This window comes from Nocardia sp. NPDC004278 (genome assembly GCF_053602975.1).
Map to the genome: position 1 here is coordinate 1 of NZ_JBSGEQ010000029.1, position 113,531 is coordinate 113,531.

At 64.7% G+C, this 113,531-nt stretch carries 108 protein-coding genes and 3 pseudogenes (1 of these 111 running past the window's edge); 48 read left to right on the forward strand and 63 right to left on the reverse strand.

The window, feature by feature from the left end; all coding sequences use genetic code 11:
• Positions 1 to 415 precede the first annotated feature (415 nt).
• The gene (locus ACWEO2_RS33195) at positions 416 to 1,030 is read left to right on the forward strand and encodes a hypothetical protein (protein ID WP_452408946.1); all 615 of its coding nucleotides are present in this window, start codon (positions 416 to 418) and stop codon (positions 1,028 to 1,030) included.
• Positions 1,031 to 1,483: 453 nt separating this feature from the next.
• On the opposite strand, the pseudogene ACWEO2_RS33200 reads toward ACWEO2_RS33195, so the two are convergent.
• The 3 genes and pseudogenes from ACWEO2_RS33200 to ACWEO2_RS33210 form a co-directional block, all read right to left on the reverse strand.
• Positions 1,484 to 1,693 (reverse strand): annotated as a pseudogene (locus tag ACWEO2_RS33200) (IS3 family transposase); the annotation flags it as partial.
• 237 nt (positions 1,694 to 1,930) lie between these two features.
• Positions 1,931 to 2,578, reverse strand: a complete 648-nt coding sequence (locus ACWEO2_RS33205) for a response regulator transcription factor (protein ID WP_354953855.1) — start codon at positions 2,576 to 2,578, stop codon at positions 1,931 to 1,933.
• The gene (locus tag ACWEO2_RS33210) at positions 2,578 to 4,497 is read right to left on the reverse strand and encodes a histidine kinase (RefSeq protein WP_452408947.1); all 1,920 of its coding nucleotides are present in this window, start codon (positions 4,495 to 4,497) and stop codon (positions 2,578 to 2,580) included. Before ACWEO2_RS33210 ends, ACWEO2_RS33205 begins: the two co-directional genes overlap by 1 nt.
• A gap of 253 nt (positions 4,498 to 4,750) precedes the next feature.
• Between ACWEO2_RS33210 and ACWEO2_RS33215 the strand changes: the two genes are divergently transcribed.
• The 3 genes from ACWEO2_RS33215 (at position 4,751) to ACWEO2_RS33225 (ending at position 8,349) form a co-directional block, all read left to right on the forward strand.
• Positions 4,751 to 5,428 (forward strand): VC0807 family protein, encoded by a 678-nt coding sequence (locus ACWEO2_RS33215; protein WP_452408948.1) that lies wholly within the window; start codon positions 4,751 to 4,753, stop codon positions 5,426 to 5,428.
• A gap of 568 nt (positions 5,429 to 5,996) precedes the next feature.
• Positions 5,997 to 7,607, forward strand: a complete 1,611-nt coding sequence (locus ACWEO2_RS33220; RefSeq protein WP_452408949.1) for a hypothetical protein — start codon at positions 5,997 to 5,999, stop codon at positions 7,605 to 7,607.
• A 16-nt stretch (positions 7,608 to 7,623) separates the two neighbouring features.
• Complete coding sequence (locus ACWEO2_RS33225) at positions 7,624 to 8,349, forward strand: response regulator transcription factor (protein ID WP_452408950.1); 726 nt, start codon at positions 7,624 to 7,626, stop codon at positions 8,347 to 8,349.
• Between the two features lie 1,098 nt (positions 8,350 to 9,447).
• Here the strand turns inward: ACWEO2_RS33225 and ACWEO2_RS33230 are convergent.
• Complete coding sequence (locus tag ACWEO2_RS33230) at positions 9,448 to 9,729, reverse strand: hypothetical protein (protein WP_452408951.1); 282 nt, start codon at positions 9,727 to 9,729, stop codon at positions 9,448 to 9,450.
• A 702-nt stretch (positions 9,730 to 10,431) separates the two neighbouring features.
• Between ACWEO2_RS33230 and ACWEO2_RS33235 the strand changes: the two genes are divergently transcribed.
• Complete coding sequence (locus tag ACWEO2_RS33235; protein ID WP_452408952.1) at positions 10,432 to 10,674, forward strand: hypothetical protein; 243 nt, start codon at positions 10,432 to 10,434, stop codon at positions 10,672 to 10,674.
• A gap of 427 nt (positions 10,675 to 11,101) precedes the next feature.
• Here the strand turns inward: ACWEO2_RS33235 and ACWEO2_RS33240 are convergent, their stop codons facing one another.
• A complete protein-coding gene (locus tag ACWEO2_RS33240; RefSeq protein ID WP_452408953.1) occupies positions 11,102 to 11,335 on the reverse strand; it encodes a hypothetical protein in 234 nt (77 codons plus the stop codon).
• A 1,122-nt stretch (positions 11,336 to 12,457) separates the two neighbouring features.
• Between ACWEO2_RS33240 and ACWEO2_RS33245 the strand changes: the two genes are divergently transcribed.
• A complete protein-coding gene (locus ACWEO2_RS33245) occupies positions 12,458 to 13,111 on the forward strand; it encodes a class I SAM-dependent methyltransferase (RefSeq protein WP_452408954.1) in 654 nt (217 codons plus the stop codon).
• Positions 13,112 to 13,427: 316 nt separating this feature from the next.
• On the opposite strand, the gene ACWEO2_RS33250 is transcribed toward ACWEO2_RS33245, so the two are convergent.
• Positions 13,428 to 13,817 carry a hypothetical protein gene (locus ACWEO2_RS33250; RefSeq protein ID WP_452408955.1) on the reverse strand — a complete coding sequence of 130 codons (390 nt, stop codon included), beginning with the start codon at positions 13,815 to 13,817 and terminating at the stop codon, positions 13,428 to 13,430.
• Between ACWEO2_RS33250 and ACWEO2_RS33255 the strand changes: the two genes are divergently transcribed.
• A complete protein-coding gene (locus ACWEO2_RS33255) occupies positions 13,810 to 14,049 on the forward strand; it encodes a hypothetical protein (protein ID WP_452408956.1) in 240 nt (79 codons plus the stop codon). The genes ACWEO2_RS33250 and ACWEO2_RS33255 overlap by 8 nt on opposite strands.
• A 20-nt stretch (positions 14,050 to 14,069) precedes the next feature.
• Here ACWEO2_RS33255 and ACWEO2_RS33260 read toward each other — a convergent pair whose 3' ends face one another.
• Complete coding sequence (locus tag ACWEO2_RS33260; protein ID WP_452408957.1) at positions 14,070 to 14,762, reverse strand: hypothetical protein; 693 nt, start codon at positions 14,760 to 14,762, stop codon at positions 14,070 to 14,072.
• An 828-nt stretch (positions 14,763 to 15,590) separates the two neighbouring features.
• Here ACWEO2_RS33260 and ACWEO2_RS33265 point away from each other — a divergent pair.
• On the forward strand, positions 15,591 to 16,328 hold the full coding sequence (locus ACWEO2_RS33265; RefSeq protein ID WP_452408958.1) for a nitroreductase: 738 nt from the start codon (positions 15,591 to 15,593) through the stop codon (positions 16,326 to 16,328).
• Positions 16,329 to 16,652: 324 nt separating this feature from the next.
• Here the strand turns inward: ACWEO2_RS33265 and ACWEO2_RS33270 are convergent, their stop codons facing one another.
• Both ACWEO2_RS33270 and ACWEO2_RS33275 read right to left on the reverse strand, forming a co-directional pair.
• A complete protein-coding gene (locus ACWEO2_RS33270; RefSeq protein WP_452408959.1) occupies positions 16,653 to 17,072 on the reverse strand; it encodes a cupin domain-containing protein in 420 nt (139 codons plus the stop codon).
• 75 nt (positions 17,073 to 17,147) lie between these two features.
• A complete protein-coding gene (locus ACWEO2_RS33275; protein WP_452408960.1) occupies positions 17,148 to 17,840 on the reverse strand; it encodes an SDR family oxidoreductase in 693 nt (230 codons plus the stop codon).
• Between the two features lie 344 nt (positions 17,841 to 18,184).
• Here ACWEO2_RS33275 and ACWEO2_RS33280 point away from each other — a divergent pair, with 344 nt between their 5' ends.
• Positions 18,185 to 19,189 (forward strand): NADPH:quinone reductase, encoded by a 1,005-nt coding sequence (locus tag ACWEO2_RS33280; RefSeq protein WP_452408961.1) that lies wholly within the window; start codon positions 18,185 to 18,187, stop codon positions 19,187 to 19,189.
• A 32-nt stretch (positions 19,190 to 19,221) separates the two neighbouring features.
• Here the strand turns inward: ACWEO2_RS33280 and ACWEO2_RS33285 are convergent, their stop codons facing one another.
• From ACWEO2_RS33285 to ACWEO2_RS33300, 4 genes are read right to left on the reverse strand one after another with little or no spacing between them, the layout of a single operon-like run.
• Complete coding sequence (locus ACWEO2_RS33285; protein WP_452408962.1) at positions 19,222 to 20,382, reverse strand: acyl-CoA dehydrogenase family protein; 1,161 nt, start codon at positions 20,380 to 20,382, stop codon at positions 19,222 to 19,224.
• Positions 20,373 to 21,416, reverse strand: a complete 1,044-nt coding sequence (locus ACWEO2_RS33290; protein WP_452408963.1) for an acyl-CoA dehydrogenase family protein — start codon at positions 21,414 to 21,416, stop codon at positions 20,373 to 20,375. The genes ACWEO2_RS33285 and ACWEO2_RS33290 overlap by 10 nt, the downstream gene beginning before the upstream one ends.
• Before the next feature lie 42 nt (positions 21,417 to 21,458).
• A complete protein-coding gene (locus ACWEO2_RS33295) occupies positions 21,459 to 21,920 on the reverse strand; it encodes a 3-hydroxyacyl-ACP dehydratase FabZ family protein (RefSeq protein WP_452408964.1) in 462 nt (153 codons plus the stop codon).
• A gap of 14 nt (positions 21,921 to 21,934) precedes the next feature.
• A complete protein-coding gene (locus ACWEO2_RS33300) occupies positions 21,935 to 22,360 on the reverse strand; it encodes a hypothetical protein (RefSeq protein WP_452408965.1) in 426 nt (141 codons plus the stop codon).
• Positions 22,361 to 22,628: 268 nt separating this feature from the next.
• Between ACWEO2_RS33300 and ACWEO2_RS33305 the strand changes: the two genes are divergently transcribed.
• On the forward strand, positions 22,629 to 23,660 hold the full coding sequence (locus ACWEO2_RS33305) for a TylF/MycF/NovP-related O-methyltransferase (protein WP_452408966.1): 1,032 nt from the start codon (positions 22,629 to 22,631) through the stop codon (positions 23,658 to 23,660).
• Positions 23,661 to 23,758: 98 nt separating this feature from the next.
• On the opposite strand, the gene ACWEO2_RS33310 is transcribed toward ACWEO2_RS33305, so the two are convergent.
• A complete protein-coding gene (locus ACWEO2_RS33310) occupies positions 23,759 to 25,426 on the reverse strand; it encodes an AMP-binding protein (RefSeq protein ID WP_452408967.1) in 1,668 nt (555 codons plus the stop codon).
• 334 nt (positions 25,427 to 25,760) lie between these two features.
• Between ACWEO2_RS33310 and ACWEO2_RS33315 the strand changes: the two genes are divergently transcribed.
• Positions 25,761 to 26,612: an ACP S-malonyltransferase gene (locus ACWEO2_RS33315; protein ID WP_452408968.1), complete on the forward strand. Its 852-nt coding sequence runs from the start codon at positions 25,761 to 25,763 to the stop codon at positions 26,610 to 26,612.
• Positions 26,613 to 26,641: 29 nt separating this feature from the next.
• Here the strand turns inward: ACWEO2_RS33315 and ACWEO2_RS33320 are convergent, their stop codons facing one another.
• Positions 26,642 to 27,433 (reverse strand): hypothetical protein, encoded by a 792-nt coding sequence (locus ACWEO2_RS33320; protein WP_452408969.1) that lies wholly within the window; start codon positions 27,431 to 27,433, stop codon positions 26,642 to 26,644.
• A gap of 378 nt (positions 27,434 to 27,811) precedes the next feature.
• Between ACWEO2_RS33320 and ACWEO2_RS33325 the strand changes: the two genes are divergently transcribed.
• Together ACWEO2_RS33325 and ACWEO2_RS33330 are read left to right on the forward strand one after the other, a co-directional pair.
• Positions 27,812 to 28,993, forward strand: coding sequence for an acyl-CoA dehydrogenase family protein (locus ACWEO2_RS33325; protein ID WP_452408970.1), 1,182 nt, complete (start codon positions 27,812 to 27,814; stop codon positions 28,991 to 28,993).
• 22 nt (positions 28,994 to 29,015) lie between these two features.
• Entirely contained in the window at positions 29,016 to 30,098 is a 1,083-nt protein-coding gene (locus ACWEO2_RS33330; RefSeq protein ID WP_452408971.1) for an acyl-CoA dehydrogenase family protein, read from the forward strand.
• 91 nt (positions 30,099 to 30,189) lie between these two features.
• On the opposite strand, the gene ACWEO2_RS33335 is transcribed toward ACWEO2_RS33330, so the two are convergent.
• The 13 genes from ACWEO2_RS33335 to ACWEO2_RS33395 all read right to left on the reverse strand — a co-directional run bounded on the left by ACWEO2_RS33335 (position 30,190) and on the right by ACWEO2_RS33395 (position 44,502).
• Positions 30,190 to 31,140 carry a thioesterase family protein gene (locus ACWEO2_RS33335; protein ID WP_452408972.1) on the reverse strand — a complete coding sequence of 317 codons (951 nt, stop codon included), beginning with the start codon at positions 31,138 to 31,140 and terminating at the stop codon, positions 30,190 to 30,192.
• A gap of 2 nt (positions 31,141 to 31,142) precedes the next feature.
• Complete coding sequence (locus ACWEO2_RS33340; protein WP_452408973.1) at positions 31,143 to 32,021, reverse strand: beta-ketoacyl synthase N-terminal-like domain-containing protein; 879 nt, start codon at positions 32,019 to 32,021, stop codon at positions 31,143 to 31,145.
• Positions 32,018 to 33,139, reverse strand: coding sequence for a beta-ketoacyl-[acyl-carrier-protein] synthase family protein (locus tag ACWEO2_RS33345; RefSeq protein ID WP_452408974.1), 1,122 nt, complete (start codon positions 33,137 to 33,139; stop codon positions 32,018 to 32,020). Before ACWEO2_RS33345 ends, ACWEO2_RS33340 begins: the two co-directional genes overlap by 4 nt.
• Positions 33,140 to 33,176: 37 nt before the next feature.
• Positions 33,177 to 34,847: a phytoene desaturase family protein gene (locus ACWEO2_RS33350; RefSeq protein WP_452408975.1), complete on the reverse strand. Its 1,671-nt coding sequence runs from the start codon at positions 34,845 to 34,847 to the stop codon at positions 33,177 to 33,179.
• Positions 34,834 to 35,517, reverse strand: a complete 684-nt coding sequence (locus tag ACWEO2_RS33355) for a DsbA family protein (RefSeq protein ID WP_452408976.1) — start codon at positions 35,515 to 35,517, stop codon at positions 34,834 to 34,836. The genes ACWEO2_RS33350 and ACWEO2_RS33355 overlap by 14 nt, the downstream gene beginning before the upstream one ends.
• Positions 35,514 to 36,278 (reverse strand): 3-oxoacyl-[acyl-carrier-protein] reductase, encoded by a 765-nt coding sequence (gene fabG / locus ACWEO2_RS33360; RefSeq protein ID WP_452408977.1) that lies wholly within the window; start codon positions 36,276 to 36,278, stop codon positions 35,514 to 35,516. Before fabG ends, ACWEO2_RS33355 begins: the two co-directional genes overlap by 4 nt.
• Positions 36,275 to 37,390 (reverse strand): beta-ketoacyl synthase N-terminal-like domain-containing protein, encoded by a 1,116-nt coding sequence (locus tag ACWEO2_RS33365; protein WP_452408978.1) that lies wholly within the window; start codon positions 37,388 to 37,390, stop codon positions 36,275 to 36,277. The genes fabG and ACWEO2_RS33365 overlap by 4 nt, the downstream gene beginning before the upstream one ends.
• Positions 37,391 to 37,421: 31 nt before the next feature.
• Entirely contained in the window at positions 37,422 to 38,654 is a 1,233-nt protein-coding gene (locus ACWEO2_RS33370; RefSeq protein ID WP_452408979.1) for a beta-ketoacyl-[acyl-carrier-protein] synthase family protein, read from the reverse strand.
• A gap of 13 nt (positions 38,655 to 38,667) precedes the next feature.
• Positions 38,668 to 38,919, reverse strand: a complete 252-nt coding sequence (locus tag ACWEO2_RS33375) for an acyl carrier protein (RefSeq protein WP_452408980.1) — start codon at positions 38,917 to 38,919, stop codon at positions 38,668 to 38,670.
• 420 nt (positions 38,920 to 39,339) lie between these two features.
• Positions 39,340 to 39,603, reverse strand: coding sequence for a hypothetical protein (locus tag ACWEO2_RS33380; protein ID WP_452408981.1), 264 nt, complete (start codon positions 39,601 to 39,603; stop codon positions 39,340 to 39,342).
• A gap of 38 nt (positions 39,604 to 39,641) precedes the next feature.
• Complete coding sequence (locus ACWEO2_RS33385) at positions 39,642 to 42,449, reverse strand: aminotransferase class I/II-fold pyridoxal phosphate-dependent enzyme (RefSeq protein ID WP_452408982.1); 2,808 nt, start codon at positions 42,447 to 42,449, stop codon at positions 39,642 to 39,644.
• A gap of 262 nt (positions 42,450 to 42,711) precedes the next feature.
• Positions 42,712 to 43,917 (reverse strand): cytochrome P450 family protein, encoded by a 1,206-nt coding sequence (locus tag ACWEO2_RS33390; RefSeq protein WP_452408983.1) that lies wholly within the window; start codon positions 43,915 to 43,917, stop codon positions 42,712 to 42,714.
• A 252-nt stretch (positions 43,918 to 44,169) separates the two neighbouring features.
• On the reverse strand, positions 44,170 to 44,502 hold the full coding sequence (locus ACWEO2_RS33395; protein ID WP_452408984.1) for a hypothetical protein: 333 nt from the start codon (positions 44,500 to 44,502) through the stop codon (positions 44,170 to 44,172).
• A 422-nt stretch (positions 44,503 to 44,924) separates the two neighbouring features.
• On the opposite strand from ACWEO2_RS33395, the gene ACWEO2_RS33400 reads away from it, so the two are divergent.
• On the forward strand, positions 44,925 to 45,974 hold the full coding sequence (locus tag ACWEO2_RS33400; RefSeq protein WP_452408985.1) for a hypothetical protein: 1,050 nt from the start codon (positions 44,925 to 44,927) through the stop codon (positions 45,972 to 45,974).
• Here ACWEO2_RS33400 and ACWEO2_RS33405 read toward each other — a convergent pair.
• From ACWEO2_RS33405 to ACWEO2_RS33415, 3 genes are all read right to left on the reverse strand, one after another.
• The gene (locus ACWEO2_RS33405; protein ID WP_452408986.1) at positions 45,952 to 46,932 is read right to left on the reverse strand and encodes an AraC family transcriptional regulator; all 981 of its coding nucleotides are present in this window, start codon (positions 46,930 to 46,932) and stop codon (positions 45,952 to 45,954) included. The two genes, ACWEO2_RS33400 and ACWEO2_RS33405, sit on opposite strands and share 23 nt — an antisense overlap.
• 18 nt (positions 46,933 to 46,950) lie before the next feature.
• On the reverse strand, positions 46,951 to 48,198 hold the full coding sequence (locus ACWEO2_RS33410; protein ID WP_452408987.1) for a hypothetical protein: 1,248 nt from the start codon (positions 48,196 to 48,198) through the stop codon (positions 46,951 to 46,953).
• A gap of 97 nt (positions 48,199 to 48,295) precedes the next feature.
• Positions 48,296 to 48,826, reverse strand: a complete 531-nt coding sequence (locus ACWEO2_RS33415) for a hypothetical protein (RefSeq protein WP_452408988.1) — start codon at positions 48,824 to 48,826, stop codon at positions 48,296 to 48,298.
• A gap of 534 nt (positions 48,827 to 49,360) precedes the next feature.
• On the opposite strand from ACWEO2_RS33415, the gene ACWEO2_RS33420 reads away from it, so the two are divergent.
• Entirely contained in the window at positions 49,361 to 50,011 is a 651-nt protein-coding gene (locus tag ACWEO2_RS33420; protein WP_452409050.1) for an arsenate reductase/protein-tyrosine-phosphatase family protein, read from the forward strand.
• A 100-nt stretch (positions 50,012 to 50,111) separates the two neighbouring features.
• Here ACWEO2_RS33420 and ACWEO2_RS33425 read toward each other — a convergent pair whose 3' ends face one another.
• Positions 50,112 to 51,857: an MOSC domain-containing protein gene (locus ACWEO2_RS33425; RefSeq protein ID WP_452408989.1), complete on the reverse strand. Its 1,746-nt coding sequence runs from the start codon at positions 51,855 to 51,857 to the stop codon at positions 50,112 to 50,114.
• Here ACWEO2_RS33425 and ACWEO2_RS33430 point away from each other — a divergent pair.
• A complete protein-coding gene (locus tag ACWEO2_RS33430) occupies positions 51,832 to 52,242 on the forward strand; it encodes a hypothetical protein (protein ID WP_452408990.1) in 411 nt (136 codons plus the stop codon). The two genes, ACWEO2_RS33425 and ACWEO2_RS33430, sit on opposite strands and share 26 nt — an antisense overlap.
• A gap of 10 nt (positions 52,243 to 52,252) precedes the next feature.
• On the opposite strand, the gene ACWEO2_RS33435 is transcribed toward ACWEO2_RS33430, so the two are convergent.
• The 5 genes from ACWEO2_RS33435 to ACWEO2_RS33455 all read right to left on the reverse strand — a co-directional run bounded on the left by ACWEO2_RS33435 (position 52,253) and on the right by ACWEO2_RS33455 (position 56,894).
• On the reverse strand, positions 52,253 to 53,131 hold the full coding sequence (locus ACWEO2_RS33435) for a DUF427 domain-containing protein (RefSeq protein ID WP_452408991.1): 879 nt from the start codon (positions 53,129 to 53,131) through the stop codon (positions 52,253 to 52,255).
• Positions 53,132 to 53,230: 99 nt separating this feature from the next.
• Positions 53,231 to 54,103, reverse strand: a complete 873-nt coding sequence (locus tag ACWEO2_RS33440) for an alpha/beta fold hydrolase (RefSeq protein WP_452408992.1) — start codon at positions 54,101 to 54,103, stop codon at positions 53,231 to 53,233.
• Between the two features lie 27 nt (positions 54,104 to 54,130).
• Positions 54,131 to 54,598: a hypothetical protein gene (locus ACWEO2_RS33445; protein WP_452408993.1), complete on the reverse strand. Its 468-nt coding sequence runs from the start codon at positions 54,596 to 54,598 to the stop codon at positions 54,131 to 54,133.
• A gap of 266 nt (positions 54,599 to 54,864) precedes the next feature.
• The gene (locus ACWEO2_RS33450) at positions 54,865 to 55,566 is read right to left on the reverse strand and encodes a cupin domain-containing protein (RefSeq protein WP_452408994.1); all 702 of its coding nucleotides are present in this window, start codon (positions 55,564 to 55,566) and stop codon (positions 54,865 to 54,867) included.
• Between the two features lie 155 nt (positions 55,567 to 55,721).
• Positions 55,722 to 56,894: a serine hydrolase domain-containing protein gene (locus ACWEO2_RS33455; RefSeq protein WP_452408995.1), complete on the reverse strand. Its 1,173-nt coding sequence runs from the start codon at positions 56,892 to 56,894 to the stop codon at positions 55,722 to 55,724.
• 195 nt (positions 56,895 to 57,089) lie between these two features.
• Between ACWEO2_RS33455 and ACWEO2_RS33460 the strand changes: the two genes are divergently transcribed.
• Together ACWEO2_RS33460 and ACWEO2_RS33465 are read left to right on the forward strand one after the other, a co-directional pair.
• Positions 57,090 to 57,698: a GNAT family N-acetyltransferase gene (locus ACWEO2_RS33460; protein ID WP_452408996.1), complete on the forward strand. Its 609-nt coding sequence runs from the start codon at positions 57,090 to 57,092 to the stop codon at positions 57,696 to 57,698.
• A gap of 267 nt (positions 57,699 to 57,965) precedes the next feature.
• The gene (locus tag ACWEO2_RS33465) at positions 57,966 to 58,850 is read left to right on the forward strand and encodes an NAD(P)-dependent oxidoreductase (RefSeq protein ID WP_452408997.1); all 885 of its coding nucleotides are present in this window, start codon (positions 57,966 to 57,968) and stop codon (positions 58,848 to 58,850) included.
• A gap of 65 nt (positions 58,851 to 58,915) precedes the next feature.
• Here ACWEO2_RS33465 and ACWEO2_RS33470 read toward each other — a convergent pair whose 3' ends face one another.
• Both ACWEO2_RS33470 and ACWEO2_RS33475 read right to left on the reverse strand, forming a co-directional pair.
• A complete protein-coding gene (locus ACWEO2_RS33470) occupies positions 58,916 to 59,965 on the reverse strand; it encodes an LLM class flavin-dependent oxidoreductase (protein ID WP_452408998.1) in 1,050 nt (349 codons plus the stop codon).
• Positions 59,965 to 60,477 carry an SRPBCC family protein gene (locus ACWEO2_RS33475; RefSeq protein ID WP_452408999.1) on the reverse strand — a complete coding sequence of 171 codons (513 nt, stop codon included), beginning with the start codon at positions 60,475 to 60,477 and terminating at the stop codon, positions 59,965 to 59,967. The genes ACWEO2_RS33470 and ACWEO2_RS33475 overlap by 1 nt, the downstream gene beginning before the upstream one ends.
• 116 nt (positions 60,478 to 60,593) lie before the next feature.
• Here ACWEO2_RS33475 and ACWEO2_RS33480 point away from each other — a divergent pair, with 116 nt between their 5' ends.
• Complete coding sequence (locus tag ACWEO2_RS33480) at positions 60,594 to 61,124, forward strand: winged helix-turn-helix transcriptional regulator (protein ID WP_452409000.1); 531 nt, start codon at positions 60,594 to 60,596, stop codon at positions 61,122 to 61,124.
• Positions 61,125 to 61,284: 160 nt separating this feature from the next.
• Here ACWEO2_RS33480 and ACWEO2_RS33485 read toward each other — a convergent pair whose 3' ends face one another.
• Positions 61,285 to 61,560, reverse strand: a complete 276-nt coding sequence (locus tag ACWEO2_RS33485; RefSeq protein WP_355184905.1) for a hypothetical protein — start codon at positions 61,558 to 61,560, stop codon at positions 61,285 to 61,287.
• A 298-nt stretch (positions 61,561 to 61,858) separates the two neighbouring features.
• On the opposite strand from ACWEO2_RS33485, the gene ACWEO2_RS33490 reads away from it, so the two are divergent.
• The 6 genes from ACWEO2_RS33490 (at position 61,859) to ACWEO2_RS33515 (ending at position 65,424) form a co-directional block, all read left to right on the forward strand.
• Complete coding sequence (locus tag ACWEO2_RS33490) at positions 61,859 to 62,008, forward strand: hypothetical protein (protein WP_354958736.1); 150 nt, start codon at positions 61,859 to 61,861, stop codon at positions 62,006 to 62,008.
• 172 nt (positions 62,009 to 62,180) lie between these two features.
• Positions 62,181 to 63,029 (forward strand): SAM-dependent methyltransferase, encoded by an 849-nt coding sequence (locus ACWEO2_RS33495; RefSeq protein WP_452409001.1) that lies wholly within the window; start codon positions 62,181 to 62,183, stop codon positions 63,027 to 63,029.
• A 77-nt stretch (positions 63,030 to 63,106) separates the two neighbouring features.
• A complete protein-coding gene (locus ACWEO2_RS33500) occupies positions 63,107 to 63,466 on the forward strand; it encodes a hypothetical protein (RefSeq protein WP_452409002.1) in 360 nt (119 codons plus the stop codon).
• 81 nt (positions 63,467 to 63,547) lie between these two features.
• Complete coding sequence (locus tag ACWEO2_RS33505) at positions 63,548 to 64,003, forward strand: MarR family winged helix-turn-helix transcriptional regulator (protein WP_452409003.1); 456 nt, start codon at positions 63,548 to 63,550, stop codon at positions 64,001 to 64,003.
• The gene (locus tag ACWEO2_RS33510) at positions 64,000 to 64,422 is read left to right on the forward strand and encodes an organic hydroperoxide resistance protein (protein ID WP_452409004.1); all 423 of its coding nucleotides are present in this window, start codon (positions 64,000 to 64,002) and stop codon (positions 64,420 to 64,422) included. The genes ACWEO2_RS33505 and ACWEO2_RS33510 overlap by 4 nt, the downstream gene beginning before the upstream one ends.
• A gap of 15 nt (positions 64,423 to 64,437) precedes the next feature.
• Entirely contained in the window at positions 64,438 to 65,424 is a 987-nt protein-coding gene (locus tag ACWEO2_RS33515) for a zinc-binding dehydrogenase (protein WP_452409005.1), read from the forward strand.
• Positions 65,425 to 65,439: 15 nt separating this feature from the next.
• Here ACWEO2_RS33515 and ACWEO2_RS33520 read toward each other — a convergent pair whose 3' ends face one another.
• From ACWEO2_RS33520 to ACWEO2_RS33530, 3 genes are all read right to left on the reverse strand, one after another.
• Entirely contained in the window at positions 65,440 to 66,456 is a 1,017-nt protein-coding gene (locus ACWEO2_RS33520) for an NADP-dependent oxidoreductase (RefSeq protein WP_452409006.1), read from the reverse strand.
• A gap of 287 nt (positions 66,457 to 66,743) precedes the next feature.
• Complete coding sequence (locus tag ACWEO2_RS33525) at positions 66,744 to 67,640, reverse strand: phytanoyl-CoA dioxygenase family protein (protein WP_452409007.1); 897 nt, start codon at positions 67,638 to 67,640, stop codon at positions 66,744 to 66,746.
• A 29-nt stretch (positions 67,641 to 67,669) separates the two neighbouring features.
• The gene (locus tag ACWEO2_RS33530) at positions 67,670 to 68,563 is read right to left on the reverse strand and encodes a class I SAM-dependent methyltransferase (RefSeq protein WP_452409008.1); all 894 of its coding nucleotides are present in this window, start codon (positions 68,561 to 68,563) and stop codon (positions 67,670 to 67,672) included.
• A gap of 188 nt (positions 68,564 to 68,751) precedes the next feature.
• Between ACWEO2_RS33530 and ACWEO2_RS33535 the strand changes: the two genes are divergently transcribed.
• The 10 genes and pseudogenes from ACWEO2_RS33535 to ACWEO2_RS33580 all read left to right on the forward strand — a co-directional run bounded on the left by ACWEO2_RS33535 (position 68,752) and on the right by ACWEO2_RS33580 (position 85,441).
• Complete coding sequence (locus ACWEO2_RS33535) at positions 68,752 to 68,889, forward strand: hypothetical protein (protein WP_452409009.1); 138 nt, start codon at positions 68,752 to 68,754, stop codon at positions 68,887 to 68,889.
• A gap of 617 nt (positions 68,890 to 69,506) precedes the next feature.
• On the forward strand, positions 69,507 to 70,400 hold the full coding sequence (locus ACWEO2_RS33540; protein WP_452409010.1) for a hypothetical protein: 894 nt from the start codon (positions 69,507 to 69,509) through the stop codon (positions 70,398 to 70,400).
• Positions 70,397 to 74,380, forward strand: coding sequence for a DUF6603 domain-containing protein (locus ACWEO2_RS33545; protein ID WP_452409011.1), 3,984 nt, complete (start codon positions 70,397 to 70,399; stop codon positions 74,378 to 74,380). The genes ACWEO2_RS33540 and ACWEO2_RS33545 overlap by 4 nt, the downstream gene beginning before the upstream one ends.
• Entirely contained in the window at positions 74,377 to 76,707 is a 2,331-nt protein-coding gene (locus ACWEO2_RS33550) for a hypothetical protein (protein WP_452409012.1), read from the forward strand. The genes ACWEO2_RS33545 and ACWEO2_RS33550 overlap by 4 nt, the downstream gene beginning before the upstream one ends.
• A 9-nt stretch (positions 76,708 to 76,716) precedes the next feature.
• A complete protein-coding gene (locus ACWEO2_RS33555) occupies positions 76,717 to 80,478 on the forward strand; it encodes a hypothetical protein (protein ID WP_452409013.1) in 3,762 nt (1,253 codons plus the stop codon).
• Positions 80,478 to 81,575, forward strand: a complete 1,098-nt coding sequence (locus tag ACWEO2_RS33560; RefSeq protein ID WP_452409014.1) for a hypothetical protein — start codon at positions 80,478 to 80,480, stop codon at positions 81,573 to 81,575. The genes ACWEO2_RS33555 and ACWEO2_RS33560 overlap by 1 nt, the downstream gene beginning before the upstream one ends.
• 111 nt (positions 81,576 to 81,686) lie before the next feature.
• Positions 81,687 to 83,024 carry an IS701 family transposase gene (locus ACWEO2_RS33565; RefSeq protein ID WP_452409051.1) on the forward strand — a complete coding sequence of 446 codons (1,338 nt, stop codon included), beginning with the start codon at positions 81,687 to 81,689 and terminating at the stop codon, positions 83,022 to 83,024.
• Positions 83,021 to 83,422 (forward strand): hypothetical protein, encoded by a 402-nt coding sequence (locus ACWEO2_RS33570; protein ID WP_452409015.1) that lies wholly within the window; start codon positions 83,021 to 83,023, stop codon positions 83,420 to 83,422. Before ACWEO2_RS33565 ends, ACWEO2_RS33570 begins: the two co-directional genes overlap by 4 nt.
• 160 nt (positions 83,423 to 83,582) lie before the next feature.
• Positions 83,583 to 83,657, forward strand: a pseudogene (locus tag ACWEO2_RS33575) (transposase); the annotation flags it as partial.
• Between the two features lie 1,022 nt (positions 83,658 to 84,679).
• Positions 84,680 to 85,441: an LGFP repeat-containing protein gene (locus ACWEO2_RS33580; protein ID WP_452409016.1), complete on the forward strand. Its 762-nt coding sequence runs from the start codon at positions 84,680 to 84,682 to the stop codon at positions 85,439 to 85,441.
• A 148-nt stretch (positions 85,442 to 85,589) separates the two neighbouring features.
• Here the strand turns inward: ACWEO2_RS33580 and ACWEO2_RS33585 are convergent, their stop codons facing one another.
• Positions 85,590 to 85,910, reverse strand: coding sequence for a hypothetical protein (locus ACWEO2_RS33585; protein WP_452409017.1), 321 nt, complete (start codon positions 85,908 to 85,910; stop codon positions 85,590 to 85,592).
• Between the two features lie 637 nt (positions 85,911 to 86,547).
• Between ACWEO2_RS33585 and ACWEO2_RS33590 the strand changes: the two genes are divergently transcribed.
• The gene (locus tag ACWEO2_RS33590) at positions 86,548 to 87,960 is read left to right on the forward strand and encodes an MDR family MFS transporter (protein ID WP_452409018.1); all 1,413 of its coding nucleotides are present in this window, start codon (positions 86,548 to 86,550) and stop codon (positions 87,958 to 87,960) included.
• A 65-nt stretch (positions 87,961 to 88,025) separates the two neighbouring features.
• Here the strand turns inward: ACWEO2_RS33590 and ACWEO2_RS33595 are convergent, their stop codons facing one another.
• On the reverse strand, positions 88,026 to 88,784 hold the full coding sequence (locus ACWEO2_RS33595; RefSeq protein ID WP_452409019.1) for a hypothetical protein: 759 nt from the start codon (positions 88,782 to 88,784) through the stop codon (positions 88,026 to 88,028).
• Positions 88,781 to 88,990 carry a hypothetical protein gene (locus tag ACWEO2_RS33600; RefSeq protein WP_452409020.1) on the reverse strand — a complete coding sequence of 70 codons (210 nt, stop codon included), beginning with the start codon at positions 88,988 to 88,990 and terminating at the stop codon, positions 88,781 to 88,783. Before ACWEO2_RS33600 ends, ACWEO2_RS33595 begins: the two co-directional genes overlap by 4 nt.
• A gap of 179 nt (positions 88,991 to 89,169) precedes the next feature.
• On the opposite strand from ACWEO2_RS33600, the gene ACWEO2_RS33605 reads away from it, so the two are divergent.
• Positions 89,170 to 90,570 (forward strand): flavin monoamine oxidase family protein, encoded by a 1,401-nt coding sequence (locus ACWEO2_RS33605; RefSeq protein ID WP_452409021.1) that lies wholly within the window; start codon positions 89,170 to 89,172, stop codon positions 90,568 to 90,570.
• Here ACWEO2_RS33605 and ACWEO2_RS33610 read toward each other — a convergent pair.
• The 3 genes from ACWEO2_RS33610 to ACWEO2_RS33620 form a co-directional block, all read right to left on the reverse strand.
• A complete protein-coding gene (locus ACWEO2_RS33610) occupies positions 90,509 to 91,162 on the reverse strand; it encodes a class I SAM-dependent methyltransferase (RefSeq protein ID WP_452409022.1) in 654 nt (217 codons plus the stop codon). The genes ACWEO2_RS33605 and ACWEO2_RS33610 overlap by 62 nt on opposite strands.
• Before the next feature lie 295 nt (positions 91,163 to 91,457).
• A complete protein-coding gene (locus ACWEO2_RS33615) occupies positions 91,458 to 91,874 on the reverse strand; it encodes a hypothetical protein (RefSeq protein ID WP_452409023.1) in 417 nt (138 codons plus the stop codon).
• A gap of 27 nt (positions 91,875 to 91,901) precedes the next feature.
• Positions 91,902 to 92,414: a DUF2231 domain-containing protein gene (locus ACWEO2_RS33620; RefSeq protein WP_452409024.1), complete on the reverse strand. Its 513-nt coding sequence runs from the start codon at positions 92,412 to 92,414 to the stop codon at positions 91,902 to 91,904.
• A 127-nt stretch (positions 92,415 to 92,541) separates the two neighbouring features.
• On the opposite strand from ACWEO2_RS33620, the gene ACWEO2_RS33625 reads away from it, so the two are divergent.
• Positions 92,542 to 93,234 (forward strand): helix-turn-helix transcriptional regulator, encoded by a 693-nt coding sequence (locus ACWEO2_RS33625; protein ID WP_452409025.1) that lies wholly within the window; start codon positions 92,542 to 92,544, stop codon positions 93,232 to 93,234.
• 209 nt (positions 93,235 to 93,443) lie between these two features.
• Here the strand turns inward: ACWEO2_RS33625 and ACWEO2_RS33630 are convergent, their stop codons facing one another.
• Both ACWEO2_RS33630 and ACWEO2_RS33635 read right to left on the reverse strand, forming a co-directional pair.
• Entirely contained in the window at positions 93,444 to 94,466 is a 1,023-nt protein-coding gene (locus tag ACWEO2_RS33630; protein ID WP_452409026.1) for an FAD-dependent oxidoreductase, read from the reverse strand.
• 29 nt (positions 94,467 to 94,495) lie between these two features.
• On the reverse strand, positions 94,496 to 95,926 hold the full coding sequence (locus ACWEO2_RS33635; protein ID WP_452409027.1) for an amino acid permease: 1,431 nt from the start codon (positions 95,924 to 95,926) through the stop codon (positions 94,496 to 94,498).
• A 417-nt stretch (positions 95,927 to 96,343) separates the two neighbouring features.
• Here ACWEO2_RS33635 and ACWEO2_RS33640 point away from each other — a divergent pair, with 417 nt between their 5' ends.
• The gene (locus ACWEO2_RS33640; protein WP_452409028.1) at positions 96,344 to 97,102 is read left to right on the forward strand and encodes a siderophore-interacting protein; all 759 of its coding nucleotides are present in this window, start codon (positions 96,344 to 96,346) and stop codon (positions 97,100 to 97,102) included.
• A 60-nt stretch (positions 97,103 to 97,162) separates the two neighbouring features.
• Here the strand turns inward: ACWEO2_RS33640 and ACWEO2_RS33645 are convergent, their stop codons facing one another.
• Genes ACWEO2_RS33645 through ACWEO2_RS33655 form a run of 3 tightly spaced genes read right to left on the reverse strand, consistent with a single transcriptional unit; the run spans position 97,163 to position 99,901 of the window.
• Entirely contained in the window at positions 97,163 to 98,257 is a 1,095-nt protein-coding gene (locus tag ACWEO2_RS33645; RefSeq protein ID WP_452409029.1) for an ABC transporter substrate-binding protein, read from the reverse strand.
• Entirely contained in the window at positions 98,218 to 99,105 is an 888-nt protein-coding gene (locus ACWEO2_RS33650) for an ABC transporter permease (protein WP_354958708.1), read from the reverse strand. Before ACWEO2_RS33650 ends, ACWEO2_RS33645 begins: the two co-directional genes overlap by 40 nt.
• Positions 99,095 to 99,901 carry an ABC transporter ATP-binding protein gene (locus ACWEO2_RS33655; protein ID WP_354958707.1) on the reverse strand — a complete coding sequence of 269 codons (807 nt, stop codon included), beginning with the start codon at positions 99,899 to 99,901 and terminating at the stop codon, positions 99,095 to 99,097. Before ACWEO2_RS33655 ends, ACWEO2_RS33650 begins: the two co-directional genes overlap by 11 nt.
• Before the next feature lie 146 nt (positions 99,902 to 100,047).
• On the opposite strand from ACWEO2_RS33655, the gene ACWEO2_RS33660 reads away from it, so the two are divergent.
• The 3 genes from ACWEO2_RS33660 (at position 100,048) to ACWEO2_RS33670 (ending at position 103,124) form a co-directional block, all read left to right on the forward strand.
• Positions 100,048 to 101,805 carry an ATP-binding protein gene (locus ACWEO2_RS33660; protein WP_452409030.1) on the forward strand — a complete coding sequence of 586 codons (1,758 nt, stop codon included), beginning with the start codon at positions 100,048 to 100,050 and terminating at the stop codon, positions 101,803 to 101,805.
• Positions 101,787 to 102,461 (forward strand): response regulator, encoded by a 675-nt coding sequence (locus ACWEO2_RS33665; protein ID WP_452409031.1) that lies wholly within the window; start codon positions 101,787 to 101,789, stop codon positions 102,459 to 102,461. The genes ACWEO2_RS33660 and ACWEO2_RS33665 overlap by 19 nt, the downstream gene beginning before the upstream one ends.
• Positions 102,462 to 102,581: 120 nt before the next feature.
• Positions 102,582 to 103,124 (forward strand): hypothetical protein, encoded by a 543-nt coding sequence (locus ACWEO2_RS33670; protein WP_452409032.1) that lies wholly within the window; start codon positions 102,582 to 102,584, stop codon positions 103,122 to 103,124.
• 71 nt (positions 103,125 to 103,195) lie between these two features.
• Here the strand turns inward: ACWEO2_RS33670 and ACWEO2_RS33675 are convergent, their stop codons facing one another.
• The 4 genes from ACWEO2_RS33675 to ACWEO2_RS33690 all read right to left on the reverse strand — a co-directional run bounded on the left by ACWEO2_RS33675 (position 103,196) and on the right by ACWEO2_RS33690 (position 105,109).
• The gene (locus ACWEO2_RS33675; protein WP_452409052.1) at positions 103,196 to 103,495 is read right to left on the reverse strand and encodes a pentapeptide repeat-containing protein; all 300 of its coding nucleotides are present in this window, start codon (positions 103,493 to 103,495) and stop codon (positions 103,196 to 103,198) included.
• A complete protein-coding gene (locus tag ACWEO2_RS33680; RefSeq protein ID WP_452409033.1) occupies positions 103,393 to 104,028 on the reverse strand; it encodes a LysE family translocator in 636 nt (211 codons plus the stop codon). Before ACWEO2_RS33680 ends, ACWEO2_RS33675 begins: the two co-directional genes overlap by 103 nt.
• A gap of 36 nt (positions 104,029 to 104,064) precedes the next feature.
• Positions 104,065 to 104,361, reverse strand: coding sequence for a hypothetical protein (locus tag ACWEO2_RS33685; protein ID WP_452409034.1), 297 nt, complete (start codon positions 104,359 to 104,361; stop codon positions 104,065 to 104,067).
• A 178-nt stretch (positions 104,362 to 104,539) separates the two neighbouring features.
• Positions 104,540 to 105,109, reverse strand: coding sequence for a TetR/AcrR family transcriptional regulator (locus ACWEO2_RS33690; protein ID WP_452409035.1), 570 nt, complete (start codon positions 105,107 to 105,109; stop codon positions 104,540 to 104,542).
• An 83-nt stretch (positions 105,110 to 105,192) separates the two neighbouring features.
• On the opposite strand from ACWEO2_RS33690, the gene ACWEO2_RS33695 reads away from it, so the two are divergent.
• The 3 genes from ACWEO2_RS33695 to ACWEO2_RS33705 all read left to right on the forward strand — a co-directional run bounded on the left by ACWEO2_RS33695 (position 105,193) and on the right by ACWEO2_RS33705 (position 108,369).
• On the forward strand, positions 105,193 to 106,125 hold the full coding sequence (locus ACWEO2_RS33695) for an NADP-dependent oxidoreductase (RefSeq protein WP_452409036.1): 933 nt from the start codon (positions 105,193 to 105,195) through the stop codon (positions 106,123 to 106,125).
• 83 nt (positions 106,126 to 106,208) lie between these two features.
• Entirely contained in the window at positions 106,209 to 106,949 is a 741-nt protein-coding gene (locus tag ACWEO2_RS33700; RefSeq protein WP_452409037.1) for an SDR family oxidoreductase, read from the forward strand.
• A gap of 478 nt (positions 106,950 to 107,427) precedes the next feature.
• Positions 107,428 to 108,369: a tellurite resistance/C4-dicarboxylate transporter family protein gene (locus tag ACWEO2_RS33705; RefSeq protein WP_452409038.1), complete on the forward strand. Its 942-nt coding sequence runs from the start codon at positions 107,428 to 107,430 to the stop codon at positions 108,367 to 108,369.
• Between the two features lie 11 nt (positions 108,370 to 108,380).
• Here ACWEO2_RS33705 and ACWEO2_RS33710 read toward each other — a convergent pair whose 3' ends face one another.
• The 3 genes from ACWEO2_RS33710 to ACWEO2_RS33720 form a co-directional block, all read right to left on the reverse strand.
• Positions 108,381 to 109,097 (reverse strand): class I SAM-dependent methyltransferase, encoded by a 717-nt coding sequence (locus ACWEO2_RS33710; RefSeq protein WP_452409039.1) that lies wholly within the window; start codon positions 109,095 to 109,097, stop codon positions 108,381 to 108,383.
• Between the two features lie 93 nt (positions 109,098 to 109,190).
• Positions 109,191 to 109,631, reverse strand: coding sequence for a MarR family winged helix-turn-helix transcriptional regulator (locus ACWEO2_RS33715; protein ID WP_452409040.1), 441 nt, complete (start codon positions 109,629 to 109,631; stop codon positions 109,191 to 109,193).
• A complete protein-coding gene (locus ACWEO2_RS33720) occupies positions 109,624 to 110,073 on the reverse strand; it encodes an SRPBCC family protein (protein WP_452409041.1) in 450 nt (149 codons plus the stop codon). Before ACWEO2_RS33720 ends, ACWEO2_RS33715 begins: the two co-directional genes overlap by 8 nt.
• A gap of 141 nt (positions 110,074 to 110,214) precedes the next feature.
• On the opposite strand from ACWEO2_RS33720, the gene ACWEO2_RS33725 reads away from it, so the two are divergent.
• Both ACWEO2_RS33725 and ACWEO2_RS33730 read left to right on the forward strand, forming a co-directional pair.
• Positions 110,215 to 111,270 carry a Gfo/Idh/MocA family protein gene (locus ACWEO2_RS33725; RefSeq protein WP_452409042.1) on the forward strand — a complete coding sequence of 352 codons (1,056 nt, stop codon included), beginning with the start codon at positions 110,215 to 110,217 and terminating at the stop codon, positions 111,268 to 111,270.
• A 51-nt stretch (positions 111,271 to 111,321) separates the two neighbouring features.
• Positions 111,322 to 112,122: a M50 family metallopeptidase gene (locus tag ACWEO2_RS33730; RefSeq protein ID WP_452409043.1), complete on the forward strand. Its 801-nt coding sequence runs from the start codon at positions 111,322 to 111,324 to the stop codon at positions 112,120 to 112,122.
• A gap of 17 nt (positions 112,123 to 112,139) precedes the next feature.
• Here ACWEO2_RS33730 and ACWEO2_RS33735 read toward each other — a convergent pair.
• Positions 112,140 to 112,955: pseudogene (locus tag ACWEO2_RS33735) on the reverse strand (phosphatase PAP2 family protein); the annotation flags it as partial.
• Here ACWEO2_RS33735 and ACWEO2_RS33740 point away from each other — a divergent pair.
• Positions 112,842 to 113,075 (forward strand): hypothetical protein, encoded by a 234-nt coding sequence (locus ACWEO2_RS33740; protein ID WP_452409053.1) that lies wholly within the window; start codon positions 112,842 to 112,844, stop codon positions 113,073 to 113,075. The pseudogene ACWEO2_RS33735 and the gene ACWEO2_RS33740 sit on opposite strands and share 114 nt — an antisense overlap.
• Before the next feature lies 1 nt (position 113,076).
• Here ACWEO2_RS33740 and ACWEO2_RS33745 read toward each other — a convergent pair whose 3' ends face one another.
• Positions 113,077 to 113,531: the 3' portion of a gluconokinase gene (locus ACWEO2_RS33745; RefSeq protein WP_452409044.1), read on the reverse strand. 85 nt of this gene lie beyond the right edge of the window; the window shows 455 of its 540 coding nt (coding positions 86-540); its start codon lies beyond the right edge, outside the window; it ends in the stop codon at positions 113,077 to 113,079.

The window sequence follows — 113,531 nt, forward strand, 5'->3', positions numbered from 1 at the left end:
CCCGCTTCGACAAGCTGGCCATCACCTACCGCGCCGGATTCGTCCTGGCCCTCATCGTGGAATGGCTCAAATCATTAGGAGACACGACCTAGTGGGCACGGTATCCGCTCGGCGAACCGCTCGAGCGCAACGCCTCTTCGATCGCGGCCTCCAACCGGCCAGGTCGAACAACGGGTCGAGGTGCACCATCCGCTGGCCATGACCCGCGCATCCGCCGACAACCCTTTCGAAGGCGGCAGCGGCCCCAAGCGCGCCGCTCGGCCAAAGCCCAACGCGGCCTCGAACGACCTTCCGGAGAACAATGATTCCGTTTTTCAGGAGAAACAACCCAACCCGATCACGAATGTCCTTGGTGATCCGTTCCGTATCCGTCGACGCCGCTTGAATAGTCGAACACGATAAGGAGACAGTCGGCATGTTCGATGATGACCTCGCACAAAGTCTGGTGGACCGGGCTACCACGTTCCAGCGGGCGCTCGTCGCCACTTCGTGCTTGAACCGAGCGGTCGCCCTCACGCACGACGAGTGGACGGACCGTGAGGTACCCGGATTCCGGCAACTCATCGATGACTCAACGGAATTCTGTCGGGCCCGAGCGGTCGGCGGTCCGCCCCGGACTGATCCGGACCTCCTGGCCGCACGATTCCGCGAGATTCTCTGCCCGGACGATTGGCCGTGCGACGAACCCGACGGTCTCGCGGCCTGGCTCATGGACGTGGTCTCGATCGCGGATTATGTGATACGGACGTGGAACGAGCCCGACCTGAGCGATTCTCGGTGCTTCAATGTCCTTGTCGCCTCCTATTCCCTAGCGGGAATGTTGAACGACGATGCTGTTCAAACCGGCGCCTGGGATCTCGGCGAGCTCGAGGTCACGAGGCAGATCGCCGACCTACGAGCAGTGATCAGCCTGCACAATCCGATCGGTGTCGACCAATTGGACTGGCTGTTGGCGGAGTCAGATGCGCTCGCCGAAGCGTATCGGCGAAGATTCGAGGATATTGTCGCTGAACATGGATCGGAGCAATGACGGAGTGACCGCACAGCTATGATGATTTCGAGCGTCACTGAAATCGCCTACCTGGCAGCGTGATAGCCGGGCTGTGTGGTGGCGTTCGTGCTCCCCCAGCTCCGTTCCGCCGACCACATTTGATCCTGGTCGAGTGCGACGACGCTCCCAGCGCCTATGACGGCCGTGATGGCCAGGTCGCCTGTTGCGGCTTTTCGGATGCCAGGCAGGCGGATCAGGATGCGGTGTCTGCGGTCAGACCCGCCTGCCGTCGAACAACTTCCGCGCACAATGCCCGCTCGGTTTGGTGGAGCGTGCACCGATGAGGGTCGCTGACAGGAGCGGCCCGGGCAAACCGGAACGAGGAGATGCGGCGCGATAACCGGGCACGATCGTCGGCCACTCTTTCGGATGGATCACCCAGGCCAGACAGTAGTTCGAAGCGACACGGGAGCGGCGTTGATCCCGCTGAGATGGCCCGTTTCCTGCGTCCATCCGCAGCGCTCTCGGCGGGCCGCCACTGGTGGTAAACACCTTTTCGAGCTCGGCGACGAGCTTGTCGGCGGTGATCGAACGCTCCACCAGGTGCAGCAGCGATTCCCGGGTGTGCTCGTCGATCATCGACGCGATCTTCACCGCCCGTCCGTCGGTCGTGGAGTCGAACTGAAAGTCCGACGCCCACACCACCTTCCGTGCGCGGTGACAGCGACGACGCCGAAGCCGCGCGAGGGACGGCGATCCCCCTCGATACCACCGCTCGTCGTCCCACCGATAACAAAATGAGAGCAGACCGGCGCCAGCGCGCGGGGTTCAATACCGTGTCAGGGATCTGGTCACCCATCCCAGATCGACTTCCGCCGATGGGAACGTGCCGAGTGGGGGATGGTTGCTGCCGTTGGATGCACGCGCGATATTCCCGTCTCAGTTGTTGAGGTAGGTGAGGACGGCGAGGACTCGGCGGTTGGTGTCATCGGATTGGGTGAGGCCGAGTTTGGTGAAGATATTGGCGGTGTGTTTACCGATCGCACCCTCGCTGATGAAGAGGCGGGCGGAGATCGCAGTGTTGGAGCAGCCTTCGGCCATGAGGGCGAGGACTTCTCGCTCTCGGGGCGAGAGGGTGGCCAGGGGGTGATCGCGGGTGGCGGTAGTGGCCACAAGTTTGGCGATCACCTCGGGGTCCATGGCGGTGCCGCCGGACGCGACGCGGCGGATCGCGTCGATGAACTGGTCTGCGTTGAAGACTCGATCCTTGAGCAGGTAGCCGACCGCGCCGGTGCCGTCCGCGAGAAGCTCACGGGCATAGAGCTGTTCGACATGTTGGGACAGGACCAGAATCGGGAGGCCGGGGCGTTCTCGGCGAGCCTGCAGTGCAGCCTGTAACCCCTCGTCGGTGCAGGTTGGGGGAAGACGAACGTCCACGATCGCCACCTCGAACGTGATATCCCGCAGGGCTTTCTGCAATTCCGGACCCGTTGCCACGGCGGCGACCACCTCGAATCCGTGCGCCTCGAGCAGATGGGTCATGCCGTCTCTGAGCAGGAAGAGATCCTCGGCGAGGACGATTCGCACTAGCGCTCCGCGGTCCGGTGTCCATGTGGCACTTCGAATATTACGACGGTCGGGCCGCCGGGCGGACTGGTGAGAATCACGCGACCGTCGAAACTGGCGAGGCGACGCTCGATGCCACGCAGTCCGCTGCCACGCGTCGGGTCGGCGCCCCCTGCTCCATTGTCATGGACGGTGACTCGGAGCAGATCAGAGGCTTCGTGCAGGCCGATCAGAATCTGGTCGGCACAGGAGTAACGAACAGCATTGGTCAGCGCTTCGGCGATGGCGAAGTAGAGGGCGGATTCCACCGGGGCGTCCACCGGCGTGTCGAGGGTGGCGTCGACCTGAACCGGTATCGGGCTGTCGAGGGCGAGCGCGCGGATCGCATCGACAAGACCTCGCTCGGCCAGCACCGGTGGGTGGATACCGCGGACCAATCCCCGCAGCTCGGCCAGCGCCGCCGCGGAGGTGTCGCGCGCCTGTGCCACCAGGGCTTTCGCGGCGACGGGATCGCGGTCGATCAGGACTTCCACCGTGCTCAGGGTCATGCCGACCGCGACCATGCGAGCCTGCGCACCGTCGTGCAGATCCCGTTCGATGCGACGCAGTTCCGCGGTGAGTGTGTCCGTTGCGGCCGTACGAGTTTCGGTGAGCTGCTCGATCCGGACCGCGAGCTGTTCCCGCTCCGACCGTAGCCGGGCGTGAGCTGTGGGAACCAGGAGCAGTCCCAACCAACGCCCGTGCAGTTGCAGCAGCGGCGGAGCCAGCACGAAACCGGCTGTAATCAGGATTGGGCCGACAATAATTGCCGCCCATACCGACCCGAAGAGCTCTCCGTACCAGGGCGACAGCGTCGTGCCCAGAGGAGCCTGCAGCACCGGCAGTGTCAGACCCCACAGGCCGTAACCGATCGATGCCACTGGCAAGAGCATCGGCGGCCCGGCCAGCGGCTGGCAAGCCAGCCATAGCAGATCCCGCCAGGTCGCGGGATCGAACCACATGTTGCGCGCACGCGCGACGAGCCCAGCCCATCCAGTTGCGGGCGGAACCGCGCCGTCGCCCGCGATCGTCGGTCGCCGCGGATCGCAGGCGTAAGGCCGCGGTAGCTCGCGACCGAACCAGCCGATTCCCCACTGCCGGAACATATTGGGCAGCCATCGCGCCCATGCCACCGCCCACATGGCGACCACCGGTCCGGTGAGCACCACCGCCAGCAGACAGACCAGCAACAGCAGCGGAGCCAGCAGCGACAGCACACCGATGACCAGACATCGGATGCTGGACAACAGCCCGACTCCGAACCGGCGACGCCACACGACTGCCCGCGTGATCGCCGCCTCCGAGGCCGGTCCAAGCAGCAGCCGAGTCCATTTTCCATGCAGCATGAGCATTCTCGGTGCGAGAAGCACACCCGCGACCATGCATAGCAAGCCCGCCACCAACGCGACGATCGGTGTACCCACCACGACCGCCGGCTGCAGCACGAGCATGGCAACCCCTGATCCGATCAGCGCGGACGGAGCGATCGCCAGCGCACCGCCAACGATCGGATCCGCCAGCGTCCACACGAGGTCCCGCCAGGTCGCCGGATCGGTCCAAATCCAACGGGAACGCAGCGCGAACGCGGCTGTTCGCGCCGTCGGGTATACCGTGCCGTCCGAGGCGTGGAAACGGGTGTCCGCACCGCGCACCGCTGTTCGCGGTGCCGCGCGGTAGGGATCGGCGACGGGCACCCGCGACCAGGTGCCCGACAACCGGCGCGCCAGACTGGTCACCACGCGAGTGCGCTCGACAACGGGCGGAAAGAAAAAGATCAAACCGATACAAGCCAGGGCGATCGCCAGGAGCTGGGTCGCGGCGGCGAGTACTTCGAGGGGACCGAGCGCGAACCGAGCCAGACCGCAGCAGAGGGCCCGAATACAAGCACGCGCCTGTCGCATTCCGACCTCCTCGTTTGTGCCAGCCGAGTTCGTCGGCCGCTGTCGACGACGCTTTCGTCTGGCCTGATCGGGGCGCCCCGCCCCGCGGTCTCCTCGAGTGTGACCCACATCAGTGCCCTGCGCAGGGGCCCTCGGTCCCGGAGCAAGGTGGGGCTACCCCTACCCTGATGGAGTGCCAGCCGGATATCCGGCATGCGATGGCGTCCGTAGCTTCGGTCAGGAAACGAATTCCGCCGAGTGTGTAGGACATCCGATGAATTCATCCGTACCGACGGTGCCGAACCGTGACGTCACATCACCCGATCCTCGGCGCACCGCAATCATCAATATCGGAATCAATGTCGTTGCGCCCATCGCCCTGTACTACGGGCTGCGCGCGGCGGGGGTTGATCAATGGCTCGCGGTCACCCTCGGTGTGATCCCACCGGCCGTCCATGCCTCATGGACGGTCGCTACTCAGCGTCGCGTCGATGCGCTGGCGCTGTTCACGATGAGCATCATTGGGCTCAGCCTCGCAGCCTCGTTCATTACCGGCAGCCCCAGATTCGTTCTCGCCAAGGACGGCTGGCTCACCGCGATCGTCGGCCTGTGGATGTGCGCGACGCTGCTGCGGACCCCGTTCTATTTCCAGATGGTGCGCACACTGACCACAGGAGCGATGCGCGAACGCGTCGAAATCTGCTGGGAGCGTTCGAGAACTTTCCGGCGGGCTATGGCGTGGGCCTCCACGATCTGGGGTGTCGGTCTGATCCTGGACGCGGTGGTGCGGGTCGTGCTCGCCTACACCCTGCCCGTCGACCAGGTACCGCTTGTCAGCGGCCTGCAGTACATCGTGGTCTTCGTCGCCTTGGAGGTGGGTAGCCTTCGGGTCGTGCGCAACTCGCGCACACGCGCCAAGGTCGCCGCCGAGGCGGGCGTGCCGTCGGATTGATGACGACCGAGAAGCTCGTGACGCTCTCGGCAAGCGAGTGATGTCGTAGTAGCCGAAACCGTTGAGCCTACGCATCTGTCGCCGTCGCACAGCCTGACGCCACGTCGACGGCCAACTTAGCTATCGCGCGAACAGTGACAAGAATCTGACCACCAGTAAATCAGGAAACCCTTGATCGCCGCAGACCCAATAACGGTCTACTGCCTTGCGGAACAAAGTCGCAGAGCCGATACCCTGCCGCCGATCCCGGGCAGGACTCGGACGGCTCGACCGATCGAACTGTCTCCGGGTGCTGCCCAATGGTTTTGCTGTTCACGAATTCCGTAGTCCGAGAAGGAAATCGGTGAGGCCGTCAGTGTCGGCAACGTAGCCGCCTACGTCGTCGAGCGGCCCCTGCGCGATGACATTCGCCTGACACCGCGGTACCTCAATCGGCCGCCGATTGTGGCGACGCCCGGCGGCGTGCAACCGATGGCCGCACTGTCCCACACGAAGAACGCTGTCCAGCGTGAATGCCCAGGCGGGAGAAATGGTAGACAGACCACCCACTATCAGGTCCTCGGTCGACGTGGCGCAGCATCGTGGCTTCGGTGACTCGGCCGAGCTCCTTGCCGCACTCGCACAACTGGCCGCGGCAAAGGATGTGAAGGTCCTGCGGGGCCGAACACGAGAACTCGAACAACGCGTTCCGTTCGCGGCAATGAGAACAATACGTCCAACAACCGGGACGGTCGCATCGAGTTCAGGAAAGCCGATACCACTGGCGTACCCCGCCCCGTCCACCGACAAGGTCGAGTTCAGCCGGGAACTGGCTACCAGCGAGTGTTTTCTCACCGCGGCCGAAGCCTACTGCCGTGCGGCAGGGCCCACCGTGGTGATCCTGGACGACGCCCAGTGGGCCGACTCGTCGAGTCTGTTCACGCTGCGGCGGTTGGGCGAAGCCGCCCAACGCATCCCGCTGGTGATCGTGGTCGCCGTCCGGCCCCTGCCGCGAGAAAGCGAGATGTCGGCGTTGCTCGCACAGTACGCGTCGTGGGGTGCCGAACACCTGCAACTGGGCCCGATGAGTGAGCCAGAAGTGGCCGCATTGGTCGAGATCGCACTCGGCTCGCCCGCCGGGCCCCACTTGTCCGCCCTTGTGTCCGGTGCCGGCGGCAACCCGCTGTACGTGATCGAACTGCTGGCGGGGTTGATGCGGGGCGAGTTGATCGAGCTCGGCGAAATCACACCGGAATCAGGGGATTTCACGGTCGGCGGGTCGAGCACACTGCCGCTGCCCCGATCACTGACCGATGCGATCGCGCGGAGACTGGACTTCCTGCCCTTGCCCGCACGCCAGATCCTGCCGATGGCAGCGGCATTGGGCCCCGGCGTGGAAGCGATCGAATTAGCCACGGTGCTCGACGCCGCACTCATCGATGTGTGGACGGTGATCAGCGCGGCCTTCGAGGCCGGCCTTCTGGTTCGTGCGGGAGACGAGCTGGTGTTCCGGCATGAACTGATTCGTCAGGTGCTCGCCGAGCAACTTCCCACGTCCACGCGCGCGACACTGCAGCGGCGGGCTGCACGGATACTGATGTCGATGGAGGCCCCCGTCGAGCGCATCGCGGCCTATCTGCGGGCCAGCGATGCACCCTTGGACACCAACTGGTTGGAGTGGCTGATCGACGTCGCCGATACCCTGATGGCGCGCGCCCCGCAACTTGCGGTCATTCTCTTGACGAGAGCGAAAGCCACTGTCGGGCTCGACGCCGAGCGCGGTAGCGCATTACAGGTGCGCCACGTGCGTGCTCTGCTGTGCAACGGCGAGGCGGCACAAGCCGAAGCGGCGGCGCAACGGGCGCTGGCCGAAGACGCTGCCGTAGCCGGTCGGCCAGACCAGACCCACGACTCGCTGCTGTGGCTCCTGGCCCACGCGTGCTTCGTGCAAGGGCGGGTGTCCGATGCGCTCGCTGTCGCGGAATCCGCCACTGCCCTCCACTCTGCTCGAGCTGGCGCGCCTGCACTTCCTGCAGGGCCGGTGGGACGATGCCATGACCGATCTGCGGTCCTGCCGAGTCGCACCGGACGTGTTCGGCCAGCTGCCCGCAGTGGAATATTTTGTCGCCCTGATCGCCGTTCACCGCGGCACCTTGACAATTACTCCGTTGCCGCCTGCTCCGAACCGTCGTGTAGGTAGTCGTGGCTATCGCCATGTGCACTCCTGGGTCGACGCCCTGGCTCACGAAGCGCACGACCGACCGGACCTTGCGCTGGAGACGATGGTCGACGCCTGCGCTGAAGCCGCGGAGGGCCCGAACGCGGCCACGATCCATCACCTGTACCCGGATATGGTGCGGCTGGCAGTGATCACCGGGCGCAGCGATGTCGCCGACAAGGTCGCCTCGGCGGCGGAGGAGCTGGCATCGCGCTACTCGACACACAGCCGCCACGGCACTGCGGCACTGTGCCGCGGGCTGGCGGAGAACCGACCCGCCCTGCTGGGCGAGGCCGCGCGATCGTTCCGAGAAGCGGGTCGACCGTGGTACGAGGGGCAGGCACACGAAAACATGGCCGCTCTGCTTGCGATGTCCGGCCACCTCGACGAGGCGAGGGCCGCCCTCGGCGACGCCATCGAGAGGTATACCGGATTAGGTGCGCAGTGGGATATCGCACGAGTCGAAGCGCGCCTACGGGAGTATGGGATTCGTCGAGGACGGCGAGGACCTCGCAATCGCCCCAAGTCCGGCTGGGCGGCGCTCACACCGGCCGAACGCAAAGTCGCCGACCTGGTAGCACAGGGATGCTCCAACTCCGATATCGCGACCACCATGTTCTTGTCACCACGCACTGTGCAGTCGCACGTGTCCAGCATTCTTGCAAAACTAGACCTTCAGTCACGAGTTCAGGTGGCGGTGGCCATGACTCGTCAAAATTCATGAGACGCGTAAAGTCCACCTCCGCAACATGTTTCGGCCCGCTTACCTCGAGACGCGTGGGATGGTGCGGTGCGTCGGCGTGGTGGACGATGCCAGTCCAGGTGGCGAAGCGATGGTGTGCGGCGACTTTCGCCGGATCGGGGTACAGCGTCGAGATGAACGACCGCAGCAGTTTCGTCGTCGTCGCATCGTTGCTCGGCAACCAGGCTGCGAGGTCCCCGGATCGCGGCGCATTGGGCGGCGAGCGAGTGCCGAATTCGCCGTGCTGCGAACCGGTTTCGGTAACGTAGCGGATAGCGGGGTGAGCTGCCCGCGGCCGCCGGTGACGCTCACCTGGAAAGGAATGCCGGAGTTGGTCAGCGCGCTGGCCCGGGATCCGCTGGGCCCGTGTGCTTTCAGATATCCGCCGCAGGCGCGTTCCAGCACAGCCCGCGGGGGAACCGGGTCGCTGCCGAGTGCCAGTAGCTCGGCGACCCGCCGCAGCGCACCTCTGAAAGGACAGCACGCCAGGCCCAGCGCCAACTATCAAGTGCCCCAACACAAGTGCAAGGCATGTGGGCGCCCGAAACGGGGCGCTGCGATCGGAAGTCGGCGCAGCATATCCGCATAAATGCGGATATTTTCGATCTATCGGCTGCGTAGAGTACGGGGCGCCTCGAGGCAATGACACGCTCAGAAAATCGGAGTTGATATGAGAAGCGGAAACGCTATTGCAGTTTCTGTGGCAGCTACTGCAGCATTGGCGGGTGGCGCAGTGGCGCTAGGGTCCGGCACCGCAGCAGCTGCATCCTACAACGGCGTGTGCGGCGCCGGCTACTCCGTCATCGATCACGCGGATCTCCAGGGCGGCACAGTCTTTCTTACTTACAAGGATGGCTGGAATTGCGTTGCGACCGTTAGAGACCAACCCGGTGCAGCCATTCATATGATGGCCGAAATTTCTTCCAGCGCTGATCCCAGCAATATTCACATCGACCAAGGAAATTACACTACCTACGCGGGTCCGGTATATGTTTATGCCCCGCACACATGTGTAACCTGGGGAGGGCAAATTCAGCCACCTCCCCCCTACCAGGGTGGAAACGCTGTGATTCGCGGCGGTCACTGCGAATGACGGCAGCGAGGATCCTCGTTGCCGCCGACCAGCCGTAAGTGTTTGAGCCAGCGGGTATTGCGCTCGACCAAAGTACCGATCGCAGCGCCTTGACGGGCACTGGTAAGCGATCTGATCATCGGCCCTTGCAGACCATGGATGAGGCCCGTAAGCAGGCACGCCTCGTCTTCACTGACACCCGCGCGCGACTCATCGGGACTGCGGGCAATGCCGCGCCCGGCTTGACCAAAGCTCTCGAACTCGCGGTAGTCACCCTCGCCGCCGAACACGTTGGGTCCTCGACATCGACGAGTCCAGATCCGAATTCCCGCTATCGCCCTGCCGTCGAGCTGCTTCCTCGCCAGCGATGACAGTCCGCCCACGAGAACGGTCGAAGCCCATGGGTGGCTATCCTTCAATGACCGGAGAGGCCGACAACTCGCTGGGCCTCGCGCTATCGAGCTGTGGCATATATTTCTCGGTAATTGTTGGGAACAGCTAACGATCCCGGTCGGGTGCACGACAAAAAGGCCGCGGTCCCTTTCGAGCCGCAGTCGGAATCCTGTTTCTAATCGAGGAGTTCTATGTACAAAACCATCCCTGGTCGCGGTCTGTCCGCTCGCGCCCTGCTCAATCGGCAAGTCACGGCGGCAGTTCTCGTCATTCTCACCTCCGCGGCGGCGATCAGTGGCTGTACGACTACGTCGACGCCGACGGGCCAGTCGTCGACGACGGCATCGACCGTGGTCGCCGCACCCTCCTCGCCGGCTGCCAGCACCCCTTCTCTGTCGGGCAATGGCGCCGGTCCCTCCCAGTCGAGTGGTGGCGATGGATCTCCACTGTCAGGAAGCGGCGACCCGAACACACCCTCGGCGGAATCCCCTGCCCCGCAACCCACTACATCGGCATCGACGCAGCCCAACTCTAGCTCGTACCCACCGTCAGGGACGCCCTTCGGCGGCGAAGGCCTTGGTGCACAGCAGATCACCGACTTGCAGAAGGCCGTCGACAGCGGCCACCAGCCCTGGCGGCTGGACCGCATTCAAGTCGCAAAGACTTTCGTGCAGAACCGATTCGGCTGGACCAACGTCCGAACTAGCGGCGACGCCCCCACGATCGTCTTCGTCACCAACAGCGATGGCGGCAAGGTCGGCTTGAACCTCAGCCAGCCGGCAACCCAAGGCGCCCACGGAATCTGGGTCGTGCAGAGTGGGATGTGGAGCCGCGAGGGTTGAGGATCGAAGTGAGAGCCGCCGGGAATCGAACCGGCGCTCTCAGCTGGCCTCGGCGAATCCTGGGGCATCGCAGCGGTAACCAGTGTGATCGTTTTGCGGCGCGGACCGGGCTGGACAGTCCGGCTCGGATCCGGCCGGCCAACTCGTTGCCGAAGGGAAGGTGGTCAGTCCCAGGCCCTGGCGCATGGCAGGCTGCGCAGGACAGGTCTGCACGGCTGGTGGGATCGAACGCCGCGACCAGCGATCGCAGGCGCGGCTGTTCAGTCGAGGAGCATGGCCGCGCCGAGGGAACCGAGGGTCGAGTGTCTACGGCAGCCGACAGCGATCCTCGAGTAGGTGCGCCGACGAGGTCGATCGAGGCCGAGCTTGCGTAGCAACGCAAAGCAATTGCGGGCCGGCACGCTGATGCGGGCCGGCGCTCGACGTTCTACAGGGGGCCGATGTGGCAGATCGAACTGGCGGTGGCGAGGGCGCAGAGCAATGCGTAGAGCGGGTTGATGACCGCCGCGGAACCGGATTGAAGTCCGGCGGAGCCGGTCTGGATGAGCGAGGATCCGGTACCGGGTGTCGGCGTGTCGGCGATCGCGGGAGTCGCAGCGACTCCGCTGAGGGCGGCGGTAAGTGTCACTGTGGCAAGGGTTTTGGTGAGCAAGCGGCTCATGGTGCAGTCCTTTTCATGCTATCGATCAGAGTATGCCGCTGCCACTGCCGAGATTTGCAGGCCTGTGCAAACAAGGCAGGGCGTCGGGTGGATCCGCCGTAGATGCCGCAGAGGGCGAGGTACATGCTCGCGAACACGTAATAATCCGGCTGGGCGGATATGTCGCTCCAGGCTGGCGGACATGATTTCTCCGGATCGGCGGACCTCTGGATCTGCGGGACACCTGTGAACAACTGCAAACCGGGATCTTGTCGGGCGCCTTCGCTGGCGGTGTGTGTTCGCTCGTCAACTGCGTCGACGAGATCCCGTTGGCCAGGTCCGGCAGCAAGATCAGGGAGCTGCCGAAACTCGATGCGGCCGACGCCTGCAGGACTTTGCCGTGCCGGGAGTCCCCGGTATTTGCCATCCGCATCGCGGCGTTGTGCAGGGCAGTCTCGAGCTGGCCTGGGACAGGCACTGACATATGGACAAAGTTCTGCACAGTGCGTGCAGTTTCCACCCTGCCCATCGTCCCCCTCGCTCGAAGATCATCCGGCGACAAGCATCGTTGAACGTGCGCACTCAGATATCCGCCAAAGCACCGAAGAAGGCGCTCCGCTCCGCCGCTGAAGAATCCGTCGACGCATGTTCCGCGGCCGAGACAACCGACACCCCCACGGCACGCGCTGACCATCGACCAGGTTCACAATCTGGGACGTATCGCCTCAACCAGGGGCAACGATAGACCCCTCGATGCTCTGATCGTGCGACTTCTTATCGAAACTGCCTGCCGCAGAGGAAGTTTGCTGCATTTGGCGGTCGACAACCTCAACGTCGAAGACTGTCTGGTGCGTCTGCACGAGAAGGGACACACGATCCGATGGCAGCCGATCTCCCCGCCGCTGATGCGCACACTGCTCGAGCACGCCGCGGTGCGCGGTGGCCCCACCACCATGCGCCAGAAGCCATCTCCCCTAGGCCGCGGCGCTGGGAGTCAGTCCGCATTGGCTACGGCACAGGGGGTAACGGCACGGGAAGCGAATGCTTGCGATGAAGCCCGATCTCTGACACCTGTTCTACCGAGCCTCGAATCCGACTCCTGCGCCTGCGGCGTTGACCGATGCGTGATGACAGGATGCGCGAATGATCGAAGAAGATCCGAAGGAACTCGTCCGACGGGGTTACAACGCGCTGTCCGACCGCTACGACGAGGCATTCCGCGGTGGCACCAAGTACGAGGCATGGCTGAGGGAGTTGGATCGGCACGTCGTTGCTGCGGGGACTGTTCTCGATCTCGGTTGCGGTTCCGGAATGCCGGTCGCCCGAACGCTGGCGGGCAGCGGCCGCCGGGTGATCGGCGTCGATATCAGCGACGTTCAAATCGATAAGGCCCGTGCGCTTGTTCCGACGGCTGAATTCATCTGTGCTGATGCGGCGACAATCCACTTCGAACCGGGGTCGTTCGACGCCGTCGTCTGTCTCTACGCACTCATCCACATGCCACTGGACGAGCAATCCCTATTACTGACCAGAATTGCCGAGTGGCTGCGGCCGAACGGATGGTTCGTCACCACCACTGGCCACGACTCCTGGACGGGAATCGATCCCAACTGGCTCGGCGGAGACGCAACCATGTGGTGGAGTCAGGCCGACGCCGCTACCTACCGATCCTGGCTCACGCAGGCTGGTCTCACGGTTGTCGGTGAGGAATTCGTCCCGGAAGGAACCAGCGGACACACCTTGTTCTGGACAGTGAAGGAACCTCATGGGACTCCCCCGAGCGCGGTCGCCAGGTAAACCGCGTCGAAAGACGCTGCCGGAAACGGTAATTCGCGGGCATCGGCACGACGGTCTCCAGCCGCTGCGTCCGGCGCACCACGTGATCGAGCATGCCCTGCTGCACGTCGACCACGTCCAAACGCCCCTGCATATCGAGCCGCTGCACCACCTGCACCACCCGAATACCGGTGCCGGGCCCGATTTCTCAGTCGGAAAGACGGCGCGCGGCGAGGTGGTTGCGTTCCGCGCCCTCGGCGCCACTGCGACAACACCAAGCCCGACTCAGCCACTACCGGCGACGAAGCCATCCTCACACGTGGAAACCGTTGCAGTGTTAACGGCTGCCGAACGGAGTCAGATGACACAGGTTCCTGACCGTTACTGTCGCGGCATTGAGTTCGCTGTGGGGCACAGGATCGGGTGTGGGACCGGTAGCGGTGATCTTGTAGCGGTCGGCAACTGCCTGCAGGCGCTCGGCATCCTTGTGCACGCCATCCTGATCACGGCCTTCGTACCGTGACGCCTCGTCGGCAAGGGCACTCGTGCTGATGGTCACATGGAGACAAGCGGGAAAGTCGCAGGGACGAACCTTCTCGTGCACCTTGCTGAAGCTCTCACAGAGGGTGGCTTCATTGACGGAGTTATCGCTGCAGGCGGACGCGAGCGCGACGATCAAGAGCGAGGCAGGTATGGCGAGGTGGATATGCGCTCTGGTCGTGAACACCCTCGTGTCGTACCGCACAGCAATGATTGTGACACGGCCGGATTGCCCCGAAGTGGTCTTCGACGTAAAGAACGGCAGCGCTCGCGGCCAAATCCACAATCGCGACGACCACCCGACCGGGATCGCCTTCGCCGTTTCCGCAATACAGCAAAGGCTTTCATGTATCAGCTACAAGCCGATTACCTGGTCTCTGATCCGCAACATCAACGAATCCAACTCGGCCACAACATGATCCAACACCACACACCAGAACTACCAGCACCCACTCGAACAAGTGGTGCCCAACGGGCGAAGATGACCTGGCTGATCACAAGAAGACGATGACCAAGACCACGATGAGGATGAGGACCGCGAGGATGCCCACCGCAGCCACCAGGGATCTTGCGCTGATTCGGCCACGCGTGCCCTGTCCTCTTCGGAAGTCAGCGCGGTGTAAACACGCGGAAGCAATATCGCGTTGGGTCGATCCTTGTCAAAGAACCATCCGCCATCGAATCCCTTGGCGACTGAAAGGTGGACCTTGTCAGGCTCGTCCGTCATCAGTACTTCGGACCACCTGCGGAACGGCCTCTTCTTGTCTATCAGGGTGTGAAAGCCTTCGAGATCCACGTCGACGAGGCCGCCGACGACGCGGACCCGTTCGCCCTGGCGCACGCGATCGAGGATCTCGTCGAGAAGGCGCGGTTCGAGATACTTGCGGGACAAACTGACCAAGCCCTGCCACAGCGCGGCTGGGGCGTCCGACTTACCGTCGTAGCTGTACTCAACCGTGACATGCGGTTCAACCGTCACGTCCGGTTCGTCAGCATTAGCGTCAGGCCATCGCCCGATCGCAAAGAGCACGGTGTTGGAGGTGTGTGCGGGAAGGCCGTTCACGGTGTGAGTCGTTCGGGTCCACTTCTCCAGCCACGACACCCGACATGCCGGGTGGTGACCCTCGACCATCGCCCCACATTATTGCGCTGCCCCTCAAAGGAAGCGAAACCGCGAACCGGCAGATAATCCTCGAATGACACCGCCTGCTCGATGGTGTCGATTCGCAGGTGCACTGCACCGATTCGTCCGGCGAACCGTCGGCGCAGGTGCGGGTGTTCGCCACCGGCAACGGCCGCAAAACCGTCCCGGTCGACGCCCATTTGGTCGCGCTGGCCGCACGGTCGCGGCCAAGTTCGTCGCGACGATCGATCAGCAGTCCGAGTGCGACGAGTTCCGTATCTGCTTGCACTCGTCGCAGGGAGCGGGGCAGGCCGAGCGGGACTGATCCGGCGACGCGTGAGCGGATCGGTCAGATCGCCCGGCGCTGCCCCGAGACCTGGGCAGGCCGTTCTCGACGTGGAGTTTGTCGAAGATTCGGTATGTGTTGCGGATCAACGCAATCGCCGACATCAGCCGTGCGACATTGCGGAAAATCCTAAAAGACCAAGGGATCTCGTCGCGGGCCAACCCAAGCCCAGAACGTCTTACTCATCACCGCAATCCGCAAGCCATACTCTGGCCCCGATCCCGTTGACGGTTGAACACTGCAAACACAATTCAATGCTGCCAACAACCGCTGCGTTCATTTGACTGGTCTAATTTGTCGTAGGACGATCTATCTACGGCTGGCACGCAATGCCGCCTGAGCCTGTGCAGCGGAGGGATTCGCGTGGGCTGACACATATCGACACATATCCGCCGGTCAGTCGAGACCTGTTTATCCAGCATCGAATGCCACGGCCGTGAGCTGAACGGCCGTAGACATGGTCAGCACAGCAGACCTGGAGGTAGGCAATCTTGAACGTCTATGAAGCGGTCACGAGCCGACGGGCGGTACGTGGATTCACCAGCCAGCCTGTCCCGAAGGAAGTGCTGGAGCGCGTGCTCGCCGCCGCGGCTTGGTCCCCGTCCGGATCCAACCTCCAGCCGTGGAACTCCTACGTACTGACCGGCGCGCCGCTCGCCGAGCTCAAGAAGCTCGCCGGCGAGCGCGTGGCCGCAGGCGACCCCTGGGACGAGCGCGAATACGAGATGTACCCGTCCGCATTGAAATCCCCCTACCGCGAGCGCCGAGCCGCCTTCGGCAGGGAGCGTTACGGCGAACTCGGCATTTCGCGCGAGGACATGGAGGCACGCCAGCGGGCAGCTGCCGCGAACTGGGACTGTTTCGGCGCACCCGCCGCCCTGTTCTGCTACATCGACCGCGACCTGGGCCCACCCCAGTGGGCAGACGTCGGCATGTATCTGCAGACAGTCATGCTGCTGCTGCGCGCCGAAGGGCTACACAGTTGCCTGCAAATGGCGTGGTCGGTCTACCGCAAGACCGTTGCGGAGGTCGTGTCACCGCCGGACGAGCTCATTCTCTTCTGTGGCATGTCGATCGGGTTCGAGGACGTCACGGTGGGTTACGCCCGAACAGAGCGGGCGCCGCTCGATGAGACGGTCACGTTCGTCGAGCGCCGGGGGGCAGCTGAAGGCCGTCGGCGTATCAGCGGTCCCAGCGTCGCGGATTACGTCACAGACAGCCACGAGTGATGGCGATGACGCGCGCACATAGCTGGGTCGTTCAGCTCAACGTTGAGCTGACCGACCGAGATGGCCTCTCGCGCTCGGACATTCAGCAGCCGACTCCCAGCCGTCGAGTGCACGATGATCTATTCGAACGCCCGGTGATGCCGAAGTGCGAGATGGCGGCTCGAATGGGATAGCGCAGCCGATCTCGGCCGGTCACTGATGTGCGCCGGGCTGGCAGCCAGTGCCTCGCCCGGCCGCCTGGGTGCCGTCGATCTGGCGGCGTGCCCGGTCATATTCGCCGGGCCTGCGCGCGGCTCCGACCGACATAACCGGCGGATCCTGGGTTCAGCTCGGTGCAGCTACCCGCCGGTCGTGGCGCGCCTCGAGCTCGTCGTCTTCGACGACGACGAGCATCGGTTGGCCAGGGGTACACATCATCGTGACGAGGTAGCGGAGCGGGATGTCCGAGCGGTTGTTGCCGTCCGAGTAGTGGATTAGGTCTCCGCCGGGTTCCCAGAACGCCTCGCCGGCCTTGATGGCCCGGGGCGGCTCCCCTTCCAGCTCGAACAGCATTTCGCCTTCCAGCACGTAACCGAATGCCGGTCCGCCGGGATGGCGGTGCGGGGGCGCCCCAGGATCGCCGGGCGGCCACTCGACCACAATGGTCATCACTTCGGCGTTCGGCGGCAGAAAAGGCGGGGTGACGCTCTGAATCACGGTCAGCACGTTTTGCAAACGCGCTTCAAGCTCTTGCTGTTTCGACATGGATGTCCGCCTTACTGATCAGATCGCTGCGCCGCTGTCGGCGGCGTCGGCTCCGGCTGGTCCGATCGGACCTGCCTATGCGGTAACCAGGCTGTTCAAGGAGAGCGGTGTTCCGAAGTAACCAGCGTGCGGGTCGACGACGACTGTCTTGGCTCCGCCTTCTCGGGCCAGCACGGCACGGGCCATCTGTTCGAAAGAGATCTTCTCAGGCCCTCCGATGTTCTCGATGTCATCCAGTGGTTCGCCTTCAGCCACTCGGGCGACCTCGGCTGCGACATTGTCGACGGCGATGGGCTGTATCAGCGCGTCTGGTACGCGCACTTCGTCGCCAACCGTCATCGAGGCTGTGATCGCGCCGGTGAACTCGGCGAACTGGGTGGCGCGCACGATCGAGTAGGGAATGTCCGATTCTTGGATGAGCTTCTCCTGGGCGACCTTCGCCCGTAGGTAGCCGCTTTCGGGTAGCTGGTCGGCACCAACGATCGACACCGCGACGTAGTGCCTGACGCCCGCGGCCTTCGCGGCAGCCTCCAAGTTAGTAGTCGATCTTGTGAAGAACTCCATCGCGGGATCGTCGTCGAAGGAGGGTGAGTTGGATACGTCAACAACCACGTCGGCACCGGTTAGCGCGTCGGCGAGGCCTTCCCCGGTAAGTGTGTTGATGCCAGTCCTAGGCGACGCTGGCACCGCCTCGTCGCCGTGGTCCCTCAGTTTGTCAACCACTTTTGACCCCAGAACACCTGTGCCACCGATCACAACGATCTTCATGGCTTTCCTTTCCGGATCTCTACCGGGGCATATGAAGCCAGCCGGTCACAAGTGACAACCTGCGTGCACGCGATTTACTTGGTGATCCGCAATATTGGCGTAGAACCAGGCTAAGCCGTCCGTGATGGGTTCCACAGTGAAGATCGCCAGAAACCTGCTTCCTAATGGACTCCGGCACAATCGGAAAGCACGTGGATCTTCGATCCGGCTTTGCCGCGGTCGACCTGGCTCGGCACGACCACCGAGGGTCTGACCGGGCAGGACTGCGATCGTCCCGCGCTTTCCCATAGATCATGCCGGGGCTAGGTCGGAATGTCCCAGGTCACGTCGCTGTTGGACCGGGCATGCGTGCGGTCGTCTACTCCGAGACCGGCCCGTCGTCGGTCCTGCGGCTGGTGGAGCGCCCCGAGCCCATTCTAGGTCCGGGCGAGGTGGCGGTCCGAGTTTTGCGTTCGGGCGTGAACCCGACGGATTGGAAGTTCCGCGCGGGTCTGGCGAATATCGTCGGCGAGGTCGCGCCAGGGCAGGACGGCGCGGGCGTCGTGCAGGCGGTCGGGGCGGGCGTCGAACGGTTCGCGGTGGGCGATCGGGTGTGGCTGCTGCTGGCGCAGCACGGCCGGGCCTACGGCACCGCGACCGAGGTGACGGTGCAGCCGGTGAACCATGTCGCGCCATTGCAGGAGGGGGCGTCTCTCGATCTGGGAGCCTCGTTGGGCACGCCATTCGTGACCGCGCACCGGGTGCTGACCTCCGGGGTCGTGTCGCGGCTCGCGCCCGGCTCGCTGGCGGGGCAGGCCGTGCTCGTCGGCGGCGGCGCCGGCGCCGTCGGCAACGCCGCGATCCAGTTGGCCCGCTGGGCCGGGGCGACCGTGATCACGACCGTGAGCTCCGACCGAAAGGCCCGCTTGGCGCGAGCCGCCGGGGCGCACCATGTGGTTAACTATCGCCAGGGCGACACCGCGGCCGCGATCAAGGCGATCGCTCCCGAGGGCGTCGATCTGGTCGCCGAGGTAGCCCCGGCCCCCAACGCCGCGCTGGACCTGGCCGTGACCAGAGTGCACGGCACGGTCGCGGTCTACGCGAACAACGGCGGCGATGAACTGGTCCTGCCGCTGCGGGCAACGTTCCGGAAGAACCTGCGCTACCAGTTCACCATCCTCTACACCCTCGACGAACCTCTCCTGCAGGCGGCCGTGCACGACATCACTGCCGCACTCGCCGACAACGCCCTGCACGTCGGGGAAAACGCCGGCCTGCCGCTGCACCACTACGACCTGACCCGCACCGCAGCCGCCCACGACGCTGTCGAAGACGGCGCGATCGGCAAAGTTCTGCTCGACCTCGACTGAGCGGCATCGGGCGACAACGTGCACGGAGAAAGCTATCTGCGGGTGACTTTGGGCAGGCCCAAGCCGACCTCGGAAACCATGTCCCGCATCACCTCGTTGACGCCGCCCCCGAATGTGATCACGACATTCCGTTTGGCATGAACGTCCAGCGCTTTCAGGGCCCGCGCGGTGGCTGGGTCGCTGAGGTCTCCCCAGGCATAGATGATGTCTTCGGCGATGCGCGCGACACGTTGCACCCGAGTGGTGTGGAAGACCTTGGAGGCCGCCGCATCCGCCTGACTGGGCCCGTCCGGTCCGGTCGATGCCACTACCCGCCAATTCATGACATCGTTGACCTTCAGCACCGCGAGAATCTCGCCCAGGCACTCCCGTACATCGTCTCGATCGAGCGCCCCTGATGAGACGGCCCACTTGTGCACCAGATCGTAGATGGCGGCGATCCGGCCGGACGGGCTGAGCATTACCCGCTCGTGATTGAGCTGGGAGATCAGATATTTGACGCCTCTGTTCTCCTCGCCGACCAACATCGATGCCGGTACCCGCACATCGTGGAAATAAGTGGCGTTTGTGTGATGCGCTCCGTCGAGTGAAATGATCGGGGTACAACTGAACCCCGGATCCGCGGTGTCGACGATCAGTATCGACAAACCGCGGTGCCGCGACTCGACGGTGCCGGTTCGAGCGGCCAGCCAGATGTAGTCCGCGGTGTGTCCGCCGGTCGTATAGGTCTTCTGGCCGTTGATGAGGTAGGAACCGTCGCTTTGCTTCTTCGCGGTGGTCGACAGCGAGAACAGATCAGTGCCGGCGTCCGGCTCGGTGTAGCCGATCGCGAATTCGATTTCACCACGCAGAATTCCGGGCAGAAATCGCTCTTTCTGCTCGACTGTGCCGTAACGCAGCAGCGTCGGGCCGACGGTCTGCAAGGTGACCGACGACAGCGGGATACTCGCCCGTACCGCCTCGGACTCGAAGATCTGCTGTTCGAGCGGGCCGAATCCCTTGCCCCCGAACTCCTTCGGCCAACCCACCCCCAGCCAGCCGTCTTCGCCCAGCTGTCGCACAATCCGTTTCGCCACCATGCCGTGCCGGTCGTCCAACAGGGTCCGCGCATCCTCTTCGCTTACGAGAGTTTCGAAGTACGAACGGATCTCGCGCTGCAATGACCGCTGTTCCGGTGTCAGACCTATGAACATCGTGTACCCAACCTCCTGAGATTCTGCCTCTCACCGCCGCAGTGCCGGACCACGTCCTTGGCCAGTGAGAAGTACCTGTGCATCGGATAGGTGACGTCGACACCCAGCCCCCCGTGCAGGTGGTGGCACATCTGCATCGCCGCACGGCCCTCTGCGGCAAATAGGAAAAGTGCCGCGTCCAGTTCGGTGCTCGCACAGCCGCCGTTGTCGATAGTCCAGTTGCAGAACAACGACACCGATTCCAATGCGGTGGCAAGAACGTAGACGTCAGCGATCTCTTGTGAGGCTGCCTGGAATGTCGACAGTGGGCGCCCGAACTGAGTTCTCGACCGCAGGTGCTCGGCGGTGAGTTTCAGTGCGCCACTGAGCAGCCCGCTCGCATAGGACAGCAAGACCGCACGATAGAGGTCGGCATACAGTTCCTGTGCATCGGCATTCACGGACAACAGAGTTGTGCATCGCGCGTCGGCGAGCTCGAATTGCATATCTACGGGGGCGTCGGCTTGTTCAGTGCCCAGTGAACATTCGATCGCGGTCGCGGTTGTCGTCTGGTCATCGATATCGACCAGAACCGGTCCGCTCACGGTGGGCGCGAGAAGCCACCGTGCCTGCTGCGCGTGTGGAGCAGCAGCGAATCGACCGGTGATCGTTTGACCTTGCGCTCCCGGATCGGCTGTCGTCGTGGGGAGTTCACCGCCGCCCGCGATACCCGCACTGACTGCCGTCACCTGTCCGTCGAGCACTCCTTTGCACCAGTCGGTGATATTCGCGCTCGGTGATCGCGAGGCCACCAGCCCAGCGATGCCCGCTCCCAACAACGGCGTTGTGAGGGCGACTTCGCCCAGGGCGCGAGCCACGATTCCCACTTCGACAGCACCCAGACCGGCGCCACCGAATTCCTCCGGGAACCCCAGCATGTGCAGGCCGCCATCGCATAGCATCCGCCACGCGTCGGCAGGAGTCGGTTCCCGCGAAAGCACACCGCGGACCGCCTCGTCGACGGCGAACTGTGTCTCATCGAATCCGAAATCCATTTACCAGCCTTCTCGATAGAACAGACGTAAATCGGCCGCGCATCAGGTAATTCGCCCCTTGGGACGCAACGCCAGAATTACCTGCTCGATTCGCATCACCGTGGTGTCGTCGACGGTGCTGTGCCCGCTGATGATCGCGTTATCTTCGATTACGCGGTCGATTCGCACGTGGTGGTACACGACGTCGCCGGGATCGACGGGTCTGTCGAAGCACACACCGGACAAGCCGCCGAGGATGGGCACCTCATCGGCGATGCCCTGCCCGGGGCGCCACGCCTGTGCCAGCAATACCGCAGCCGCCTGACCGAATGACTCCACCAGTAGCGAACTGGGATACGAATAATCGAGTCCGTCCACGCCTTCGTACCACACGGCTTCCACCGTTATCGCCTTGATGCCGGTCACCCGCTCCCCCGGCACCAACTCGACTATCCGGTCGAGCAGCAACGCCGGCGGCCGATGCGGGAGTAGTCCCATGATCTGCGCCGGCCCGAATGCATCCATAACGCGTGGATTCATTACGCACGCCTGCCATATCGCAGCCGGACCCGGGCCGCCAATTCCGGCTCACCGTCTCCGCGCGCCGACCGGATGGTGGCCACGCACCGAAAACTGTCATCGGCGGCAGTTGTTCGGCCCGCCACGACGATTCGGTGATCGGGAAAGACCGGATGCAGGAATCGAGTGTGCTCGATCTCGGTGAGCAGCATTGATATGCCATGTGCGGCGGCGTGAGAAACAGCTACCCGGTGGACCGATTCGACGAGACACACACCGGGGAAGATGAGAAACCCCGGGTAGTGCCCTCGAAAGATCGCCTCGTCGGCACTGACGGTCCAGGCCGCACAGAATTCCTGTGGGTCGGCGTGCTGCTGCCAATCGATCGGTGCACGGACCGGACTCGCGTTCGGCACGCTACCTTCCACGCAGTCGAGAACACGCATCGTCTCCTGCCTCCTGGTACGAGTGCGAGCGATACCGTCGGATGAGCGGGTATCGGGGATCCAGCCGAATGTAGGCGCGTGCTGGACACGCGCACCGCGAGTGGCACATAGCGGCCAGCGCTGCGTATTACTGCCCGGCCCGAGGCGACATCTTCCTGCGAGCGGGCAGGCCCTCGATCCGCTGGCCGGTAGATCTCTAGTTTCCTCGGTCTCCCGCTGCGGCGCGCAGCTGCGTGTGGTGATCGGCCAGGTTACGACGGGAGAAGCCATGACGATCTACCAAACGCGCCCCGGTACGTTCCTCGCGTGGGGAACAGAGGGTGTTCGCTTGGGGCACAGCGACAGTCCACTCGACCTGCGGTCGGTAACGCCCACCATTGCCGATTTGCTATCCCGGTTCTCCCAACCAGCGCAGGTCGATCAGGTTGTCGCTGAGCTCGAAGCCCACGGCGTGAGTGCAGCGGCGACCAGGGCCGCAATCGAACACCTCGTCACTGCCGGGCTCCTGCGCGATAGTCAGGACCAGCAGGCGTCCAATCCCTCCCTCCGGGTGGCGGCGATGGAAGTGCCTCGGGCGCTGGGTACCTTCCCCGACATCAGACATCTCGACCCGCAGTTCGTCGAACTGTACGAGAGCCTGCAGCACACCACACAGACCTCGGTATCGATGAGCTACGCGCTGCGGCTCGCCACGAAATACATCGCCGACGCCCGGATTCCGGGTGATGTCGTCGAATGCGGTGTGTGGCGGGGAGGCAGCGCCGCTATCGCGGCGGCGACATTGGTAGCGGCGAAGGACCTCGGCCGCACGATCTGGCTGTACGACACCTTCGCCTGGACCTGGGATCCGCCATCTGAGGTGGATCAACTGCAGCTTCCGTCTGGGGCGATGAAGCTCGGGGACCTCCTGGCCAGTGTCACCGACAGCGTGCAGGACGAAGGCAGTGACCAGCAATCGGTGCTCGACACGGTGTGCGGCACGGGGTATCCGCGCGAGCGGGTCCGCTGCGTCGAAGGTCTCGTGCAGGACACGATTCCCGAGCAGGCCCCCGACAGCATCGCCATTCTGCGACTGGATACCGACCTCTACGACTCGACCCGCCACGAACTCGAGCACCTGTATCCGCTGCTGTCGGTGGGTGGCGTGCTGATCGTCGATGACTACGGGAAATACAGCGGGGCAACCCAAGCGGTCGACGAATACTTCACGAAAGTGAACGAACCGGTGTTGCTGCATCGCATCGACACACAGGGCCGAATCTGTGTAAAGACCTCCGCGACAACCAGTCCGGCGACATAACACCGTATATGCGGTGGTCCCGGCACATCGGCGTACGCGGACTACCTACCCGCCAAAGGGCGCCTGTGAGCGAATGCGGCCCGGCCCCCGATACTCGGTCAGCACGGCGAACGTCCGTACTTCGTGAACTGTGCGATTATTTCGGCCTTGTCGGCCTCACTCGCGCGGTGATAGTGAAACGACTTGCCTCGACGAATATAGATCGGGTCATGGACCAGCCAAGCGGCCCTGCGCAACGCGGGCTTGTCGACTTTGCGCGTGGCGGTTGCCGGCATCCGGTCGATGATCCGCACATATCGCGGCGCCCACTTGGTGCCGAGATCGCTTTGCCCGCAGAGGAATACACCGAAAGCCTCGGCATCGAACCTGGCATCGTCGACCAGTTCGAGCGCCGCCATTACCTGATCTCCGGTTCGTTCGTCGGCCACCGGATACACCGCGACGTGCGCGAGGCCCGGAAATCGTGCGAGTATTCGCTCCACCGGCGCTGCGGAGAAGTTCTCACCGTCGACTCGGATCCGGTCCGCGGACCGCCCGGCGAAATAGAAGAACCCGGCCTCATCTCGATATCCCAGATCGCCGCTTCGAAATACATTGCAGCGTAACCGATCTCGATCTGCTTCGGGATTATTGTAGTAACCCTCGAACAGGTGCGCTCCGGCGACATTAACAATTTCCCCGATCGCCTCCCCGGGATTCAGCAAACGCCCGTGGCTATCGAATCGGGCTCGGGGACACTGCCTTCCGAACTCATCGTGGATTTCGATATCGAGGAATTCAGGGGGACGGCCGAGCGAGTTCGGCGGAGCATCCGGTGTCATGCGTATCGAGATGACACCTTCGCTCGAGCCGTAGCTCTCCATCGGACGGACTCCGAACCGGCGCTCGAATTCGGAGCGGTCGCGCGGCGTTGCTTCGGTGCCGAAGACGATCCGCAGTCGAGTGTCGGCCTCGAGGGGCGATTCGGGGGCGGTGAGAAGATAGGCGAGCGATCTGCCCACATAATTGAAATAGGTTGCACCGAACCGCCTGATGTCGGGTAAGAATCCCGACACCGAGAACTTTCGCCGCATGGCGAATGTCGCGCCGGTGAAGACCGATGGCGCCCAGCAGGCCATGATCGCATTGCCGTGGAACAACGGCATCGAGTTATAGGTGACATCGTCCCGAGTGATCCCGAACGGGTTGGCCATGGCGAGTGCAGCCAGCCGGCCGGTCGAGCAGATGACCGCTTTGGGCGCCGCGGTCGAACCGGAGGTAAAGGTCAGCAGCAAACGGGTAGCTGGGTCCTGAGCGGCGGTCGCGATCATCCGGTTGTGCCGTGCCGCCGCGACCAGCTCGGTCCATGCGGCGGAATCGGCAATAAATATTCGTTCCCCGTCCACGCCGGTATCTATTTCGGCGAGCATGGCCGCCCGCGCACTGTCGGTGACGATCAGATCGCAGTCGGCTCCCCGGATATCTGCGGCAAGTTCGCGGCCGCGTCGGGTCGGGTTGATACCGACCACGGTCGCGCCGCACAGTGACGCCGCGCCCAGTAAGAAGATGTATTCGGGTTCGTTCTCCAGCAGAACACCGACATGAAACATCCGGCCGTAGCGGCAAAGCTGCGTCAGTACGGTCGCACGGGCGAAACATTCGCGCACGACTTGATGCCAGGTCCACCGGGAATCCTCGAACAGGAGCCCTGGGTGATCATCGTCGGCACGCTCCAGCAACAAGTCGGCGAATACCGGTGACCGCTGGGTGAAAGTATTGTCGGGCATGAAGATCCTCTCGCGAGCGAATCAAGAGGTGGATCACTCTAGAGCTGACGATCAGTGGCCAGGTATCGGTTGACACATTGCGGCCACTATGCATGCGGATGCTTTCGGGCAGCGTCAGTTTGCTGTCAGATCCGCGGCTCACGGGCCGAATGCGGGTCTACAAAAGAAAGATCCGCGCGTATCGAACAAGGAGCCAGCCGTGGAGTTCGACCCCACAGTTCCACCTATTTGCATGTTTCCAGGCCAGGGTGCATATCTGGAGGAAACCTTCCTGGAATACGCAGATCGGTGGCCGCAGATCGGTCGGACCTTCCAAGAAATCGATAATGGGACCGTGGAGCTCGGAGCCGCGGCGATATCACCGATCCTATTGGACGGATACCCACCCAGCCTCGATCAGCTACTCGCCGACGATCCAGATACGCTGCAGCTGGCACTGTTCGGGACCGCTGTCGCCGCCTACAGAATCGTGATTTCGAAAGAGCTCCACCCACATTCGCTGACCGGGCACAGCCTCGGCGAGATAGCCGCTCTGGTCGCCGGCGGAGTCTTCACGACAGGTCAGGGCGCCCGGATCGTCCATATCCGGTCGCAGTGCCTCGAGATCGCGGCCGAATCCGGCGGTATGCTCGCGGTCCGTGCGCAGGCGAGCAGGGCGCAAGCATTGGTCGATGCCATCAATATCGAAGGCCTTGTCGTCGCCGTCGAGAACGGCCCACGTCAAACGGTGCTCGCCGGCCCGGCGGAGGCATTGACGCTCGCGGAATCGATTGCGCGCGATATCGGGGTGACCGCCGTGAGAATTTCATCCCCGTACCCGTTTCACAGCCCGCTGCTCGAGGCGGCAGCCGCGAGTTTTGGAAAGCGTCTGCGTCATGAGCTCGCGGGCACGGCGGGTTGCCTGCGGACTCCGGTGTATTCGCCGATCATGCAGCGGTTCTACACCGACGATGACGACTTCGCCGAAATTCTCGCCGACCATCTGGTGCTGCCGGTACGTTTCACCAGCGCGTTGCAATACCTCGGCACGACCGGAGTGCGCACGTTCATCGAATGTGGCGCCCGGGACGCGCTGACGGGAATAGTGCGCAAAACCTTACCGACGGTGAGCGCATCCCCAACCTTCATCCGAGGTAGCCGCCGGTCCACGTCGGCCACATCGGTCGTCGCCGCGCCCGTGGCGTAGCATCGGACGCGGCGCGACCGAGGGGCACGTCAGGTGGATTCGAGAAGACCGAGTTCTGCTGCGCGAACACCGATTTGGAATCGGGTGGTCACACCGAGTCGGACCATCATGTCGGCAACGTATCTGCGGTAGGTTCGCAGCGACACCGATAGCTGGCGCGCGGCGACCTCATCCTTGAGCCCTTGGTTGAGCGCGCGCAGCACGGCCAGTGCCGTGTCGTCGAATTCGTTGGATCGCAGGCCGAGATGAACCGACAGGTCCGACGCCGAGTCCCACAGGATCCTGGCGAACTGGTGGATCACTCGCAACAACGCGGCATCGCGGACCACGAAACCATGTGGTCGCTGCTCTCCGAGGCCACCCCAGATGGCAGCTACCTGCTTGTCGATAATGATCATGTTGTAGAAGTCCGCGTCGACCACCCTCGTCTGGGCGTGTACCTGTGGGTGCTGCAAAAGCATATCCGGGCTGCGGGTTTCGACGTAGTGGCGCGAGTACAGCAGTCGGACCTCGCGTCCCGCGGCAAGTAGTTGCTCGACCAGCGTCCGACTGGACTGATAGTGCGGTTGGATGCGCAACGGACTGGACACCACCAGCATCGCTTCCTTGCGTGCCCGTTGGAGTAGCCGCTGAAGTTCCTGCTCCCAGCCCTCCCCCGGGCGCACCCTCACAATGTCGTGGGTGCCCGCACGGTCGTCGCGGCATTCGTCCATCGCACGGTCGATCAGTTGTCGCGACTTCGCGAGCAGTTCCACGATGTCGTCACCACCATCGTGGTTTCTCGGGTCCTGTCGTGAGAATCCCGTCACGTCGTAGTTCACCCTCGGCCTCCCCGTCGAACTTCCGCCTGCAACAGCTAGCTTGCCATTGATGATCGCACGGTCAAACACATTGGTGGACAACGGCATTAGCGGGCATACCGGACATCCCTGAGCCGCTCCGACGACACGATGCACCGTTCCAGCAGAATGTGACGTGTCGATGAACACGTTTCACTTCCGGATTTCCGTCAATCCTGAGCGTCGACAGCATCCCGATGGCGGCGCGCAGGCGAAGTGTCGGCGATTGCCGAGGCAGTCCTGACCGTGGCATCTTGCTGTCACGGCACCTACATTTTCCTGCTGCTGTCGCCGCTTTATATCTAGCAATAACGTGTTCTAGCTTTGAAGAGAACCGACACGTTACAGCAAGGGACGCGGATGAATATCGATTTCACCGAGGAACAGCAGCAGCTACGTAAACACTTGCGCGCGTATTTCGCCGATCTGATGACACCGGAAATACGCGCGGCATTGGACGGCCCGGGCGGCGAATACGGTGCGCCCGAAGCCTACAAGCAAGTCGTTCGCTCCCTCGGGCGCGACGGCTGGCTCACACTGGGATGGCCGGCAGAATTCGGGGGGCAGAACCGGCCGGCGATGGACCAGCTGATCTTCAACGACGAAGCCGCCGCCGCAGGGGTGCCGTTCCCGTTTCTCACCGTGAACACCGTCGGCCCCACCATCATGAGATTCGGTACCCCGGAACAGAAGTCGTTCTTTCTGCCACGCATCGCGCAGGGCGACCTGCACTTCTCCATCGGCTATTCCGAACCCGAGGCGGGCACCGACCTCGCCTCGCTGCGCACGCGCGCAGTCCGCGACGGTGACCAGTTCGTCATCAACGGGGAAAAGGCCTGGACCAGCCTCATCGAATATGCCGACTACATCTGGCTGGCCGCACGCACCGATCCGAAGGCGTCCAAGCATCGCGGACTGTCCATCCTGATCGTCCCCACCACCGCAGCAGGCTTCTCCTGGAGCAAGATTCACACCATGGCCGGTCCCGGCACCAGTGCCACCTACTACACCGACGTCCGCGTCCCCACCACCAACATCGTGGGCGAACCGAACGCGGGTTGGCCGTTGATCACCAATCAGCTCAACCATGAGCGAGTGGCGCTGACTTCCGCTGCGCCATTACAGGAGTCGCTGCGGCAGGTGTGGGAGTGGTCCGAGCGAACCACCCGCGCTGATGGTTCACGGGTTATCGACGCCGAATGGGTTCGACTGCACCTGGCACGCGTGCACGCCAATATCGAGTACCTGAAGCTGCGCAACTGGCGCATCGCCTGGGCCGCCGACTCCGGCGAACTCGGCCCGGCCGACGCCTCGGCAACCAAGGTGTTCGGCACCGAATTGGCCACGGAGGCATACCGTTTGCTGATGGAGGTGCTGGGCACGTCGGCGATCGTGCGCACCGACTCACCGGGCGCCGTACTGCGCGGCCGGATCGAACGTTTCCACCGATCGTCACTGATCCTCACCTTCGGTGGCGGTACCAACGAGGTACAGCGCGACATCATCGCCAAAACTGCTCTCGGACTGCCCGTTACCCGCTGATCTTTCCCAAAGGAATCCCGTTATGGACTTCAGTTTCACCGAGGAACAAAGCGATCTGGCCGGGCTGGCCCGGACCCTGCTCACCGACTGGACGACAAATAACACTCCGGACGGCACCGGTTTCGACCGGCCGCTGTGGGCAGCGTTCACGCGGGCCGGACTGATCGAGGCCGCGCTGCCCGCTCCGATCGGCGGCGGATTCGGTCTGGCCGAGCAGTGCAGTGTGCTCATCGAGATCGGCCGGGCCGTCGCTCCGGCCCCGTACCTGACAAGCGTCGCAGTGGGCGCTTGCGCGATCGCGACGTTCGGTGACGACGAGCAGCGGCAGCGGTGGGTCGCACCGGTCGCGTCCGGAACCACCACGCTCGCGGTAGCACTCGCCACCGAAGACAACCGATTCCGGGCCGAACCCGCCGCGACCGGCTGGCAGCTCAGCGGCACCCACAGTGCCGTTCCCGCGGGAGCATTCGCCGACGCGTTTCTGATCGAAGCCACCACCCCGCAGGGGCCGCTGCTGCTCGTACTCGACCGCGACACCCCCGGTATGCGCGTCACCGGGCAACACGTCGTCGACAGCACCGACGCCGCACTGCTCGAACTCGACGGCATCACCGTGGGCACCGCGAACGCCCTGGGGGCGCCGGGCAACGGTGCGGCCGAATGGGCACATCGTCGAGCGACCATCGCCACCTGCGCCCAACAGCTCGGTGTTGTGGAACGTGCATTGGAACTCACCAGCGAATATGCCTTGACTCGAAAGCAATTCGACAAACCCATTGGCTCGTTCCAGGCCGTCCGGCAGCGCTTGGCCGACGCTCACATCGATGTCGAGGCCGTGCGCCTGACACTCTGGCAGGCAGCCTGGCGCGAAGCCCAGGGGCTGCCCGCAGACGCCGAAGTCGCCACCGCGAAGTTCTGGGCTGCCGAGGCCGGCCACCGCGTCGCACACACGATGGTGCATGTGCACGCGAGCATCGGCATCTTCCTCGAGTACCAGGTGCACCGGTACTTCCTCGCCGCCAAACGCAGCGAATTCCTCTTCGGCGCGGCTACCGAGCAGCTGCGGGTCCTGGCCGACGCCCTCTCGTCCGCTCCGAGGTCGTGACCAGGCCACAGACCTGAGACCGGATGTGGCGGTGCAAAACCCGGGCCCCGCGCCGCCACATCGGCCGTAACAATCCAGTCGATACCGCCCACTATCGTGCCAGTGCACGGCACAGACGCTCGTCGAGATCGCTGAGTCCCCAACTCGCACGATCCTCGAGCCTGGCGTACCCATGGGTGATCGCACCGGCGGCAACGTTGACAAGCGTCTGGCCACGTTGCACATAGCATTCCATACCGACGGTGAACGTCAGGTTCTTGAACACATCGTCGACGACCAGCACCACATGCAGGTCTTCCTCCATATAGGCCTCGTCGAGCATGGTGATCCGTGATCGAGGCACCACCGGAATGAGCTGCTGGTCATCGAGCAGCATGCGGATGGAGACACCACGGTCGGCGAGGAACCGATCCACGGCGTCCTCCATGATCCGCAAATATCCGGACATCTGCAGCCGCTCGGTGAAGTGGCAGTAGAAATAGGGGATTCGGAAGGTCCACGCAAACCCATTGCGCCCCTGGGTCAGTCGTGCCACATCCGTGGGAAGACCGCTTGCCGGGGGGCTGCCGAATCCCGATGCCGGCGCCGAGCGCCGAATCTCGGGAACGACCGCGCTCGCGAGTTCCGGCGCCGCTGCGGCGCGTGGGCTCGCCCATCGGGAATCTTCGCGTAGGACAACCGATACCCGCGAGCGCGCCAGTTTGATCTCGTCCCCGTCGCGGTCGCCGACTATGACGACTTCGTAGGTAAGCTCACCGTCGCTCGCCGCGCGCGACCGGACGATCAGTCGGACGGCCTCGTCCAGGTTGAAGACATGGATGATTCGGGTATCGATATCGACTATCTCCCAGCACAATCCGTGGTCGGCGTACAGACTCCGCACGTCATTTCCGAGACGGCGAAAATGGGCGATCAGCGCCTCTTCGACCAGGTAGTTCACGTGTTTGAACCCGATCCACGGGCCGATATTCGCACCCTCGTATCGCGGACGCAACTTGACCTGTGTAATCGGCCCCGAGACCGGCTCCACCGATGATGTCATGGTCACTCTCCAGAGGTAGTAGGGGAATTCGAGGTGATCAAACAGGCGGTCAGCGGTGCGCCGTCACCACCGGTGGTGAGAAGAGAGCTGCCGTGACCGGTGGCGGCGAGCGCGGCTTGAACGATCCCGAGCGCGCCCGAGGCCGCGCCGATCCGCTCCGCGAGATCGACCACCTCCTCGGCGTCCACCACAGATACAAGTTCGCCAGGCTTGCCGAAGTCCGGTGTGTACCAACGGTTCACCGGCGCTGCGGCGACCGAAGCGGATACCTCCGGGCCGCGCACACACTTCCCGACAACCGCCTGCGGCGGTGATGTCGCGAGGTCCGCCCGCTCGACAACGATGCAGCCCGCGCCGTGAAACAGTCCGGAAGGTATTCGGGCGGTGGCAAATCGACGGACGGCCGCATTGTCCACCTCGACTCCAACGACGACTACTCGTGCCGCGCGCCCCGATCCGAGCAGCACGGTAGCCCAGTCCACCGCATCAAGGCCGGAGTTCGCACCGCTGCACAGCATGAGGTTAGGGCCGAAAAGCCCGAAACGGATAGCAATCGAGGAGGCGATGATATTGCTGGACGCGTTCGGAAGGTCCATCGGCCCCCGCTCACCGGAGTCAACGCCATCACCGACGATCCGGCAGACGGTGTCGAGATTTCCGTAGTTGGAACTGGCGATCACGGCGGTGACGGCATCGGAGCAGTCGTCGATACCCGCATCCCGGAATGCGGTATACACAGCCGCCAGGCCGAGCCGTGTCGCTTCATCTTTGTATCGCAATCCGCGTTTACCGAGGACCTTCAACGGGTCGTGCACAGGGAAGCCTGCCGCGACTACGGCGGCGCCGACGATCACCGGTGCATCCGGCGCCGGCCACATCATGCGACACGCTCTACGATCGCGACGGCGTTGACGCCACCGAAACCGAAGGAGTTCACCTGCGCCACCCGCAGATCGACGGACTCGATCGGCGCTGTCGCCAAGCGAAGTGGCTTCGCCTCGTCGATGGGCACCGCGAGATCAGGAATCGCCGGAACCGCCCCGGTGCGTAGGGATTCGATCGCCGCGACCAAGCTGAGCAACCCGGAACTGCCAGAGGTGTGTCCGGTCATCGCCTTGATCGCCGTCACCACCGGCTGTGTGGCACCGAAAACTTCGGTCAAGGCCGTTGCCTCGGCGGCATCGTTCAGTGCGGTGCCGGTGCCATGGGCAAGGACGAGATCCACGTCGGCGGGCCGCACCCCCGCGCGGCGGTGGGCATCATGCATGGCCGCCACGATGCCGACCGCATCGGGTGCGGTGACATGTCCGGCGTCGCAGTTGATTCCCACACCGCGCAGCACCGCCCGGGCCGTCCCGCCGCGACCCAGCACAATGGCGGCCGCACCGTCGCCCATGAGCACGCCTTTGTGCCGGGCATCGAACGGACGCAACTCCTCCATTGGGGGCTGCACCAGATCGAGCGCGGCGAACATACTCACCGCGATCGTATCGACGCCGCCGACGACGACGGTGTCGGCTCGGTCGAGTGCCAGCAGATCCTCGGCCATCCCCAACGCGTGCAACGAGGCCGCGCACGCATTCGACACGGTGTGCACTTCGGCACACCCGAACCGATCGCGCAGCGCGGGCCCGAAATCCAGGTCCGGCGAACCCCCGGCGGGACCGGCCTGCCATGCCAGCTCGACCGAGCGGAATTCGCGCAGCCCGGTTCCGATGATGACCGGAATGCCGGTCAGGTCGTCGAGCCGAGCCTGGGCCATCGCCTCGGCGACGGATTGGACCAGCAACCTCGTGGCGTAAGCAGTTGTGTCGGGTCTGGAATTGTCTCTCGGATATCCGTGGTGCGTGCGGTAATCGTGGGTTGCGAAGCGCTGGATTTCGGCCACACCGGACCTGCCGGCGCATAGTGCTGCGAAGAACTCCGTCAGTGTTTCGCCGATCACCGCGACGGCTCCGGCTCCGGTGATCACCCAGCTGGTGTCGATCTGTGTATTCATCAACTCTCACAAAGCGTTCGACATCACGACCGCATGGTCATGATCGGACAAGGGTCAGTTTCGGCAGTCCCGGAGCATCGCGACGCAAGCTGCCGCGCGACACCGCGAGCGGGTCCCATTCGGATGATCGCGACGCTGAACGCGCTGGGTCGGCCAGTACCGCTCCGCCATACGCTTCGCGCAGCAGATCACGGCCGAGAATCTCTCCTGCACAACGGATTCCGCTCACCGCTGCGCCAGCAATGCCGCTACCGTAACGGGTGCTCTGCCCGACAACGTGTAGGCCCGCCACGGCGGTGGCCGTCTCCGGTCGACTCGCTATCCCACCCCAATCGGCCAAGCCATAGGGGGTCCCCCCGCTGGAGCGGGTATAGCGCTGATGGCTCAGTGGGGTCGCCGTCTCCAAGTGCACAATGTCGCCGGTGATCGGTCCCATCGCCTTCTCGGCGGCGATCAGCAACTCGGAGGTCAGGCGCTGTTTCCATGACCGGTATCGCGGATCGCGGCGGTAGCGGATGTCACTGCCCCACCTCGACATGGGCGCTGGGCACGGCCCCATGACCTGGATGCTGGCATGTCCGGGCGGACATGCCCACGGCCGCTGCGCCGGACGGGCGGAGGCGCAGGATATGAAAGTAAACGGCGCTCCGCTGATCCTGTCATCGAATCGCCGGTAGGCCTCGTCGATGTCCTCATGGTCGAAGCACCACAGATTGGCACCGTCGAGCCCCTGCGGCTCAGTGGCCAGCCCGAGATACAGAATGGCCCACGCATTGCGCATGCGCGCTGTTCGTGTTCGTCGCATCACCTGTTCGGAGAAGCCCGCGGTATCGCTGCAGAGATCGAGCACCGTCCGGCGGAAGTCGGCATTGGAGATCACCAGGGCCGCATACGCGCGCTCGTCGTCTTCGAAACTCACCCCGGATACGACGCCACCGTCGGTGTGGATGGCGCGCACCCCGGTTCGCGTACGTACCTGCCCGCCGTGTGCTTCGATCATCTCGACCAGCGCCGCGACCAGCGTCTGGCCGCCACCGTCGACATAGTAGGCCCCACGCAGGTAGTGATCCATCACGCTGGCGTGCGTGGCGACCGTGACCTGCGCCGCAGCGGCGCCATAGTTGCCGGATTGCGCCGACAGCACGGTTCGTGCCAACGGTGAGAGCCGATATTCGTCGAACAATCGGGCCAGTGGCCGACGGCTCCACGCCAGTGCGCCTGGGTAACGCCTTGCCAGGCCCGCCACATCTTCCGGTGCAATCAGGGTGGCTCGCATGATCGCACCGATCGCCTCGAAAACATCTGTGCAGGCCGCGATCGCGGCGCCCTCCTCGGGCAACGCGGCGCGCAGCCGGTGCCGGTAGGCGGCCCAACCCACCGGCACATCGATGATCCGACTGGGCAACACGATGCGATCGAATCCTTCAAAGTTCATGGGCCGCAAGCGGACCCGATCGCTCACACCCAAGCCGTGCAGGATCGCCGGCACGATCCCATCCGGTCCGCAATCACCGAGGTAATGCACGCCGACATCGAATTCGTAGGCGCGGCGACGACGGAACACATGGGCGTTGCCGCCCGCGACATCGTGCTGCTCTACGACTAGGACCCGACGGCCGGCGGCCGCCAGATACCCAGCACAGACCAGCCCCCCGATCCCCGCACCGACAACGATCGCGTCCCAGACCGCCGGTTCAGCCGCAGCCACCGGCATGACCCATATCGCCACCGACCGGCAACGGGACGGTGAAGTCGGCCGACTCGGCGGGCTGTGCCCCCATCGAGGACGCAAAGGCGTCCAACCGTTCCACCCCCCAGAATTTGTTGACCCCCCGCACGAAGAACGGCACACCGAAGACGCCGTCCTGGTAGGCCGCCAGTAGAGATTCCACCGCGGCAGCGCGCAGCTGCGGAGTCGACACCGACGCCACCATCTGGGCACCGTCGAGTCCCAGGTCGCAGGCGACCGCCTCGACTGTCTTGGGGTCGCAGATGTCGCGCCCCTCGCACCACCGGGCGCGGGTCAACGCCACCGCGAGTTCGGGCATGCGGCCCTCTCGCTCAACGGCCAGACATGCCAGGTGCGGAACCTCCCACCACGGGTTGCGATCGACTGGCCAGATCATGGACAGTCCGCGGGCGGTCGCCGCGCGCCGCACGTCCTGCAGGATGTACAGATGCTTCTCCCGTGACATCGACGCGTAGCAGAAGCCGCCGCCGGCCTGTTGCAGGGCGGCCAGCATGGTGCGGTCAGGATCCCAGAACGGCACCCATGTCAACGATTGCGCGAGATCGCGATGCCGCGACATCAACTCTTCCAACGCTAGCCACGAATAGGGGCTGCGCAATGAGAAGTAGAACTTCGGTTCGGCCTTCACAGCGACATTCCCCCATCCACCTGAAAGACACCCGCGGTGACGTAGGCCGCGCGCGGTGAGCACAGAAAGCTCACCATGTCGGCCACTTCCTCGGCAGTTCCCCACCGTCCCAACGGAATTCGACCCACCGCCGACTCACGCAGTTCGGGGTCGAGCACCGAGGTCATATCGGTATCGATGAAGCCGGGAGCGACGACGTTGGCGCGCACTCCAAAACGCGCCACTTCCTTCGCCATGGCCTTGGTCATCCCGATGATGCCCGCCTTGGCTGCGGAATAGTTGGCTTGCCCGACGTTTCCGTGGATCCCGGAGATGGAGGAAATGGTGACAATACTGCCCGCGCGCCGCTTCAGCATCGGGAAGATGACCGCACGGCATACCGAGAAGGCGCCTGAAAGATTGACATCTATCACTGTGTGCCAATCGGCTTCCGACATCCGCATCATGGGGCTGTCACGTACGATCCCTGCCGAGGTCACCAGCGTGTCGATTGGTCCCAGCTCCCGTTCGGTGGTGTCGACCCATGCCCGCACCGCATCCGCATCCGCCGCGTCGAGCTGGGTGGCTACCGCCCGCGCACCAGTCGCCTCGGCCTCGCCGACACAGGATTCGGCCGCATCGGACCGGGACCGGTAGCAAAATGCCACGTCGTATCCATCCGCTGCCAGACGAGTAACCACCGCGCGGCCGATACCGCGGGAACCTCCGGTCACCAAGGCGACGGGCCGAACTTCGGCATTGCTCATCGGGTTACTGCTCATCGAGTCTCCCCGCGTGGCTCATATCGGCGGATCAATACGCATCCGACCGCGCCGTCCAGATCGACCGATGTGAGCAAGGAATACGGTTGGTCAGCCGAGTAATCGGCACTGAGAAGCGTCGCCAGCTGAAACCCTCCGGTCGCCGCCCCGCAATCACCGACCAGATCGGCGATCGAACGAATCTCCGTGCGAGGCAGCACGTCCCGCACCGCCGCGGATTCACCGGCGGAGAACCCCTCCCACGGATCGGTTCCGAGGGCACCGGCGACCACAGTGAGCGATACCTCGGCGGGCCCCACGCCGGAGGCATCCAGCGCTGAACGCAACAGCCGCGCCAGCACATCGCGCACGGGGGCGCCGGCCCCCCACACTCCCTGTTCCACCCGGACCAGATCTGCAAGCACGTTGCGACCGGCAGCGAGTGCGGACTGTCGCGGCTCCAGAACGAACACCGCGCAGCCCTCCCCAAGAGGACGATCCAGCCGCTCCGCGGCCAGATACTCCACCCACGCGCGATGCGGTGAGAATTCCTCGGCCATCCCGCACAACACCATGCGGGCTCGATCGCGGTGGTAGAGCCGCGCGGCGTACTGCAGCACCGACACCCCAGCCGCGCGTCCCCCTGCGATAGTCGCGTTGGGTCCACGCAACCCGTGCCAGATCGCGCACTGCCCAGCCGCGCGATTCATCACCGCATTGGGGAATCGAGCGGGATCGACCTGGAACGGCTTGTCCTGGACGTAAGAATCCTTGACGAACTCCATCATGCTGCGCAGGCTGCCGGTCGTAGTGCCAAGGACCAATGCCGTCTCCGCACCGTGGCCCACTCCTGGCAGTTCATCGAGTACCTGTCGGACTCCCTCGACGGCAAGGCCGGTAACCCGGTCCATCGTCCGAGTGCCTTTGGCGCCCAGCGTTTCTCGCACATCGAAATCGCTGACCAGCCCGACCCGCGTAATCGGGATACGGTCCTGGCCGGAGTCGACAGCGCGTAATGCCGAAATTCCCGATCGGATTCCGCTCTGGAATTCCTGTACGCGCACTCCGAATGGAGACAACACCGACCAGCCGGAGAACACCAATGTCATCGGGTTCTCGCTTCCTTTCTCCATGGGCGCCGATCATATTCGCCTGCGGTCATGATCACTCCCGGTAACGGCCGAGGATCAGCACGGCATTATTACCGCCGAACGCCAGCCCATTGTTCTGCACCACCCGCAGATCGGCCGGGCGAGCGCGGTTGGGAACTACATCGAGTGCACAATCGGGATCCGTGTGGCGGTGATTGACAGTCGGCGGAATGAACCCGTTAGCAATAGCCAGAGAGCACGCGATCGCAGCCAGCGCACTGGCGGCGCCCATAGCGTGACCGATCATCGATTTTATCGATGTAGTCGGTGGCGGGCACTCGCCGAATACGTGGCGGATTGCGCCCGCTTCGGTTACATCGTTCGCTCTGGTGCCCGTGCCGTGAGCGGAAATGAAATCAATATCCTGTGACCTGATACCGGCATCCTCGTGCGCCAACTTCATACAGCGACCGAAGCTGTCGAGATCCGGCGCCACGGGGTGCTTGGCGTCGCAGTTGAGACCGTACCCGAGAATCTCCGCATAAATTCGCGCCCCGCGTTCGAGTGCCGAATCTAAAGACTCCAGAAAAAGCACGCCGCCACCCTCACCGGTCAGAATTCCGTCTCGATCGGCATCGAACGGCCGACACCGCTCGGCCGCGATTGTGCCGACCCGATAGAAGCCGGAGAAGGTTTTCCGGCACACCGCGTCCGCCCCACCCACCAGTGCGAATTCAACATCCCCGCTGCGAACAGCATCTGCGCCATATCCGATGGCGTAATTGCCGGCCGCGCACGCAGTGGGGATGGTGACGGCCTCCACGTCGGTCAACGTCAGCTCGCGGGCCACGCTGGTCGACAGGCGGCTGACCGGGATTCGGCGGGCAAGCTCGGGTTCCATGCTGTCCGGACCATCGTCGAGCCAGCTCTGCATCATCCGATCGAGATCACGCGATTCGCCGTCAGTTGTGCCGACGGCGACCAGTCCGCGACGATTGCGCAATCGACACTCGCCGACACCGGCGTCCGCCAGAGCCATTCGGGCCGCGGCGACCGCGAATTGCGTCGCCCGCCCAAGTTCTTCGGCCCGATGCGCACCCAGCCATTGTTCCGGAACGAAATCCGAAACCTCACACCCGATTGTTTTCGGATATCCTGTGGTATCGAACGCCGCGATCGGGGCGGCGCCATGACGACCAGCGCGCAATGCATCGAGAAATTCATCGGCACCAATACCCACACTCGTAACAGCACCGAGGCCGGTAATTACAACACTGCGCCCCGAAAGATTGCCGGTTGCACTCATGGCGCTCTCGTCCTCAGGCCGCCCTCGCCTCCTCGACAACGGCATACACACCCTCGAGGTTGACCAGACGCTCGAGTTCGGACTGATCGATCGTAATCCTGAAGGTGCGTTCCAGCTGCGCGAGGATTTCGATGGCCAGCAACGAATCAGCGCCATGGTCGTCTTTGAACAGGCTACTGTCGGTGACTTCTTCCGGCTCGAGTTCGAGGATCGTGCAGACGGTTTCTTTGATCTGATCTTTTTCGCCAGCAGCCAGAACGGGCATCGACTGTTTCCTTTCTGAATGACCGATCGAAGAGTTCGAAATCGGTTGAATTCAACTTAGCGTCGAATGCGACCCCGGATACCTGCGTGGCATCTAGCTGCCAGCGGCGAACTATCCGGGACATCGCATCCGCATCTTTGTGCATCACGATCGATCAGGCGATCCGGCCCCCGAGACAGCGCGGGATGGTAGGTGAAGATGTCGCGCACCACATGCACTCGCCGAGACCGGTGAGCCGCAGAAAGGTGATTTCACATGATGACTGATCGTTTGCGCAGCGAGATCGCCGATCACCTGCAGCATTATGTCTACGCTCTCGTCGATCCACGCGACAGCACTCCGTCGTATGTCGGTCAAGGCACAAGAGACCGGGTTTTGCGGTACGAATTGGATGCCGCGCACTGGGGCGAGATAGGAACTTCAGAGCAGCGCCACCAAAAGTTCGCTCGCATCAGGGAAATCGAACGTGCTGGCCACGAACTCGACGCCCGGATCTTGCGGCGGGGTCTGACCGCCACCGAGTACACCCGGCCGAAGGTACATCATCGACCTGCTGAGAACACTTTCCATCGCGCCCTTGCGCGACGCGCTGCCGAAACCTCTTGGGCGCGTGGGAAGTTCTACCAGTTCGGCGCGGCGTTCCGGCGCCGAGTTCGGATGGCGAGTGCGCGATGGCATCGTCATGGTCGGCCGCCACGGCGGGTCGTCGCTCTGCTGGACGCCTACGAGGCCCCTGACCCGGCGGTGGCCGGCGCTGGCGCCGGAGCCGCCTTCGGCGCGCCGTCGGCCGCTGCGGTATTTGTGTGCCGACCGGCGGCCAGCCGCGCGAGCGCGGCCTCGGTGAAGACCGACAACCCGAGGTCGGGGTTGTATCCGTGAATTTCCTTGACGTCGAGTTCGGCCAGGAAATACAGGATCTCCCGTGAGAGCACCTGGCCGGGGACCAGCACCGGGAAGCCGGGCGGGTAAGGGACGACGAAGGTGGTGGACACGAGGGTCTTCCCCTTGGCGAGCCGTCGCCCGGCGTCGCCGAGCAGGACATGTTCGCGGTCGGACTCCTCGTACCCGGCGTAGAAGGCCGATCGCATATCGCCGAACGAGCTGGCGCCGTCGGGACGAAATGTGTTGTCGAACTCGCTGAAGTCGGGCAGCGCTGGCAGATACTTGGTGATCTCGTCGACCCGACGCTGTTGTAGGGCGTGATCGGCCTTACCGGCCGCGCTCTGGCTGCGCTCGAAGTCGGTAGCCACTCGGCGCAGCACGTCGAGCAGGTAGTGCACGCTCGACCAGGTGACGCCGATCGTAAAGATCAGTAGCACACTGTTGATCGAGGTCTTGTTGATCTGGATGCCGAACCGGTCCATCAGGATCTTCTCGCGGAACTCGTACCCGTTCATGCCGGTCTTGCCGATGAACAGGGTGACCCGGGTCGGGTCGAGCACGAACTGATCGGAGCGCCACGCCTCGTTCCACTCTGCCAAGCCACCCTGCCTGACCTGTCGGTACGAGCTGACCTCAGAGGCCCGGAACTCGTCGGGCACCAGGTCGGCCTCATCGAGGATGCGGAACCACTTGCCGATCAGCCGGTCTTTGCGGACGCGGTGACGGAAGACCAGCGCCATATCGTAGACGTTCCGGACCAGCTGGAAGCCCTCGATGTCGACCTGCCGCCGCGCCAGATCCAGCGACGCCAGGAGTTGCTGGTTCGGCGAGGTCGAGGTGTGGGTCAAAAACGCCTCATCGAACGCCTCTCGGACCAGAGCTCGGAAATCCTGGTCGCGGACATGGATCATCGACGCCTGCCGAAGCGCCGACAGCGACTTGTGGGTGGAATGGGTCGCGTATACGCGCACCCGCGCGCGCCCTGGGTCGGGAAGCAGCCGGTGGTTGCTCCATTCGGCGCGGTCGACGCCCTGCATCGACGCACGCCACGTCCGGTATTCCTCGGCGTACCCGGGCGAGGACAATGTCGATTCGAGTTGCTCGGCGGCAACCATCGCGGTCCGCTGCCGTGCCCACGGCACTGCGGTCGCGAATGCGTACCACGCCTCGTCCCACAGGAAGCAGATATCCGGCTTGATCGCCAGGACCTCCTCCATCACGCGCCGGGGGTTGTAGACGATGCCGTCGAAGGTGCAGTTGGTGAGCAGCAGCATGCGCACCCGGTCCAATTGCCCGGCCGCCTCGAGGTCCAGCAGCGCCTTCTTGATGGTGTGCAGGGATACGGCTCCGTAGATCGCGAACGGCTCGAGCGGGTAGGCGTCCAGGTACATCGGGTACGCCCCGGCGAGCACCAGGCCGTAGTGGTGCGACTTGTGGCAATTGCGGTCGATCAGCACGATGTCGCCCGGCCGGGTCAGGGCTTGCACGACGATCTTGTTCGCGGTGGATGTTCCGTTGGTGACGAAGTACGTCTGATTGGCACACCATGTCTTCGCGGCCTTGTCCATCGCCGTCCTGATCGTGCCGTGTGGGTCCAGCAGTGAGTCCAGCCCGCCGGAGGTGGACGACGTCTCGGCCATGAAGATGTTGCGGCCATAGAACTCGCCCATGTCCTGCAGCGACTTGGAGTTGAAGATGCTGGCGCCACGCGCGACGGGAAGGGCGTGGAATTGGCCGACCGGCGCGGCCGCATAGGCCCGCAGGGCGTCGAAAAACGGTGTGGCGAACCGGGTCCGGATGCCGGCGAGCACCGTGCTGTACAGGTCGGTGACATCGTTGAGGCGATAGAACGTGCGGTCGTAGACGTCCGGCTCTGCTTCGGTCTCCGCTGCGATCGACTCGTCGGTGAGCAGATACAGGTCGATATGCGGCCGCAGCTGCCTGATCCACTCGCCGCATTCGACCCAGTTCTGGGTGCGGTCGGTCACCATCACGTCGTCGTTGGCGCCGAGCAGTGTGTTCATCAACGGCACCCGGTCGCATGAACGAAGTGGCAGGTCATGCCGGATGATCGCCGCCTGGATCTCGCCGTTCAACGCGACCGCGGTGATGGCGTCCTCGATGCTCGACACGACGAGCAGCTCGAACCGCACATCGTCGGACGGGTCGCGCAGCGCCCGCAGGCTCTCCGCCAGGCTCTCGGGAGCCTCGGGCGGCGAATCGTCACCGAGCAGGACGGTGAAGAACTTTTGCTGTTTTGCCCGCGCCACGAGTTCCTGATCGGCCAACGGCACGGAGGTGTCGAATACCGCCGCACCGTCGCCGTACTCGGAGAGCAGGCGCACGGCCAGCGATACCTCGTCGGTGAGCCGCGCCGTTGCAAGATCGGCGACGTATCCGCGAAATGCTGCCAGTCCCGCCGCGCCCGGGTACAGCCAGTACCGCTCGTAGGCGCCGAGACGATCGAGGAGGCGCCGCACCCGGGCGGCTTCGTGGGTGGTGTCCAGCCCGGCCCGGTTGACATCGGCGAGCCGACGGCACGCGTCATCGAGCAGATTCCACGTGTCGATTCGCGAGTACGACGGGTTCGCTACCGCCGCCAGCGCGGAAACACTAAGCCCTTTCGGGCGCTGTCCGTCTCGGTGCATGTCGTCAGTTTCGCCACTCGATCGGTGGGCGAAGTCATCTGTCGAGGACGACAGATCACCCTGGAACACTCATCCCGCAATATTGTCCCTCGCCGTCGAGCAAATTCCTAGCTGTCCGGCAGTCGTGGCGGCGGCCCCGAGGCTGCGGCGCCGATGAGACCGACATCGGCCCCGAGTTCGGCCACCGCCGCGCCCTCAACGAGGGCCGCCTCGATGCCCTCCACCGGGCCACCACTCCACGTGTGCGACCGGGACGCCGACTTCACGCAATGGGTTTCAAATGCACTGGGAGGCACAACGGTCCGGACGTCATGAACTGGGGCGGGTACGGGAGCTGTTCGGGATCGCAGGCCAGGCTCAACTCGGGGAACCGGCTGAAGAGCGTGGCCAATGCGATACGGATCTCCAGCCGGGCCAGGGGCGCGCCGAGACAGACATGCGGCCCGCGGCCGAAGGCCAGCTGATCGCGGTGGTCGTGGTCGATATCGAAGGTATCGGCATCGGGATAGTGCTCCGGATCCCGGCCGACTCCGCCGTACCACGTGATGAGCGCACCCGCGGGAATATCGACTCCGGCGATCGTGACATCCTCCAGCGGATAGCGGAGATTGACGGTGAACACCGACGAGCGGTAGCGCAGGACCTCCTCCACGACATCGCTCCACCGGTCCTCGGCCTGAGCCTTGGTGAGCTGATCGGGGTGGGCGCACAGCGTGATGATCGCGTTGCCGAGCAGGTGCACGGTTGTCTCGTGCCCGGCCGCGATCGCCAACCACAGCATGCTCACCATCTCGTCGGTTGTCAGGCCACTCCCGTCGGGTTCGAGCAGCGCCGTGGTGAGATCGTCGCCGGGCGTGCGCCGTTTGCGCTCGATCAACTCCGCGAGATACACGGTCATCGCCTGCATCGCTGTCTGCATCTGCTCGGCGGTGCTGGTATGCGATACGAGCGTGGTGGTCCAGTCCCGGATCAGTTCTTGTTCGTCTTCGGGAACCCCGAACAGCTCGCAGATCACCCGCACAGGGAGCGGGGTATTGAACGCGGAGACGAGATCGACCGGGCCGTTGTCGAGGGGGAATGCATCGATGAGTTCGTTGGTGATTCGCTGGATACGAGGTTCGAGCGCAGCCACTCTGGCGGGGGTGAATGCCTTGCTGATCGTCTTGCGCAGCCGTCGGTGATCCTCGCCGTCCTTGTTGAGCATGTGGTCCATGTCGGTGAGGGTGCGCATCGGCCAATCGGCCGGGATGGTGCCGTCATGCAGTGCCGGGCAGTTCTTGGCATTCTTGCTGAAGAGCGTTCCGTCACCGGCGAGCAGCTCGCTGGCGGCGCGATGACTGACCGCCGCCCAGACCGCAACGCCGCCAGGAAATTCGATGGGAACGATCGGACCGCGCTCGCGGATGCGTTCATAGGTCTGTAAGACCGTCTCGCCGGGGGTGGGCAGCTGGATGGCAGATTCCGTCATGTCGGCTCCAATGGTGTGATCGACAGGTGGCACGACAGATCGTGTGAGTGCGTGCCGGGTCAGTGTCGATCGCGAACGGATGGCTGGCCCGGCGAATCGGTATCTTGTGCCTGGTAAACGAATTCTGAGGCGCAAGAACATAACTCGGAGTCGGATCGTCGAATTGGTCGAGGCATGCATCGGCGAGGCGGCGGATCGGCACCGCCTCGCCGATGACGGGGTCGGATGGCTATGCCGGCGTGAGTGCCTTCATCACCGCAGCGGCAGTGGCCTGGTCGATGCACGTCGGCTTACCACCGTTGGCGGAGTGGAATACACCGCCGCCAGGAACAACTGCCCGCCTGCCCACGGCCACAGCAGCGGCGCGCTGAAGTCCCCACTGCCCCGCAGGCCCGGTATGTATTTGTCGAGGGCGTCGCCGAAGTCCTTGATGGCCGGAATCACCGATGGCCGAACAGGCCGGCAGATCGTCGCCGCACGTGGCGTCGGAGAGCACGACATGTCGCTGGTGCTCGAGACCGTCGCGGCGATCCGCAACTCCAATGTCGTCCGGTCGACAATGCGGGCCAACGATTCCAGTGCCACGTCTTATAGGTGAGCACCAAACCCATTGCGGCCAGCCCATAAACCGAGCCGGATACAATTCCGGCGATTACGAACGGCAAGAGATCGGCCACGATGTACTCCAATTCTCGCTGATCGCCAAACCGCCGCGACCGCGCGGAAATGCCGGAGCGGACTTGCCTGACCTGGTCGGCTGCTGATCGACGGCTGGGGCGAGCTGTGCCAGGTCAGTGTCGACGGCTGACGCACGCCTCGCCACGCAAATCCACAGCTCCTGCCTCGCAACAGAATTCGACGGCACAAAAACAAAGCCGGGCGGCGATGCAGATGGCGCGAACAGCCGGTGCGCCACGAGTCCCCACCAGCGAGAACACCTGAAACCGTCGCTGCCCTGTTCCGTCGCTAGAGTTCCCCGCACCGCATGGATGAAAGGACGGCCAACGGTGACGAATCTTTCTCTTCCAGTAACCTATTTGGTGGGCAGCGCCAATGCTCCGACACGCCAGACGGCGATGCGGAAATTCGAATCGCTGTGGCACTATCTGCCCTCATTTCCGGAGGGAGATACGGCTTTTCCCAGCTGGATCATGCCGCGCCTGCGTGCCACCTTCGCACTTCCGGGCATGACGAAAGTCGACAACGGAAATATCGAGCTGGGATACGAAGGTATGCCGAGCTACGAGTACCAGGGCAAAGCTGAACTCGAGATCCCTCCCGTGTTGCTGGGCTATTTCGAGCAGGCCGAGGCGGCCAAACCGATTCTGGACCGCATGATCCACGAGCACGGCGAACAGAAGCCCTATCAAGCGAATATCATCGACCCCTACGACCACGCTTTCTTCGCTCTGGGAGCGGCCGGCGTCACCGACCACTACGAGTCATTCCGCAAACCGGCACTGGCGGAGATCGCGGCCATCCATCGGTTGTTCCACGGCGATGTGGTGTTCCAGCTGGAGAGCCCCGGACGCACGGTGACGATGGAAACCATCGAGTCGCGGGAGGAACGCGCGGCAAAGGCGGTCGCACTGGCCTCGGATCTGGCCGAGTTCGTGCGCCGTATGCCCGCAGGCGCCCGGGTCACCATCCATCTGTGCCGCGGCGATTGGGAACACACCAGCTGGATGAAGCAGATCAACGGATACGAACCGGTCGTCCTGCTGGCCAATGCAATCGTGGCGGAATGGCCCGAGGGCAGAACTCTGGAAGGAATTCATATTCCGCTTGCGGGCGCCGATGTGCTGCCACTCGTCGACACCCCGGATATGTATCGGCAACTGGAACAGCTGACCACCGACGTGCCGATCTATGCGGGCATCGTGCACGAGCAGGCCGATGCGGAACGAATCGTCACGGCACTGACACAGGCCCGGCAGTATTACAGCCGCCCATTCGGTGGCCTGAGCACATCCTGCGGTATGGCTCGGATGACCGAAGCCGAGATGGATCGGGCATTGCGGTTGCTCGCGGAGCTCATGGAGCGAGTGACCGGGTAGCGCTCTCTGTTGCGGCGGCACTTGGGCCGAGAGTCGCTGTCGGCCGGACCGTCTCGGCCAACCTGCGCTTGCGGAATTCTCGGGGTGTCTCGCCGTATCGTGCCTTGAAGGCGGCGGAGAACCAGGTGAGGGTGAAGCCGCTGCGTGCGGCGACCTCTCCGATTGTTGCTGTCGTCTCCGGGTTTTCGAGCATGGTCCGAGCCGCCCGCAGCGCTTCATCTTGGCGCACTTCCCGATACGTGGTGCCCGCCTGATGCAGCGCGGTGCGCAGCTGTCGCGGCGACCAGCCCAATGCCCGCGCCGCCTCGGGCAGGCGGAGGTCCGCTGCTCCGATGTGCTGGCGCACGTACTGCCGGACGGTCTCGGCGAGCTCTGTCAAATGACTCTGCTGTGGGCGGTTATCGCCCTCGGTCATCATGCAGAGCAGCTCGGCGATCCGGTCGCAGACCGCGTTGAACTCCCGGCTGGTCAGCGCGGACCGCTCGGCATGCAGATCGCGGATCATGCCCGCGGCGATCCTGCCGAGACCCGAGCCGAGGTCGAGCACCGGACGTTGCAGGCCGGGTCGCGCGAACTCGGCGCGCGGCACCTGGAAGCCGTAGGCCACCGAGCCGGGAATATGCAACCGGCACTGCCGATCCAGTGCCACCACCGCCGCCTGCCCTGGCGTAATCTGGGTCATTCCGCGCTCGTCGGCCGCGGCGAACCGTCCCCGCTGCGGGACGACCACCCAGTAGAAGTCCTCGGCCGAAACCCGACGGATGTTCGATGGGGTGCGGAAGGCCAGCCGGTCACCGGGCTGATCCCAGCGCAGTAGGCGGTAGGTGGTTGTCTGCTGGACCGTCATGGCCACCTGCCAGCGCTCGGGTTCGCGGTAGCGATGATCCATCGGGACGAAACTGTTTGCGGTTTCGGTCCATTCGTCGACATCCGCGATGTCGAGCTCGTAGTACTCCATTGCGACACCTCGAATGGTTCAGCCGGTGACAATGATGAGGTCGGCTCCGCTGAACAGCAAGTCGGACGGGCGTGCCCGAGACGGCTGCTGCGCCGGTACCAGACGCGCGGCCGGTGCGAGAACGCGCAATTCCCGCAGGAACACCTCGACTGCGAGCTGTGCCAACTGCTTGCCCGGGCAGACGTGTTTGCCGAATCCGAAGGTCAGCGGAAGTTTGCCGGGGCCGTGCAGATCCAAGGGGTTCGGGAAGGCCCGCGGATCTCGATTGGCGGCGGCGAACATGACCAGGACCGGCCCTGGCGCGAGCACGGTGCCGCTGCGCAACGTCAGCGAGCCCACGACCTGCCGCTTCCAAGCCACCAGACCTGGGTCGAGCTGAAGCACCTTGGCCGCGACGTGCGTGGCCGATGCCTGGTCGGCGAGCAGATGCCACCATTGCCGGTCCGGATTGCTCAGCAGGCGCTGCAGGCCCTGCTGAATACTGCCGCTGATGGTATGCACGCCCGCGGCCAGCGAGTTGGCTACAGCGGACACGGCAACTCGACGGGGAATGCGGGCAGCGTGCAGACGGCCGGGCAATCCATCCGTCCGATCCCGTCCGCCGGATGATGCGATGGCGGCGGCGCTCACCGTGAACAGCCGACCGAGACCGGCGACCGCCTCGGCCAATTCACGGCCGCGCATCCGCCGACCCAGCAGTCCGGACTGGGCCCCGCTCCACGTCGCCACATGCCGCCAGTCCGCAGGCGGCAAACCGACCGCGGCGCCGACGATCCGGGCCGCATAATCGATCGACAAGGACGTCACGTCGAGGGTGTGGTCACCCGCGTCGCGTTCGGTGCGCAGCGCGTGGTGGAAATGCTCGGTCAACTCTTCGATCTTGTGCGGGCGCTGCGCCGTCGGCACTGTGAAATGCCCCGCCGGGCCCGCCAAGGTGTCCCATACCCGTTTGTGCAGGACACCGTCGGTCAGATCCGCGGTCGCCTTCGCCGGTAACGGAACCAGATGCCGACAGAGATGGCCGACGGCGCGGGGATTGGCCGCAATGCGCCCGAAACCGACCAGCGGCTCCAACGATTTCGCGTTCGAGATGCCGGGGCGGGCCGCTTCCATCAACTCCCGCACGTCGTCGTAGCGCCAGACCATCCGTAGGCCGCAGTGGTGTCGATAGCTGGGTTCGGGCCAGTCGTGCAGCTGCCGATATCGCTCGTCGCGTTCGGCGAACGACAGCTGGTTGGGGGTCAGCTCCTCGAAGGGGAATTTCATTGTCAGATTATCGGTTTCGTTGAGGTTGATGGCCATGTACATCACGCCTGTTGGAAGGTAAGGGTGCGTCGATGCACGCGCGGGATCGGGAATTTGCTCACCGCGACCGGCGGCGACCACATATCGCTCGACCGGCCGGGCGGTAGTCGGCTCGGTCGTGGAAGTGCCCGGTGACATGTACGGCACCTAGGCCGGGTGGTGTGTTGCGTGCCACTCGTTCCGCAGCGAGCAGGGCGAGGATACCGGCGCCGGCCAGAATTGCTTCCGAGCGGTGCGCTCCGCCGAGGTTTCGTTCGGTCAGGGTCACGCACAGGCAGTCGGTCGCCACCTCGACGGCCGCGACCGGGAATAGCCTGCGCACCGCTGTCACAATGTTGAATCCACTGTGCCACTGCGTAATTCCCGCTGGGGCGATCATTCCGGCCAACTTGTCGATCGGCCCTGCGCAGGCAATACCGACCGCGGTGATCTCGTCGTCTCCGGCGACATCGAGCAGCAGATCCCGGCAGCCGTCCCACACCGCATTCGCCGGTATCGGGATTCGCAGGATGTCACGCGTACAGACGCCGCCGGCCACCCGACTCGCGGCGAATTCCGCCGGGCCGATGTCCAATGCCAGAACGGTCATGAATCATCCACCACCACAACGCCTTTCGTTGGTTGTGCAATGCGGGTAACAGGCGGGCTGGCTCCCCCATGGGGACCTCCGAGGTTGGTCGACCATGCGCCTACCCGAGCAGTGTCGGCCACCGGTGCTCGCCGCTTCGACCAAGTACACATTCCGTGCCGATCAACGCAGATTCACTGCCCCTCAGCGTAAAATGGGCGTGTATTCGCGCCGGCTCCGACCGAGCGGCAACCGCCGCCACCTACACAGCAGGCGCATCAGCCAATCGACACGTCAGCCGGCCCGTACCGGGGTGGGGCGTGCCATCGTCCGTGCGCGTCGAGATGGATTGACTTCGCCATCCTGCGAAAGGCTGCTGCGCTAACGGTTTTCGCGACACGCATCGTACCGAGGGGTTTCTTCGGCGGTACGCCGTGTCGTAATCTGCGGGTTCTATCCGGTTCATCCCCAGTTCGGTTGCCGCGGAAGGGCGCCGGTGTCACCCTGACTGATGTGGTTACGCCCGAGCGGACGAACCAGGCCGGGTACGCCGAGATCACCCCGGCCTACCGACTCCTCGATATCGTGCATGCCACCGCGCTCGCCCGCGCCGAGCGGCGGCTGCAGCGGGAGTTCACGATCTTGTTCGATGCCAACACAATTCACCGTTACCTCCACGACTCATACGCCCAGATCGGGGCGCGCGCGGCGGTGCAGCTGTATCTGCCCCTGCTGGCCGAGCGCTTCGCCCGGCAGCAGCTGCACGCTCGGGCCAAGGTGGAGGGCCGCATCGAACACACGAAACCAGTGGTGCTGTTCCTGTGCGCGTTCAACGCGGGCCGTTCGCAGATGGCTCTGGGCTTCTTCGAGCATTACGCACAGGATCGAGCACTGGCCTGGTCCGGCGGGTCGGAGCCGAGCGGTGCGCTGAACGCGGCAGCGGTCGCGGCCATGGCCGAAGTGGGCATCGACATCTCCCACGAGTTCCCCAAGACCTGGACCGACGAGATCATCCTGGCCGCCGACATCATCATCACCATGGGATGCGGCGACTCGTGTCCGGTCGTACCCGGAGTCCGGCAGGAAGACTGGATCGTGGACGACCCGGCCGGATTGCCGGTGGCCGAGGTGCGGCCGATCCGCGACGATATCAACCGACGCGTGATCGACCTGCTGGCCAGTCTCGACCTCGCGGTGGCCCGCTGACCGGCGAGAAATCGTGGTCCGAGCGCGCCGAGCAGCGGTAGCGTAACGCGGCTGATCCGGCTGAATTGCGCACCGCCCAGACCTGATCGGACAATCCCCTCTAGAGATCCAGGATGAGGTCCGTCTCTGGTTGTGAGCAACAGACGAGTACGGTGCCCGGTGCCGGAGGTTCCAGCGGTCGGGGTCCGTATCGGACCGCACCGGCGAGAATTGGCGTCTGGCAGGTGTGGCATACGCCGGTGCGGCAGGACCATTGAGTGGGTATGTCACAGGCTTCGGCGAATTCGAGGACGGTGGCATATCTATCGCTCCACGGCAGGGTGAGCCCGCTGCGGGAAAAGGTGATGCGAGGCCCGGTGCCCGGGGGTCCGGGCGGTGGATGCGGAGCTGCGCGGGCGACACCGGTGAGGCCGGGGTTGATCGCCGGTCGTGACCCGAACAATTCGGTGTGGATGCTGGTGGCGGCCAGGCCGAGTTCGGTGAGCGCCTCGCGCATGGCAGTCATGAACGCGTCGGGGCCGCACAGGTAGACGGTCGCGGCGGTGGGCAGGTCAAGGGCGGCGAGGGCGTCGTGGTCGAGGCGACCTACGGTGACCGCCGGAGCCAGGTCCGCTCCAGAGCTTTCGCGGGTGTAGAAAACGTGCTCATGGCCGTGGATGAGGGAGCTCAGAAGTTCATGAGCTTCGTCGGCGAAGGTGCGCTCGGCAGCTGAGCGCGCAGTATGCACCCACCAGATATCGCGCGTGCTGCGGGCGGCGGCGAGTGCGTGCAGCATCGCCAGGACCGGGGTCACCCCGATTCCGGCGGACAGCAGGATCACGGGGCCGGTGTCGTTGCCCGCTGGTAGGACGAAATCGCCTCGCGGGGAGGCGACTTCGAGCACTGCGCCGACCCGGAGGCGCGTGTGGAGGTAAGTACTGACGACGCCGTGCGCCTCGCGCTTGACGCTGATTCGGTACGCACGGTCGGACGGCGCCGCGGACAGTGAGTAGTTGCGGATCGGTGGTGGGTGGGCTGCGCCGGGCAGGCGGAGGGTGAGGTACTGGCCGGGTTGCGGCCGGGGCAGCGGGCGGCGGTCCTCGGCTTCCAGGTAGATCGACGTCACGGCTGCGTTCTCGGGTACGACGCGGGAGACGCGCAGTGTCCGGAAGCCGGGCCAACCGACGGATTCGGTACCGGGCAGTGGAGTGGTGGGTGGTCTGGTCGCCGCGTCGAGCAGGTCGTGAAACGATGCCTGCCAGCCGGGGCTGAGCGCGGGGATGTCGACTGCTCTGCGGAGTTGGTCGGTGTCGCGATCGGGCAGGTAGAGCAGCGCGTCGATGGTGGCGACGCTCATTCGGTGCCGACCCAGGCGGGTACGGACGATCTCGTCACCGGCTTGCACGTGGCCTTCGGTGATGACCCGAAAGTAGAAACCGGGCCGGTGCTGGGCGACGAGCAGCGCGGGCATCTCGGGTTCGCCCAGGCGCATGCCGACCCGGAAGCAGGTGACACGGGGTTGGGTCACCTCGAATTCGGCGTCACCGATGCGATAGCGGTCGCCGATGTGGACTTCGTCGTCCGGTAGGCCGTCGACGGTGAAGTTCTCACCGAACCGGCCGTATTCGAGGTCGTCGCGTCCGAGGTAGTGCCGCCAGAAGTCGTAGGACTGACGTTGGTAGACGAGTACGGCGCGTATTTCCCCGCCGTGACCTTCGAGATCGCCTTGGCCGTCCCCGTCGATGTTGAGCCTGCGGACCATCAGCGGTCCGGCGACGGGGTATTTGAAGATGCCGGTGTGGACGGTCCGGCCCTGCCACGGCACGTCCTTGGGTAGCCCGATGTTGAGTGACAGTAGCCGTGGCATCCCGCTCGCCTCCCTCCTGCCACGGTGCGGCATCGGCGATGTTGTCGACCGTACCCGTTCGGCAGCGGTCGGTACCGCACACTGGGGCAATGGCAGAACCCGTTGGTGCGCAGACCGGCTCGACAGCCTTCGGCGCCGAGCGCGATCCTGCGCGCGTCGAAACCACCGGCTGCTCGCCGCCACCATTGATCCCGTCGGCGCGCGAGCCATCGCCTGGCGATTCCGACTGGCCCTCGCCTGGATCGCAACTGGAATCGTGCTGGGTGTCGTGCTGCCCATTCTCGGCCTAGCCGTGATCGCCGCATTCATTCCCTTCTACTGGCTGCCTATATCGGGCGAGACCGCCAGGGCGAAGCGACGGTGCGCCCGCCGCGGGCAGCCGTGACCAGAAGGGGCTACCGAGGCCCGATCCGACTCCGTTGCCGCAGCTCGTCGGGGTCGAGATCGCGGTCGATGCCATGCGGAATGACGACTTGGCCCGGTTCGAGGACGAGCTTCCTACCGTCGAGGTACACGTCGACGATGTCGGGTTCGAACGACACCCACCCCGACACCGCGGCAACCTCGGGCCATGCCTCTAGGTACGACCATGCCGCACGCTTGCGCTGCCCGATGTCGTAGTAGCTGGCCAGGCCCTTGTAGGGGCAAAACGTCTGGCCCTGCACCGGGGTCAGAGCGGAGTCGTCGATATCGTCGCGAGGGACATACCAGCGGGGTGCGAAGCCCGATTCGTAGAGCGCGACCGGACGTCGTGTCTCGGCGACGACCCGATCACTGCCGCGGACAACCAGGTGCCGGGAGGTCCGGCGCATATCGATGCGGTGGTAGAGGTCGGCCGCATGGCCGACGATGCGGTCGTCTTCTTCGTAGAAGGCGTCCATCGACCGCCAAGCGAAGGCGACGCGGTCTCGCAACACGGTGGCGTAGGTCGGGAGGTCGGTGAACTGCCAGGCGGCTCGCTGCGCCTGATCGTCCGCGGTGTGAACGCTGAACCACGTCGTCGTTCCGAGGTCGCGATGTTTCGTCGTATGCGACTCCGGCACCAGGACACCCTCGCGAACATCGGCGCGCGGGAAATACGCGACCGGGTAGCGGCCGGGCTCATGCAGCAGGACGACGTCCTCGCTATCGGCCATCCACTGCCCACCGAATTGCACACGCATCCGTCTGCGGAGCGGTTCGGCGAACAACAGCCGTTCCGGCAGCGGCTCGGCCACCAGGAACTGTCCTACCGACCTGTCCGACAACGGTCCTTGCTGCCATGCCAGACCCACTGCCTTCTCCCTTCGTCTGGCCGATGTGCTCGCTGGCGGCGAATTCGCGCGATGGGGCTCGGCGGACTCTTGGTGAGCGCCTTGGGGATTCTGCGTAGGTCAGCGAGTGGCGGTTGCGCGGCTCATGAAATCGCGGATCAGTTCGGCGACATCGTCGCCAGCACTCTCCAGGAGAAAGTGCCCGCCATCGAGCAGGTGGATTTCCGCGTCCGGTACATCCTCGGCGAATGCCCGGGCGCCTTCCGGGCCGAAGATCTCGTCGCCTTTGCCCCACACCGCCAGCAGCGGCGGGTGGCAGCGGCGCAGATACTCGTGCAGCGCCGGGTACATCGGTGGATTGGTCGCATAGTCGCGGAACAGCGCAAGCTGGATGGCGTCGTTGCCCGGCCGCGACAGCAGCGCGAAGTCGTGATGCCAGGTATCCGGGCTGACCAGGCTCACGTCGGCGACCCCCGTGAGGTACTGCCACTTCGTCGTCTCCAGGGTCAGCGCGGTGCGGATGTTGGCCTCGGTCTCGGGGGTCTGCGCGCGCTGGTAATCCCAGACGGTGGTCCAGAAGCTGTCCACGAAGCCAGCGTCGTAGCCGTTGCCGTTCTGCGAAATGATCGCGGTAATGGCCTGCGGATCAGCCAAAGCAAGGCGCCAGCCGATCGGTGCGCCATAGTCCTGCACGTAGATCGCGTAGCGCGGCACATGCAGCTGTTCGAGCAGCCCGGCGGTCAAGTCGGCCAAGGCGTCGAAGGTGTAGTCGAACTCGGCTACGGAGGGCGCGGCGGACAGCCCGAACCCGAGGTGATCCGGTGCGATCACATGGTATCGGTCAGCCAGCGCGGGGATGAGGTTGCGAAACATGAACGAGCTGGTCGGGAAGCCGTGCAGCAGCACGATCGCCGGGGCGTCGGCGGGACCGGCTTCCCGATAGAACAGCCTCTGGCCTTGTACGGTCGCGGAGCGGTGATGAACAGCGGTCATCTCTGACTCCTCTTGCCCGTTATGAGGTCACGAACGTTCCGCCGTTCCCGCGCCGCTGTTACGAGCTTCGACAGCCTTGACGGTGTTATCGAGCGCCTGCTTCAAGACGCGCTTGCCGACCGTCCCGACCACCACGCCGAGCACCTTGCCCCTGAGGTTCTTGCCCTCGCGCACCACGACAACATCCATATCGGTCTTCCCGTCGGGCCGGCGAGCGAAGGAGTATGTGTGGCCCGAGTGGCCGCCCCATATGTTGGAGTCGGTGGTCGTCATGACGACGCGATTGGGGTCCGACCAGTCGTAGTGCAGGCGTTCCCAGATGCCGCGCGACCCCTCGGTGACGTCGGCCTCGTCGCGGCCCCGGGCATGCACCTCGAGATATTCGTCGGTGCTGTTGCCGAACAGCTGTGAGCGGCCGGGCCCGAAATCGGTCAGCGCCGCGACAAACTGCTCGGGCGTCGAGCTCGTCGTCTCCTTGAAGTGAATGGTGGACATATCTGCTCCTTAGTTTGGCGGGATGTCCTTCCAGCGTGCAGCGGTTGCCCGGCGCCGTCACCGCGGTGACGGGTGATGACGAGATGCCTGCTCTCGATCGATTGCCTACCCCGCGAGGATCGCGCCACACCTTTCGCCTTCGGCTATTCGGATGCAGTTACCGACCCGCAACACCGTCGGCTGGACCAACCAGCTCGCACGCCCGGTGATTGCCGTACCTCGATTCGGCCGGTGCCCAGTCGTGGTAGGAGGCCGCACGTCGGCGTTCAGCGGCGTTTGGTGATGACAACGGGGGCGATGTCGGTGGGTATGGCGTCGAGCGCCGAGGCGGGGATGCCCAGGGTGGTGGCGAGCACGTCGCGTGGGATGGCGTTGAGTGCGGCCTTGATTCCGATGTCGTCGGAGCCTTCGCGGACGCTGGTGTTGAAGATGATGAGTACGTCGAGCGGCATATCGGTGCGAGCGTTCTCGAAATAGTGGAAAAAGCCCTGCGGCGCGAAAACGAGATCGCCCTGTCCGGCTTCGAAGACGTCGTTGCGGTAACTACCGTCGAGGTGCGTGCCGAGGATGGTCCATTTCGCGGATCCGGAAACGACGTAGTTCAGCTCCCATGCGGTGGGGTGCCAATGCGGTTCGCGGATGCCGCCGACTTCCAACCGGACCAGGTAGACCGCGCCGTTCTGTCCGGACAGCACGGGAAAGTTGTCTTCGGTCGCACCGCGCAGGTTGCCGCCGTCGAATTGCTGCGGTTCCGCAGCGGTGATCTTGAACAAGTGCCGCGCGTTGTTGAGATTGGCATTGATCTCGTTGGTAATCGCCAGATCCGTCTCGTTGGCGGCTCGGGATAGGTGCGCGCCGACCGCGCCGCCCACCCCGGCGCCGCCGAGCGCGGCAGCGCCGGCACCGAGCGCGGTCCGGCGGTTCATTCGGCCCTGGTGATCCTCGCCCGCATCGTCTTCTTCCGGCATGTCGATTCCGCTCTTTTCGGAGGTCGTCGGATCAACAACGCTATCGCTGACCAGGGACGACGGCGGATCGGCGCGCCGGATCGGAAGCCTGGGCCGCCGATGCCACATTTGCTCGGTGTGGTTGCGGTGGGCGGTGATCGGTCGCAACTGTCGGATCAGGCGACCGCGCAACTGATAGCGGCCACCGCGGTGGAAAACTCGTCGTTGGTCTGTTCGGTGTTGACACTGATGGTTGCCGCGGTTCCCCTGGGCGTGGCGATCGCCAGGGTGCTGAAGCCGGGAATGCCGCCGGAGTGCCCCCAGACCTCCTTCACTTCCTTCCCATCCTTCCCGCAAGGCATCTGAAATCGGATCAGGCCGAGGCCGTAGGTCATCTCTGTCGAGGGCGACATCGGCATGGTTTGTTCCATCTGCGCGAGTTGTGTTGCCGGAAGGAGTTTTCCGGTCACCAATGCGGTGAAGAACCGGTTCAGGTCGGCGCCGGTGGAGATGATCGCGCCGGCAGCGCCTGCCCACGCCGCCTCCGAGTCGGTGGCGTCGACCCACTTGCCGTCGACACTGCGGTAGCCGAGCGGGTGCGGATCGCGCAGGCCGGTGTCACCGGCCAACGGGATGTAGGTGTCGTGCAGTGCGAGGGGTTCGAGGATGCGGCTGCTGATCTCGGCGGCGAGCCGATGGCCGGTGATGTGTTCGATCAGCATGTCCAGCAGCACGTAGTTGGTGTTGGTGTATTGAAATCGCGCTCCCGGCTCGAACTGCGGCGGCATGCTCATCGCGATGCCGACCAGATCGGCCGGTGTGAAGTCGCGGTACGCCTTGCCGTCGGTCGTCTGATCGAGTTGCTGGGGCAGCTTGTGTGCGGGGTCTTCGGGGGCGAAGTCCGCGAGACCGCTGGTGTGCTGGAGCAGTTGGTGCACGGTGATCCGGTTGCCGTCATTGCCGTTGCCTTGCACCACACCCGGCAGGTACCGCTCGATCTGAGCGTCGAGTTCGACGGTGCCCTCCGCGACGAGTTGCAGGACGACCGTGGCGACGAAGGTCTTGGTGACGCTGCCGATTCGAATATGGGCGCGGTCGGCGTACGGCGCTCCGGTGGTGAGGTCGCCAGCACCTGCGGTGACAGTGTGCTGTCCGTCCGGTCCGCTGATGACGGCCTGCGCGCCGGGCAGACCAGAGCGGACCAGGTCGGACAGCGCGTCGGAGACCTGTGTTGGCAGCGGTGCGGCCGTACTCGGTGTCGCCGTGCTACCGCCGCAGCCAGCCGTGGCCAGCAGGACTGCGGCGACGATGGCGTATCGGCCGCGCCGCCGAAATATGCTCGCACCCACGCTGTTACCCCTCTCCACCAAGCGACCAAGGTCATTTCGAGATGACGACTACGACGGTAGCGACGAGGTACACCCGCGCCTATCCGGTAACCCCCGGAGTTCGCCTACCTCCACGGTCGTACCTCCCTGGATTCGCGGTAACCCGTAGGTGGTAGGTGGTCGAAAAACGTTGGACCCCTTGGGCGGTTTCCGGAAATGATGCTGCTGGTCGTCGTGACGGGAGGCTTGCTGGTGGATGTGTTTCTGGAGACCGATCGGCTCGTGTTGCGTCGGTTTACCGATGCCGACGTCGACAACCTGGTCCGGCTGGACAGTGATCCGACGGTGATGCGGTTCCTGACCGGCGAGCCCACACCGCGCAGCGAGATCGAGCACCATGTGCTACCTGGGATCCTGCGCGATTACCAGCGGAGTTCGGTCGGCCGCTTCGCCACCGTCGAGCGATCCACCGGAGCGTTTGTGGGCTGGCTGGCCGTGCAGCCACCACCGGGCGGCAGCAGCACCGACGTCGAACTCGGCTACCGGCTCGCCCGGTCGGCCTGGGGCCGGGGATACGCCACCGAGGGAGCACGGGCGTTGATCCGGAAGGGATTCACCGAACTCGACGTCGGGCGGATATGGGCCCAGACCATGGCGGTCAACATCGCGTCTCGCCGGGTGATGGAAAAGGCCGGACTCACCTACGTTCGAACCTTTCACCAACACTTCGATGACCCGCTCCCGGGCACCGAACACGGCGAGGTCGAGTACGAACTACACCGAGCCGACTGGGCGAAGCCGGAATCAATCGGTGACGCGCTCTAGTGGCCGAACCTCTTCGCCGCGAGGGCGAGGCGATAGCAGTACGGGCGGTGATGGTGTTGGCGCACTGGTACGGCAGTGGAATCACCGAGCGAAACGCAGGCGTAGCTGCTCGGTAGCGAAAATCGCATCTCGAGATAGACCGCGGCGATGCCCGACAAAGGGCACGATGAATCTGGCTCGGTCGGCATCGGCCCAGCTGCACGGCCTTCGACCAGAAAGCGGCCGCCGTTGAGTCGGTCGGCTGACGATGACAACGAGGAGTGTGCGATGACTGGAATGACCGTTGGTTTCGTCGGGCTCGGCGCGATGGGGCAGGGCATGGCCGCCAGCCTGCTTCGGGCAGGCAATCGGCTGCTGGTCTGGAACCGCTCCCCCGAGCCGGTCGCCGCGCTGGTCGCGCAGGGCGCCGACGCGGCCGGGCGGCTCGCTGACGTATTCGCCGCCGAGGCGGTCGTCTCGATGCTGGCCGACGACCAAGCGGTCGAGCAGCTGCTGCTCGACCCCGAGCTGTTGGTCGGTGCGAAGGCAGCGGTGCATCTCAACATGGCGACGGTCTCGATCGCGCTCGCCGAGCAGGCCGAAGCCCTGCACACCGAGCACGGCATCGGCTACGTCGCCGCGCCCGTCCTCGGCCGGCCCCAAGTGGCCGCCGCGGGCGAACTGAACATTCTCGCCGCCGGCGAGCAGACAGCGCTGACGAAGGCAGCACCGCTGCTGTCCGCGATGGGCCGGCACACCTGGCATTTCGGCACTCGCCCCCACCACGCCAACGCCGCGAAGATCAGCGTCAACTTCCTGATCGCCTCCGCCATCGAGTCCATGGCCGAGGCGTGCAGTGTGGCCGAGTCGCACGGTGTCCGGCCCACCGACCTGGTCGAAATGCTCACCGGCACACTGTTTCCCGGGCCGATCTACGCCGGCTACGGCGCAATGGTCGCCGAACGCCGCTATGAACCAGCCGGCTTCCGACTCCCCCTGGGCCTCAAGGACGTCAACCTCGCCCTCACCGCGGGCGCCGCGACGAATGTCCCGCTGCCCTTCGCCAGCGTGCTGCGCGACGCCTTCCTCGACGCCCTGGCCCACGGCGACGGCGATAAGGACTGGGCCGCCGTCGCCGCCGTGACCCGCCGCCGGGCCGGACTGCCGAGGTAGCGTGTTACGCCGGGCACCGGCCGATCACCGATTCCACGATGAGGCGCAAACGCGTTGGGGGGCGCCTACGCTCGATCGCCAAGTCCACGAATCAAATCGATTCCGCGGCCGAGGTTGTCGAGGCGCGCGTGCAGGGTGTCGCCCGCGGGGTAGAGGCGAACGGTGTCGACGCCGGTGTCGCGCCAGGTGCGCAGGCGGTCGCGGACCATATCCTCGGTGCCGATCAGCGTTGTGGCCATGACCATTTCATCGGTGATGAGGGCTGCGGCACCGTCACGGTCACCGCTGCGCCAGCGCTCGCGCACCCCAGCGGCGACATCGGCCCAACCTTGGCGGCTGTAGGCGTTGTTGTAGTAGTTGGTGGTTCCAGAACCCATGCCGCCGAGGGAGAAGGCGAGCTCCTGCTTGCGGCTGCCGACAACGGCCGCCAACTGGGCCGCGTCGGCGACGATATTGATCTCCGCGCCCTGGCAGATATCGAGATCGGCGCGGGTGCGTCCGGATCGGGCCAGCCCGGCGTCGAGATGGCTGAGGTAGGCGTGCGCGCCCTCCGGGACGAAGCTGGTGCCCAGCCATCCGTCGGCGATCTCGCCGGTGAGTTCCAGCATCTTCGGCGACAGCGTGGCGAGGTAGATCGGCACTGCGACGGGCTGCATGCTCAGCCGCATCGGACGGCCCTCGCCGCCGGGCAGCGGAATGGTGAAATGATCCCCCTGGTAGGCGATTTTGTTGCCCGTGAAGACCGCTCGGATGATCTGCACGGTTTCGCGCATGCGGGTCAGCGGGCGCGCGAACGGAACACCATGCAGGCCCTCGATGACCTGGGGACCCGAGGCGCCGAGACCGAGCAGGAAACGCCCCTCGGAAAGCTGGGCCAGGGTCATGGCCGTCTGGGCGATCAGCACCGGGGATCGGGTGCCGAGCTGAATGATCCCGGAGCCCAGCAGGATTCGCTCGGTGCGCGCCGCCAGAAAGCCCAGCGGCGTGGCCGCGTCGGTGCCCCAGGCCTCGGCCACCCAGCAGATGTCCAGGCCGAGCTTCTCGGCTTCGACGACGAATTCGGTGAGCTCGGACCAGCCGACCGAAGAGCCTTCGATCGTTGTGGCGGTACGCATTACGCCGCACCCTCCACCAGATCCTTGATGGCGGCCAGATTGGCTTTCATACCGGTCTCGAATTCACGCAATCGGACGAAGACGATCTTCTGCTCCTTGTCGGGCATGGCGTCGATGGCGTAGCTGAGTCCGGAGCGGGCCGGGCCCATTTGCGTCCATTGCTCGAGGACCGTGCCCGCACCTTCGGACCGCATCGTGAAACGCCAAATGCTGGAGGGATATTCGGGGTCGCCGACCGCCCAGGCGAAGCTGCGCTCCGGATCGAATTCAACAATGGTGCTGATCGTCTCCCAGGATCCCAGCGCCTCGTGCGCGTTCTGCCCGCTGAACCGCGCGCCCACCGCCGGGCCGGTCGCGCCGTCGAGCCAATCGACGGCGCGCAGTTCGGCGCTGAGGCGCGGCATGAGGTGGATATCGCTCACACATCTCCACACCCGATCCGAAGGCGCATCGATGTAGGTCTGCACCGCCACGGTCGGGGTGTCCGCGTACACCTGCCCGGTCCACTCCACAATCAGCTCCTTCCGTCGGCTGACGTCCATAGTTGCGTAGATAGACTTACCAGCGCAAGACTTGCTCTCAGCATTGAACAGCTGAGTCTTAATGAAAGACCCACTAGAATGACGACATGAAACGGACCTCGTTGGCGAACTGGCCCTGCTCCCTGGCCCGCACCATGGACCTGCTCGGCGACTGGTGGACGCCGCTGGTCCTGCGCGAGGCCTTCTACGGCATCCGCCGCTTCGACGAGTTCCAGCAAGAACTCGGCATCGCACGAAACACCCTTTCGGAGCGGCTGCGTCGACTGGTCGAGGCCGGGCTGATGGAGAAGTGCGTGTACGAGACCATGCCCGTGCGCCACGAGTACCTGCTCACCGAATCCGGCCGCGACTTCTACGGCGTCATCGCGACCATGACCGCTTGGGGTGACCGCTGGCTCGCAGGTGCGGCCGGTCCGCCCATCGTCGCACGACACGACACCTGTGGTCACGACGCCGATGCAGAGGTGGTGTGCTCACACTGCAAGCAACCCCTGGCGTCGCAGAACGTCACCCCGCGCCCCGGCCCCGGGTACCCGCCGAAGTTGCTGGAGCGCCCCAATATTCGACGGCGGTTCCACATCGACGATCCGGACCGCCAGCCTGCAGACCCCGCATGAGACACCTCTGTGAACTTAACGATATCAGAAAGACGTTGCGTGCCAAGGAATTTGAACAAGAACCCATTCTAACGAGAGCGGTCGACGCCGATCGGACGCACCGGCGCCCGCACACGCGATGTGTGCGGGCGCCCGGTTCGCGCAGACTGCTGCGAAGTTGCTATATCACCGCGTTCATGATCGTGCCCGCACTGGTCGCGACCGCACCACCGGCCATCGCGCTGGCGATCATCTTCGGCGACTGAAGCTGGCCACCGGACCATTTCTCCCATGCGAACCGACCGCCACCGTAGGTAATGGCGGATACGCCGGAGAGCTGAATCAGCCAGGTGAAGTACCGACCCATTTGCATCAATTTATCCGACATCGGCGGCGCCTCCGGTGTCGGATTACTGACCTCGGCCAGTACGGTGTCGTGTAGCGCGGCGAGAATCATGCTCACTTTCATGCTCCTTGTCGCATGCCGGTACTGCAGCGGACGTTCGGAAGAGCTTTCGCGATAGATCGCCATGGCGCGTTGAGCTCATCGATTCAACCCCACCAAGATCACGTAGCGACAACGACACACCGGTCGGTACATGACGCAACTCACACTGCCCAGCCCATGCCGGTGAGCTTTCCCGGTCTTACGATCTTGATGGGGGTCGCTGAATGCAGGGGATCGATAGCGAATCGGCGCGGCGCGGCGCCACCCACCGTCCTTGCCGACATCACCCGGAAATCGGGGAGCGCACATGACTTTCCTGCTACCACTACTCGTACTGCTGCTGGTCATTCCGGTCGCAGTGATCGTGGCCGTCTACACCACCGTCATCGCGACCTATTGGGTCGAGATCCGGCACAGCGCCCGGCGCAATCCACCTGATCTGCCTGCCGTGCGCTAGCCCGGCCGGATCCGGCCCCCGAATCATTCCCCTAATGCCGCCCGAATCCTGGCGGGCCGAATGCCCCCCGAACCTATCCTGAGCGAGCAAATTCGCAGTAGTGGGTCGTCGACCGAGGACGGCTCGGCGGTTGCGGGTACCCGACGGCCCGCCCGCCAGAGGAGGAATCGTCATGCCGGACAGCTGGACCGAAACCGTGACCGGATCACCGACCAAAATCGACACCAGCGTGGCTCATGAAGCGCGCGTTTACGATTATTGGCTCGGCGGAAAGGACAACTATCCGGCCGACCGCGCACTCGGCGACGCAATAGCGACCCATGTTCCGGCCATTCGCAGCATGGCCCGCGCCAATCGGGCCTTCCTCGGCCGCGCGGTGCGCTACCTGCTCGACGCGGGCATCACCCAATTCCTCGATATCGGCACCGGCATCCCCACCGCGGGCAATACCCACGAAATCGCCCAGGGCATCGATCCAACCGCGCGGGTCGTCTACGTGGACAACGATCCGATCGTCCTGGCACACGCCAGGGCGCTCATGTCGAGCACCCGTGCGGGCAGAATCGCCTTCATCCATGCGGATCTGCACGATCCGGCCTCGATTCTGCGCGATCCGGCGCTCACCGCGACCTTGGACCTGGATCGCCCCATCGCGATCATGCTGGTCGCGATCATGATGTATTTCCGCGACAGCGATCATCCGCACGCGATCATCGAGAATCTGCTCGACGCGGTCCCGGCCGGAAGCCACCTGGTGATCACCCATCCCACCGCCGACTTCGACGACCGCGCCATGGCCAGGGTGGTGGCCTCGGCCGAATCGGCCGGAATCACCTTCCGTCCGCGCAGCCGCACCGAAACCGAAAGCCTGTTCGCCGGAACCGAATTGGTCGAACCGGGCGTCGCTCCCGTGGTCACCTGGCATCCGGAACTGGTCGGCCACCTGACGAGCGGTGCGCGAGCCGTCCAGACCGACCCCGAATCGGCGTGGTATTGGGCAGGTGTCGGCCGCAAACAATGATCGCCACGTCCGCGCGCGGCACCGGCTGACGTTTGGGTCGGCACCGCTCGGCAACTCCACCGGTGAGGTGATCGATCATGGTCAACGATCTGGAGAAGCGATGGACGGCGGACAACCGGACCTTCCGCCGGGTGGCGATCTATGTGGCGACGGTCCTTGCGGTGGCCGCGGTCGTCTTCGTGATCACCGCGATCTGGGCGGCCAACCGCGCAGCCTGCGCGAATGCGGAGATGATGCTCTGTGATACGCCCGCGAAGACCGCGGTAGTGGCCGGGCCGACCGTGGTGCTGATGCTCGGCGGCATCGGCGCGTTCGTGCAGACCTACCGGGAGTGGCGGCGCGGCGGGAGCTGGCCGATTTGGCAGGGTGCGGGCTGGTTCCTGTTCACCATGATGATCGTCTATCTGGGCATCGGCGGCGGCAGCGTCGCGGGATAACCAGCCCGCGCACGGTTGTTGTGACATGAACCACGGCCCAATTGGTTGTGCACAATATAATTGCCCGCTACTGTAATGGACATGACCGATCACCTCACTCTCGACGAGCAGCTGTGCTTCCGGCTGTATGCCGCGTCGCGAGCGATGACGGCGGTCTATCGCCCGAAGCTCGAACGCCTAGGGCTGACCTACCCGCAGTACCTCGTCATGTTGACACTGTGGGAACGCGACGGTCGCAGCGTCGGCGACCTGTGCGAGGCACTCCTACTCGATTCCGGCACCCTGTCCCCGCTGCTCAAGCGGCTGGAGGCGGCGGGGTTGGTCGAGCGACGCCGGGCAGCGGCCGATGAACGTCGGGTCGATGTCCAACTCACCGAGCACGGCCGCCAGCTGCGGACCGAAGCACGGTGTCTGCCAATGGAAATGGGCGAGGCCAGCGGCCTCTCGCCCGACGATTTCATCGCACTGCGCGAAACCCTTCGGCGACTTACCGATTCGCTGATGCTGCACCCCCGATCGAAAGAGAGTCAGACATGACCGTCCTGTACACCGCCGAAGCCCTCGCGACCGGCGACGGACGCAACGGCCACGCCCGCACCTCCGACGGCAAGCTCGACCTCGCCCTCGACATCCCCAAGGAAATGGGTGGCAGCGGCGTTGGCACCAACCCGGAGCAGCTCTTCGCATCGGGCTACGCGGCCTGCTTCCACAGCGCACTGCGCCTGGTCGGCAAGCGCGAAGGCGCTAATGTCGACGATTCCGCGGTGGGCGCGAAGGTCGGCATCGGCCCGAACGAGGCGGGCGGCTTCGAGCTGACCGTCACCCTCGAGATTTCGCTGCCGCACCTGTCTCCCGCCGAGGCGCAGGCCATCGCGGATAAGGCACACCAGGTGTGCCCGTACTCCAACGCGACCCGCGGCAATATCGACGTCCGGGTCACCCTCGCTGACGACTGACGAAAGGAATTCACCATGCGTGCCGTAGTCATCGAAAGTTTCGGCGAACCAAAGGATGTGCTCACCATCGCGCAGCGGCCGACGCCCGAACCGGGCGCGGGTCAGGTGCGGATCGAGCTCATTCTCGCGCCCATTCACAATCACGATCTGGCGACCATCCGTGGCGTATACGGCTATAAACCGGAGTTGCCCGCGATTCCGGGCACCGAGGCCGTCGGCCGGATCGACGCGGTGGGCGCGGATGTGACCGGGCTGGAGGTCGGTCAGCGCGTGAGCGTTTCCGGCATCCACCAGGTGTGGGCCGAGTACTTCCTGGCCAGGGCGACGCAGGTGGTTCCGCTGCCCGACAGCATCTCCGATCAGACGGCGGCGCAACTGTTGGCAATGCCGCTCAGCTCCTTGATGCTGCTGGAGGATCTGCGGGTGGCGCCCGGCGACTGGATCGCGATCAATGCCGCCAACGGTGCGGTCGGCCGCCTGATGAATGTGCTTGCGCGGCAACGTGGTATCAAGGTGCTCAACCTGGTGCGCGGTTCGGCGTCGGAAAAGGCATTGCGCGAGCTGGGCTTCGAGCCGGTCTTCGATACCGAATCCGAGGGCTGGCTCGACCGCGCCATCGCATCGACGGCGGGCGCGCCGGTCGTGCGCGCCGTGGACCAGGTCGGCGGGCGGGCGGCCGACGCGCTGCTCTCGCTGCTCGGCCCGGGTGGTGAGCTGATCTCGTTCGGTGCGCTCTCCGGTCAGCCGCTATCCGTCAATCCGGGTCCGCTGATCTTCAAACAGGCTGTCATCAAGGGCTTTTGGGGTACCAAGCGGGCCGAGCAGACCAGCAGTGAGGAGATGCGGCGGCTGATCGGCGAATTGGTGGGCATGGCGGCAACGGGTGCGCTGCGACTCGACGTCGAGGCCACCTACCCGCTGGAGGCCGCGGCCGATGCCGCCGCCGCGAGCGAAACGCCGGGGCGGTCGGCAAAGATCGCGCTGTCGCCGCAGCCGGTGTGATCCGGCCCGGGTCCGCTACCCGACCCGCACGAGGAGCTTGCCGAAATTGCGGCCCTCGAGCATGCCGATGAACGCCTCCGGCGCATGCTCGAGGCCGTCGACAATGTCCTCGCGGTAGCGGACCCGGCCCTCGGCGATCCAACCCGACATCTCCCGCAAGAAGTCCTTGTACATCTCGCGGACGAATTCGCTCTGGATGAATCCGCGCACCGTCAGGCTCTTGGTCAGAATGCGACCGTAGAAGCCGGGCAGCCGATCGGGTCCCGCGGGCGCTCCGGTCGCATTGTAATTCGCAATGAGTCCGCAAACCGGCACGCGCGCATAGGTATTCAGCAGCGGGTACACCGCGTCCGCCACCGCACCGCCGACATTTTCGAAATAGATGTCGATACCGTCGGGGACTGCCGTGCGCAATTGGTCTGCGAAATCCGGTGCGCGGTGGTCGATCGCGACATCGAAGCCCAATTCCGTACGGACATAGGCGCATTTCTCCGGCCCACCCGCGATGCCGACCGCCCGCGCGCCTTTGATGCGGGCGATCTGGCCGACTGCGGAACCGACCGGACCGCTTGCGGCGGCCACCACCAGGGTCTCCCCCGCCTTTGGCTGCCCGATCTTCAACAGTCCGGAATAGGCCGTGAAGCCCGGCATGCCGAGCACACCGAGCGCGGTCGATATCGGCGCTTTGTCCGAATCCAGCTTGCGCAGCCCCGCCGCGGGCGCGACCTGATGCGTCTGCCAGCCCGAATAGGCCAGCACCACATCGCCTTTCGCCAGCGACGGATCACGCGATTCGAGCACCTCGGCGACCGTGCCACCGACCATCACATCCCCGACCTCGACCGACGCCGCATATGATTCCGCGGCGCTCATCCGCCCACGCATATACGGATCCAGCGATAAATACCGCGTGCGCAACAACACTTCCCCTGCGCCGGGCTCCGGCAACCCCACGGTCTCGATCCGGAAATTCTCCGGAGTCGGTGCGCCCTCCGGCCGAGATGCCAGCACAATTCTCGTCGACTGGAACATATGCCTTATTGTAGTTGTAGTTCAGAGTTCACCACTGACCACTGGATCCCGAGTCGATCGCATGGTTTAGGGATACCTTCGGATGCAACCTTCAGCTCGGCTTTGCGTCGCTCCGCAGCGGTCGGATCGTTTCCTCCTCTATTCAGATCGGTAGAGATCCGGCAGCCGGGCTCTGTGCGGATTCGCGAGATTTGTCGGCCGATAGGTAGCTTAAATCGGATCTGGCCGGTCAGCGGGAGCGACGGGATCGGCTCATCGGGAAGGTTCGGTAGAGCAGCATAATTCGGCTAAGCGCCCGTCTGTGGGACTGCCGGATCGGGGGTTTCGAGAAGCCGCTTCGGGTGCATGCCGTCGACAGCCCCCATGAACGGTGGGTGGATGCTATAGCCGAGCATGCGGCGGATGTCCTCGGACACCGTTCGTGCGGTTTCTCGGCTGGTCGACAGCGTGTACGCCTCCTGAGGGCGCAGCCACGGCTCGCAATACTGTGCGGTCACGGCGAGCCGAGCAGCGGTGGTCTGGTTCGCGCCGCCGCCGTGCCAGAGGGTTCCGAGGTAGAACACGCACGAGCCAGCGGGCATCCGCGCGCTGACCCGGGCGTCGGATTCGGTCGGCTGGCGTGCATCCCATCGGTGGCTGCCGGGCAGAATCACCGTGCTGCCGTTGCGATCTGTGAACGGGTCTATGGCCCACATCGTCGCGGCACTCAGCGGCGGGCGGGGCCTGGGAATCGGATAGAAGCCGTCGTCGTGGTGCAGGAGCTGGGCCTGCTCACCGGGGAGGATGTTGATCACCTGCAGCTGGGAGAGCAGGTAATTCGGCAGGAACAGCCGGTCGAGCAGGGCCAGCACGCGCGGATGGTCGAGCAGCCGGTCGTATACGCGGGTCTTCTCGAGCAGGCTGTACACCCGCTGGGTTTGTTTGCCCTCGAACGTATTTCGGCCGAATGGTCCGAGCAGAGCGGTACTTGCGACGCGTATGCGTTCGCATTCTTCAGGTGTGATCAGGTCCGGTAAAACGACGTACCCGTCGCGGTCGAGGGCGCGCATATCGGCATCGACCACCGCGGGGTCGATCGTCGCTCCCGCGCTGGCTGTGGCCCGGTGGCGTCCAGCCAGGTCGACGCGCAGGTCGTCGAGTTCGGTGATGACATCGTTCACGCGGGGCGTGGGTCCCGGGTTCATGCCTGACTCCTCGCTGGGTAGAGGGCCGGTCACGCCTCCGGCGGCGGATCAGCCACCTTGCGAAGCGAGATTCGGTAGAGCACAAGGTGTTCCCGGTCGAACTGCCGGATGGACGCCTCCAGATAACGTTCGTATGCCTCGGCGATGCGGGCGCCGACGAGCCGTTCCGCGTCCGTGCGGTGTGACCGGAGTCTGCGCAGCCACTCCGCACAGGTGGTCGAGTAGTCGTGACGATCGTTGACCACCGAACCGATTTCGGAAAGTTTCTCCGCGGCGTGGGCGAGTTCGGACAGTCGCGGTGGATCCGATTCCGGAAATATCTCGTTCGCCAGGAACTGCACATCGTTGAGCGCGTTGTGGTCCAGCGGCCGGTTGCCCTTGCCGATCGTTTGGATGACCAGCCCGCCGCCTGGGCGGAGCATGTGAGAGCAGTGGGTGAAGAACTCTCGGTAGGCCGCGGTGCGGTCACGGCGAGACAGTCCGAATTTCACGAAGTGTTCGAGTGCGCCGACGCAGAATATGACGTCATAAGCATGGTCGGGATGATGTGTGTTCCAGTGTCCGAGCTGGACATCGATCCGATCGGTGGAATGCGTTCGGACGTAGTCGTATTGGTCTCGGCTGAGAGTGAGGCCGGTGATGCGGGCCTGCCGGTTCCGGTCGGCTACCCTTCGCATCAGGCTGCCCCAGCCACACCCGATGTCGAGCACGCGCTGCGCGCCGGCGATGTCGGCCCGCTCGATCAGATAGTCGAGCTTGCGCTGCTGCGCACGGTCGAGATCGTCGCCCTCGGACCATAATGCGCACGAGTAGGTCAGGCTGCTGTCGAGCCACAGCCGATAGAACTCGGTTCCGATGTCATAGTGATGGCGGACCGCATCAGGTGACGCGCCTTGGTATTCATTGATTTCCGATACCATCATCGAGGCCCTATCCTCCGGTGAAGTCGAGTCGGACAGACCGCTCGGCCTCTGGTGTGGCCCGCAGGCCACGATGACGTCAGGAACCTCCCCGTGAGTGGCCGACATGATTTGCCAATGATCTTCTCGGCAAACGTATTCCACGGTAGCCAATTGATGGCAGTTCCGGCAAGCATCAGGAGTCGATTGACATGGCGTGCACCAGAGCGGATTTCGCCATGGCGGCCAGGGCCAGGGTGCGGGTGGGGTGTATGATCACGCCGCAGCAACTGCTGCATCCCGTCCGGACGGCATCGGCCACGCCCATTCATATGACCGGCGTGGAATGATCGACCGCGGACAACGACCAGAAAGGGCCGTGCCTCGTAAGCCCCCCGCCAGTCTTCCGTTCCGGCGCCCACCCGCTTCCAGCGCGAGCGTCGTTCGTGGCGGCGCGCGTTACACACTGGCAGTGATTGCCAGGCTCGAGTGGGATCAGAGACGACCTATTGTCAGGTAAAGCCGCTGCGGCACTGCACATTTGGTGTCATTTCGCCACCGGTATCGCCTGCTCTGGATGGGGCAGGAGGGCCGGATGCATGCTCGTCGATTGCTGCGGATCTTCATGGGAAGCCCTGACGGATCCTCGGGAGCGTTGTCCTCTCGATGTCCCCCGCAACTCTCGGGCACTGCAGCGCATCGTTGACCGCCTCGACTCAGCGACCCGACAGGTCGGCGCCTGCGACAGATCGTGCACGATGGTAAAATGCCCCCCGATTCTCTTGGCGTCGATGAATTCAACCGACGCTGAAAATTAGCCATTCCGCCACCGTCATTGCCCGCAATCTATTGCGGGCGATTCGCCGTTCCCACCTAGGCAATCCTGATAAGATGGCCGCGATCTCATGAATGGATCTACTCCGCGTGTCCGTTGGATTCTGCTCTGCTGCGCGAAAAGAGTTCTGCCATGCCGTTGGATGATGCCGATAGGTCGGAAGACTTCAATAAAGATGCCTTCGCAAAGGACCCATACAGCAGGATGATCGCGTTTCTGAGACAGCGATACGGGACTTGGGAAAGACAACCCAGAGACCTGGATCATCATTTCTTCACGGTAAGATTCTCGTTCCCGGAAGAAGTCGGGGGTGGCTGGCCTGAGGGATCGGTCGATCTATATTTCCAAAAGTCGAATCTGTATCTTCGGGGCTGGACAGTTGACCGTGAAGACGCCGATGTTCGGTTCATGGCGGCCTGGGATAATCAGGAATGGGCTCAGGGAAATTGGTCGACGGCCTTGGCGAAGCTGCCGTATCGCGGTAGGGGATATCTGGGCGCGACGCCTGCTGAAGGCAAAATCTATGTTGATATTAGTTACTCCAGGGGTAATGACAACGCGGGTGACTTGCTCTCGAAAGACCGCTTTTTCAAAGATATTCGAGTATTGCACAGGTATCTGTCCGGCCTGAATCGCACGCTACACGGTGATTATCGTAGGAACGCTCTGTCGAGAGGTCTGGAGGAAGTAACAATGTCGCTGCATCGACTGGCGCGAATGACATCGGAGATGGCGCGTTTCGATGGGTACCGTGATCATCTCGGCAAGAAATGGGTGCGCGGAATTCCTCTGGGCAATCAACCGCCGTCGAATTATTGTTGGGGGGAATTCAAAGGTGACGATAAAAATAAAGTCGAAATAAAACGAATGCCGCCATTCTATCTGATAATAAGAGACTGGGAGGCACTGAGTAAAGCTGCGGATGGCACGACCGCGGGATTTCGTCGCGGAAGTTGTTGGGTCAGCCGCCCGATGGCCATGGAAGCTCTGGGCAATTCGGGGGCACGATGGAAGAGCCGGTCATGAATGATTCGCCGCAAAAACAGTCCGCGCTCGATCTGAACGCTTTGAGAGAGCATTTGATCGGGTTGGGCGGGGTGCCGGTTCTCGAGTCGTCCGATGATCAGTTGCCCGATCAGTTACGAGATATGCTGGGTACCTTCGCCGGCTGTGAGATCCAAGCCGCCGGGGGGTCGCTGGCTCCGGAACTCACCGGGGGAAAGTCACTGACGGTTTCCGTCTCATGGACCGAGCAGGCTTGGCCAGCGGGTGCAGCCCCCGCCACGACCGTGACCGGGATGGCGGTCACGGTTTTGCAGGACGGCACGGTCACCTGCGTGCTGAGTGGCAAGTTCGATGGGACGCCAGTGTTTTCCACACTCACCGCGAACGAATCCGGTGCGTTGCGTGCAGCCGTGCGGTCGGTGCAGGCCAAGGCGTTCACCCTGGCCACGCTCGTCGAGCTACTCGTCAAGGATCGGTTGGCGGATCTGCAGAAAGGGCTGCAAGATCTGAAGCTCACCCTGGGTGAGGTTCTGGGATTCGACTATCGCTTCGAGAAGAAGGCCGATGCGACGCCGATCACCTATGTGGTCGCATCGACAGGGGTCACCGCCGAGCTTCCGTTCCCCAGCGATGTCGACTTGGTCGTTGCGCTGTGGCTGGAGGACAAGTACATCACCGGTAGTTTGAAGCCGGGTGTATCGAAAGACGCGATCGATGTCTCGCGTCTCCTCGATGGATTCCGTCTGCTGACACCGCAGGTGCCGATCGGTCTCAAGATTCGGGAGCTGCGTTTCAGCGGCGGGTTCGGCGGTATCTACGAGCTGTCGATGGATTTCGACAGTACTTGGAAGATAGTCGATTTCGCGATCGAAGAGCTTTCGATGACGCTGGCCTACAGCCCGGATGAGGGGACCGTCGGCCGGTTTTCGGGAACGGTGAACATCGCCGGGTCGATCCCCATCGAGATCACTGCGGCACGCACACCCGGCGCGGACGGCGGCTGGATGTTCGAAGGTGGCATCCCGGCGGGCGAGGCCGTCACAATGGCGGCGTTGCTTCCGGCACTGAAACTGAAACGCGCTGTACCCGAGCCGATTTCGAGCCTGAAACTGACCAGTTTCTGGCTTTCGCACAAGGCCGGTAGCAAGGAGTTCCGGTTCACCTGTGTCGGCGACATCCGCATTACCGACACGCTCACCGCGTCGATCGGTGCCACCATTACGCGCACCGAGAGCGACGCCCAGTACGGCGGACGCCTGATCGTCGGCAGTTTCGAACTCGATCTGCTCTTCGACACCAAGGGCAGCACCCAGACCGTGATCGGTGCCTACACCAACGTGGGTACCGGTGCGCAAGTGGATCTTCGGGAGTGGGTCGGTGAATTCTCCGCCGATCTGGCGGTGGTGGTTCCCGAGGGGCTGCGGGTGGGTCTGCGCGATGCGAAGGTCATCCGAGCGAAAACCACGGCGGGACAACCGAGTTTGCTGGTCGGGTTCGATCTGGGTATGAGCCTGGATCTGGCGAATCTGCCGTTGGTGGGTGGCTTCTTGACCTCGATCGGGACGCTGAGCATCGACGATCTCCAGGTGCTGTACAGCACCGGTGCCGTGGATTCCGCGACGGCCGACTCCGTCAACACGCTGCTCAGGATTGCCGAGGTGCAGTCGATACCGGCCGGGGGGCTGAAGGCCGGTCCAGCTGTTCAGGCGACGTTGATGCTCGGTGGCGAACCAGTCCCCGTGGCTCTGGGTTTGCCTGCGGCGGCCAGTGCGCCGCAATCGGTGGTTCTGGCCGCGGGTGCCGCGCCCCCGTCGAATTCGCCGAGTGTGTGGGTGCAGGTGCAAAAGCAGCTCGGTGTGTTGCAGGTCGATCGGATCGGACTGATCTATCAGCACAATGCGCTGCTGTTCGCGCTCGATGCCGCAGTCAAGCTGGGGCCGTTGACTTTGAGCTTCGATGGTCTGGCGGTGGGGTCGCCGCTGGACAAGTTCGAGCCGACGTTCGCGCTGTCGGGTCTGGGGGTGGCGTTCACCAATCCGTCTCTGACGGTTTCCGGTGCGCTGCTGCATGTTCTGAATCCGCCGAAGGGTATTGATTTCCAATACGACGGTGCCGCTGTCGTCGAGACGCAAAAGTTTTCGCTGTCCGCGGTCGGGTCGTATGCGCAACTGTCCGACGGCAAGTCGTCTGCGTCCGACGGCAAGCCGTCTCTGTTCGTCTTCGCGCAGCTGGATGTGCCGATCGGTGAGCCGCCTCTGATCATTACCGCGCTGATGGCCGGTTTCGGCTTCAACCGGGACTTGAAGATCCCGTCTGCCGCGGAGGTTCCGAACTTCCCGTTGCTGGTGCTGGACAAGCCGGGCCAGAAGGCGATGGATGTCCTCGACGTCTTGGAGGGTCGTAAGCCGGCCGCACCGGGTGCCACACCAAAGGAGTGGATTGCGCCGCGGGAAGGCAACTATTGGCTGGGCGTGGGCGCGCAGCTGACGGTTTCCGAGGTGGTGACGGCGACCGTCGTGCTGGCCGCCGAGTTCGGCCACGACCTGATTTTCGCCATGTTGGGAACCGCGATTCTGCAACTTCCGTTGAAGGACGAGTCGGCGGAAATCTATGTCTATGCCGAGCTCGGTCTCGAAGCCACCCTGCGGCCGATCGACGGTATCGCGCAGGCGCAGGCTCAACTGTCGGCGGCATCCTACGTTCTGACCAAGGATTGCCATCTCACCGGCGGTTTCGCTGCTGGCTTGTGGTTCGGCTCGAATCCTCATGCGGGACAGTTCGTTTTCACCCTCGGTGGGTATCACCCGGCGTTCCAGGTGCCGTCTTATTTCCCGGCCGTCCCGCGCTTGGGTATCCGCTGGGCGGTCAGCAGCATGGTGTCGATCACCGCTGAGGCCTATCTGGCGGTGACCCCGTCGTGTGCGATGGCCGGCACGCACCTTCAGGTGCTGTATCAGTGGGGTCCGGTCCAAGCGTGGTTCACCGCGCAAGCCGATCTGCTGGTGTCGTGGCGGCCGTTCGCGTTCACCGCAGGGATCGGCATCGAGATCGGCGCATCGGTCACGATGTCCGTCTTGGGTGTCCAAAAGACGTTCTCGGTATCGGTCGGTGCCTCGCTGCGGTTGTGGGGGACACCGTTCGGCGGCACCGTCACGGTGAAGCTTCTCGTGTTCAAAGTGACCATCGCGTTCGGCGACAACGGTCGTGCACTGCCAGCCAAACCCCTGACGTGGCGAGAGGTTTCGGCCATGCTGCCCGCGCGGGACAAGGTGCTCGCGATCACTGTGGTGAGCGGGCTGGACAGCGGCATCCCGGATGCCGGGAGTTCGGGTGGTAAACGCTGGCTGGTTCGCGCACGCGACTTGCGTTTCACCACCCAGTCGGCGATCCCCGCGAGTCATCTGCGGATCGGTACCGCACCACTGACCCCGCAGCAAGGCGACGGTCCGGGCATCGACATCCGGCCGATGAACCGCACGGGTCTGGCCGGTGTGCATCGAATGACGGTGCAGCACAACGGAAGAGATATCAAGATCGACGGGTGGACCATCACCCCGGGCAAACACAATCTGCCCGCGTCGCTGTGGGGTTCACCGCCCTCACCGTTCGTCCACACGCCCGGCGGGCCCAGCGCCGATGTCGTCTCCGACCAGCAGGTCGGCTATCAGGTGCAGGCACCACGCCCGACGCTAGCACCGTCGCGCGGCGTATTCCCGCTCAGCACCTACGCATTCGAGGAGATCCAGCCCGGCCTGTCGCCGCTGCCGCAGCATCCCGCCGACAACGAGGACTATCTGTCCGCGCCCGACAAGAACGCGATGGCGGACCTTGCCAAGGCCGCGGCCGACCCGGCCAAGAAGAGCCGCGATCAGGTTTTCGCCGCGCTGTTGGCCGCCAAGCTCTACACCGGCGGCAACGACAACCTGGCAACCCTGGCCGCCGAGGCCACTCACCTGTTCGCTCAGGCGCCGATGGTCCAGAAAGCGGGGAACCCGTCATGAGTAGCCGCCCGCATCTCGCCCGTGACACGATTCCACCGGGCGATGTCGAACTGCACGACAACTATGTGCCGGGCCTGCAAGCCGGGAACTATTCGATCGAGGTCACCCATGATCTGTTGACGGGGACCGGTTCCGATGCTTCATCGATCATCGAGGACGGAAAGTTCCACGCCACACAGCAGTTCACGGTCCGCGGCCCGCAGATCTCGATCGATCCCGGCGCGGTGCTGGCCAAACAGCCGGCCGATTCCAGTAGCGGCCAGTTCGACAGGGTGTTGCCGCACGTGGTCCTGGGTGATCCGATGCTGCCGTGGGAGCGCACCATGGCCGCCAAGGACGGCACACCGTGGTTGGCGTTGCTGGTTCTCACCGAGGACCAACTGGTCGGTGCGATCACCGATCGCACCCGCACCATCAATGCCACCGTGCAAGATTTCCTCGCCAAGGACTCCAGCGTCCTCAAGCCCGCGCTGTCCCGCGAACCCGATATCGCCACCGACTCACCCTGCTGCTACATCCAGATCACTGCGGACGCCTTCCGCGCGGTGACACCGAGACTCACCGAGGCGCACTACCTTACGCACGCACGAGGCGCGAACACCGCCGACCGCCCGATCCTGGGCATCGCCGAAGACGGCCTGTTCTCGGTGGTTGTCGCGTCTCGATTCCCCACGGCGGGCGACGCCGCGACCGGAACCAAGAACATCGTGCACCTGGTCTCGCTCGAGGGTCACGAGAAGATGCTGGTGGACAACCCCAACTTCGGCGGGCACAGCTCGGTGGCACTGCTGTCGCTGTGCAGCTGGTCGTTCTGGTGCTACTCCGACCCGAAGGGCGACTTCCGCGAACTGGCCGAGGCTCTGGCGTGTCTGCCGAATTCGGCCACCCGCGCTCCGGCCGAACAGATGTGGCTCAGACTGTCCTCGCCCTACCCGGACACCACGAATTCCACTGCGCCACAACGCCAAGTGGCCCGCCGGCTCAATGACGGTTTCGTACCGCTGCCCTATTCGACGCGCTCGGGGGAATCCACGTACGCCTGGTATCGGGGTCCGTTCACCCCGGTCGTCCCGGCCGCCACACCGCGGGCGGCCACCGCGACCTCGTCGGACGCGCTCATCGGCTACGACCCGGCATGGGGCAGTTTCGATGTCTCTCTCGCGTCCGCATTCGAGATGGGAAGGGCTCTGGCCGTCAGTGATTCGGCGTTCGCGCAGGACCTCATGGTGCTGAAGCGAGCCGCACGCGGTGTGGCCGACAAGCTCTATCAGCAATACGTCAGCACGCATCTGCCTGCCGGTGCTGGCTCGTCGAGCGCGGTTGCGGCGTTCGGTGCCATGCTGGACGGCAATCTCATGAGCACGCTGGGCAAGGCACCCGCCAGGCCCAGTAAGGCGTGGACCCCGCCCGCACCTGTCGCGCCACCGCCGGATCCGCATGCCGCGCTTGCCGGCTTCCTCGACTCGCCGCAAACCCGAGCGGCCCTGCAATCCGCCATCGGACAGCCGCCGCTGTCGGAGCACCTCGCGCCGATCGCAGCCTGGCTCGGGCAGCGGATACTGCTCTACGGTGTGCCGTTCACCCAGCTCGTCCCGCAAGAGGCCATCCTGCCGGTCGAGTCGCTACGATTCTTCCACCTCGACTGGAACTGGTTGAACGCCTTGGTATCCGGTGCGCTGAGCATCGGATCACAGTCCAGCCGCGATGGCGTGCAGGATCGGATCGTCGGCGACTACGTTCGGGTGTCAGCGACGCAGAATGCCTTGGCGCATCGGGACGAGTCGCGTGGAGTGGCCGCACACCGTCCGCGTGGCTCAGCCGACGCCGAGGCGCCGCAGCGCATTTCTGGATTCCTACTGCGTTCGGCAATCGTCTCCGGCTGGCCGAACCTGGCGGTGCGCGGTTACGACCCTGCGGGAAAGCGCCTTCCGATACTGCGCATGGACCATCTCTCGCCGAACGTGCTGCTGTGCCTGTTCGAGGGCATCCCCTCCCTTGTCGAGCTGCGCGAGCCCCAGGAGGGGTTCCGCTTCGGTGTCGACGACGAGGGATACATCCCCTTGCGTAATCTGTTGCCGTCCAAGGATTCCAAGGGCTCGCACCTTGGCGATACCTTCCCTGATGACCTGAAGTTCTCGGTCTTCGACAACGTGCGGTCCGGCCTCGGCTACCGGGTTCTCGATCTGAGTCGCCTCGTGCCGAATCTCGAATCCGCACTCGCCGACGCTCACAAACGATCCGTCGCGCCCGTCGGCCCCGCCGACCTCGCCCTGCAAATGGTCCGGGCGCCCGAGGCGATCGGCTTCGAAGGCCCCGACCGCAGCTAAGGAATCAGCATGCGTCCCACCCTCGTAGTTCCCGTTTCACTCGATGCGTTCGTAGTCACCCAAGCCGTCCTGGACGAGGACACCTTCCGTATCTGGCGCGAAAGCTACACCGCCCTCGACAATTTCAGCAGTCCTGACCCCGACGAGGGCGAGAATCAGATCGGCGATCCGAAGCTCACCGGCAAAGGCGTCCACCTGCATTGGACGCTGCCGCGCGGTCTGCGCCACGGCATCCAGGATCAGATGACCGGTGAGCTCACCTTCCCCGTGGTTCCAAACCGCTGGCTGCTCACCCGCTTCAGCGGCACCAACCCGCGCAAGGCCAAGAGCTGGGTGATCGAAAGCGACTGCCCGCACAGCATATGGTCCGAGGACGCGAAGAACGGCGGACATGATCTGGCGTACTCCACCAACCATGTGATCGGCGAGTCGACCAGAACCGCGTGGGGAGCCAGTCGCGACCCCTACCGCAAGAATGCCAGTCCCACCACGGTGGCCCTCGGCACCTACCGTGTCCCGATCGGAATGGCGTTCGACGCACACGCCGCTGGATCGTGGAAGGAACGCGCCGCCACCGACCCGCTGTTCCTGACCGCCATCGGCGCGGGCAACCCCTACTTTCCTTCCTACACACCGCACAACAGCAATATCTTCTCCTTCATCGACGACCTCGCCGACGTTCCCGCGGCGGACACGCTCGGCTATCACGTCGTCGGCTGGTATTCGAATCCGAGCGCCGACGTGCTGGCGACACTGCCGTCCGGGTTCACCTATCCGGAACTGCTGGAGCGGCTCGAATGGCTGGACCCGCGCCTGACCGGGAACCCCACCCAGGACGCCAAGGTCACACCGGCCACCCGCAGCCTGTACTCCGGAAATGCGCTCACCGTGAAATGGGACCCAAAATCTGCACCGCAAAGTCCGTTGCGGCAGGTCCGCAACGGCGGTGCTCTCGACGCCGCGATCGGCAATACCACCGAGGATGCCTTCGCTGCCCTCGCCGGCCGCGCCATGAACGGCGTCGCGCCCCTGGATCCCGCCGAAATGCAGCTGCTGCGCGCATTCCTGCACGGCGTCCTGCCGCTGGCCGACCAGAGCGGAGGAGACGCGCTGGTACAGCGCAGCATTCGCAATTCCTGGTTCGACGCCTCCGGCGGGGGATACCACTGGACGCTCACCCCACCGCCGTCACCCGAGGGCGCACCCCGCACCATCGTCGCCCCGAACTGGCTCGACAGACTCAACGACACCCAGCGTGCCCTGGACGAGAAGCTGGGCGAGTTGGCCTCGGCGCAGTGGCGGCTGAATGCGTTGTGGCTCAAGCGCGGTCAATACGACTGGGTGGATCCCGAAGAGGACGGCACGCCCGACCCCGACGAAATGGACGCCGAACTCGACCCCGAACAGCCCGGGCTGGCGCACACTGTGCGCCGCCTGATCATCGAGGCGCGCGATCTGGCAAACGCTGTGCCGCAACCGGATCCGAGCAGCACGCACGCGACAGCGCACGCGGCCATGCAAGCCGGCATCGGCTCCTTCGCGCAGGCCCGTAAGATACCGGAGGGCGCGAATCTGAAGGCGATCCCGAAAACACCGTTCTGGCGACCCAACAACCCAGTGGTAGCACTGTCGGGGATACAACCGTCGAGCGATGTCATCGGAGACGACGAGCCCTTGCCGGTACGGACGGTGGACGACCACGGTTCGAGCCTGATCACCCGGGTCACGGTGTCGGGCAAGGCAATTACCGCCACACCTGGTCAAGGTGCCATGCCGGGATTCCCCAACAGCGCGGCACTGCCGGACACCGTGCTGGCGCTGCTTGCGGAGTACTTCCTGCTCGATCCCGGTAACGCCGCCGCATTGGCGGCTGCCGCGAAGGTGTCCGCCGATGCCGTCACCGCCGTCCTCACCGCGCACAAACCGGCCGACTACACCGGAACCCTGCCCGCACTCGGCCTGCAAGCCTGGACGCAGCCGTGGGAACCGCTGTTCATGGAATGGAAGACCCGCTACCTGCCCATCCCGTATCTCGTCGACAAGCAACGATGTTGGACATTCGACGGCACCGACTACCGCTTCACCCCCGGCAAAGCCGAGATCCCCGACCCCGACGAACCCGTTGTCATCAAGGGTATTTCGGGTCTGAGCCCGCATCCGCGCAGCATGTTCGCCGCCCGCCTGGAGAAGTTCGTCACCGACCACGGCACCGCCGAGCAGCACGAGCAATTGACCAAATGGATTGCCGCCGTGGGTGGTTGGGGCTTCCTCGCCCAGGAGATGACCGGCTTCAACGACCGCCTGGCAGCCCGTGACCCGCGCGCCTTCCGCCGCCCGGTCGCCGCAGACCCCGACGAACGCCACATCGCCGAACTGGCCGGCTACCCCGACGCCGCCACCTCCGACGGCCTCCCCGTGCGCTACCTCGGGCGCATCTCCACCGTCCCCTACCTACCCGGTGGTGACGACGCCCCCTTCCACGAAACCCGCCAGGGCCAAATCTATTTCGAACAACTGTTCCTCTACGACAAGTTCGGTCGCGTCCTGGATGTCGTCAACTCCGACCCCAAATATGCCGGCCTGTTCGACTACAAGAACTTCCCGGTCGTCGTCGATGACGCCTTCGCCGCCGACACCAAACTCGACCCCGACATCGAGTCCATCGCGCAACTCCCGCCGCGTCTGCTGCAACCGGCCCGCCTCGACTTCGACCTCCTCGACGGCATGACCGGCACCCGCATAGTCGGCACCGACGCCGAAGCCAACCCCATCGGCGGCTGGCTGCTGCCCAACCACCTCGACCACAGCCTGTTGCTCTACGACCCCGCCGGCGGCCTGCTCGGCACCTACCGGCTGCTCACCACCGGCGGCCATTGGGAACCACCCCCGGACGCAACCCTCACTACCCTCGAGCAATTGGCTGTCCGCGCCCCGGTCGTCGCCGGCCTCATCGGTTCCCCGCAACTCGCCAACGCCGACAATTTCACCGAGTTCCTGGACGTCATCGACCAAACCCTCTGGAGCGTCGACCCCCTCGGTGCCCGCCCCGACCACAACCTCTCGGTCCTCATCGGCAGACCCTTGGCCCTCGTCCAAGCACAACTCCGCCTCCGCCTCGACGGCGTCCCGATCTTCCCCACAGGGTGGGGCGCAACCCTGAAACTCCCGGAGTCGGAATTCACCAAGCACGATTTCGCCGTCCGTCTGGGTGACCAGTGGGCCCGCGACGACGGCCTCGTCGGCTACTTCACCACCGACACCCACGGCGCGTACCGCTTCGACCACTTCAACAGCGTCGCCGTCCCCGACGGAAAACAACACTACGCCAACCAAATAGGCCCTCTCGGCCCCAGCACCAGCCCCTCGGGAACGAACTACCTCCAACTCACCTTCGCTGCCACCACCCCCACCAAACTCCTGCTCCTGATGGATCCGCACGCAAAAGTCCACGCCGTCACCGGCATAACCCCCACCGCCGAAATCTCGATACCCCCCGGCCATATCCAAGCCCCCCTCGACCACATAGAGGCCCTCTTCCACATAGGTCCCCTCGTCTCTGTCCCCGGCACAGACAAATCCATCGCTTTCCCCCAACCCAGCGAAAAACACGGCACCTGGACCTGGCTGCAACCTGCTCCGAAAAACACCTGGATTCCTCATTCCCTTGCCTCGGTGGTACCCGATGCCCAATTCCCCAACGCCCCGACCACAGCCATGGACGGCCTGCTCCGCTTCACCACCAACCTCGACGACCCGAAACAGGACCACTGATGCCAACCAACCCGACACCCCCGCTGCTCACCTACCGATTCGCCACCAACCCGACGCCCCTGCAAGCAGACGGCACGAGCCGCATCGCGATCTCGGTCCTGAAACCCAAGACGCCTGCGGTGTACTGCACATCGATCCAGATCAGCGTCCCCAAGAACGACGTCGATGGAAATGCGTATTTCGCAGAGGAACCAGAATGGTCGTACAGCAGCGCGAATTGGGAACCCAGCAGCAATGTCGATCCCGGAGATGAGGGCGAAGAGTCCGGAGCTCTGTACTGGCGGAAAAAATTCACGTCGCTACAACCCGGAAAATCCTTCGATTCGCAATTCGATATCGGTTTGAAAGGCACGGTGAGCAATACGGGACCGCTCGCCTGCGAGGTGCTCGAAATGTCGGCGACCAGCGGCACCGCGAAATCCGTGCTCAGAAAACGCACATTCACTCTCGGTGTCGAGCCGCAAACCCTCTTCATCAACAATTTCCTGGCGTTCGGATATGGCGGCCCAACCGCCCCGAAAACCAAGTTCCAACTCGACGAACCCATCGGACTCGCATGGGAAAGCAACGGCACCCACTTCGTCATCTACGACGGGTCCGGGAAAGTTGTCTTCGACGACTCCGCAACCGAATGCATCCTACAGAAAAACCCCCCGCCAAAGCATCCTGCACAAAAACCCCCTACCAACGACACCACCTACACTCTGCGCGCCACCCTCACCCCCGGATCGACGTTCCCGAACAATTTCGAACCCATCTACCAATACGCCACTATCGCCGTCACAATCGAGAACCCCACCCTCACCGGCCTCACCGTCACTGGCGACACGGAGCTGCAGGGCGACCTCACACTCATCGGCAGCCTCCAGAGCGATCTCACGGTTACCGGCAAAACACAACTCCAGGGCACGCTCGACGTCCGCGATTACGCCTGGTTCTGGGAACGCCTCGAGATCCATGCCCTCCACTATCAGGACCGTGTCGTCGTAGTCACCAGCAGTGGTCTGGAAGTCAATTCAGAGCTCTACGTTCAAAATATTGCCACCTTTGATAAGGACATCCATATCAAGGGAGATATTGAGAAGAAGTACAGCTAATACTCCAGCCGGACTTCGTGATCGATGCTGCCGCTGGTGGTGGTCGGGCTGGACGTGGGGCGGCCACCGCATAATCATGTCGTGTTTGTGTGTGACACAACTGAATTGGCGGTGGCCGTGGGTCACGGCGTAGCGTCTGATCGCTGGCAACGGGAGTTCGAGGAGCTTACTGGTCGGGTCGGTGGCCGGTTCGTGCGGGTGGAGACTCGCCGTACCGCGGCGCGGATGCTGGACGGGATGGTGTCGGAGCTGCCGAGCAAGAACTGTTGGACCCTCGCCGAATACGCCGGTGACCGGTCTCCCGACGCTATGCAGCACCTGCTCGCGTCGGCGGTGATCGATGACGACGGGCTGCGAGATGACCTGCGCAACTATGTCATCGAGCATCTGGGCGATGCCGATGCCACGCTCGTAGTGGACGAGACCGGCGACCTTAAGAAGGGCGTGTGCACCGTCGGTGTCCAGCGCCAATACACCGGCACTGCAGGCAGGATCGAGAACAGTCAGGTCGCGGTATATCTCACCTACGCCACGACCGCCGGGCACGCTTTCCTCGACCGTGCCCTCTATCTGCCGAAATCGTGGACCACCGACCAAGCTCGCTGCCAACAGGCGGGCATCCCGGACCAGGTGCGCTTTGCCACCAAACCGGCCTTGGCGAAGCACTTGATCATCGACGCTCTCGACGCCGGTGTCCCCGCGCCCTGGGTGACCGGCGACGAGGTCTACGGCGGCGACCCAAAACTGCGTTCCGCGATCGAATCCCGTGGCACCGGTTATGTTTTCGCCGTCAGCTGTGACCATCGGGTCACGACCGCGACCGGCCGTGCCCGCGCCGACATCTTCGCCACGACGTTGCCGAAGCGGGCATGGCAGTCGATCTCGGCCGGTGACGGCGTCAAGGGCCCCCGCGTCTACGACTGGGCCTGGATCGAGATCAGCCCCGACGAGGACAACGCCGTTCCCGGATACCGCTGGCTGATGATCCGCCGCAACCAGCGCACCGGGGAACGGGCCTACTACCGTTGCTGGAACCGCGAACCGGTGCCGCTGGCTCGTCTGGTGAAAGTGGCCGGCCGGCGCTGGTCGACGGAGGAGAACTTCCAAACCGCGAAGACACTGACCGGGCTCGACCAGCACCAAGTGCGGGGTTGGCGATCCTGGCACCGCTGGACCCTGCTGGCCATGCTCGCCCACGCCTTCCTCACCGTCCTCGCCATCGTCCACCCAGCCGACGAACCCTCCACCGGCCTAATTGCCCTGACTCGCAATGAAATCCGTCACCTGTTCACAACACTGGCACACATCCCCGTCCGCACCGTCGCCCACCGACTGAGCTGGTCACTCTGGCGCCGCCGACACCAACACCGCGCCCGAACCAGCCATCACCAGCGCCGATCAGCCGAACCGCCGCAACGAAGCCCCAGCGCGTATCGTGGCCGACCGTGACACCGGACGCCGCCCGCGAATTGCTGCTGTTCCACAGCGGCGCACATCCCGACGTTCACGATCCTCGCTGGGAGCAAGGGTTTCTCGGCATGCTTCGCCCTTACGACGGTTTGCACGAGGAAAATTTCCATTCCGTGATGGCTTGCCTGCGGGCCCTCACAGACGATCTGCAAGGTGACAACGTCGACCGCGGGGTGGTAGGAGCCCTCTGGGGAATCTGTCACTTGGGCCGGGCGTGGGGAGTACGGCCCGGGGGCATGCTGCGTAGCAACAACCTCATTACCGACGAAGATGTCTCCCGGCTGGAGAGCTGGATCGAACAGATCTCCTACACCACCTTCTGCATCCTCGACGGTGCGATCAACGAGGCATTCGACCTCTACGACCGAGGCATCTGACCCCGGACATCAAGCGCTACTCGCCAACCTCACGAAGTCCGGCTGGAGTACTAACGTCGGCGTCTGTTCAGTTGCGCCATGAGCTCGCGGTTGGCCGTTTGCGCGCCATCGAGATCTTCCTCGCGTTGCAGGGCCGCACCGGCGAGCAGGTCGCCGCCGAGCTGGGGTGTCGGCGGCGACGCTTTACAACTGGCGCCGCCAGTACGGTGGGATGGACACCGGCGCGGCCATGTAGCTCGAGGATCTGCGGGAACAGAACGCCCGACTGAAGCGGCTGTTGGCCAGAATCCGAGCTGGACAAGGACGCGTTGCGGGAGATCGCCAAGGGATAATGGTGAGCCCAGCGGCCGGACGCCGCGTCGTGGACATGCCCACCGAGGTGATGGTTTGTCGGAACGGTTCGCGTGCAAGGTTGTTGGGCTGCTGCATCGATGCACCTATAGGTGGTTGCCGACCGCGCAGATTCCGGCCGGCCCGGACGCCGGTCTGCGGGGCGAACAAGAAGATCCACCGGCTCTGGCGCGAGGAGGGCCTGCAGGTACGCATGCACACACCACGCAAGCGGTCCGGGTGCTCGTCGGTGCCGCCGGTCGAGGCGGATGCACCGAAATTGGCGTGGCCGTTGGACTTCCAGTTCGACTCCACCGTCGACGGCAAGGCGGTGAAGATCGCGTCTATGTTCGACGAGCGCACCCGCGAGTCGCTGCTGCACCTCGCGGAGCGGTCGATCACCGACGAGCGTCTGGTCGCCGCTGCACGACCTCGGCCCGATCGATGTCCGCATAGGTGCGCAGATCGCCGCGTTGCGCGCCGCCCACCGTCCGCGAAAAGTAGTGTCCGGCAAGCCGTCCGGCGTATAGCCACACATCCCCAATCGCCCCATGTCCGGTAGGACCTGGGCGGCAGCCACTCGATCTTGTTGCGGCCTCGGCCGTGGCTGTAGGTAGCAGGGGTTTCGCCGCCCGACCGGGACGAGGCCCGCCGCCCGGACATCGCGGGCGGCGTCCCAGCGGGGCCGACCACTGCGGTATGTTCGTGACCGGGCGCCTACGATTTCACAGCTTCGCCGTCATCGGCAGAGTGGTCATTGACCGGTTCCATACAAGGGAATCCTATCGCTGGCCCCTCTCCGAAGCACGGAATAGCTAGGTTGGCTAACGGATATTGCTCGGCCGCCGATAAAGCTGTCGACAACCTGACGACAGATCGCGGCATCACCGAAGTTCGTGTTCGACTACGACCTGCTCAGGAGTTGCATTGGCACGGCAATTTCGCACCCACAGACCCGTCGGATCGCACGCGCGGGCGGCATTGACATCGACCACCGCCGCGCTGGCCTTGGCGCTGAGCGTCGGTCTCGGCACCGCGACCGCGCGGCCCGTCGGCCCGTTCGACGTCGGCGGCGCCATCGAGGTCGAATACGACCAGGTGGGCGGTCCGGGAGCGCTCGGCGATCCGACGACCCCGGAGCTCGATGCCGCCAATGGCGGTCGATATCAGGCGTTCGAGCGCAATGCCTCGATCTACTGGCATCCCGATACCGGCGCCAATGAGGTCGGTGGCGCGATCCGCGACAAATGGCGCGACCTCGGCTGGGAAACCGGGGCGCTGCGCTACCCGGTCACCCGACAACAAGCCACGCCCACGGGATCCGGTGCCTACAACGTTTTCCAAGGCGGATCCATCTATTGGTCCGTCGGCACCGCCGCGCACCAGATCGGCGGCGCGATCCGCGATAAGTGGGGGGCCTACGGCTGGGAGAGCGGCGCGCTCGGGTTCCCGCTCACCGATGAGGCGGCCACCCAGCAGGACAATGGGCGCTACAACCTGTTCCCCGGTGGCGCGATCTACTGGTCCGCGCGCACCGGAGCGCATGTCGTCTGGGGCGCCGTCCGCGACCTGTGGGTCTCCAATGGCGGAGAAGCCGGGCGCTACGGGCTCCCGACCGGCGAGGAATACGACTACGAGGGCGGCAAGGCGCAGGATTTCCAGGGCGGTCGGATCACCTGGCAGCCCTAGCCAACCGAGCCGGTGCGGTGTGGCGCTTCCCTTGCGCCACACCGTATTTCGTCATCTCGGTGGATCAGGTCAGCTTCCCCTCGTAGCACAGGCCGGGTGAATGCCCTCGTCTTCGATGACTCATGCACCGTCGATATCGCCATCATCGTCAGCACGTCTTCGCATGGGCGCGGCAGACGGTCCAGCCATCGCCGTCGGCGCGCGGCACCCAGGTCCACGTCGCCGCGCCCGCGGGCCGGTTCTCGGTGGCCTCTGGTTCGGCAGCGTTCTGTTGACTGCGGTATTCGCGCAGATTGTTCTGATGTTCGTTGCGCCGCAAGGAATTCTGCGGTGTGTGGTGGTAGCCGAACGGATCGATGTGATGCCAACCGGTGGTGTCACGACCGTTCGAACCGCTGCGACTGTTCGAATGGTCCGACCGCGCGCCCGGATCCGCGAACGCCTCCCCCGCACCGATCACGGTGCCCACAGCTACCGCGCCGACGAACAGCGCCAGCGTCTGCGTTCTCGACCCACACCGCCTGCTGCGTGCGGATGAACGACTCGCGGTCGTCGATCTCGCCGGAAGTACACGTCGCATCATGGCCCCTTTGCCTCTCTGCTCGAACTACTGACATGAATAGTAGATAAAGAACCTGAGAACTTTCGGCATCACTTCTAGCTGGAGATTTAGTGCACTCCACGACAAGTAGCACGCATCAAAGCAGTAGTTCTGATGATCGACCGGGAGTGCGATTCCGCGAGCAAACGGCGCCGGCTCCGGCCACCGGACACCCGGCTGCGCGGCGATCGCCGGTGGCGCACTACCGCGCCAGCCGGTGTCCGCGAACATCGAACCGGATGGAGCGCGCTGCGTTGAAGGCTCGTTACGGCGGGCAGATGCGACCATGCGTCCCGATTCGGTAGTGCCCTGAACCATTTGGCCTCGGCTACGCCCGCACCGCGCGGTGGCATCACCACGAACAGCCACTCTGGCAACCCTGGATTCGCCGCGCCCGCACGACCACCCGGCCGAGCGCAGCCGAAAATATTTCCGTGCGGGAATAGCTGTGCCCGGGATACGTTGCTTCGAGTTGGTTAGTGAAGCGAACGAGAGGGGTCCGCCGGTGGCGACCGAGGCAGTGGAATCGGCTATCGGTTTGCGATCGGATCGGGGCGCCATCCTTGGTTCGCTGATGCTCGCGACGGGACTGGTCGCGCTGGATTCCACGATCATCGCCACGGCGGTGCTGACCATCACCGACAATCTCGGCGGTTTCGCGCAATTCCCGTGGCTGTTCTCGATCTACCTACTGACACAGGCGGTTACCGTCCCGGTGTACGGCAAGATTGCCGATACCGTCGGACGTAAGCCGGTGATCCTGTTCGGGATCGCGGTCTTCGCGCTCGGTTCACTGCTGTGCGGTGTGGCGACGAGCATGTTGGGGCTCATCATCTTCCGCGCCGTACAGGGTATCGGCGCGGGCGCCATCACGCCGATGACGATGACCATCGCGGGCGATCTGTACACGCTGACCGAGCGCGCCAGGGTGCAGGGCTATCTGGCCAGCGTGTGGGCGATTTCGGCGGTAGTCGGACCGCTGCTCGGCGGGGTGTTCGCCGAATACGTCAGCTGGCGGTGGATCTTCTTGATCAATATTCCGCTGGCCGCGCTGGCCGGTTGGATGCTGGTGCGCAGCTTCCACGAAACCACGTCGCGGCGCGAACAGCGCATCGACTATCTTGGCGCGGCGCTGCTGACCGTCGGCGCGGGAGCGCTGATACTCGGCTTGCTCGAGGGCGGGCAGGCGTGGGCTTGGTCGTCGCCGACCAGTTTCGCCGTCTTCGGCGGCGGCGCGCTGGTGTTGATGCTGTTCGCGCTGGTAGAGCGGCGTGCTGCGAATCCGATTCTGCCGCTGTGGGTATTCACGCGGCGGGTCATTATCGCCAGCAGTCTGGTCTCGGTGCTCGTCGGTGCGATTCTGCTCGGATTGACCTCGTATATCCCGACTTTCACCCAGGGTGTGCTCGGCACCGGGGCACTGATCGCGGGTCTGACCGTCGGCGCGCTCACCCTCGGGTGGCCGCTGGCCGCCTCGCAGGCCGGAAAAGTGTACTTGCGCGTGGGATTTCGCGCGACCGCGCTGATCGGCAGCACGCTCGCCACCTTCGGCGCCGCGACCACGCTGCTCATCGATGAGAACTCCACGCTGCTCCAGATCGCCGCATCCTGTTTCGTAATCGGCTGCGGCATGGGTCTGGTCTCCACACCCACGCTGATCGCGGCGCAGACCACCGCGGAGTGGTCCGAGCGCGGCGTGGTCACCTCGGCGAATATGTTCGCCCGGTCCTTGGGCAGTGCGGTCGGTGTCGCGGTATTCGGCGCGATCGTGAATTCGCGCGTCGGCGACACCGACCATCCGGCTCCGGCACTGCTGTCCTCGGCGGTGCATCTGGTTCTTTTCGCGGTCGCCACGATGACGTTGGTCATGGTGATCGCGTCCGCGATGATGCCACGACGGGGCGCGAATCCCGCTTGATCTGCCGCCAGGAACTCGATCCCCTTCTGTCGACGCGCCCGACATCCGGTGCGTACGTGGTGCCACTACGAAGCGGAATGGCGATCAGCGATTTCGGCCAGTGCCTGCTCTCGCTGTTCGGCGGGGAGTTCTTCGGCGGCGGCGCGGATGGCCGCGATCGCGGTATCGGAGAGAACCCGCAGCGTGCCGCGGAATTCCGACCACAGGTCATGGTCGGCTGCCGCCCGTAGCATTTCGGTCAGTTTTTCCCGGGAGGTCAGGTTGACGACGCGTTCGAGCTGCGCGACGTCATCGACGAGAAAGGCAGCGTGGACCAGTGCGTCGCCGTCGATGGCCGCCTCGGTGGCCCGGACCGCCGTATCCGAGATCGAGGCCATGAGCTCACCGAGGGTGATCCAATCCTGGTGTGCGGCAAGCTCTTTGCCAACCGCGACAGTAGTCTTCTCGGGTAGGCCACCAATAATGGCCGCAGCATGGCGTGGATCGAGCTGGGCGGCGACATCGGCGAGGAAGTCGACCGGCAGCCGCTTGGCGATATCGACCGCGTGCGCGGGATCGAGCACAGCCGACATCCGGGCCGCGAGCAGCGCACCGCGGCTGCGTGCCACCATCTTCGCGGCGATCGGGGGCGGAATCACCTTGGACGCCTGGGCAACCCGATGCAATCCGGACTCCTGGTCCTCGACGAACAGATCGGTGACCTGGCGACGGAATTCCCGCAGGTCCTGATCGGGCACCTCGACGAGATCGGCAAGTTGTTCGACCGGAACACCCAGTGTCCGTGCGAGTTTCAGCAATTGGACGGAACGCATCGGATCCGTCACAGTCCGGCCGCCTTCTTCACCACGCCACGCAACAGGCGCGGCAGAACGTCCAGCATTCCGCGGGCCGCGTCCCTGAGTTCACCGGCTTGGCGCCAGCGCGCGTCCTCGATCACCTGGGCGAGTTCGGCTTGGACCTGCGGGGCGAGGGCAGCGATACCCGGGGGCAGGTCACCGGGTATCAATTCCGCAAGCGTCTGCTCTGTCATCGTTACCTCCGTAGGGGTATCGCATTCGCGGTCATGATCACAGTGGGACGATTCGCGTCGCAATGCAAGAGACCAGTCATCGGGGCGTGGCGTCCGGGGCCATTGACGGCGTGGTGCGCCGGTCATAACGTCGGATCACACGACCGAGTCCTCGGTCACGGGTGGATCGGGTGGTCACCATGGGTCTCGAACGCACGGTCGATGTCGCGGTAATCGGCGCTGGCCTGGCCGGGTTGGCGGCGGCCAGGAAGTTGCATCGAGATCGCCTCGAGGTGGTGGTCGTCGAGGCGCGTGACCGGGTCGGTGGCCGCACACTGAACCATCCGCTCGGCGATGGCAAGATCGTCGAGGTCGGTGGGCAGTGGGTCGGTCCCGGACAGCATCGGGTGCTGGCGCTGATCGACGAATTGGGGCTGCAGACCTTCCCCACCTATACCGACGGTCGGCACTTGTTCGAGCATCGCGGCAAGCTGCGGCGCTACCGCGGTCGGATACCGCTGATCGCCTCTCCGGCGCTGCTCGAGGCGTTCATCGGACTGCGGCGGTTGGATCGGATGTCACGGGCGGTGCCCGCCGACGCGCCGTGGTCGGCGGCGCGGGCCGGGCGGTGGGATGCCGAGACCGTCGAATCGTGGATGCGCCACAACCTGCGTTCCGATGTCGCGCGGCGGGCCATCACGATGGTCTGCAAGGCGGTATGGGCGGCCGATCCGGCCGATGTGTCGCTGCTGCATCTGCTGGCCTACCTCAATGCCGGTGGCGGTGTGGATCCGATGATCGAAACCGACGGTGGCGCACAGCAGACCCGGATCGTCGGCGGCTCCCAGCGGATCGCGCTGGCACTGGCCGAGCAGCTGGATGAGCGGGTGCTGCTGAACACGCCGGTCCGCGCGATCGAGCAGACCAACGGCTCGGTCATCGTGCACGGCGACCACACTCGGATCCTGGCCCGCCGGGGCATTGTGGCGATGAGTCCGGCATTGGCAGGTCGGCTTGTCTACTCCCCCGCACTGCCCGCCGACCGCGACCAACTCACCCAGCGCATGCCGAACGGTTCGGTCATCAAGACCATGGCCGTCTACGACACCCCCTTCTGGCGAGCGAATGGCTTGTCCGGTCAGGTCACCGCCGCCACCGGGCCGGTGAAGGTCACCTTCGACAATTCGCCGCCGGACGGGCATCCCGGTGTGCTGCTCGCCTTCTTGGAAGGTGGCGATGCCCGACGGCTCGGCCGCTACCCGCTCGCCGAGCGGCGCGATATCGTGATCTCGAGCCTGACAAGGTTTTTCGGCCCGGATGCGGCCACACCCATCGACTACATCGAGAAGGACTGGTCCGCCGACGAGTGGACCCGCGGCTGCTACGGGGCCTTCGCTCCGCCCAACACCTGGACCGAATACGGCCCCGCCCTGCGTACGCCGGTCGGCCGAATCCATTGGGCCGGAGCCGAAACCGCGACGATCTGGATGGGCTATATGGACGGGGCCATTCGTTCGGGCGAACGCGCCGCGGCCGAGATCACCGCTCTGTTCGGCGAAACTCGGCCTGCCACCGCTGCGTCTGCGGATCGAGCTCGATAGCCGCCGCCCGAAGTCCATCGGCGCCAAAGGAATCGATCTCCGAAGGCGTCAGCGGCCATGGTGGCCCGCTCACTTCCGCGCCCTCCGGCCGGAATCCGGAGATCACGATCAGCTGTCCGCCCGGTGCCACGGCCCGCCGAATATTGGCAATCGCGATGTCGCGCACCGAGACCGGCATCGACTGCACCGTTATCGCCTCGACCACCAGATCGAACGCACCCTGCCAGACCGGAGGCGGATCCAGCAGATCGGCGACCACATATTTCACCAGCGACTCCGGAAACCTTTGGCGCACTTCGCCGATCGCGGTCGGCGAGATATCGAAGGCGGTGGTCGCGTAGCCGAGGCTCGCGATGTACTCCGCATCCTGGCCGTACCCGCAGCCGATCACCAATGCCCGCCCGACACCGTCCAATTCGCGCCGCGCGGCCCACTCGACCAATATCGGATTCGGCTGATCCCGATCCCATGGCACGATGGCGTCCCCGCTGGCCGCTTCCGCATAGAGCCGCTCGAACCAGCCGGTCGGGTCATCCTCGGCGAGTGATTCCGCGGCCAGCCTGCTGGCATCCGCATCTCGATTCAAGGCCATCGGGCAAGTGTCGCACGGACTCTCGAACCGACCGGACAGAGCTTCCGCCCAATCGGCATGGTGTTGTCTGCCCAGTCGCTCCGGTTGATGTCACTACATGGGCATGTGCGGGAACAACATGTTCCACATGTTCCGCACCATGTCCACGATTTGCATCAGCATCGGTGACATCATCACTTTCATCACCTCCTGACCAAATCCTGGTCATTGCCCGCCCCCGCCGGGCGCGGGGGCCGTGCCCGGTTCGGTGGTGCTCGTGGCAGCGAGGTGAGGTTTGGCATCAGCGTTGTACGGGCTAGCTCCCGCCGACGCCGAGCGCGGTCAGGAACACCAGCACGACAGTGGTCACGGCGAACACACCGTGCCCGCCGACGACCGCGACGGGAAAGTGCCGTTCGGCTGGCGGATCCGGTGCCGCCTGGGTGCGGCCGCGGTAGACCGGAAGCCATCGTGCCAGCATGGTGAATCCGAGCAGGGCGACCGGCACCAGCAGCGCGAACGCGATCCAGGCCAGCGCGTCGGAGTCGACGACCAGAAACACGATCCAGACGACGAGCCCGGCGACGGCGAGCAGGAAATGACCGAACACCACCGGCGGTGGCAAGTGGGTGGTACTCGGTTGCCGGGCTCCGCCCTTGGCGATCCACGTGCCGAGCAGGACGAACCCGCCGACGGCGGTCAACAACCAGGTGATCAGTGCCGCGATGCCCATCATGCGCTCCTCAGAAGTACAGATCGTTCAGTGCCGGAATCCGGCGGCCTGGGTGGTTTCGTCGGCCACGCGGACGCCGTAGTGGTAGGCCAGTTTTCCGCCGAGATAGCCGGAGACCGCCAGCACGGCCACGCTCACCACCGACAGCGCCAATGGCCCGGCCGACACCGGGCTGTGGCGGTCGTCGATGGATCGCCGCCACAGGAAATCGGCGGCGAAGGCAGCGGTCACGGCCAAATTCAGGCTCATGTGGACCAGACCGGTGCGGAATGCGGGGGTTCCGGTCGGGATCCCCAGCAGATCCAGGAAGCCGACCGACGCCGCAGCCAACGCGCCCAGTACTCCGATCGCGATCAGCCACCGCGCGCCCTGGGCCAGAAATGCCGGGTCCTCGACCACATGGGAGGCGAGGTCGAACACCAGGCTCGCGATCCACGCGCCGATCGGGACCGTCACCAGGATGGGATGGAACGGATGCCCGTACGGCCCGGCCAGCACCGCGCTCACCGGCTGCTTGGCCTGTTGTCGCTCGCTGCTCATCACACTCTCCACACTGGTCGAGTAATGCCAAAAATTATTGGCGTAATTATCACGAAGGTCAACCCACCGCAGTTCAGCGACAGTTGTATGTATTTGCACCTGATCTGGTAGACGTTATTGTGGTCGAGTGACCAACGAAGCGACGATCGGTGCCGTCGCGGTTCTCGATGACGAGCTGCGGCGCGGGATGTACTGGTTCATCCGGCGAGCGCGTCAGCCCGTCACTCGTGACGAGGCCGCCGCCGAGGTGGGGATCTCCCGCAGGCTGGCCGCGTTCCATCTGGACAAGCTGGTCGACGCCGGACTGCTGCGTGCCCGGTACGAGGCGCCCGACGGTATTCGCCGGGTCGGGCGCACCCCGAAGGTGTACGAGCCCACCGACGCCGATATCCGGGTGAGCATTCCCGAACGCCGGTACGAGGTGCTTGCCGAGATCCTGATGGGCGCGGTGCTGGGCGAGCGCAACGACGAAACCGCGCGCGAGGCGGCGATGCGAGTCGCGCGGCAACGCGGCGCGGAACTCGGTGGCGCCGAGCGGGAACGGGTCCGGCCTGGTCGGCTGGGAGCCGAGCGCGCTTTGACCCTGGTGCAGGACATGCTCGCCGGGCACGGCTTCGAACCCAGCCGCGAAGCACCGACCTGCGTGCGATTGCGCAACTGCCCTTTCCACCCGCTGGCGACCACGGCGCCCGATCTGGTGTGCGGTCTCAACCACGCCTTCTGCTCCGGCATACTCACCGGTCTCGGCACCGACAGCGTGCAAGCGGTCCTCGCACCACAGGTCGGGGAATGCTGCGTCGAGGTGCGGGCGACAACCTGAACCACGCCGGCGATCCGCAGTCGCGACATGCACGACCAGCCGTCGCACATGCTGCTGACCGTGCTGACGCGCATATGCGGGCATCCCGCCGGAGCCGGAGCCGGAGCAGGAGGTGATGTCGTCGGGCCAATCCCCGGACTACCGGAAATCAGCCCTGAACTGCGAAGGCAGCGAAGCTAGATCGCAAACATGGGATTTCGCACGCGTATTCAGAAACGTCCCCGCTGGAAGGCTTCGGCTACTTCCGCCCGTTCGGCGAGAATGTCACGGCGGCGGGTGGTCATGACCTCGGCTACCGAGGTACCCGCGACGAGTGCCCGGTAGAGGGCGGCGGCGTCCTCGATGGCATCGCGGGCGCCGACACCCGCGGCGGGTGTGATCGCGTGATCGGCGTCGCCACACAGGACTACATCGTCGCGAGGCGGGCGGGGATGGGTGAGCGGCACATCGCGCGCGTTCGTGACGTGCACGGTGTCGGTGACCGCGAGCAACGCATCGATCAGATCTGGAATGGCCGGGAGCGCGGCGTGGATCTGGTCGGCCCATCCCTCGACCGGGTGAAAGCCGGTGTCCGCCACGGGAATCGGCGGACGCCGGATCCGGGCAAACCACACCGCCGTCTCATCGTTCCATTGGTGACCGAACGCATCGGTAGGCCGCGCGTTGCCGTTGCGATGGAAGTGCAATACCGACTGTTCGGTGGGCAGGGCGATCGCGGCTGTGGTGACGCCGTAGATGACCACCTGACTCGCGTAGACCGCGGGCCGATCGGGTTCGAGGCGGGCACGAACGAGTGAATCGATACCGTCCGCCGCGATCACCGGCCCGTCCGGTGTCACCGATTCGCCTGCGACCCATAGCGTTCCACTTTCGCTATCCAGATCGGTCAATGGCCGGTCGTAGTGGAACCGCGCCGCCGTGCCGTTGGCGAAGTCGGTGAGCACGCGCATCAGATCCGGGCGGAAGTAGAGCCGCCGACCGTCGCCGGGTAGCGCGCGATACCCGGCGACATCGTGCACACCGAGCGCGCGCACCTCCTGCGAGGCGGCCGACAGCTCCCCGAGATCCACGCCGAGCTCGCCCAACGCCTCGTGCGCCCGCCGGTCGAGGGTGAGAAACGCACCGGCTCCGACCGCGGATCGTCTCTCGTACACGGTGACCGGAAGTCCCTCGCGCGCAAGGGCTCCGGCCAATGCCGTACCCGCGATACCGCCGCCGATGATGGTAACCATGCGCCTCCTCGAGCACTGTGTGCCGGGTGCTAGGCCACAGGTGCGGTGATATCCCGTCCTTTGCCCAGTTTGGTCATCACCACGTAGCCGCCGCAGACCAGCACACCCCAGACCGCACCGACAATAATCGCGGTGCGCCCACTCTCGGTCCAGAACAGCAGTACCACAACCAATCCCAGGAAGGCCAGCGCGAGCCAGGTGGTGATCGGCGCGCCGGGCAGGCGATAGTCGCTGGCAGGCAGTTCACCGCGGCCGACCTTGGCGCGATAGATCAAGTGGCACACCAGGATCACGCCCCAGACGAAGATGATGCCGATGGTGGAGACCGAGGTGATGTAGTTGAACGCCTTCTCCGGCGAGATCACATTGACGAGCACGCCGATGACCATCGCGGCCGCCGAGGCGGTAATGCCGACATACGGCACGGCACGCGAACTGAGCTTGTTGAGCCGCGCGGGCGCCTCCCCGTGCAGTGACAGGGTGCGCAGCATCCGTCCGGTGGAGTAGATACCCGAATTGCACGACGACAGCGCGGCAGTGAGCAGCACGAAGTTGATGATGCCCGCGGCGCCCGGAATGCCGATCTGCTGGAACACCTCCACGAACGGGCTCTTGCCCGCGTGGAAGTTGCGCCAGCTGGCGACCGACATGATCACCACGAGCGCGCCGACGTAGAACAGGCCGATGCGGAACGGCAGCGTGTTGATCGCCTTGCGCAGGGTCTTGCGCGGCTCCCGCGCCTCCCCCGCCGTCACACCGACCAATTCGACACCGACATACGCGAACAGCACGATCTGCAGCACCAGCAGCGATTGTCCGAATCCGTTCGGGAATACGCCGCCGTCGGCCCACAGATTGGTGACCGTCGGGTTGGCGGCATGGCCGAAGCCGATCGTCAGCACCCCGATGCCGATCAGGATCATGGCTACGATCGCGGTGACCTTGATGGTGGAGAACCAGAACTCGCCCTCACCGAACAGTCGCACCGAGATCAGATTGGCGCCGAACATCACCGCCAGCACCACCAGCGCGGTCATCCACGGTTCGATATCGAACCAGTACTGCACATACTTCCCGGCCACGGTGATCTCGGCCATGCAGGTGGCCACCCACACCGCCCAGTAGGACCAGCCGGTGACGAACCCCGCGAAACGCCCCAGGAATTCGTGCGCGTACTCGGCGAAACTGCCCGAGATCGGCCGGTAGCTCAGCAACTCTCCCAGCGCACGCATGATCACGAAAATGGCCAGGCCGGCCACCAGGTAGGCCAGGATCAGCGCGGGCCCGGCCTGTTCGATCGCACCTCCCGCACCGTAGAACAGGCCGGTGCCGATCGCACCGCCGATCGCGATCATCTGGATGGTCCGTGGGCTCAGCCCGCGGGAGTAACCCTCCTCGCCGGATCCGGCCGAGTCGGTGGGCGCCGCATCAGCTCGTAGCTGACGGTCCGAGGCTGTCATCGATGGTGCAGTCCTTCCGGTGGTGCTCGAGATCGATCAACCGGCCACGGTACCGGCCGCCGCATCGGCCCAGCGCGCGCCCCGAAATCCGCCGCGCACGGCGTTCGTATCCATGGCGATACCGTGCCTATCGAAATCGAGCTCCAGTGCAGGTGGAAGCCGTGATTCGCGAGGGATTCCCGCAGCCGGTGGCGGCCGTTGAGGCTGGCGGCGCAGGTCAGTCGAGCCAGGACGCGTTCGGTCCGGGAATGGGACAGCTGTTGTTCTGCGTAAAAAATCGGCGATCCGGGTTTCGTAGGCGGCGACCTGGGGGCGCCCGTGATATCGACGGCTCGCTCGTCTGCGGTAACCCTCAGCGTGAACCAAACCGAGTACGGTTGGTAAGGCAAGCCTAATTGGCAATTAGTGGAGGTTACCTTGGCACGACCCCGCACCACCCTGACGGTGCAGCGCACGGAGCGACTGACACCGCATCTGATCCGGGTGTATTTCGGCGGACCGGGATTCGCGGCGTTCCGGCCGAGCGAATTCACCGATTCATATGTGAAGTTCATATTCCCGCGCGACGGGATCGACGTGCTGCGCACCTATACCGTGCGCTCGGTCGATGCGGACGCTGGCGAACTGACCGTGGACTTCGTCTACCACGGCGATGAGGGCATTGCCGGACCATGGGCCGCTTCGGTGCAACCGGGTGCGACCATCGACTGCTTCGGACCCGGCGGGGCCTATGCGCCGCGCGCCGATGCGGACTGGCATCTGCTGGCGGGCGACGAGGCGGCACTGCCCGCCATCGCGGCCACATTGGAGGGAATGCACGCGGATGCGGTCGGGCAGGCGTTCGTCGAGGTGGCCGGGCCCGAGGACGAACTGAAACTGGATAGGCCGACCGGCGTCGAGCTGACCTGGCTGCATCGCGGCGAGCGGGAGCCCGGTGCGGTGCTGGCCGAGGCCGTGCAGGCGGCACCGTGGCGCGATGGACAGGTGCAGGTGTTCATCCACGGCGAGGCCAGTGCCGTCATGCGGAATCTGCGCCGCTATATCCGGCGCGATCGCGGCGTATCGGCGGAGTGGGCGGCCTCGATCTCCGGCTACTGGCGGCGCGGCCGAACCGAGGAGGGCTTCCGCGAGTGGAAGGCCGAATTCAAGGCTCGCGAAACCGCGGATACCCCATAACGACCGAAATCCCATGGCCGACCGGATGTTCGCCGGTCGCCATGGGATTCCGTGGTGTCGCTACTGCTGATTCGCGCGTAGCGCCTCCTCCACGAACTTCGTCGTGTAGGTCTTCGACAGATCGATGCGGTCCTTGACCGGCCGCACATTCTTCGAGTACTCGCCGAGTACGTTCAGCACATTCTGGGCGCCTTCGGGTTTCATCAAACCGGTGCCGTTGAACATGCCGATCGAATCGCGGATGGACTGGACATAGAGATCCTTGCCCCCGCTCGCGTACTGCGGCGGCATCTTGTCGGCGATCTCCTGCGGCGAATGCGTCTTGATCCACCGCATCGTCTGCACGAACGCGGTCGCGATCTTCTGCACGATATCCGGATGCGCGTCGACGGTGTCGCACCGCATGTACAGCGATGACGCCGGGTACAGCCCGCCCAGTGCGGCGCGCGTGCCCTCCTCGGTGCGCATATCCACCAGGATCTTCGCCTCCCCGGAGTTCACCATGGTGGCGACCGTCGGGTCGGTGGTCATCCCGGCATCGATGCCATTGTGGTTCATGCCCGCGATAAAGGTCTGGCCCGCACCGACTTTCACGCGCGTGTAGTCAGCGGTGGACATCCCCTCCTGCCCGGTGAGCGCCTGGGTGAGGAAGTCGGTCGAGGAACCCAGTGACGTCACGCCCAAATTCTTCCCGCGCAGATCCGCCACCGACTTGATGCTGCCGGAGTCCGCCTTGGAGACCAGCTCGACCTCGCCGGGCACATCGGCGAACTGGACCACCGAGGTCAGGCACTGCTCCTTGGCCTGCAGGTCGATGGTGTGGTCGTAGAACCCGACCACAGCCTGCACATCGCCGGTCAGCAGCGCGGTTTCGGCGCTCGCGCCGGACTGCTCGCCGAGCAGTTTGACGTCGATATCGTTCTGCTCGAAGAAGCCGAGGCGCTGGGTGAGCATGGCGGGCAGGTAGATCACCTTCTCCAGACCACCGACCATAATGGTGATCTGGGGCCGCCCGTTCGCCATCGGAATGGTCCGCGAATCCCGGCAGCCGGTCGCCAGCAGCAGTGCCGCGATGACTCCGACAATGACCGCCAGATGTTTGACGTAGCGCATGATCAGATCCCGTGGTTCGAGGTCGCCTGCGACGGACGCCATTTCAGCAATCGGCCCTCCGCAACACCGATCGCCCATTCGGCGAGCAGTGCGATGACGGTGATGATGATCATGCCCGCATAGATGCCCGCCGAATCGAAGGTGCCTTGGGCATTGCTGATAAGCAGACCCAAACCCTTACTGGCACCGGCATACTCACCGACCACCGCACCGATCAGCGCGAAGCCGAAGGCGGTGTGCAGGCTGGACAGGATCCAGGTGGTCGCACTGGGCAGCACGATCGAGCTCAGCACCTGACGCTTGCTCGCACCGAGAATTCGGGCGTTATTGATGACATTGCCATCGACCTCGCGCGCGCCGGTGAAGGCGTTGAAGAATACCGCGAAGAACACCAGCACGACGACCGTCGCGACCTTCGAGCTGAGCCCGAGACCGAACCAGATGATGAACAGCGAGGCCAGCACGATGCGCGGAACGGCATTGAGCGCCTTGATGAACGGGGCGAGCACCTCGGCCCAGTACCTGCTGCGGCCGAGCAGCGTGCCGAGCACGACACCGGCCACCGCGCCGATGACGAAACCGAGCACCGCTTCCTGCACGGTGGTGTACATCTGCAGCCAGATCGAGCCGAATTGTGTTCCCTCGGTGAACCATTCGACCAGCCGGTCCCAGATCAGCGAGGGCTTGGAGTAGAAGAACGGGTCGATCCACACCGTGGCGGTCAGCTCCCAGGCACCCAGCCACAGCGCGACCAGCGCGGCCCGCAGGCCCCAGGTGCGCAGCCGGTTGCGCCGGGCCTTGGTCCGCACACGCGCGAGAATCTGCTCCTCGGATTCGATTTCGACCTCGGGCGCGGACTCGGCCACACCGTTGAGCACATCATGCGACACGGGAGGCTCCCTTGCCTCGGGCTGCCTCGACCTGATCGCGCAGCGTTTCCCAGATTTCCTTGTAGATGTCCCGGAATTCGTTGGTGAGCCGGACCTCCTCGACATTGCGCGGACGTTCCAGCGAGACCGGGAAGTTGCCGCAGACCGTGGCCGGACTCGCGGTCATGACGATGACCCGGTCGGCGAGCACGATGGCCTCCTCCAGATCGTGGGTCACGAAGATGACGGCCGCGCCGGTACCCGCCCAGACGCGCAGCAGTTCGTCCTGCATCAGCTGTCTGGTCTGCACGTCCAGCGCGCTGAAGGGCTCATCCATGAGCAGGATCTCGGGATCATTGACCAGCGTCTGTGCCAGCGCGACACGCTTGCGCATGCCGCCGGAGAGCTGATGCGGGTAGTAGCTTTCGAAACCGGCGAGACCGACCTTGCGCACCCAACCGCGAGCCTGCTCTCGCGATTCGGCCTTGGACTTGCCGCGCAGGCGCGGGCCGAGGGCGACGTTATCGATCACGCTCTTCCACGGCAGCACCGCGTCCTGCTGGAACATGTAGCCGATGCCGTCCGGGATGCCGTGGACATCCTTGCCGCGCACCAGCGTCCGCCCGGCCGAGGCCGGTTCCAGCCCGGAGACCAGCGACAGCGTCGTCGACTTTCCGCAGCCGGTCGGGCCGACCACGGCGACGAATTCGCCCGGCTGGACCGCGAGGTCGAGGTTGCGCACGGCGGTGTGAATGCCGCCGCCCGTGCCGGGGAAGCGCTTCGTCGCGCTCCGCAGCTCGATGAGTGGTTCGGTCATTTTTCTTGCTCCTAGCGGATCAGGTAGAGCGAACCTACGTGGGCCGGGTCACAGTCCGAGGGTTGTGCGCACAAGATGGGCAAAGCGCCGATTCGAAGGTTGTGCGCATTCTGCTCACCACTATCCGAGTGGTTTATGCTGCGGAAATGGCCAGAGCAGGCACCGGGCGGCCGGATGGAACGCAGCGCGCGAATCAGCGCCGCGCGGGTGCCGGGGCCGAGCGCGAGCGACGCACGGGCAGGCCCTTCCGGTTGCGCACCCAGGTGCTGTTGCTCCAGATCGTGATCGTTACGCTGACCCTCGGCGTCGCGTTCGCGGTCTTCGGCTATGTCAGCGATCGGCGGCTCAATGACCAGTACGGGCAGCGTGCGCTGGCCGTCGCGCGGACCATCGCGGCCGATCCGGTGGTGCGCGGGGAGGTCGCCCATTACGCACCCGGCACGGTGACGCCCGAGCAGCACGATCAGCTCGCCGCCGGGCCGTTGGAGCGGATCGCGATCGATACGACGGACCGGACCGGCGCGCTGTTCGTGGTGATCACCGATGATGCCGGAATCCGGCTCGCGCATCCGGACCAGGCGCGGCTGACCGAGCATGTGAGCACCGATCCGTCCGAGGCGCTCGCGGGCCGGGAGGTGATCAGCGAGGAGCGCGGCACCCTCGGCCCATCGGTGCGCGCGAAAGTTCCTGTCGTACAGCCTGATTCGAATCATATAGTCGGCGCGGTGAGTGTCGGCATCTCCACGACCGCCATTCGCGGGCAGTTGCTCTCGGATCTGCGCACCGCCGCGTTCCTGATCGCCGCGGCGCTGCTGGTCGGCATCGCCGGGTCGGCGCTGCTGGCGCGACGCTGGGGCGGGTTGACGCTCGGGCTCGAACCCGCCGAACTGGCCGGTCTGGTCCAGGGTCAGGCGGCGGTGTTGCACGGCATCGGCCGTGGTGTGCTCGCCGTCGATTCTGCTTGGCGCACAACGTTTGTCAATGACGAGGCGCGGCGTCTGCTCGGGATCAGTGCCGATATCGGCCGACCGGTCGACGAGATCGGTTTGACGCCACGGGTGCTGGAGGTTTTCCGTGCGCTCGACGAACAACCGACACCGGCCACCATCGGCTCGCATATCGTGGTGGTCGCGGCCCGTCCGGTCACCCGCGAAGGCCGCGATCTCGGCGCGGTGCTCACCGTGCGCGATCGCACCGATGTCGAGGCGCTGACCCGCCAACTCGATGCGGTGCAGTCGATGAGTACGGTGCTGCGCGCCCAGCGCCACGAATTCTCCAACAAGATGCATCTGCTCAGCGGGCTGCTGCACAGCGGACGCACGGAGGAGGCGTCACACGTCATCGATGAGCTGATCGGCGCCGGACCGCTCGGCGCGGCGACGCCCGGTATCGATGCGATCCACGATGCGTATCTGCAGGCATTCCTCGCGGCGAAGGCGGCGCATTCGCGCGAGAGCGGCGTCGAACTCGTACTCGGCCCCAATACCTGGGTGGACGGCAATCTCGCCGAACCCGTCGATGTCACCACGGTGCTCGGCAATCTGCTCGACAATGCCATCGAGGCCGCGCGGGTTGCCGAAAACCCCACTAAGCAGGTGGAAGTCGAACTGGTGCAGGAGGATTCGACGCTGCACATCGCGGTCGCGGACAGCGGTGACGGTGTCGCGCCGGAGATGATCGACACACTGTTCACCGAGGGCGCCTCGACCCGCGAGGACCATGGCGTGCCGGGCGGACGCGGTGTCGGCCTCGCGCTGATCCGCCAGATCGCTCGTGCGCACGGCGGCGATGTGCGCCTCGCCAGTGCGCGCAGCGGATCACCCCCGCTGACCGGCGCCGAATTCATCGCCCGAATCCCCGGAGTACTGGTAGACAGCGAGATGCCATGGCCGCAACAGATCTGACCGTGCTGGTCGTCGATGATGACTTCCGCGTGGCCAACCTGCATGCCGGAATCGTCGAATCCATCGCGGGGTTCACGGTCGGGGGCACCGCGAATACCCTCGCCGGCGCGCGGGAAATCAACGCCACCACCGCAATCGACCTGGCGCTTGTCGATGTCTACCTGCCCGACGGTTCCGGCGTCGACTTCGTACGCGAACTGCACTGCGATGCGATGGTGCTGTCCGCGGCCACCGAAAGCGCCACGGTCCGCGCGGCATTCGCCGCTGGTGCGCTCGCCTACCTCGTCAAACCCTTTCCGCACACGATGCTCGCCGCCCGCCTGGCCGGATATGCCCGCTACCGCCGCACGCTGGCCGCACCGCAGATCGATAACGCGGGCGTCGAAGCCGCCCTTCAGGCACTGCGCCCGACCTCGGCGCCCGTCGCCCCCGCTACTGCTATCGCGTCGCCGACCAAAGACCTTGTCCTACATACCATTCTCGAAGCGACCGCACCCCTCTCGGCCGCCGAGGTGGCCACCGCCATCGGCATTTCGCGCGCCACCGCCCAGCGCTACCTGGCCACCCTCGTCGCCGCGGGCAGCGTTCAGATGCGCCTGCGCTACGGCACCACCGGGCGTCCGGAACAGGAGTACACCGCCGCGCCGCGTCGATAGCCTGTTGATCTCGCCCGAAATCGGACACAGTATCATTAGGCCTGCCTAACCTTAATCTGGTAGGCGACGTGTGTGAGTGAGGGATCGACAAATGCGGGGCCGTGATTTCAGGCAGCGCCGATGACGGCTGTGACAGATGCAGGCGGGCAGACCCGGCGTGGTTCGGCGGTCCGGACATTGGCGACCTGCGTCGCGCTCGGCACGGCGATCTGGTTGTCGACCCGATTGCATTGCGCGCCAGCACTGCATCACGCGGCTTTGCTCATCCATCTCGCGTCGCTGGTCCTCGGTTTCGGCGCGGTGCTCGCCGTGGACTACTTCGCGCTAGCGTGGGTGCTGCGGCGCACGCCCCTGCGGGAAATGCTGACCGTCGCCGATCGCCTGCAGCTGCCGATCTGGCTCGGCGTCGTCGGCCTGGTCGCCAGCGGGGTGCTGTTGGAACCGAATATCGCCAACCACACCACGCAAACCAAAATGGCCCTGGTCGTTGTCCTGACCCTGAACGGCCTCCAGGCATCCGCCTTCACCGACCGCATCGCCGCCCGAGGCGGCGTCCTCGACCGCACCCTCATCACCCGAGGCACACTCACCCTGCTGATCTCCCAGGCCTGCTGGTGGGGCGCACTCTGGATCGGCTTCTGGAACACCACCAACCGCACATAGTCACGCCCGCCCGCTCCGGGCTGTAATGAACTACCGCACATGCCCTTTCGATATCCCGAGTGTGGACCCGGTCACCTTGCCGACGGTGGTGGCGTGTAGCCGTCCGGCCACTGCGTGTGCGCGTCGTAGGCAACCCCGAGCAGGTCTGCCCCGGCGAGATCGGCCGAGGTGAGGTTCGCACCGACCAGGTTCGCGTGGCTCGCGTAAGCGCTGCGTTCTGTGGGCGTCCAACCAGTCCTGCTGGTGCGGATTCGCGATGCGGATCGATTCAGTTGGTGCCGGTCAGAGCCACGGTTGCGCCGACTCCGATGATCATCAGACCACCGGTGGCGCCAACGGATTCGAGGCGGCGGGGTGAGCGGACGAACCAGGCTCGGGCGGTGCCCGCCAGCATGGCCCAGGTTCCGTCCGAGAGGATTTGGATGCCGAGGGCTATCGCGCCGAGGGCCAGTAGCTGCAATGGCAGTGGGCCCGCTGACGGTTCGGCGAACTGGGGCAGTACGGCGGCGAAGAAGATGATCGTCTTCGGATTCGTCGCGCCCACGACAACGCCTTGGCGGAACATGCGGCGTGTATCGGTGTCCGGGGTCTCCGAATGCAGCGCCGCGCGCAGACTCTTCCGTTCGCGAATCGCCATGACGCCCAGGTAGATCAGATAGCCCGCGCCGATAATCTTGACGATCGTCAGCAGAACTGCCGATGCCGCGAGCACCACACCCAGGCCCATCGCCACGCCGACCAATGGCACCGCCGCCCCCACCGTGACCCCCAGCACCGACAACAATGCGGTGCGGCGGCCGTGCGCCAAGGCCCGCCCGATCGCGAAAAGCACATTCGGACCGGGAATCACGATAATGATCAGCGCCGCGAGGACGAAGGCGGCCAGGTGAGAGGTGGGCACCATTCATCTGAGCCTACCTCTACCCGCGCGCACATATCGTCAATTGTGGGTCGGAAGGTCCATCAGGACAGCGAAAACCGCTTTGTCCCAATCGGTTCCCTCAGCACCGGTCAGGATCACATCCAGTAGTGGGGCTTTGGCGAGCATTCCGGCACCGTAGTGGCCGGTTTGGCGGGCACTGGCGATCACCGCATAGAGGACGCGCGCGTGGACGGTGCTGCGGGATGCCGTGATTTTGGATCCGCTGGACTGCAGCTCACCCAACCGCGCGTCCACGGCATCGATGACGTCTCGCAGGACCCGAATCTCAATATCTCGAATCTCGTTATCGGTCATGGTCATATCCCGAAGTGGGGAACGTTGGCGGGCACCATCTTTCCACCCTCGACCAGCCGCGCCTTGGCCTGAGCCTTGACCGGACATACGGATAGCGGACATTCCAGGTGAGTTTGCATGAGCCGGACTCACGCCAACAGCGGCAACTGCCCGAAAGTGCGGTTGTGCGTGTCTGCGGTCAGCACAAGGCGCTGACCGCTTGCACTTCGGCGAGTGTTCGCCGCGCGAGTTCACCGAAGTTGTCGCCGTTGGTCGGGTTGCTCCAGCGCTCGTAGGCGAGCTTCCAGGCGAGCGCGCCCAGTTCGGCGGCCACGCGCGCGGTCAGGCCGGGAACGCCGCGGCGCTCGAGCGCGTCGACCATCGCCGCGGTGAGACCGAGCTCCTTCAATGCCTCGCGTTCTCGCAGTTCAGGATTGGCGGCCAGCACTGCCCGCCGCCGAGCACTGAACTCGCGGCGATCGGGTGTGAAGGCTTCGCGCCCGATCACCTCCAGCGCGTGCGCCACCGCTTCGAGCGGTCCGGCCCCGGCCGGCGCCGCGGCGATCCCGTCGACCAGTAGTCCGGTCATCGCACCCCCGCCGAAGAGGACCTCCCGTTTGTCCGGGAAGTGCCGGAAGAAGGTGCTCTTCGTGAGCCCGGCGCGCTCCGCGATCTCGATCACCGTCGTGTTCTCGTAGCCCCGCTCCTCGAACAGCTCGAGGGCAGCGCCGACGAGCCGCTGTGATGCGTTGGGTTGCCAGCGAGCCATGACAAACATAGTACGGGACTTAGTCCCGTCGCTGGGTGTACAGTGATGGGACCAAGTCCCGTTACTGCTTTTTGGAGGTCCCCATGAGCCGAGCCGTCATCTACGAGACGTTCGGAGGTCCCGAGGTGCTGGAGCTGCGGGAGGTTCCCGAGCCACATGCCGGACCGGGCGAGGTCCGCGTCCGCGTCACGGCCGCCGGTCTGAATCCCATGGACTGGGGTATCGCCGCGCAGCCCGAGGCGGCGGCGCAGTTCGGCATCACCGTGCCGTCCGGCTTCGGTTTCGACTTCGCGGGCGTGGTGGACGAAGTCGGCAGCGAAGCAACAGGTTTCGCTGTGGGCGACCGTGTCTACGGCGGCGCGCTGGGTAGGGCCGTCGCCGATTTCGTAGTGGCCGATACGAACGCCGGGACAGCCGAGGCGCTGCTCTGGCATACGCCGGAGAGCATCAGCGACGAGGTGGCGGCCACGCTTCCGGTGGCCGGCATGACCGCGGCCGCCGCGTTGGCGGCGATCGACCTGCGATCCGGCGACACCGTGCTGATCGGCGGCGCCGCGGGAGGTGTGGGTGTTTTCGCCGTGCAGCTCGCGAAGCTCACCGGCGCCCGAGTGCTCGGGACGGCCTCGCAGGGCACGTTCGAGTTCCTGCGTGGATTCGGCGCCGAGCCCGTGACCTACGGCCCCGGACTGGCGGACCGGGTACGCGCCCTGGCTCCCGACGGCGTGAGCGCAGCCACTGACCTGTTCGGCACCGAAACGGCCGAAACCGCTCTCGCACTGGGTGTTCCGCCCGAGCGGATCTCCACGGTCGCCGCGGGTCCCAATCCTCCCGGCGGTGTGCGCGCGACCGGCGGTTTCGACGCGGACCCGGACGCCATGGCGTGGATCACCGGCGCGATCCTCGCCGGCAAGATCACCGTGCCGATCGCCGCGACCTTCCCGATCGAGAAGATCCGCGACGCCGTGACACAGCAAGCCGAACGCCACGTCCACGGCAAGATCGTGATCACGCTATGACCCCGCCTCCACCGTCCGGTCGGAGCCGAACCGCCGGGACGACAACCATCACACCGATTCCAGAAACTGGAGAGATATTCGATATGGGCAAGTATGCGGACAAGAAGGTCGTAATCACGGGCGGCAGTAGCGGTTTGGGCCTGGCCACCGCGCGGTCGCTCGTGGACGAAGGGGCACGCGTGCTGATCACCGGGCGTGACGAGGACAAGCTGGATGCCGCCCGCGACCAGCTCGGCGAGAACGTGATCGCGGTCCGCAGCGACGCGGCGTCATTGTCCGATATCCAGGCCCTGACCGACCGGGTGAAAGCCGAGTTCGGCACGGTCGACGCCCTGTTCGCCAATGCCGGGGTCACCGGCTCCGCACCGTTCGAGGCGACGAGTGCGGAGTTGTTGGACCACCTGCTGACGATCAACGCCAAAGGCCCGTATTTCACGGTGCAGAAACTCGCTCCGCTGCTGGCCGAGGGCAGCGGGGTGGTGCTCACCACCTCGGCCGTCAATGTGCTGGGCCTGCCGATGCTCAGCGCCTACGCGGCCAGCAAGGCGGCACTACGCTCGATGACCCGCAGCCTGGCCCGGGAACTGCTCCCGCGAAAGATCCGCGTCAACGCGGTCAGCCCCGGCCCCATCGACACCGCGATCCCGGACAAGCCAACGCCCCCACAGGTCGCCGAGCAGGCGAAAGCGCTCGCCGCGCAGATCCCCATGCTGCGCCTGGGAACCCCGTCCGAAGTCACCAATGCGGCACTGTTCCTCGCCTTCGACGCCACCTACACCACCGGCGCCGAACTCGCCGTGGACGGCGGCGGCACTCAGCTCTGAGAATCAGCGAGGACCACGGGCCGGAAGTCGGGCAACTCTCGCCATCCCAATTCGCCCACACCAGACCGCATTTGCTTCTGGCTTGCTGATATTCCCCGCGCTGCATCGGATCGACCTAGATCTCGGCCGATGCGGTGACCGGATCACCGGTGCGCCGCTCGGCTTCTCGGTACGTCCGCAGCAAGATGCCGCGAATGTCGCAGATAGCGGTCGCAGCAAAAGGTGTCACCCGCCCAGCCGCCGACTTACTGCACGATATGCAGGTCGGAGCGATAGCCGCTCGCGGCGAAAGAATTTGCCGGTCCGCAATAACAGAGCATCGGGGTGCGCCATAGATCCTGCCACCTATCTTCGGACGGTGTGCACGACTATCGGGCTTCATCAAAACCCACCGGCACGGAATCGCAGAGCCACCTCGCCGAAATAATTTGCTACCGAGTTGCTTGACCAAGATCGACTCTCGAGTTGTGATATTCGGGTGGCACAGCGATGGTGGCAGGAGCTACCGCCGGTGGCGGGCTCATTCGTCATGGCGACCGGAATCGTGTCGGTGGGGCTGCATCTCACCGGATTCGAGGCGGTCTCGTGGCTGGTCTTCGCGCTCGCGGCGGCGGTCTGGGTGCTGCTCGCGGTCGACTTCGGCACGCGGCTGCGGTGGCATCGGCAGCAATGGGAGGCCGAGGCCGATACGCCGCCCGCATTGACCGCGGTCGCGGCGACGACGGTGCTCGGCACCCGATTATCGCTGGCGGGCTGGCAGCTTGCGGCGTGCGCGCTGTTGGCGGTGGCGGCGGTGCTGTGGCCCGGACTGCTGCTCGCGGTGGTGCGGCACTGGAATCACCGGATGCCTGGCGTGGCATTCCTGGTCTGCGTTTCGACGCAGGGGCTCGCCGTACTGGCCGGAACGCTGGCGCAGGCCGAGGTCGGCGATTGGCTCGCGTGGGCTGGTCTGCTGCTCTTCGGGCTGGGTCTGCTGGTGTATGCCGCGGCGTTCGCCCACTTCGAGATTCAGCAGGTGTGGATCGGCGCGGGCGATCAGTGGGTGGCAACCGGCGCGCTGGCGATCTCGGCGCTGGCCGCCGCCAGACTCGTTGCCGCGCACCAGTGGACCGGCCTCCCGCATCAGATGCTTCGGGTGGTGGCACTGATCGTATTGGGCCTCAACCTGTTCGGCTATGCGATCCTGATAGTCGCCGAGGTGATCCGCCCACGACCCGAATACGATATCCGGCGCTGGGCCACTATCTTCCCGCTCGGCATGACCGCTGTCGCCGCACTGGCCGTCGGTACGGCCGTCGATATGTCCGCGCTGGAGACGCTCGGCAAGCTGCTGATGGTGGTCACGGTCGGGGCGTGGGTGCTCACATTCACCGTATTGCTCGCGGACCGAAGGGCATTCGAATCCGATCGGTCCGCGTAATCGGCCCCCGATCAGATTCGCTCGGCCTCCAATACCCAGAACGGCAGCAACAGTGCGCCCGTCTCGTCGGTCTCGAGCTCAACTCCGCGCTCGGTCAACATATCTCGCACTGATTCCGGTGGCATGATCGCCACCATCCGATCGGTGCGCAGCGTATTCAGCGACCAGCCCGGTGGCGCGTAGCTGGTACGCAGTTCGGCCGCACCGATCTGGTGCGGTGCGTACGCCTCGCTGTGTCCCCGGTCCACGAAACAGAATTGGATGAGCCGAGCGCCGGGGCGCATGACGCGATGCAGCGCGGCGATATGATCTCGGCGCTGTTCGGGCGCGAGGCAATGGAACAGCGCACTGCTGATCACCGTGTCGAACCGAGCGTCATAGCCGTCGAGCCGGGTTGCATCGGCGATGGAGAAGATGACGGCCACATCGCGAGCCGCGGCGCGGGCGCGGGCCTCGTCGATCGCGGTGGGCGAGGAATCCAGGCCGACCACCTGATAGCCAAGGCTCGCGAGATAGATGGCGTTATCCCCCGGCCCGCAGCCGATATCGAGGACCTGCCCCGTAATGCGGCCCGCATGCTCGAATTCGACAAGCAGCGGTTGCGGTCTGCCGATATCCCACGGCACCCGACCCATCGGCACGCCTTCGACGACCGTTTTAGCCCGATATGCCTGTTCGAAATCAATTTTTGTCGGATCGAACTGCGATAATGCATCACTTTCGGTCATGAACTCGCCCCTTGCTTCGATGAGAACTACAGGGAACTCGACACAGGTAATGCTAACCGAAAGCGGAGGTTTATTCTCCGCTTTCATGTCGCGTCATCTCCCGCCACGCCGGGCGGCAATCGATTTGAGCTGGTCGCGTAGCGCGTCACTATCGGGCCCGAATACCTGTAGGTCGGTATCGACGACGATCCGGATGGCCCGGCGGGCGAGATCGCGCCCCTCCGCGGTCACCTCGATGCGCAGGATTCTTGCGTCATCGGAATCCGGGCGACGGACCAGCAGGGCGCGATCTTCCAGGACGCGGATGACCCGAGACCCCATCATCCGGTCCGCGCCCGCCATATCCACAACTTGCTGCTGAGTCGGTAGCTCCGCATCCTGTCTGCCGAGCCAGCCCGCGGAGGCGAGCAAATTGAACTGCGTCAGCGTGAGGCCGAGCGGGCGGAGGTTGCGTTCCACGGTGGCGCGCCACTCCAGCGCTGCGTGGTGCAGCCAGAACCCGGGGCTCATCAGCGGGCCCCGCGGTTCAGCCACGTTCGAGCTCCTGCGTCGCACCCGCCAGTCGTCGCGCCTCGACCTCCAGCGCCGCGATGGTCAGATGCATATCGGCGCGGATGCCGCGCTCCCAGATCAATCGGAAGATCGGCCGGAACGGACCGTGCACCTCCATCCGCTTCCCGACCCGCACCGTCCCGTCGCCGAGCGGTTCATAGGTGTAATGGCCGCGAATCTTGCCGAACGGAATTCCGGCCTCACTGGTCCATGAACGTCCCGGCTCGACCGCGATGATGGTGAACGGACCGGCTGGCGCGCCTTTGGGTTTCACCCAGCCGGTCGTCCCCGGCGCGAACACCCCGTCGATCCGAGCCTTCTCCTCATGCGGATCCCAGGACGGCCAGTTGGCGACATCGGTGGCCGCCTGCCAGATCTCCTCGATCCCTCCGGTGATTACGGCTTGTTCGTGAATCACATACATCGGAACACTCCCTGACTCCGCCAGCGGCGGCAACTTGTTGTTGCAACAACAGTATCTGTTGTCGCAACAACAAGTCAATGGTTCGGCCAGGATTTCGCACGCACTACATCCCGCGGCGGGTTCGGCGGTAGCGTCGCAGCGATGAGCAGACTTCAGGTCGCCATCGTCGGATACGGTTTGGCGGGATCGGTCTTCCATGCGCCGCTGATCGCTGCGCAGCCGCGCATGCGGGTGGCGGCGGTGGTCACGGGATCGCCGGAACGGGCCGAGCAGGCGCGACGCGAACATCCCGGGGTGCGGGTGGCGCCGAGCGCGGAGGCATTGTTCGCCGATATCGCCGATATCGACCTGGTGGTCATCGCGACGCCCAATCGGACGCACGCGCCACTGGCGCGGCAGGCGTTGGACACCGGGTTGCCGGTGGTCGTCGACAAACCGTTCGCGGTGAGCGTGGCCGAGGGCGAGGATCTGATCGCGCGGGCCGAGCGCGCCGGTGTCGCGTTGTCGGTATTCCAGAATCGGCGCTGGGACGGCGATTTCCTGACAGTGCAGCGGCTGATTGCGGACGGGCGACTCGGCGATGTGCGCCGGTTCGAATCCCGGTTCGAGCGGTGGCGGCCGGTGCCGAAGGGCGGCTGGCGCGAGGTCGGTTCCGCCGACGAGGGCGCCGGTCTGCTGTTCGATCTCGGCAGCCATCTCATCGACCAGGCGGTGACGCTCTTCGGTCCGGTGCGCTCGGTATACGGCGAGTTGGATCGGCGACGGCCCGGCATCCAGACCGATGACGACGCGTTCGTCGCACTCACCCACACTTCGGGCGTGCGGTCACACTTATGGATGAGCGCGGTTACACCGCAGTTGGGGCCTCGTTTTCGGGTACTCGGTTCCGAATCCGGTTACGTCACTTATGGATTGGACCCCCAGGAGGAGGCGCTGCGTTCGGGCCGCCGGCCCGATGACAGTGACCGACCTTGGGGCACCGTCGAACCCGAACGATGGGGCGTGCTCGGCGCCGAACCGGCCGTCGAACCCGTCGCGACGCTCGCGGGCGACTACCCCGCGTTCTACTCCGGCATGGCCGCCGCGATCCTCGACGGCGCACCCGTTCCGGTCGACCCGCGCGATGCCGTCACCACCCTGCGACTGCTCGACGCCGCCCGACTATCGGCGAGCCGCGGCGAGGCCGTCACCGCCTGATCCGCTCACGACCAAGCAGCGAAGCTCACCGTCGCCGGATAAGGTGCGGCGGTGCAAACAGCGGAATTCGTCGAGCACGGCGCCTCCATCGCGGACCGGCTCACCACAACCCAGGCAGCACCACCGTGGTGGTTGGTTCTCGCGACAGCGGCGGCGGCGTTGATTCTCGTCGGATACAGCCCGCTGTGGCGGGTCACCCGCAATGTGGTCACCATCGCGCACGAGGGTGGTCACGCGCTCACCGCGCTGCTGACCGGTCGCCGACTCAACAGCATCACCCTGCATTCCGACACCTCCGGCCTGACCGTATCGAGCGGAAAACCCTACGGCCTCGGCATGATTCTCACCGCGATGGCGGGCTACCCATCGCCACCGCTGCTGGGTCTCGGCTTCGCCGCGCTACTGGGTGCCAACCGCATCACGCTGATGCTGTGGACCGCGATCGCCCTGCTCGCCGCCGTGCTGATCAAGGTGCGCAACGTCTACGGACTGCTGACGGTATTCGGCTTGGGCGCCATCGTGTTCGCCGTGTCCTGGTTCGGAACCGATACGGTGCAAGCGGGTTTCGCCTACCTCGGCGCGTGGTTCCTGCTGCTCGCAGGCACCCGGCCGGTCATCGAACTGCAACGTGGCCGGGTTCGGCGCTGGAATATGCCGCAGGGCGCGGATTCCGATGCCGATCAGCTCGCCCGGCTCACTCATCTGCCCGGATTGCTCTGGGTGTTCGTCTTCGGCGCGATCGCCGTCGCCGCGCTGGTCGGCGGCGCGCTGCTGCTGTCCGAGGCCGCGGGCGTGTGCATTCCCAATGTCTCCGACGCCACCTGCACGGCACCGGCCTTGTCGGGCCGATAGATCTGGTACGCCGCAAGGCAGAGCGCGAGCCACAGTGCGCCCATACACCAGCCGCCGAGAATATCGGTGGGCCAGTGCACGCCCAGATACCATCGGGAAAGGCCAACGGCCCCAACGAACACCGCCGCGACAATGACCGTGATCCGGCGGGTGGCCGGGCGATGCGGTCGCGAAAGTACCACCGCGACAAGGACTCCGATCACCACAATCGAGCCGAGACTATGTCCGGACGGAAAGGCCTGATTGGTCTCGGTGACGAGATGGTCGGCCGCGGGCGGGCGGCTGCGGCCGATCAGGTGCTTGCCGACCACGACGAGCACTCCGGCGCCCCCGGTGGCGACACCGACCAGCACCGCCTCCGCCCACCGCCGACGCCAGGCCAGCCCGAGACACAGCACCACCGCCAACGTCGTCATCGGCAGCGTGCCGCCCAGATCGCTGATCCCGATCGCGACCGGCGTCACCACCGCGGCACGGTGCTCGACGATCCAATCGGTTCCCGGCCGGTCGATCACGGTGACACCGTCGTGGCCGAGGACGCTGACCGTGATGCCGACGACCACTGCGGCCAGCACTGCGATACCCCAGACCGGAACGGGGAGCGGCGGCGCGTGGCGATTCGTCATTCCAACACGATTGCAGATCGGCGCTGAGAAGTTGCTGAGTGTTCTCCTGCGGAAATGCTGGACACGCCGATCCGATGTCGTAGTGTGTTGGCCGTGAATCGATGGCCGGACCATGCCAGCACCGGGCCGGACGAGCACTCTCCAGTGGCGGAGTTGGCTCGTGCGCTGATCGACGCCGTATGCGACTCCGTCGCAGGCTGGCTGCATCCGATCGCGGGTGCGGCGACGGTTCCACTGCTGCTGATCATTCCGCTGATCATCATCGGTATCGCCTGGCTGGCCGCAATACGCCTCGGGCGCAGCCGCACGCACTCCGACCGGACCTGAGCTAGTTCGACTCCCATGCCGTGACCGCTTCGCGGACCAGTTCGGCGGGATCCTTCGTCGCATCGACGGTGACACCGAGCTCGTCGCAAGCCAATGGCTGCAATGCCGCGAGCTGCGAATCGAGCAGCGTCGATGGCATGAAATGGCCGCGGCGCTCAGCCATTCGCCGGGCAAGTTCCGCACGCGATGCGGCCAGATGGACGAAGAACGCCCCTGGCGCCGCCGCACGCAGCCGATCGCGGTAACTCCGCTTGAGCCCCGAGCAGCTGACCACGCCGCCGCGCTCCTGCCGCTCCCCCAGCCAGGCCGCCACGATATCGAGCCACGGCGCGCGATCGGAATCCGTCAGCGGCACCCCGGCCGCCATCTTCGCGATATTGGCGGCCGGATGGAAGGCGTCACCCTCGGCGTATTCGATGTGCAGCGTGTCGGCCAACAGCGCACCGACCGTGGACT

Coding starts and splice junctions, on each gene's coding strand:
- ACWEO2_RS33310 (WP_452408967.1), bottom strand. CDS start 25,426: ATGCCCGACAATACTTTCACCCAGCGGTCACCGGTATTCGCCGACTTG.
- ACWEO2_RS33445 (WP_452408993.1), bottom strand. CDS start 54,598: ATGTCCACCATTCACTTCAAGGAGACGACGAGCTCGACGCCCGAGCAG.
- ACWEO2_RS33330 (WP_452408971.1), top strand. CDS start 29,016: ATGGACTTCAGTTTCACCGAGGAACAAAGCGATCTGGCCGGGCTGGCC.
- ACWEO2_RS33215 (WP_452408948.1), top strand. CDS start 4,751: ATGAATTCATCCGTACCGACGGTGCCGAACCGTGACGTCACATCACCC.
- ACWEO2_RS33210 (WP_452408947.1), bottom strand. CDS start 4,497: ATGCGACAGGCGCGTGCTTGTATTCGGGCCCTCTGCTGCGGTCTGGCT.
- ACWEO2_RS33345 (WP_452408974.1), bottom strand. CDS start 33,139: ATGAATACACAGATCGACACCAGCTGGGTGATCACCGGAGCCGGAGCC.
- ACWEO2_RS33645 (WP_452409029.1), bottom strand. CDS start 98,257: ATGGCGTCCGTCGCAGGCGACCTCGAACCACGGGATCTGATCATGCGC.
- ACWEO2_RS33500 (WP_452409002.1), top strand. CDS start 63,107: ATGGTCAACGATCTGGAGAAGCGATGGACGGCGGACAACCGGACCTTC.
- ACWEO2_RS33725 (WP_452409042.1), top strand. CDS start 110,215: ATGAGCAGACTTCAGGTCGCCATCGTCGGATACGGTTTGGCGGGATCG.
- ACWEO2_RS33620 (WP_452409024.1), bottom strand. CDS start 92,414: ATGAGCAGCGAGCGACAACAGGCCAAGCAGCCGGTGAGCGCGGTGCTG.
- ACWEO2_RS33710 (WP_452409039.1), bottom strand. CDS start 109,097: ATGACCGAAAGTGATGCATTATCGCAGTTCGATCCGACAAAAATTGAT.
- ACWEO2_RS33285 (WP_452408962.1), bottom strand. CDS start 20,382: ATGTTCATAGGTCTGACACCGGAACAGCGGTCATTGCAGCGCGAGATC.
- ACWEO2_RS33605 (WP_452409021.1), top strand. CDS start 89,170: ATGGGTCTCGAACGCACGGTCGATGTCGCGGTAATCGGCGCTGGCCTG.
- ACWEO2_RS33545 (WP_452409011.1), top strand. CDS start 70,397: ATGAATGATTCGCCGCAAAAACAGTCCGCGCTCGATCTGAACGCTTTG.
- ACWEO2_RS33335 (WP_452408972.1), bottom strand. CDS start 31,140: ATGACATCATCGGTGGAGCCGGTCTCGGGGCCGATTACACAGGTCAAG.
- ACWEO2_RS33665 (WP_452409031.1), top strand. CDS start 101,787: ATGGCCGCAACAGATCTGACCGTGCTGGTCGTCGATGATGACTTCCGC.
- ACWEO2_RS33275 (WP_452408960.1), bottom strand. CDS start 17,840: ATGAAGATCGTTGTGATCGGTGGCACAGGTGTTCTGGGGTCAAAAGTG.
- ACWEO2_RS33405 (WP_452408986.1), bottom strand. CDS start 46,932: ATGGAGTACTACGAGCTCGACATCGCGGATGTCGACGAATGGACCGAA.
- ACWEO2_RS33375 (WP_452408980.1), bottom strand. CDS start 38,919: ATGCCCGTTCTGGCTGCTGGCGAAAAAGATCAGATCAAAGAAACCGTC.
- ACWEO2_RS33390 (WP_452408983.1), bottom strand. CDS start 43,917: ATGACGGAATCTGCCATCCAGCTGCCCACCCCCGGCGAGACGGTCTTA.
- ACWEO2_RS33470 (WP_452408998.1), bottom strand. CDS start 59,965: ATGCGTACCGCCACAACGATCGAAGGCTCTTCGGTCGGCTGGTCCGAG.
- ACWEO2_RS33380 (WP_452408981.1), bottom strand. CDS start 39,603: ATGACGATGCCATCGCGCACTCGCCATCCGAACTCGGCGCCGGAACGC.
- ACWEO2_RS33450 (WP_452408994.1), bottom strand. CDS start 55,566: ATGCCGGAAGAAGACGATGCGGGCGAGGATCACCAGGGCCGAATGAAC.
- ACWEO2_RS33300 (WP_452408965.1), bottom strand. CDS start 22,360: ATGCGTGTTCTCGACTGCGTGGAAGGTAGCGTGCCGAACGCGAGTCCG.
- ACWEO2_RS33240 (WP_452408953.1), bottom strand. CDS start 11,335: ATGAGCCGCTTGCTCACCAAAACCCTTGCCACAGTGACACTTACCGCC.
- ACWEO2_RS33305 (WP_452408966.1), top strand. CDS start 22,629: ATGACGATCTACCAAACGCGCCCCGGTACGTTCCTCGCGTGGGGAACA.
- ACWEO2_RS33340 (WP_452408973.1), bottom strand. CDS start 32,021: ATGATGTGGCCGGCGCCGGATGCACCGGTGATCGTCGGCGCCGCCGTA.
- fabG (WP_452408977.1), bottom strand. CDS start 36,278: ATGAGCAGTAACCCGATGAGCAATGCCGAAGTTCGGCCCGTCGCCTTG.
- ACWEO2_RS33430 (WP_452408990.1), top strand. CDS start 51,832: ATGTTGAGTGACAGTAGCCGTGGCATCCCGCTCGCCTCCCTCCTGCCA.
- ACWEO2_RS33260 (WP_452408957.1), bottom strand. CDS start 14,762: ATGGTCGAGGGTCACCACCCGGCATGTCGGGTGTCGTGGCTGGAGAAG.
- ACWEO2_RS33525 (WP_452409007.1), bottom strand. CDS start 67,640: ATGAACCCGGGACCCACGCCCCGCGTGAACGATGTCATCACCGAACTC.
- ACWEO2_RS33280 (WP_452408961.1), top strand. CDS start 18,185: ATGCGTGCGGTCGTCTACTCCGAGACCGGCCCGTCGTCGGTCCTGCGG.
- ACWEO2_RS33690 (WP_452409035.1), bottom strand. CDS start 105,109: ATGGCTCGCTGGCAACCCAACGCATCACAGCGGCTCGTCGGCGCTGCC.
- ACWEO2_RS33460 (WP_452408996.1), top strand. CDS start 57,090: ATGATGCTGCTGGTCGTCGTGACGGGAGGCTTGCTGGTGGATGTGTTT.
- ACWEO2_RS33325 (WP_452408970.1), top strand. CDS start 27,812: ATGAATATCGATTTCACCGAGGAACAGCAGCAGCTACGTAAACACTTG.
- ACWEO2_RS33670 (WP_452409032.1), top strand. CDS start 102,582: ATGACGGCTGTGACAGATGCAGGCGGGCAGACCCGGCGTGGTTCGGCG.
- ACWEO2_RS33370 (WP_452408979.1), bottom strand. CDS start 38,654: ATGAGTGCAACCGGCAATCTTTCGGGGCGCAGTGTTGTAATTACCGGC.
- ACWEO2_RS33530 (WP_452409008.1), bottom strand. CDS start 68,563: ATGATGGTATCGGAAATCAATGAATACCAAGGCGCGTCACCTGATGCG.
- ACWEO2_RS33695 (WP_452409036.1), top strand. CDS start 105,193: ATGAGCCGAGCCGTCATCTACGAGACGTTCGGAGGTCCCGAGGTGCTG.
- ACWEO2_RS33555 (WP_452409013.1), top strand. CDS start 76,717: ATGCGTCCCACCCTCGTAGTTCCCGTTTCACTCGATGCGTTCGTAGTC.
- ACWEO2_RS33680 (WP_452409033.1), bottom strand. CDS start 104,028: ATGGTGCCCACCTCTCACCTGGCCGCCTTCGTCCTCGCGGCGCTGATC.
- ACWEO2_RS33465 (WP_452408997.1), top strand. CDS start 57,966: ATGACTGGAATGACCGTTGGTTTCGTCGGGCTCGGCGCGATGGGGCAG.
- ACWEO2_RS33495 (WP_452409001.1), top strand. CDS start 62,181: ATGCCGGACAGCTGGACCGAAACCGTGACCGGATCACCGACCAAAATC.
- ACWEO2_RS33480 (WP_452409000.1), top strand. CDS start 60,594: ATGAAACGGACCTCGTTGGCGAACTGGCCCTGCTCCCTGGCCCGCACC.
- ACWEO2_RS33510 (WP_452409004.1), top strand. CDS start 64,000: ATGACCGTCCTGTACACCGCCGAAGCCCTCGCGACCGGCGACGGACGC.
- ACWEO2_RS33660 (WP_452409030.1), top strand. CDS start 100,048: ATGGCCAGAGCAGGCACCGGGCGGCCGGATGGAACGCAGCGCGCGAAT.
- ACWEO2_RS33560 (WP_452409014.1), top strand. CDS start 80,478: ATGCCAACCAACCCGACACCCCCGCTGCTCACCTACCGATTCGCCACC.
- ACWEO2_RS33195 (WP_452408946.1), top strand. CDS start 416: ATGTTCGATGATGACCTCGCACAAAGTCTGGTGGACCGGGCTACCACG.
- ACWEO2_RS33245 (WP_452408954.1), top strand. CDS start 12,458: ATGATCGAAGAAGATCCGAAGGAACTCGTCCGACGGGGTTACAACGCG.
- ACWEO2_RS33685 (WP_452409034.1), bottom strand. CDS start 104,361: ATGACCGATAACGAGATTCGAGATATTGAGATTCGGGTCCTGCGAGAC.
- ACWEO2_RS33720 (WP_452409041.1), bottom strand. CDS start 110,073: ATGTATGTGATTCACGAACAAGCCGTAATCACCGGAGGGATCGAGGAG.
- ACWEO2_RS33270 (WP_452408959.1), bottom strand. CDS start 17,072: ATGTCGAAACAGCAAGAGCTTGAAGCGCGTTTGCAAAACGTGCTGACC.
- ACWEO2_RS33385 (WP_452408982.1), bottom strand. CDS start 42,449: ATGCACCGAGACGGACAGCGCCCGAAAGGGCTTAGTGTTTCCGCGCTG.
- ACWEO2_RS33505 (WP_452409003.1), top strand. CDS start 63,548: ATGACCGATCACCTCACTCTCGACGAGCAGCTGTGCTTCCGGCTGTAT.
- ACWEO2_RS33410 (WP_452408987.1), bottom strand. CDS start 48,198: ATGAAATTCCCCTTCGAGGAGCTGACCCCCAACCAGCTGTCGTTCGCC.
- ACWEO2_RS33290 (WP_452408963.1), bottom strand. CDS start 21,416: ATGGATTTCGGATTCGATGAGACACAGTTCGCCGTCGACGAGGCGGTC.
- ACWEO2_RS33700 (WP_452409037.1), top strand. CDS start 106,209: ATGGGCAAGTATGCGGACAAGAAGGTCGTAATCACGGGCGGCAGTAGC.
- ACWEO2_RS33550 (WP_452409012.1), top strand. CDS start 74,377: ATGAGTAGCCGCCCGCATCTCGCCCGTGACACGATTCCACCGGGCGAT.
- ACWEO2_RS33365 (WP_452408978.1), bottom strand. CDS start 37,390: ATGGAGAAAGGAAGCGAGAACCCGATGACATTGGTGTTCTCCGGCTGG.
- ACWEO2_RS33515 (WP_452409005.1), top strand. CDS start 64,438: ATGCGTGCCGTAGTCATCGAAAGTTTCGGCGAACCAAAGGATGTGCTC.
- ACWEO2_RS33520 (WP_452409006.1), bottom strand. CDS start 66,456: ATGTTCCAGTCGACGAGAATTGTGCTGGCATCTCGGCCGGAGGGCGCA.
- ACWEO2_RS33610 (WP_452409022.1), bottom strand. CDS start 91,162: ATGGCCTTGAATCGAGATGCGGATGCCAGCAGGCTGGCCGCGGAATCA.
- ACWEO2_RS33635 (WP_452409027.1), bottom strand. CDS start 95,926: ATGACAGCCTCGGACCGTCAGCTACGAGCTGATGCGGCGCCCACCGAC.
- ACWEO2_RS33415 (WP_452408988.1), bottom strand. CDS start 48,826: ATGACCGTTCTGGCATTGGACATCGGCCCGGCGGAATTCGCCGCGAGT.
- ACWEO2_RS33540 (WP_452409010.1), top strand. CDS start 69,507: ATGCCGTTGGATGATGCCGATAGGTCGGAAGACTTCAATAAAGATGCC.
- ACWEO2_RS33630 (WP_452409026.1), bottom strand. CDS start 94,466: ATGGTTACCATCATCGGCGGCGGTATCGCGGGTACGGCATTGGCCGGA.
- ACWEO2_RS33535 (WP_452409009.1), top strand. CDS start 68,752: ATGGCGTGCACCAGAGCGGATTTCGCCATGGCGGCCAGGGCCAGGGTG.
- ACWEO2_RS33295 (WP_452408964.1), bottom strand. CDS start 21,920: ATGGATGCATTCGGGCCGGCGCAGATCATGGGACTACTCCCGCATCGG.
- ACWEO2_RS33490 (WP_354958736.1), top strand. CDS start 61,859: ATGACTTTCCTGCTACCACTACTCGTACTGCTGCTGGTCATTCCGGTC.
- ACWEO2_RS33440 (WP_452408992.1), bottom strand. CDS start 54,103: ATGACCGCTGTTCATCACCGCTCCGCGACCGTACAAGGCCAGAGGCTG.
- ACWEO2_RS33600 (WP_452409020.1), bottom strand. CDS start 88,990: ATGACAGAGCAGACGCTTGCGGAATTGATACCCGGTGACCTGCCCCCG.
- ACWEO2_RS33655 (WP_354958707.1), bottom strand. CDS start 99,901: ATGACCGAACCACTCATCGAGCTGCGGAGCGCGACGAAGCGCTTCCCC.
- ACWEO2_RS33425 (WP_452408989.1), bottom strand. CDS start 51,857: ATGCCACGGCTACTGTCACTCAACATCGGGCTACCCAAGGACGTGCCG.
- ACWEO2_RS33615 (WP_452409023.1), bottom strand. CDS start 91,874: ATGGGCATCGCGGCACTGATCACCTGGTTGTTGACCGCCGTCGGCGGG.
- ACWEO2_RS33485 (WP_355184905.1), bottom strand. CDS start 61,560: ATGATTCTCGCCGCGCTACACGACACCGTACTGGCCGAGGTCAGTAAT.